The organism is Mycobacterium sp. P4_H6 (assembly GCF_056400845.1).
Window position 1 is genome coordinate 1 of record NZ_JBFUKN010000014.1, and the last position, 97,901, is coordinate 97,901.

The 97,901-nt window shown below is 64.9% G+C and carries 91 protein-coding genes and 3 pseudogenes; 45 read left to right on the forward strand and 49 right to left on the reverse strand.

Annotated elements, in window-relative coordinates; all coding sequences use genetic code 11:
* The 4 genes and pseudogenes from AC1DTF_RS08000 to AC1DTF_RS08015 all read right to left on the reverse strand — a co-directional run.
* Positions 1–362: pseudogene (locus tag AC1DTF_RS08000) on the reverse strand (hypothetical protein); the annotation flags it as partial.
* Between the two features lie 182 nt (positions 363–544).
* The gene (locus tag AC1DTF_RS08005; RefSeq protein WP_477473679.1) at positions 545–3,388 is read right to left on the reverse strand and encodes an Ig-like domain-containing protein; all 2,844 of its coding nucleotides are present in this window, start codon (positions 3,386–3,388) and stop codon (positions 545–547) included.
* A gap of 785 nt (positions 3,389–4,173) precedes the next feature.
* On the reverse strand, positions 4,174–4,839 hold the full coding sequence (locus tag AC1DTF_RS08010; protein ID WP_477473680.1) for an FMN-binding negative transcriptional regulator: 666 nt from the start codon (positions 4,837–4,839) through the stop codon (positions 4,174–4,176).
* An 89-nt stretch (positions 4,840–4,928) separates the two neighbouring features.
* Complete coding sequence (locus AC1DTF_RS08015) at positions 4,929–5,540, reverse strand: helix-turn-helix domain-containing protein (protein WP_477473681.1); 612 nt, start codon at positions 5,538–5,540, stop codon at positions 4,929–4,931.
* A gap of 131 nt (positions 5,541–5,671) precedes the next feature.
* Between AC1DTF_RS08015 and AC1DTF_RS08020 the strand changes: the two genes are divergently transcribed.
* Together AC1DTF_RS08020 and AC1DTF_RS08025 are read left to right on the forward strand one after the other, a co-directional pair.
* Complete coding sequence (locus AC1DTF_RS08020; RefSeq protein WP_477473682.1) at positions 5,672–6,418, forward strand: ribosome hibernation promotion factor; 747 nt, start codon at positions 5,672–5,674, stop codon at positions 6,416–6,418.
* 147 nt (positions 6,419–6,565) lie between these two features.
* Entirely contained in the window at positions 6,566–7,153 is a 588-nt protein-coding gene (locus AC1DTF_RS08025) for an Rv1733c family protein (protein WP_477473683.1), read from the forward strand.
* An 8-nt stretch (positions 7,154–7,161) separates the two neighbouring features.
* Here AC1DTF_RS08025 and AC1DTF_RS08030 read toward each other — a convergent pair whose 3' ends face one another.
* Positions 7,162–8,043: a universal stress protein gene (locus AC1DTF_RS08030; protein ID WP_477473684.1), complete on the reverse strand. Its 882-nt coding sequence runs from the start codon at positions 8,041–8,043 to the stop codon at positions 7,162–7,164.
* Between the two features lie 66 nt (positions 8,044–8,109).
* Positions 8,110–9,114: an ornithine carbamoyltransferase gene (locus AC1DTF_RS08035; RefSeq protein ID WP_477473685.1), complete on the reverse strand. Its 1,005-nt coding sequence runs from the start codon at positions 9,112–9,114 to the stop codon at positions 8,110–8,112.
* Positions 9,115–9,267: 153 nt separating this feature from the next.
* Between AC1DTF_RS08035 and AC1DTF_RS08040 the strand changes: the two genes are divergently transcribed.
* From AC1DTF_RS08040 to AC1DTF_RS08050, 3 genes and pseudogenes are all read left to right on the forward strand, one after another.
* Positions 9,268–9,717 (forward strand): pyridoxamine 5'-phosphate oxidase family protein, encoded by a 450-nt coding sequence (locus AC1DTF_RS08040; protein WP_477473686.1) that lies wholly within the window; start codon positions 9,268–9,270, stop codon positions 9,715–9,717.
* Positions 9,718–9,733: 16 nt separating this feature from the next.
* Positions 9,734–11,778: pseudogene (locus AC1DTF_RS08045) on the forward strand (erythromycin esterase family protein).
* Positions 11,775–12,731, forward strand: a complete 957-nt coding sequence (locus tag AC1DTF_RS08050) for a 1-phosphofructokinase family hexose kinase (protein ID WP_477473687.1) — start codon at positions 11,775–11,777, stop codon at positions 12,729–12,731. The pseudogene AC1DTF_RS08045 and the gene AC1DTF_RS08050 overlap by 4 nt, the downstream one beginning before the upstream one ends.
* A 51-nt stretch (positions 12,732–12,782) precedes the next feature.
* On the opposite strand, the gene AC1DTF_RS08055 is transcribed toward AC1DTF_RS08050, so the two are convergent.
* The gene (locus AC1DTF_RS08055; RefSeq protein WP_477473688.1) at positions 12,783–13,682 is read right to left on the reverse strand and encodes a universal stress protein; all 900 of its coding nucleotides are present in this window, start codon (positions 13,680–13,682) and stop codon (positions 12,783–12,785) included.
* Positions 13,683–13,873: 191 nt separating this feature from the next.
* On the opposite strand from AC1DTF_RS08055, the gene AC1DTF_RS08060 reads away from it, so the two are divergent.
* Both AC1DTF_RS08060 and AC1DTF_RS08065 read left to right on the forward strand, forming a co-directional pair.
* On the forward strand, positions 13,874–14,176 hold the full coding sequence (locus AC1DTF_RS08060; RefSeq protein ID WP_477473689.1) for a hypothetical protein: 303 nt from the start codon (positions 13,874–13,876) through the stop codon (positions 14,174–14,176).
* Positions 14,173–14,541 (forward strand): SpoIIAA family protein, encoded by a 369-nt coding sequence (locus AC1DTF_RS08065; protein WP_477473690.1) that lies wholly within the window; start codon positions 14,173–14,175, stop codon positions 14,539–14,541. The genes AC1DTF_RS08060 and AC1DTF_RS08065 overlap by 4 nt, the downstream gene beginning before the upstream one ends.
* Before the next feature lie 33 nt (positions 14,542–14,574).
* On the opposite strand, the gene AC1DTF_RS08070 is transcribed toward AC1DTF_RS08065, so the two are convergent.
* The 4 genes from AC1DTF_RS08070 to AC1DTF_RS08085 all read right to left on the reverse strand — a co-directional run bounded on the left by AC1DTF_RS08070 (position 14,575) and on the right by AC1DTF_RS08085 (position 17,487).
* Complete coding sequence (locus tag AC1DTF_RS08070) at positions 14,575–15,057, reverse strand: DUF2231 domain-containing protein (protein WP_477473691.1); 483 nt, start codon at positions 15,055–15,057, stop codon at positions 14,575–14,577.
* A gap of 31 nt (positions 15,058–15,088) precedes the next feature.
* Entirely contained in the window at positions 15,089–15,799 is a 711-nt protein-coding gene (locus AC1DTF_RS08075; RefSeq protein ID WP_477473692.1) for a VIT1/CCC1 transporter family protein, read from the reverse strand.
* Positions 15,800–15,876: 77 nt separating this feature from the next.
* Positions 15,877–16,752: a universal stress protein gene (locus AC1DTF_RS08080; protein WP_477473754.1), complete on the reverse strand. Its 876-nt coding sequence runs from the start codon at positions 16,750–16,752 to the stop codon at positions 15,877–15,879.
* Between the two features lie 87 nt (positions 16,753–16,839).
* Positions 16,840–17,487, reverse strand: a complete 648-nt coding sequence (locus tag AC1DTF_RS08085; RefSeq protein WP_477473693.1) for a response regulator — start codon at positions 17,485–17,487, stop codon at positions 16,840–16,842.
* 262 nt (positions 17,488–17,749) lie between these two features.
* Between AC1DTF_RS08085 and AC1DTF_RS08090 the strand changes: the two genes are divergently transcribed.
* The 4 genes from AC1DTF_RS08090 (at position 17,750) to AC1DTF_RS08105 (ending at position 23,129) form a co-directional block, all read left to right on the forward strand.
* Positions 17,750–18,622: a universal stress protein gene (locus AC1DTF_RS08090; protein WP_477473755.1), complete on the forward strand. Its 873-nt coding sequence runs from the start codon at positions 17,750–17,752 to the stop codon at positions 18,620–18,622.
* A 127-nt stretch (positions 18,623–18,749) separates the two neighbouring features.
* Complete coding sequence (locus tag AC1DTF_RS08095; protein WP_477473694.1) at positions 18,750–21,053, forward strand: heavy metal translocating P-type ATPase; 2,304 nt, start codon at positions 18,750–18,752, stop codon at positions 21,051–21,053.
* Between the two features lie 10 nt (positions 21,054–21,063).
* Positions 21,064–21,897: a magnesium transporter gene (locus AC1DTF_RS08100; protein ID WP_477473695.1), complete on the forward strand. Its 834-nt coding sequence runs from the start codon at positions 21,064–21,066 to the stop codon at positions 21,895–21,897.
* 5 nt (positions 21,898–21,902) lie between these two features.
* Entirely contained in the window at positions 21,903–23,129 is a 1,227-nt protein-coding gene (locus AC1DTF_RS08105) for an NRAMP family divalent metal transporter (RefSeq protein WP_477473696.1), read from the forward strand.
* A gap of 101 nt (positions 23,130–23,230) precedes the next feature.
* Here the strand turns inward: AC1DTF_RS08105 and AC1DTF_RS08110 are convergent, their stop codons facing one another.
* On the reverse strand, positions 23,231–24,115 hold the full coding sequence (locus tag AC1DTF_RS08110) for a universal stress protein (protein WP_477473697.1): 885 nt from the start codon (positions 24,113–24,115) through the stop codon (positions 23,231–23,233).
* Positions 24,116–24,121: 6 nt separating this feature from the next.
* Positions 24,122–24,976, reverse strand: coding sequence for a universal stress protein (locus AC1DTF_RS08115; RefSeq protein ID WP_477473698.1), 855 nt, complete (start codon positions 24,974–24,976; stop codon positions 24,122–24,124).
* 221 nt (positions 24,977–25,197) lie between these two features.
* Between AC1DTF_RS08115 and AC1DTF_RS08120 the strand changes: the two genes are divergently transcribed.
* Complete coding sequence (locus AC1DTF_RS08120) at positions 25,198–26,094, forward strand: universal stress protein (RefSeq protein ID WP_477473699.1); 897 nt, start codon at positions 25,198–25,200, stop codon at positions 26,092–26,094.
* Between the two features lie 31 nt (positions 26,095–26,125).
* Here AC1DTF_RS08120 and AC1DTF_RS08125 read toward each other — a convergent pair whose 3' ends face one another.
* Positions 26,126–27,142: a zinc-binding alcohol dehydrogenase family protein gene (locus AC1DTF_RS08125; RefSeq protein ID WP_477473700.1), complete on the reverse strand. Its 1,017-nt coding sequence runs from the start codon at positions 27,140–27,142 to the stop codon at positions 26,126–26,128.
* A 150-nt stretch (positions 27,143–27,292) separates the two neighbouring features.
* Here AC1DTF_RS08125 and AC1DTF_RS08130 point away from each other — a divergent pair, with 150 nt between their 5' ends.
* The 3 genes from AC1DTF_RS08130 to AC1DTF_RS08140 all read left to right on the forward strand — a co-directional run bounded on the left by AC1DTF_RS08130 (position 27,293) and on the right by AC1DTF_RS08140 (position 30,446).
* On the forward strand, positions 27,293–27,610 hold the full coding sequence (locus AC1DTF_RS08130; protein ID WP_477473701.1) for a hypothetical protein: 318 nt from the start codon (positions 27,293–27,295) through the stop codon (positions 27,608–27,610).
* Positions 27,607–29,370 carry a SulP family inorganic anion transporter gene (locus tag AC1DTF_RS08135; RefSeq protein ID WP_477473702.1) on the forward strand — a complete coding sequence of 588 codons (1,764 nt, stop codon included), beginning with the start codon at positions 27,607–27,609 and terminating at the stop codon, positions 29,368–29,370. Before AC1DTF_RS08130 ends, AC1DTF_RS08135 begins: the two co-directional genes overlap by 4 nt.
* Before the next feature lie 83 nt (positions 29,371–29,453).
* On the forward strand, positions 29,454–30,446 hold the full coding sequence (locus AC1DTF_RS08140) for an Acg family FMN-binding oxidoreductase (RefSeq protein ID WP_477473703.1): 993 nt from the start codon (positions 29,454–29,456) through the stop codon (positions 30,444–30,446).
* A 5-nt stretch (positions 30,447–30,451) separates the two neighbouring features.
* Here AC1DTF_RS08140 and AC1DTF_RS08145 read toward each other — a convergent pair whose 3' ends face one another.
* Positions 30,452–32,098 (reverse strand): sensor histidine kinase, encoded by a 1,647-nt coding sequence (locus AC1DTF_RS08145; RefSeq protein ID WP_477473756.1) that lies wholly within the window; start codon positions 32,096–32,098, stop codon positions 30,452–30,454.
* A 409-nt stretch (positions 32,099–32,507) separates the two neighbouring features.
* Here AC1DTF_RS08145 and AC1DTF_RS08150 point away from each other — a divergent pair, with 409 nt between their 5' ends.
* The 3 genes from AC1DTF_RS08150 to AC1DTF_RS08160 all read left to right on the forward strand — a co-directional run bounded on the left by AC1DTF_RS08150 (position 32,508) and on the right by AC1DTF_RS08160 (position 35,229).
* Positions 32,508–32,894, forward strand: a complete 387-nt coding sequence (locus AC1DTF_RS08150) for a hypothetical protein (RefSeq protein WP_477473704.1) — start codon at positions 32,508–32,510, stop codon at positions 32,892–32,894.
* A gap of 96 nt (positions 32,895–32,990) precedes the next feature.
* Positions 32,991–33,512 carry an SRPBCC family protein gene (locus tag AC1DTF_RS08155; RefSeq protein ID WP_477473705.1) on the forward strand — a complete coding sequence of 174 codons (522 nt, stop codon included), beginning with the start codon at positions 32,991–32,993 and terminating at the stop codon, positions 33,510–33,512.
* Positions 33,513–33,567: 55 nt separating this feature from the next.
* Positions 33,568–35,229: a cation:proton antiporter gene (locus tag AC1DTF_RS08160; protein WP_477473706.1), complete on the forward strand. Its 1,662-nt coding sequence runs from the start codon at positions 33,568–33,570 to the stop codon at positions 35,227–35,229.
* A gap of 12 nt (positions 35,230–35,241) precedes the next feature.
* Here the strand turns inward: AC1DTF_RS08160 and AC1DTF_RS08165 are convergent, their stop codons facing one another.
* Positions 35,242–36,135 carry a universal stress protein gene (locus AC1DTF_RS08165; protein ID WP_477473707.1) on the reverse strand — a complete coding sequence of 298 codons (894 nt, stop codon included), beginning with the start codon at positions 36,133–36,135 and terminating at the stop codon, positions 35,242–35,244.
* Between the two features lie 109 nt (positions 36,136–36,244).
* On the opposite strand from AC1DTF_RS08165, the gene AC1DTF_RS08170 reads away from it, so the two are divergent.
* The 3 genes from AC1DTF_RS08170 to AC1DTF_RS08180 are packed head-to-tail and all read left to right on the forward strand — an operon-like array spanning position 36,245 to position 37,659.
* A complete protein-coding gene (locus tag AC1DTF_RS08170) occupies positions 36,245–36,901 on the forward strand; it encodes an alpha/beta hydrolase (protein WP_477473708.1) in 657 nt (218 codons plus the stop codon).
* Between the two features lie 34 nt (positions 36,902–36,935).
* Positions 36,936–37,319, forward strand: coding sequence for a YidH family protein (locus AC1DTF_RS08175; protein ID WP_477473709.1), 384 nt, complete (start codon positions 36,936–36,938; stop codon positions 37,317–37,319).
* A 1-nt stretch (position 37,320) separates the two neighbouring features.
* The gene (locus AC1DTF_RS08180) at positions 37,321–37,659 is read left to right on the forward strand and encodes a DUF202 domain-containing protein (RefSeq protein ID WP_477473710.1); all 339 of its coding nucleotides are present in this window, start codon (positions 37,321–37,323) and stop codon (positions 37,657–37,659) included.
* Here the strand turns inward: AC1DTF_RS08180 and AC1DTF_RS08185 are convergent.
* From AC1DTF_RS08185 to AC1DTF_RS08205, 5 genes are all read right to left on the reverse strand, one after another.
* Positions 37,656–39,002, reverse strand: a complete 1,347-nt coding sequence (locus AC1DTF_RS08185; RefSeq protein ID WP_477473757.1) for a rhodanese-like domain-containing protein — start codon at positions 39,000–39,002, stop codon at positions 37,656–37,658. The two genes, AC1DTF_RS08180 and AC1DTF_RS08185, sit on opposite strands and share 4 nt — an antisense overlap.
* A gap of 38 nt (positions 39,003–39,040) precedes the next feature.
* Positions 39,041–39,448 (reverse strand): DUF302 domain-containing protein, encoded by a 408-nt coding sequence (locus AC1DTF_RS08190; protein WP_477473711.1) that lies wholly within the window; start codon positions 39,446–39,448, stop codon positions 39,041–39,043.
* A gap of 12 nt (positions 39,449–39,460) precedes the next feature.
* Positions 39,461–39,730, reverse strand: a complete 270-nt coding sequence (locus AC1DTF_RS08195) for a metal-sensitive transcriptional regulator (protein ID WP_105366670.1) — start codon at positions 39,728–39,730, stop codon at positions 39,461–39,463.
* A 63-nt stretch (positions 39,731–39,793) separates the two neighbouring features.
* Complete coding sequence (locus AC1DTF_RS08200) at positions 39,794–40,669, reverse strand: sulfite exporter TauE/SafE family protein (protein ID WP_477473758.1); 876 nt, start codon at positions 40,667–40,669, stop codon at positions 39,794–39,796.
* Positions 40,670–40,684: 15 nt separating this feature from the next.
* On the reverse strand, positions 40,685–41,254 hold the full coding sequence (locus tag AC1DTF_RS08205) for a rhodanese-like domain-containing protein (RefSeq protein ID WP_477473712.1): 570 nt from the start codon (positions 41,252–41,254) through the stop codon (positions 40,685–40,687).
* Positions 41,255–41,459: 205 nt separating this feature from the next.
* Here AC1DTF_RS08205 and AC1DTF_RS08210 point away from each other — a divergent pair, with 205 nt between their 5' ends.
* The 3 genes from AC1DTF_RS08210 to trxA are packed head-to-tail and all read left to right on the forward strand — an operon-like array spanning position 41,460 to position 44,478.
* On the forward strand, positions 41,460–42,839 hold the full coding sequence (locus tag AC1DTF_RS08210) for an MBL fold metallo-hydrolase (protein WP_477473713.1): 1,380 nt from the start codon (positions 41,460–41,462) through the stop codon (positions 42,837–42,839).
* A 12-nt stretch (positions 42,840–42,851) separates the two neighbouring features.
* Entirely contained in the window at positions 42,852–44,051 is a 1,200-nt protein-coding gene (locus tag AC1DTF_RS08215; RefSeq protein WP_477473714.1) for an NAD(P)/FAD-dependent oxidoreductase, read from the forward strand.
* A gap of 55 nt (positions 44,052–44,106) precedes the next feature.
* A complete protein-coding gene (gene trxA, locus AC1DTF_RS08220) occupies positions 44,107–44,478 on the forward strand; it encodes a thioredoxin (protein WP_477473715.1) in 372 nt (123 codons plus the stop codon).
* On the opposite strand, the gene AC1DTF_RS08225 is transcribed toward trxA, so the two are convergent.
* The 4 genes from AC1DTF_RS08225 to arcD form a co-directional block, all read right to left on the reverse strand.
* Entirely contained in the window at positions 44,479–45,261 is a 783-nt protein-coding gene (locus AC1DTF_RS08225; protein ID WP_477473716.1) for a carbamate kinase, read from the reverse strand.
* A gap of 156 nt (positions 45,262–45,417) precedes the next feature.
* A complete protein-coding gene (locus AC1DTF_RS08230; RefSeq protein WP_477473717.1) occupies positions 45,418–46,740 on the reverse strand; it encodes an acyltransferase family protein in 1,323 nt (440 codons plus the stop codon).
* Between the two features lie 14 nt (positions 46,741–46,754).
* A complete protein-coding gene (locus AC1DTF_RS08235; RefSeq protein ID WP_477473718.1) occupies positions 46,755–48,014 on the reverse strand; it encodes an arginine deiminase in 1,260 nt (419 codons plus the stop codon).
* Positions 48,011–49,489, reverse strand: coding sequence for an arginine-ornithine antiporter (gene arcD, locus AC1DTF_RS08240; RefSeq protein WP_477473719.1), 1,479 nt, complete (start codon positions 49,487–49,489; stop codon positions 48,011–48,013). Before arcD ends, AC1DTF_RS08235 begins: the two co-directional genes overlap by 4 nt.
* Before the next feature lie 267 nt (positions 49,490–49,756).
* Here arcD and AC1DTF_RS08245 point away from each other — a divergent pair, with 267 nt between their 5' ends.
* Positions 49,757–50,593 carry a universal stress protein gene (locus AC1DTF_RS08245; RefSeq protein ID WP_477473720.1) on the forward strand — a complete coding sequence of 279 codons (837 nt, stop codon included), beginning with the start codon at positions 49,757–49,759 and terminating at the stop codon, positions 50,591–50,593.
* A complete protein-coding gene (locus AC1DTF_RS08250; RefSeq protein WP_477473721.1) occupies positions 50,593–51,018 on the forward strand; it encodes a pyridoxamine 5'-phosphate oxidase family protein in 426 nt (141 codons plus the stop codon). Before AC1DTF_RS08245 ends, AC1DTF_RS08250 begins: the two co-directional genes overlap by 1 nt.
* A gap of 25 nt (positions 51,019–51,043) precedes the next feature.
* On the opposite strand, the gene AC1DTF_RS08255 is transcribed toward AC1DTF_RS08250, so the two are convergent.
* Both AC1DTF_RS08255 and AC1DTF_RS08260 read right to left on the reverse strand, forming a co-directional pair.
* Positions 51,044–51,889 carry a universal stress protein gene (locus AC1DTF_RS08255; RefSeq protein WP_477473722.1) on the reverse strand — a complete coding sequence of 282 codons (846 nt, stop codon included), beginning with the start codon at positions 51,887–51,889 and terminating at the stop codon, positions 51,044–51,046.
* A 57-nt stretch (positions 51,890–51,946) separates the two neighbouring features.
* Entirely contained in the window at positions 51,947–52,813 is an 867-nt protein-coding gene (locus tag AC1DTF_RS08260) for a universal stress protein (protein ID WP_477473723.1), read from the reverse strand.
* Between the two features lie 205 nt (positions 52,814–53,018).
* Here AC1DTF_RS08260 and AC1DTF_RS08265 point away from each other — a divergent pair, with 205 nt between their 5' ends.
* The 4 genes from AC1DTF_RS08265 to AC1DTF_RS08280 all read left to right on the forward strand — a co-directional run bounded on the left by AC1DTF_RS08265 (position 53,019) and on the right by AC1DTF_RS08280 (position 57,848).
* A complete protein-coding gene (locus AC1DTF_RS08265) occupies positions 53,019–56,297 on the forward strand; it encodes a bifunctional diguanylate cyclase/phosphodiesterase (protein WP_477473724.1) in 3,279 nt (1,092 codons plus the stop codon).
* Between the two features lie 206 nt (positions 56,298–56,503).
* Positions 56,504–56,743 (forward strand): hypothetical protein, encoded by a 240-nt coding sequence (locus tag AC1DTF_RS08270; RefSeq protein WP_477473725.1) that lies wholly within the window; start codon positions 56,504–56,506, stop codon positions 56,741–56,743.
* A 247-nt stretch (positions 56,744–56,990) separates the two neighbouring features.
* Positions 56,991–57,269: a dsRBD fold-containing protein gene (locus AC1DTF_RS08275; RefSeq protein WP_477473759.1), complete on the forward strand. Its 279-nt coding sequence runs from the start codon at positions 56,991–56,993 to the stop codon at positions 57,267–57,269.
* Between the two features lie 12 nt (positions 57,270–57,281).
* Positions 57,282–57,848 carry a hypothetical protein gene (locus AC1DTF_RS08280; protein WP_477473726.1) on the forward strand — a complete coding sequence of 189 codons (567 nt, stop codon included), beginning with the start codon at positions 57,282–57,284 and terminating at the stop codon, positions 57,846–57,848.
* 331 nt (positions 57,849–58,179) lie between these two features.
* Here AC1DTF_RS08280 and otsB read toward each other — a convergent pair whose 3' ends face one another.
* From otsB to AC1DTF_RS08295, 3 genes are read right to left on the reverse strand one after another with little or no spacing between them, the layout of a single operon-like run.
* Positions 58,180–61,818 (reverse strand): trehalose-phosphatase, encoded by a 3,639-nt coding sequence (gene otsB, locus AC1DTF_RS08285; RefSeq protein WP_477473727.1) that lies wholly within the window; start codon positions 61,816–61,818, stop codon positions 58,180–58,182.
* A 53-nt stretch (positions 61,819–61,871) separates the two neighbouring features.
* On the reverse strand, positions 61,872–62,735 hold the full coding sequence (locus tag AC1DTF_RS08290; RefSeq protein ID WP_477473728.1) for a universal stress protein: 864 nt from the start codon (positions 62,733–62,735) through the stop codon (positions 61,872–61,874).
* 14 nt (positions 62,736–62,749) lie between these two features.
* Positions 62,750–63,724: an Acg family FMN-binding oxidoreductase gene (locus AC1DTF_RS08295; RefSeq protein ID WP_477473729.1), complete on the reverse strand. Its 975-nt coding sequence runs from the start codon at positions 63,722–63,724 to the stop codon at positions 62,750–62,752.
* Between the two features lie 211 nt (positions 63,725–63,935).
* Here AC1DTF_RS08295 and AC1DTF_RS08300 point away from each other — a divergent pair, with 211 nt between their 5' ends.
* From AC1DTF_RS08300 to AC1DTF_RS08315, 4 genes are read left to right on the forward strand one after another with little or no spacing between them, the layout of a single operon-like run.
* Positions 63,936–65,423, forward strand: coding sequence for a bifunctional aminoglycoside phosphotransferase/ATP-binding protein (locus AC1DTF_RS08300; protein ID WP_477473730.1), 1,488 nt, complete (start codon positions 63,936–63,938; stop codon positions 65,421–65,423).
* Between the two features lie 47 nt (positions 65,424–65,470).
* Positions 65,471–66,517, forward strand: coding sequence for a zinc-dependent alcohol dehydrogenase family protein (locus AC1DTF_RS08305; RefSeq protein WP_477473731.1), 1,047 nt, complete (start codon positions 65,471–65,473; stop codon positions 66,515–66,517).
* Complete coding sequence (ppsA, locus tag AC1DTF_RS08310; protein ID WP_477473732.1) at positions 66,514–68,832, forward strand: phosphoenolpyruvate synthase; 2,319 nt, start codon at positions 66,514–66,516, stop codon at positions 68,830–68,832. Before AC1DTF_RS08305 ends, ppsA begins: the two co-directional genes overlap by 4 nt.
* Complete coding sequence (locus AC1DTF_RS08315) at positions 68,825–69,712, forward strand: universal stress protein (protein ID WP_477473733.1); 888 nt, start codon at positions 68,825–68,827, stop codon at positions 69,710–69,712. The genes ppsA and AC1DTF_RS08315 overlap by 8 nt, the downstream gene beginning before the upstream one ends.
* A gap of 87 nt (positions 69,713–69,799) precedes the next feature.
* On the opposite strand, the gene AC1DTF_RS08320 is transcribed toward AC1DTF_RS08315, so the two are convergent.
* Together AC1DTF_RS08320 and AC1DTF_RS08325 are read right to left on the reverse strand one after the other, a co-directional pair.
* The gene (locus AC1DTF_RS08320) at positions 69,800–70,672 is read right to left on the reverse strand and encodes a universal stress protein (RefSeq protein ID WP_477473734.1); all 873 of its coding nucleotides are present in this window, start codon (positions 70,670–70,672) and stop codon (positions 69,800–69,802) included.
* The gene (locus tag AC1DTF_RS08325; RefSeq protein WP_477473735.1) at positions 70,669–72,126 is read right to left on the reverse strand and encodes a WS/DGAT/MGAT family O-acyltransferase; all 1,458 of its coding nucleotides are present in this window, start codon (positions 72,124–72,126) and stop codon (positions 70,669–70,671) included. Before AC1DTF_RS08325 ends, AC1DTF_RS08320 begins: the two co-directional genes overlap by 4 nt.
* Before the next feature lie 193 nt (positions 72,127–72,319).
* Between AC1DTF_RS08325 and AC1DTF_RS08330 the strand changes: the two genes are divergently transcribed.
* From AC1DTF_RS08330 to AC1DTF_RS08345, 4 genes are all read left to right on the forward strand, one after another.
* Positions 72,320–74,080: an MOSC domain-containing protein gene (locus AC1DTF_RS08330; RefSeq protein ID WP_477473736.1), complete on the forward strand. Its 1,761-nt coding sequence runs from the start codon at positions 72,320–72,322 to the stop codon at positions 74,078–74,080.
* A 95-nt stretch (positions 74,081–74,175) separates the two neighbouring features.
* Positions 74,176–74,994, forward strand: coding sequence for a GAF domain-containing protein (locus AC1DTF_RS08335; protein WP_477473737.1), 819 nt, complete (start codon positions 74,176–74,178; stop codon positions 74,992–74,994).
* Between the two features lie 34 nt (positions 74,995–75,028).
* Positions 75,029–75,826 carry a hypothetical protein gene (locus AC1DTF_RS08340; RefSeq protein WP_477473738.1) on the forward strand — a complete coding sequence of 266 codons (798 nt, stop codon included), beginning with the start codon at positions 75,029–75,031 and terminating at the stop codon, positions 75,824–75,826.
* A gap of 72 nt (positions 75,827–75,898) precedes the next feature.
* A complete protein-coding gene (locus AC1DTF_RS08345; RefSeq protein ID WP_477473739.1) occupies positions 75,899–76,609 on the forward strand; it encodes an ANTAR domain-containing protein in 711 nt (236 codons plus the stop codon).
* A gap of 9 nt (positions 76,610–76,618) precedes the next feature.
* On the opposite strand, the gene AC1DTF_RS08350 is transcribed toward AC1DTF_RS08345, so the two are convergent.
* Positions 76,619–77,458, reverse strand: a complete 840-nt coding sequence (locus AC1DTF_RS08350) for an SDR family oxidoreductase (protein ID WP_477473740.1) — start codon at positions 77,456–77,458, stop codon at positions 76,619–76,621.
* 283 nt (positions 77,459–77,741) lie between these two features.
* Between AC1DTF_RS08350 and AC1DTF_RS08355 the strand changes: the two genes are divergently transcribed.
* Positions 77,742–78,227, forward strand: coding sequence for an SRPBCC family protein (locus AC1DTF_RS08355; RefSeq protein ID WP_477473741.1), 486 nt, complete (start codon positions 77,742–77,744; stop codon positions 78,225–78,227).
* Positions 78,224–79,282 (forward strand): M42 family metallopeptidase, encoded by a 1,059-nt coding sequence (locus AC1DTF_RS08360; protein ID WP_477473742.1) that lies wholly within the window; start codon positions 78,224–78,226, stop codon positions 79,280–79,282. The genes AC1DTF_RS08355 and AC1DTF_RS08360 overlap by 4 nt, the downstream gene beginning before the upstream one ends.
* Here the strand turns inward: AC1DTF_RS08360 and AC1DTF_RS08365 are convergent.
* Positions 79,275–79,970 (reverse strand): phosphodiesterase, encoded by a 696-nt coding sequence (locus tag AC1DTF_RS08365; RefSeq protein WP_477473743.1) that lies wholly within the window; start codon positions 79,968–79,970, stop codon positions 79,275–79,277. The two genes, AC1DTF_RS08360 and AC1DTF_RS08365, sit on opposite strands and share 8 nt — an antisense overlap.
* A gap of 162 nt (positions 79,971–80,132) precedes the next feature.
* On the opposite strand from AC1DTF_RS08365, the gene AC1DTF_RS08370 reads away from it, so the two are divergent.
* Entirely contained in the window at positions 80,133–82,238 is a 2,106-nt protein-coding gene (locus tag AC1DTF_RS08370) for a catalase (RefSeq protein ID WP_477473744.1), read from the forward strand.
* Between the two features lie 12 nt (positions 82,239–82,250).
* Entirely contained in the window at positions 82,251–83,003 is a 753-nt protein-coding gene (locus AC1DTF_RS08375) for a SigB/SigF/SigG family RNA polymerase sigma factor (protein ID WP_057166149.1), read from the forward strand.
* Between the two features lie 15 nt (positions 83,004–83,018).
* Here AC1DTF_RS08375 and AC1DTF_RS08380 read toward each other — a convergent pair whose 3' ends face one another.
* The 7 genes from AC1DTF_RS08380 to AC1DTF_RS08410 form a co-directional block, all read right to left on the reverse strand.
* Positions 83,019–83,357: a PRC-barrel domain-containing protein gene (locus AC1DTF_RS08380; protein WP_057166148.1), complete on the reverse strand. Its 339-nt coding sequence runs from the start codon at positions 83,355–83,357 to the stop codon at positions 83,019–83,021.
* The gene (locus AC1DTF_RS08385; protein WP_477473745.1) at positions 83,344–83,739 is read right to left on the reverse strand and encodes a PRC-barrel domain-containing protein; all 396 of its coding nucleotides are present in this window, start codon (positions 83,737–83,739) and stop codon (positions 83,344–83,346) included. Before AC1DTF_RS08385 ends, AC1DTF_RS08380 begins: the two co-directional genes overlap by 14 nt.
* Positions 83,736–84,965, reverse strand: a complete 1,230-nt coding sequence (locus AC1DTF_RS08390) for an NRAMP family divalent metal transporter (protein ID WP_477473746.1) — start codon at positions 84,963–84,965, stop codon at positions 83,736–83,738. Before AC1DTF_RS08390 ends, AC1DTF_RS08385 begins: the two co-directional genes overlap by 4 nt.
* Entirely contained in the window at positions 84,965–85,411 is a 447-nt protein-coding gene (locus tag AC1DTF_RS08395; protein ID WP_477473747.1) for a hypothetical protein, read from the reverse strand. Before AC1DTF_RS08395 ends, AC1DTF_RS08390 begins: the two co-directional genes overlap by 1 nt.
* Positions 85,412–85,554: 143 nt before the next feature.
* Positions 85,555–86,412: an oxidoreductase gene (locus tag AC1DTF_RS08400; protein ID WP_057166145.1), complete on the reverse strand. Its 858-nt coding sequence runs from the start codon at positions 86,410–86,412 to the stop codon at positions 85,555–85,557.
* Positions 86,413–86,485: 73 nt separating this feature from the next.
* Positions 86,486–87,490, reverse strand: coding sequence for a 1-aminocyclopropane-1-carboxylate deaminase (locus AC1DTF_RS08405; protein ID WP_477473748.1), 1,005 nt, complete (start codon positions 87,488–87,490; stop codon positions 86,486–86,488).
* 102 nt (positions 87,491–87,592) lie between these two features.
* Entirely contained in the window at positions 87,593–88,048 is a 456-nt protein-coding gene (locus AC1DTF_RS08410; RefSeq protein WP_477473749.1) for an EthD family reductase, read from the reverse strand.
* 84 nt (positions 88,049–88,132) lie between these two features.
* On the opposite strand from AC1DTF_RS08410, the gene AC1DTF_RS08415 reads away from it, so the two are divergent.
* A complete protein-coding gene (locus tag AC1DTF_RS08415; RefSeq protein ID WP_477473760.1) occupies positions 88,133–89,764 on the forward strand; it encodes an acetolactate synthase large subunit in 1,632 nt (543 codons plus the stop codon).
* Positions 89,765–89,781: 17 nt separating this feature from the next.
* Here AC1DTF_RS08415 and AC1DTF_RS08420 read toward each other — a convergent pair whose 3' ends face one another.
* Positions 89,782–90,645 carry a cyclopropane mycolic acid synthase family methyltransferase gene (locus AC1DTF_RS08420; RefSeq protein ID WP_057166142.1) on the reverse strand — a complete coding sequence of 288 codons (864 nt, stop codon included), beginning with the start codon at positions 90,643–90,645 and terminating at the stop codon, positions 89,782–89,784.
* A gap of 468 nt (positions 90,646–91,113) precedes the next feature.
* Here AC1DTF_RS08420 and AC1DTF_RS08425 point away from each other — a divergent pair, with 468 nt between their 5' ends.
* Entirely contained in the window at positions 91,114–92,226 is a 1,113-nt protein-coding gene (locus AC1DTF_RS08425; RefSeq protein ID WP_477473750.1) for a GGDEF domain-containing protein, read from the forward strand.
* A gap of 69 nt (positions 92,227–92,295) precedes the next feature.
* Here AC1DTF_RS08425 and AC1DTF_RS08430 read toward each other — a convergent pair whose 3' ends face one another.
* The 3 genes from AC1DTF_RS08430 to AC1DTF_RS08440 form a co-directional block, all read right to left on the reverse strand.
* Positions 92,296–92,718, reverse strand: a complete 423-nt coding sequence (locus AC1DTF_RS08430) for a nitroreductase family deazaflavin-dependent oxidoreductase (protein WP_057166140.1) — start codon at positions 92,716–92,718, stop codon at positions 92,296–92,298.
* Between the two features lie 21 nt (positions 92,719–92,739).
* Positions 92,740–93,675: a class I SAM-dependent methyltransferase family protein gene (locus tag AC1DTF_RS08435; protein ID WP_477473751.1), complete on the reverse strand. Its 936-nt coding sequence runs from the start codon at positions 93,673–93,675 to the stop codon at positions 92,740–92,742.
* Positions 93,676–93,820: 145 nt separating this feature from the next.
* The gene (locus AC1DTF_RS08440) at positions 93,821–95,023 is read right to left on the reverse strand and encodes a metallophosphoesterase (protein WP_477473752.1); all 1,203 of its coding nucleotides are present in this window, start codon (positions 95,021–95,023) and stop codon (positions 93,821–93,823) included.
* 173 nt (positions 95,024–95,196) lie between these two features.
* Between AC1DTF_RS08440 and AC1DTF_RS08445 the strand changes: the two genes are divergently transcribed.
* Positions 95,197–95,352 carry a hypothetical protein gene (locus AC1DTF_RS08445; protein ID WP_156409073.1) on the forward strand — a complete coding sequence of 52 codons (156 nt, stop codon included), beginning with the start codon at positions 95,197–95,199 and terminating at the stop codon, positions 95,350–95,352.
* 23 nt (positions 95,353–95,375) lie between these two features.
* Here the strand turns inward: AC1DTF_RS08445 and AC1DTF_RS08450 are convergent, their stop codons facing one another.
* The 4 genes and pseudogenes from AC1DTF_RS08450 to AC1DTF_RS08465 form a co-directional block, all read right to left on the reverse strand.
* Entirely contained in the window at positions 95,376–95,957 is a 582-nt protein-coding gene (locus AC1DTF_RS08450) for an ATPase (protein ID WP_477473753.1), read from the reverse strand.
* Complete coding sequence (locus AC1DTF_RS08455; protein WP_057166136.1) at positions 95,954–96,343, reverse strand: TA system antitoxin ParD family protein; 390 nt, start codon at positions 96,341–96,343, stop codon at positions 95,954–95,956. The genes AC1DTF_RS08450 and AC1DTF_RS08455 overlap by 4 nt, the downstream gene beginning before the upstream one ends.
* Before the next feature lie 57 nt (positions 96,344–96,400).
* Complete coding sequence (locus tag AC1DTF_RS08460; protein WP_477473761.1) at positions 96,401–97,309, reverse strand: lytic transglycosylase domain-containing protein; 909 nt, start codon at positions 97,307–97,309, stop codon at positions 96,401–96,403.
* 215 nt (positions 97,310–97,524) lie between these two features.
* A pseudogene (locus AC1DTF_RS08465) lies at positions 97,525–97,901 on the reverse strand (hypothetical protein); the annotation flags it as partial.

Consider the following 97,901-nt stretch of genomic DNA (forward strand, 5'->3'; position numbering starts at 1 on the left):
GTGCCCCACAGCGTCACCTCGGTGTGTCCGCTTTCCGGTGTGAGCAGCGCGTCGTACTGGATTCGGCCGGCTCCGCCGCAGAGATCGGCGGCGACCGCGATGGCGACAGTAGACGGGCGGCTTCCGTTCATTCTTCGCGTCATGGCCTCGAAGTCGACGACCTCTACACCCAAGATCTCCAGCGGCATCGGGCTTTCGTTCAACTCTTCTACGAGAACAGCCACGTCCCATCCAGCCATCGCTCGGTCGAACAACCAGCCGCCTGCAGATTGAGCCGCGTGGGCGACACTGCTGGCGACGACGTCAAGCTGATATCTGACGGAATGTGAAACAGGGTGGACGGTACTTTTGGCCACGGTCATCGCTGCTCCTGTTCTCTGGTCGTCACCGCATCCCGATCCGGACGTTCTTCGCTGCCATATTTCGGGTAAACCGTTGCTCCGCCGGTTCTGTGGAAGCCGTCCTCCTCGAAGCACCCCGTGCAGCGGCGGCCACGAACACCGCGACCGCCGCTGCACCACTCTTGGAGAAGGCTGCCTACAGATCAGGCGCCGGTCTTCGCGTCCTCCACCTTGGCCGGATCCGGGATGGTCTGGGTGTCACCATCGAGGGTCGAGGTGATGTAGCCCGTCACCGCTTGGGTGGGCAGCAGGGTGACCACGGCGTTGGCATCCAGCGTGCCTCGGCTGGCTCCGGTGGCGTCGGTGACATCGACGTCGGCGAGATACGTCACGCTGAGCTGGGACGGCCCGTAGATCGCCGATTCGGTGCCGTTGAGGATCAATCCGTCCTCATTTTTGTAGTTGGTGTACTGCACCGTGCGGGTGGTTTGGTGCGTCGTGGGGTCGATGACCTCGCTGACCGCCGCGGTGCCCCCGCCGACGCCGTTGTAGCTGCCGGTCGGCGGCAGCGGTGTCGTCTTGGCGACGTAGGTGGCCAGGTCCGGGAACGCCGAAGTGTTGAATACCGTCGTTGTGTCCCCGACCGATCCCACGCTGGTCGTGTACTTCAAATTCGCGATGACCAGTCGTGATTCTGTCGGCGCAATTCCGTGCTCGTCGCCGTTACCGGACTCCCAGAACGTGACCGCGGTGCCATCGGCATTCCAGCTGGGCATGCTTCGGGAGATCCAGCCGTCACCTTCGTCGACGCCGGGAGTGCTGGGATCATCCTGAACGAAGAGCGGAATTCCGTTCGCGCCGTTGAGATCATCTTCGATGGCGACCGCCCAGTTCTGGTTCGATACGTTGCGCACCTGCCCGTCCGCGTACTGGTCATAGATCGCAGCAAGGTAGACCGGCAAGAAGTTCTGCCGCACGAATCGAGTCATCGCAGTAAGCGCGTCGAATCCGCGCAGGCTGCCGACGGTAATCCACTGCTTGTTGGGCGACATGTCGATGTCCTCGTCGTAATCGAGGTTGCCGGTCACCCGCGTACCGCGGAAGGGGCTGCCCGGGTAGAGAATGTCCCCGGTTTGGCCCGACAGGTCGACCATGATGTCGTCGATGTTGCCCGCGTCGATCGCGCCGCCCTGAATGATCACGCCCTTGCCGTCGGGGGTCCATTGCTTGGACTCGCCGGTGGGCCAGACCACCCGCGCATTGGTGACCTCGTAGTGATCACCATTCGCTGTCAACGCGCCCACGATGGGAAGGGCCTGGAAGTTGCCGGTTTGGCCAAAGACGATGCGGGTGAACAGCACATGCGTGCCGTCGGGCGACGGCCGCATCTCCCGTTCACGGTTCAAGATGCCGCCGGGCGGCAGGCCGGGCAGGGTGGCCCCGCCGCCGTCGGGGGTGATGACGTTCACGATCCGCGCCGGGGAGCCGATGCCGTTGTAGCCGGCCGGCTCAAAGATCGCGTAGCGGGGATCGGGATTGTTGAGCAGCACCACGACTCGACCGGTTCCGTCATAGAACGGAACGGGTTTGAGGATGTTGATCGGCACCGCCGGGTCCGACCCGGCAACCGTTGGGGCGACGAGGCCGCAGGTGAGGCATTTCGCGTCCGTTCCGTCGATGTTGATCTGATAGATCTCGCCACGGCCGCCGGCGGCAGGTGTGCCGGAGAAGTAGACGGATTTTCCGTCCTCTGAGTAGCGCGGATTGACCGGCTTGGTCACGCCATCGGGCATGTTCAGAATTGCTCGCTCGACGGTGGGGTTCAGAACATTGACCCCGATGGTGTCCCGGTCGCCGTGCGGACGGAACAGGCTGAGCAGGTTGAACTTGCCGTCGGTGACCGACACCGTGAACGAATCAATCTGCGCTGCATCGTAATTGATGTCGTCGGGGGTGTAGGTGAAGTTGCCCGTCGCCTGGTCGATCGTCAGGGTGCCGTGCTGCGGTCCCTTGGTGACCTTGTAGGTCAGGGCGTCGCCTTCCGCATCGGTGGCACCGAGGTTTCCGGTCAGGGTCTGCCCGGTCTGCACCGTGGTGGTGGGGTTGTAGGCGATGGTCGGCGCCTGGTTGAAGAAGCTGCGTCGGACCCAGGCCAGCAGCGTCCACAGAGCCGGCGACGGGGTCGACGGTGCGGCGGGCGACGGCGCCACAAAGGGAGCGAGCACGGCGGCGAGGACACCGTGCATGGTGGCTGCTTCGGTCACGGGCGCGGCCGGATCGGCAGTCATCGCGATGGATGCGCCGCTTCGGCTCGTCTTGGCGGCGACCCCGGTGGTCTGGACGCTTGTCGCAACCGTCTTCACGGCGGGTTGGGTGGTGTTGACGATGACATCATCGATTCCGGTCTCGGTCGCCGACTCGGTCTCGGGCGGTCCGGCGGGTGCTGTAAGGGTGTCATCGGAATCCGAGTGCGAGCCGTTCCTGCCAGGAGCCTTCGTCGGCTGCCCGGCGGCCGGCACCGTCAGCACCGGCGGGCTATACACCGGCACCTCCGATGACTCCTCATCGCCGGCGGGCTCACTCGAATCAGTCTCAGTCCCAGCGTCATCGGTGCCGTCGCCAGCTTCATCGCTGGGCGATGTCGAGTCCACCGGCGAATCCGATTCGGTGTCATCGGCGTCATCCCTGTTATCGGCACCGATCGTGTCGGCCTGCCCGGTCGCGGATGTTGCGCCCGACCCGCTGGCGGCCTTGTCGTTCGCCGACGAATCCTTGTCTGATGAAGCGGCCGAGCTCGTAGTCGACCCTGAGTCCGCCGAACTCGACGTCGAGGACGATTCCGACGCACCACCGGTCGTGTCGGCCGCGGCCACGCCGTAGCCGGTGGCCACCGCGGCGACAAGCCACGCCGCCACGGCCATACCGCCGTATCCGCCGAACTTCACCGCGCGTTGGGCAGCTGTTCGAGAGGGCGCGACGGTCCACACCGGGGTGTTCGACGAAGGCGCAGAGAACAGGGGGTTGGTGTGGTGATTGGCGCTCGCCATGGGTTCAGCTCCAAATGGGTTTAAGGGATTAGTCCGTGTTCAGTTGATCGTCTTCGGTGCACGTATAGAGTTCTGATGGTGCGGCCGGACGCCCGAGTGGTGTGTCAGAATTTGGTCGACTGATCAGGAAGAGTGACATGGATCACCACAGCTGTCAACGGTGTGTACTTCGCACCTGGATCGGCGATAGCTTGCGCAGTCGGTGTCGGCGCTAGCCCATACGTTGCTGAAATGTGCATCGAGGGGCGTGTTCACTTCGTCCCGCCACGGTCGGGTGCGTGAATGACTCGAGAGGCCGACTGATCTGGTCGGTCAGGTGATCACGACATCCTGCACGGACAAAGCGCGGACCCGCCTTGGCGATCGTCGGGGCAGCCAGCAGTGGGCTTGCAGCCTGTCGCCAATCACGCTGCGCCAGAATGACTCAACCCCGAATATCGCTGATCGGTCATCAACTGGGAAGCCCTCGCCGAATGCCACCCAGGAGGGACTCTCTATCGAGGTGTCGGCGAGAGCCGGCAGATGTTTCAGGCCCGCTGTTTATGCCTGCCCACCGCGACGTACGCCCGTCGGGCATGATCTGGCCGTCGCCCGTGTTGACCGAGTTTGGCCGGACGCCGCTGTCATCAGACCTACAGTGCCGCTGTTGTCAGCGGTCGGAAGAACAGTTCGGCACGAGCTTCGCAGGCATTCCACGCATTGCCATTGTGATCGATCGATCAGTTTTGCGGTTCCATCATCCAGCGCGAGCGTCCACGCGCGAAGCGCAGTCGGCGACCTCACTCTTATGTCGGCTTCCGGCGGGCTTTCCAATCGCCGATGGTGTCGAGGCGGAGGCGTTGGTGAGCCGCCGCGCCGGTGTCCAGCCCCGTGTCACGTTCCCGGAGCCGGCCGATGACGCGCTCCCGGTGCTCGACCGGATTGTGGTCGTCGTACTTGAACTTGGCCTCGACCCTCACGATGGACATGCGCACCCCACGGATACCGGGCAGCAACCGACCGTACGGATCCTGTCCGACAGTCACGGCCGCATGGCCGCCTTCGGGCTGCAGATCGCCGAACTGGGTTCTGAGGATCTGCGCCTTGCCCTCGGGATCGTCGACAACTGAAGGGCGGCCGACGAATTGGACCGCAGAGTAGTAACTCGTCGGGACGCCGTCTTCGTCGGCGCCGCCGGCTTTGGCCCGCCAGTAGGACGGGATGTAGGCGTAGTCGCCGATCACCGCCAGGCGGACCTCGCCGGCCGCTTCCAAGTGCGGCCAGACGGGGTTGGGGCGGGCCAGGTGGAAGACCAGCTCGCTGTCGGTGAGGGTGAAGTGCGTGTGGATCAGCAGCGGGGCCTGACCGGGATCGATGTTGTTGACCGCCAGCGTCCCGAACCGGTCCGTGGCCGCCAGCCACCGTTGCCATTCGGCGGCGTCCTGTGCAGCGTCCCAGGGATGGATGAGCATCTCAATCTCCTTGTCGTGCAGTCAACATTCGGCTGGCCACTGCGTGCCATCGCGTCGGCCACGTGCGCAGTGCCCAGGACTCATCGAGGTCAGTCATGGGTGCCTTCGGGCCGCGGTGGGGCAGAGGTACCGACGCCGGGCTCGAACACCGCCAGGGAGAACCGTGCCGCACCATCATGGGGATTGGCATAGGTATGGGGCAGGTCGCCGGGGAATGTCAACGCGTCGCCGGTCTGAAGCGCGATCGACTCACCGGCGACCTCGACGGTGATCTCGCCGTGCAGAACGTGCAGGAGTTCTGTGGTGCCGGCGGCATGGGCCTCGGTGGCATGGATGTCGCCCGGACCCAGGCTCCAGTCCCACAGTTCGACGACGTCGGGAGCCGTGGTGCCGGCAACCAGGACTCCGCATCCGCCCTCGGCGCCGGTCCACAGTTCTGCGCCCTGACCGCTGCGGGTGACGGTGACGATGCGGCGTCCCGGAGGTTCGACCAGCGCGGGCAGGCCGATCCCCAACGCATCGCTGAGTCGAAGCAGCGTTCCCACACTGGGATTGACGGTGCCCTGCTCGACGCTGACCACCATGCGACGGCTCACGCCGGCCACTTCCGCCAACCGATCGAGTGTCCAGTCCCGGGCGCGTCGCTCCTGCTTGACGCGCGCGCCGATCGCCGCGGCGAGTTTCGCCGCCACCTCATCCATGCAGTGCACTATAACGCACTAATGGTGCGTTCAATGCTGGACCGTGAGTAGCTCCCGGGGAGCCGATGACCTTCGGCCCTAACCGCGTGAACGCTGTTTCGGTACGAAGAGGGACATGACCAACGAAGTAGATGATCACGATTCGTGGGGTATTCCCCGGCGCGGTGGAATACGCGCGTAACAAGATTGGCGGACTCGGGCGGTTCACTCGTCAGCCCATCACCCACGCCCGACTGAGGTTGACGCACGGGCACCGCGACATCGCTGAGTCCGCTGTGATCGCTCAAGTCAACATGGATGTGCGCGGGCGACCCGTGCGCGCGCAGGTCGAGGCCGCCTCTGCCCGTGAAGCGATCGACAAACTGGAGGCGCGGATGCGTCGGCGCCTCGGGCACGTGTGTGATCTCTGGGAGCCGCACCGTGGACCCGATGCCGCGCCGCCATGGCGTCACGCTGCGGAGTCCGCTGCACGGAGCCCGTTGATTTCTTGCGACGCTTTCATCAGCCGTCGCAAGAGCTATGCGATGGCCCCGTGCACCGTCGACGACGCCGTCATCGAGATGGACCTGCTGGACTACGACTTTCACCTTTTCCACGAGATCGGAAGCGATGCTGCCGCTGTCGTGTATCGCGGTGGACCTACCGGATTGAGGCTCGCGCTGGTGGCCCCGATTATCGCCGATCAGGTGGCTCCCTATGAACAGCAGGTCAGCATCAGCCCGCATCCGGTGCCCTGTCTGCGTGAAGACGCAGCTGTTGAGCGCATGGACCTGATGAAACTGCCGTTCCTGTTCTATATCGATGCGGCTGCGGGTCGTGCCAGCGTGCTCTACCGCCGACTCGACGGCCACCTCGCGGTGATCACTCCTGCGGGGTGAGCAACCGCCAGAATGGCCTTCGGACTGGGTACTTGCGGCAGCGCGGGGCGTTAGTCGTTCGTGCCCGTCGGCTCTGGGGGCGTCCGGCTCAAACCTTGGGACTTTAGCCCCTGAAGGTGCGTGGCCGTCGCGCCGAGAATAGTTCGCATGCAGACCTTCAGGTTCGACCTCGGCGCGTGGTCGCGGCGTCTGGTGGGGCGCAACCCCTTGGTTCGTCGCGCCGACCGTGTGGAGGCTATGGCAACCTTGCTGATCGCGCTGTTGGCCATGCTGGCCTTGCCGATCGCCGCTGCGGCAGGAACGGCGATTCACGAGAGTCTTGCCAACGAGTTCACCCAGGAGCGTCTGTCCCACCGACAGGTCGATGCCACCGTGTCGGCAGACAGTCGAGAAGTGCCACAGATGTACGGCAAGGCCTACCTCACCGAGATCAGTTGGGAAGTAGATGGACTGGCTCGTACCGAAACGCTTCGCACCGGACAACTTCGGGCAGGGGAGCACTTCGACCTATGGGCCGACGAGGCGGGTAATCGGACGATGAAACCGCCGTCGGACGCAGACGCAGTCGTCCAGGCCGCAGGCGCAGCGTGCGGTCTCTGGGCCGCGTCTGTCGCCCCTGCAGCAGCGGTGTGGCTGCTATTGCGGCGAAGGCTCACGCGTGCACGATGGGCGGCGTGGGATCGCGAGCTAGGTGACATGGCGGATGATGACGGGCGCCCGAACAATTCTGCGTGAATATCCCGCTAGTTACGAACCACCGCCACGGGAGCCAGCGCCGATTCGACAACCGACGCGCTCACCGAACCCAACAACATACTTGAGATCCCGCCCCGACCCCGGCTTCCGACGACGACCAGCTGAGCATGCCTGGACTCGTCGATCAGCCAACGCGCCGGCTTGTCACACACGATGCGACGATGCACGGTGACGTCGGGATAGTGCTCCTGCCATCCCGCCAGCCGTTCGCCCAGAATTTCATGACCCTGGTCTTCGTACTTGTGCCAATCCATGCCCAGAAACGGAAACAGTGCCACGTCGCTCCAGGCGTGCAGCGCAACTAGATCGACTCGGCGTCGTGAAGCCTCGTCGAAGGCGAACCCGATCGCCGCCTCCGACGAGGGCGAGTCATCGATTCCGAGCAGCACGGGTAGATCTCGGTCAACGCTTCTTGCCACGCCTTCCTTCGCGACGATCACCGGGCACCGCGCGTGGTGCAGCAGGTTTCGACTCACCGAGCCCAGTACGACACCACCGACCTGGCCGGGCCCGCGACTGCCGACGACGACCAAATCGGCGGCGCTCGACGCCTCGGTGAGTTCGGTCAGCACGCCGTCGTGACGGCGCTCGACAAACACCTTGGGGCTGGGCGAGCCTTGCACGGCAGTATAAAGAGTTTCCCGTGCGAGCTTGATCACGTTGTCCGCGTTGTCCTCCTGCCAACCCTGATAGTCCGACAGGACCGCTTCTATCGACCAGCTGACGATGATCGGCGACACCACATGCATCAGGGTGACGGGTCGCCGCCGCAGGACCGCGTCGCCGGCGGCCCAGCGAACCGCCGCTAGTGATTCCGGGGATCCGTCGATGCCGACGAGTATTCCGAACCGCGATGAAGACTGCGACATCTGGGTCTCCTGCCTTGGACGACGGTGGGCGCTAGATCTCGTGGCCGGCTGAAATCCGCGCCGTGGTCAGGCCAACGCCGAGACGAGGACAGCCTTGATGGTGTGCATCCGGTTCTCGGCTTGGTCGAAGGCGACGTTCATGGTGCTCTCGAACACCTCATCGGTGACCTCGATACCGTCACGCAGTTCCGGGAAGCGTGCGCCGATCATGGCGCCGACCTCGGTATCGCTGTTGTGCAAGGCAGGGAGGCAGTGCATGAACTTGACACGCGGATTATGCGCTGCGACAAGGAGTTCTGCGTTGACTTGGAAGGGCAGCAGTGCCGCGATCCGACTGTCCCAGGTATCCACGGGTTCGCCCATGGATACCCAGACGTCGGTGTAGACAAAGTCGGCCCCATCCACCGCCTTGACAGGATCGTCGGTGATGGTGGTACGCGCACCGGAATCCAGCGCGAAGTCCTCGCACAGGGCCAGATGCTTCTCCTCGGGCCACAGATCTGCCGGCGCGCCGATACGAACGTCCATTCCGAGTTTCGCCGCCGTCAGCAGCAACGAGTTGGCGACATTGTTGTGTCCGTCCCCGACGAAGGCGAAGGCGATGTCGGTCAACGGCTTCGGGCAATGTTCGGTCATGGTCATGATGTCCGCGAGCATCTGGGTGGGGTGGAACTCATCGGTGAGCCCGTTGAAGACCGGGACCCCGGCGTACTCGGCGAGTTCTTCGACGGCCTCCTGGCTCGCGCCGCGATACTCGATGGCGTCATACATCCGACCGAGGACACGGGCGGTGTCTTTGAGCGACTCTTTGTGCCCGATCTGCGATGACGTCGGGTCGATGTAGGTGACATGGGCGCCTTCGTCATGGGCGGCTACTTCGAACGCACACCGTGTCCGGGTGGACGTCTTCTCGAAGATCAGGGCGATGTTTTTGCCCGCCAGGGTCTGCCTGCCCAGACCCGAATACTTCGCCCGCTTGAGATCACGCGCAAGATCAAGCAGGTAGTGCAGGTCGCGGTCAGTGTGATGCACAAGGCTGAGCAGGCTGCGATTCCGATTGTTGAACGCCACCGTGGATGCTCCTTCAAGATCGCTGGCTCCCGGGTGTGCAGGGGTTGATCTGACGTTAGGGCGGCGACGGCGCCACCTCAGGAGTCCTTGGGTCGTCGAACAAGGGACTTTGTGCCTCAGACGCGGCGAGCACGTGCTGCCTACAGTCGACAGATGACCAATGACACACGCTCGATGTCCATCTTGTCCGCGACCGAGTGCTGGGATCTTCTGGCGAGCAGCGCGCTTGGCAGGCTGGTCACCAGTGTCGACGGCAATCCTGCGATCTTTCCCGTGAACTTCGTCGTGCAGCACCGGACGATCTTGTTCCGCACGGCACTTGGCACGAAGCTCGTCAGTGCAGCGATCAACAGCAATGTGCTGTTCGAAGCCGATGGGTACAGCCTCAGCGAGGGCTGGAGTGTCATCGTGTCGGGAGTTGCGCGCTCGATACGTGGCGACGAGGACATCGCGGAAGCCGATCAGGCGGGACTGATTCCGTGGACCGGTTCGGAAAAGCAACATTACGTTCGTATTCGGCCGCGCAGCATCACGGGTAGGCGTTTCGGCTTCAGCACCGAACCGGCAGCGTGTTTGCCCGTCGAGGATCCGGTGCTGGGATGACGAATTGGAGCCGATGATGACTACAGCGCGACTGCACGACCGCAGGCCCGGTGGGCGGGTTTTCCGGGACCGCAGGGAGGCGGGTCGGGTGCTGGCCGGACTGCTGGCTGGCTATCGGGGGCGAGACGGTCTGGTGGTCTTGGGCTTGGCCCGCGGCGGCATTCCGGTGGCCTGGGAAGTGGCAGCCGCGCTCGGTGCCCCGTTGGATGCATTTATCGTGCGCAAGCTGGTGCACCAGATCATCCCGAGTTTGCGATGGGCGCGCTGGCCAGCGGTGGGCGGGTCGTGCTCAACGACGACGTGGTGCGTGCCCTTGGGGTGCCGCCGCAGCTGCTGCGTGACATCGCCGAACGGGAAGGCCGCGAACTGGCCCGCCGTGAAGTCGCCTATCGCGGAGGGCGGCCACCGCTGGAGTTGGGCGGTAAGACGGTGATCCTCGTCGACGACGGGCTTGCCACCGGGTCGAGCATGCTCGCCGCCGTCCAGGCCTTGYGGGAGATGGCCCCTGCTGAGATCGTGATCGCGGTACCCGCGGCGCCGGAATCGACCTGCAGAGAGTTCGCCGGAATCGTTGACGATGTGGTGTGCGCCTCCATGACGACACCGTTTCTCGCGGTCGGACAGTCCTTTTGGGATTTCACACAGGTAACCGACGACGAGGTGCGCGAGTTGCTGGAAACCCCCACCGCCGGCGCCGGTACTGCGGGAATCCGCTCGGGGGCAACGCCCGCCGAAATCATCAACCGAGCGGCCGTCGATGCCCCATTCGGCCTTCCTCCCCGAGAAGCTCTGGACGAACTCGTCGGTGACGCACGCATCGTGTTGATCGGAGAGAGCTCACACGGGACCCGCGAGTTCTATGAGGCCCGGGCTGAGATCACCAAGTGGTTGATCGAAGAGAAGGGCTTCTGCGCGGTGGCCGCGGAAGCCGACTGGCCGGATGCCTACCGGGTGAACCGTTACGTCCACGGTCGGGGTGACGACGCGTCGGTCGAACAGGCATTGCTCGGTTTCGAGCGATTCCCCGCATGGATGTGGCGCAATACCAGTGTCCGAGATTTTGTCGGGTGGTTGCGCAGACACAACACCCGGGCGAGGAGCGGGGGCGGACGTGAAACAGGCTTCTACGGCCTCGACCTGTACAGCCTGCATCGCTCGATGCAGGAGGTGATCCGGTACCTGGAAAGTGTCGAACTTGCTGCGGCCCAGAGGGCGCGAGAACGATACGCATGTTTCGACCACGCCTCCGCCGACGACGGCCAGGCTTATGGTTTCGCTGCCGCGTTCGGTGCGGGCCTGTCATGTGAACGGCAGGCCGTTGAACAACTGGTCGAGCTGCAGCAGAATGCCCTGGATTATGTGCGCCGCGATGGACTGCTCGCCGCGGACGAACATTTCTACGCCCAGCAGAACGCGCAGACCGTTCGCGATGCGGAGGTGTATTACCGCGCGATGTTCGGTGGCCGGGTCACGTCGTGGAATCTGCGCGACCGGCACATGGCGCAGACCCTAGAGGCGCTGCTGGCACACCTCGATCGAAACGAAAGATCGGAGCCTGCCCGAATCGTGGTGTGGGCGCACAACTCGCACGTAGGCGATGCTCGGGCGACGGAGGTCGGAGCGGACGGTCAACTGACTCTTGGACAACTCGTCCGCGAGTCGTTCGGCGACCAGAGCAGACTGATCGGATTCACCACCTACTCCGGCACCGTGACTGCTGCCAGTGAATGGGGTGGAATTGCCGAGCGCAAGGTCGTGCGGCCGGCGCTCAAGGGAAGCGTCGAAGAGCTTTTCCACGAGGTCGACAGGCCGGGCTTCCTGGTAGCCCCGCGATTGAGTCGGTCAGCGGCCGAGCCGTTGCACGATGTTCGGCTCAATCGTGCCATCGGGGTCATATACCTGCCTGCGACGGAGCGGCAGAGCCTCTACTACCACGTCCGGCCCAGCGATCAGTTCGATGCGATCATCCACATCGATAGGACGACCGCGCTGGAGCCGCTCGATACCACCAGCGTGTGGGGCGAGGGCGAAATGCCCGAGACGTATCCCAGCGGACTGTGAAACCGGCGTCCATCGTCACACTGACGATGAATCCTGCGCTTGACATCACAGTCGATGCCGACGATGTCGTTCCCACCGAGAAGATTCGTTGTCGAGGTGAAAGATATGACGCCGGCGGGGGAGGCATCAACGTGGCCCGCTTCGCTCGCGTTCTCGGAGAGTCGATTACGGCTGTCTTCGCCGCGGGCGGACCCACCGGCGCCCGGGTTGCCGGCCTCGTGGGGGCATCCGGCGTCGCATACGAGCAGGTCGGCATTCGGGGCGCAACCCGCGAGAACTTCACGGTCAATGATCGTCGTTCAGGCAAGCAGTTCCGTTTCGTGTTGCCCGGGCCCGCAGTCCACGACGATGATCAGATCCGTTGCCTCGAAGCCCTGCAGCACGCTGCTGTGTCGGCGCAGTTCGTCGTCGCCAGCGGAAGCTTGCCGCGCGGCGCCGTGCCCGATTTCTATCAGCAGGTCGCGAGTGTCTGCGCTCGCGCGCGTGTACCGCTGATCTTGGACACCTCGGGGGGCGGGCTCGCGCATGTCAGATCCGGGGTGTTTTTGTTGAAGCCGAGCGTGCGCGAGCTTCGCGAATGCAGTGGACGACCACTGGCCACCGAGCAGGAACAGATTCAGGCAGCCCGGGAACTGATCGACCGCGGTGTCACCCACGCTGTTCTCGTCTCACTCGGTGAGCGCGGCGCTCTGCTCGTGACACCGTCGGAATGCGAGCGTTTTCCGGCGATCCCGGTGGCAGCGGTGAGCGGTGTCGGGGCCGGCGACGCCATGGTGGCGGGGGTTACCGTCGGGCTCGTGCGTGGTTGGACGCTGACCCGGGCCGTACGTTACGGAACTGCGGTGGCGGCGGCGAAGCTGCAGACTCAAGGAACCTCGCTGTATGACCGCGGCCAGGTCGAGCGATACTTCGACGACCTGACGACGCAACAGCTCCCTGATGCCATGGCTTGACGCTCGTTGGTCTCGACAGGTTCTCGACGGCACGGGCCGTTCGCGGCAGGCTCACCACCGACCGGCCGCGGACGTCGAGGTCTGACTGTTCTTGACGGTGTGTGCGACGATCACCGCAAGTTCTGCCGGGCCGGCATGACCGATCTTGTTGACCGTTGATGCGACATCATCGGTACTGTCACCGTCGATCATGATGATTCCGCCGAGTTCCGGACTGGCCTGGAGGAATTGGGCCAGCCCTTCGCTTGTCGCAACGGGATAGATGTGTACATCGGGATACTCTCGCCGCCACTGTGCCGCGAGGAGATTTACAGCGTCCACGCAGCTCTTGTCTTGCCCGGAGTCGGTCCACACTGCCAACACCGGCCATCCGCGGTTTCGGGACTCCGAAGCCGCATCGGCGATCACGGCGCAGTTGTGGTGCGAGCTTCCGCCGATCGAGACGATGACCCAACGTGATCCAGGCTCACGGACGGCCGATCCGGCTGGTGTGCGGACGATCGCCACAGGGCATGTCGTCTTCTCGGCGACTGTTGTCGCGGTTGAGCCCATGAGGGCGATTCCCAGGCGACTCATGCCCGTCCACCCGACACAGACCATATCGACATCGCGGGATTCCGCGATCAGAACAGCCCCCGGCGAGCCCTGTGCAATCGTCGTGCTGACCGTCACCCCGGCACCGTATTCAGTGATCCGGTCGCGTGCAGACGTCAAAGCACGCTTGGCCGTTTCGACGGCGGCCTGGTACTCGGTGGCGGTCAGCGTGCCCGACAGGTCGGTTCTGATCGCGTAGATCAGTCGAAGCGTGGCGTTGCGCGCCGCAGCCTCATCGGCCGCCCAGAGCGCGGCACGTTCTGCTTGCCCTGATCCGTCGATCCCGACGATGATCTGTCTTTTCTTGGCACCAGACATGTTGTCATCTCCCCTTTTTGATGGGAATACGCGAATCATGCTATGCAACCAGGAGGCCGATGGGCGGAGTCGAAGGTCACCACGGCGCCGTCAAAGGTCCATCGAAATCATGATGTAGCCAGGGGCCGTAGGAGAGGTGACTTTCGGCCGTAGCGCCACGGAAGCCCTCCTCCGACACTGAGTGAACGGCACACTTGCCGAAATTGCCGCGGAAAGGCTGGGATTCGCCCATGGCATCCGAGAGTGCACATGATGCGACGGCAGGGTTCGTCGATCTACAGGCGCTGTTGGCGTCGGTCCCCGATGCGGCGATGCTTGCCGACCAAGCTCTGACTTCTCTCGCCGTTGAATACTTCTGCTGGCAGATGCACTGGGACGATTGGTGCATGCGCCAGCCCTCGAAACGGCAGACGGCGTTCAAAGACTGGGTTGCCGAGGGACGTGAATTGTTCGATCGGCGCGACGAACTCAAGGCTGCCGCCTGTTCGCTCTTGCGGCGTGGTGGTGACGAGGCGACCGAGGACACCACATGATCGAAGTCATGCCGGCCATGCCCGGCGGCGTCACTGGCATCCGCGTCTCTCGCCGGTTATCCGGCGAGGACCTTCGCCTGTTCGAGCCGATGATGAAGCAGCTTCGGTATTCTGATGGCATCAGAGTCGTCGAGGTGATCGCTTCCGACTACGAAGGATTCGGCCCCGGCGGGTTGATGGAGGACCTCAAGATCGGGCTCGGCTTTGTGGCGCAGCAACGTCACGCCTTCAGGCGCTTCGCCATCGTGACGGATCAGCAATGGGTCGTGGATACCTTGCATGCGCTGGCCTGGATGATCCCCGGCGACATGAAAATACTTCGCCTCGATGATCTCGACGGCGCCGTTGAATGGGCCGCGGCCTGAACTCAGCCTGCGGGCGCGATATGTGCCATCGGACTACTTCTCAGGGCGTGGGGTTGCAGCACCCTCGTCACTCCAAGCAGACCTGGCGCCTGATTCGCCGATCCGATACACCTGGATGACCGCGGCGCTGCTCGCGACGACGACGATAACGGCGATGGCCACGGTGATGCCTGTGGACAAAGGACGCTGGCGTTGCTCCCGCCGGTGGGCAAAGGCCAGGAGCGCAACCCCTAGCAGCAGGCTGAGAGCGAAATAGAGCATGGTGTCGCCGAGCGCGGTGTGTGCCCGCAGCACGTCGGTTTCGTTTATGCGTAGCTGCAACCATTCACCGGCCTCTGTGGTGAGGGGCGTCATCACGACAATGGCCGCTGCGAGAATCACCACCAAAGAAATCAAATGGCGCCGAGCGGCCGGCCAGACAGCACTCAAAATCGCAAGCGCAGCAGTGAGCGGTACAAGGGCGACGATGAAGTGGACCAGAAGGATGTGTACCGGAAGTCCCTGGATGGTTGACATAGGTTGCCTCTCGATCTTTTGGACAGCCGGATCAGCTGACGACGCCGCCAATCACGTGGCCGACGACATATGTGGTGGTCAGCGCGAGGCCGCCGCCGACGACATTGCGGATCACCGCCCGTGGAACATCAGCCCCGCCCAGCCTTCCCGACAACACGCCAGTCGCGGYGAGTGAGACCAGCACGACTCCGATTGTCAGCGGCACGCGCGCTCCGAGCGGCGGCAACAGGATCGCGATCAACGGAAGAAGGGCTCCGATCGTGAAGGACGCGGCCGACGATAGCGCTGCGTGCCATGGATTGGTGAGTTCGTCTGGATCGATGCCCAGTTCTATTTCAGCATGCGCCCGGATGGCGTCGTGATCGGTGAGTTCTTGCGCAACCATGTTCGCCGTCTGTGGTGAGAGTCCGCGTTGTTCATACAGCGAGGCGAGCTCTTCCAGTTCGGCTTGCGGATCGTCACGCAGTTCACGGCGCTCGAGAACCAGAAGCGCGCGTTCGGTGTCTCGCTGCGTGCTCACAGAAACGTACTCACCCAAGGCCATTGACACGGCGCCGGCGGCCAGTCCAGCGATCCCCGCCATCAGGAGCGGCTCGCGGGCAGCAGTCGCGGCGGCGACTCCGACGACGATTCCGGCGGTCGAGACGATGCCGTCGTTGGCGCCCAGAACACCCGCGCGCAGCCAGTTGAGCCTCGACTGCACCGATCCCTGGTGGGGTTCATCGGGGGAAGGTGTCGACATGGCCGTCAGGCTATCGAAGTGATGGCGACGGCGCCAGCATAGGTAGCCTATCCAAAACTATTGCGGCAGTGTCTTTCTCAGTAGCGAGCGACAATCACCGGAACTCGCGCTGCCTGGACGACGGCAGAACTGACCGAGCCCAGCAGGGCACTTGCCACCGCGCCGTGCCCGTGACTGCCGACAACGAGCAATTGCGCCGACTCCGACTGTTGGACAAGGCGTCGGGCGGGCTGGTCCAGAACGACCACCCGGCGGACCGTGACGTCCGGATAGCGTTTCTGCCAGTCGGTCAACGCTGCGGATACCTCGCGTTCGACGTCCGGCCGAAGTTCATCCCAGTCGAACCGGGGGAGTTCCCACGCGCCAGGAGACCACCAAGCGTGCAAGGCAACCAATTCGACACCACGTCGCTGCGCTTCATCGAAGGCCAGCGCTGTGGCGCCCGCGGAGGCAGTGGAACCGTCGAATCCAAGGACAACGGGATCTTTGGAGTCGAAGGGCGGCAGGAACTCGTCGTGGGTCACAGTGACGGGGCAATGCGCCCGGTGCACCAGGGCAGTGCTGACCGACCCGAGAACGGTCCGCGCCAGAGCGCCCTGCCCGCGGCTTCCCACTACCAACATGCCGGCGTGCTTTGATCTCTCGATGAGTTCGACCGTCGGCACGGCCAGCTTGAACTCTGTTGTGACATCTACGGCGCCGTTGGTAACTTCCTTGGCGGCCTTCTGGGCGTTTTCGAGAATGCGAGCACCGAGGTCCTGCTGCCGGGCGAGTGATCCCGGCGGCGGCACCAACAGCGGCCAGGTGCCGAGAGCCGGCACAACCGCATAGACGATCGTCAGCGTCGAACCGCGAGAGGCTGCTTCGCCAGCTGCCCAGCGGAGAGCCGTTTGCGATGAGGGGGAACCGTCGACACCAACCACGATGCCGGCATTGAACGATCCGTCCATGATTGTCAGTCCCTTCATCATGGTGGGCTGTGCCACCAGTCAGGGACAACCTAGGACTCGGGGGCCATCCGCCGGTCGGGACTTTCGGCCTCATTCGGTGGGGTCGGACGGCCGGCCCAGCTTGGAGACGAACGCGGCGGCCTGCGCGCGCCGTTCCATCCCGAGCTTGGCAAGCAGGCGGGACACATAATTCTTGATGGTCTTTTCCGCGAGGAACATCCGTGCCGCAATCTGCTTGTTGGTGAGGCCTTCACCGATCAGCGTGAGCAATGTTCTTTCCTGGTCGGTCAACTCTGAGAGGGGGTCAGCGTGCTCGGCGGATTCGCGGAGCTTGGCCATCAATGCGGCAGCGGCGCGATTGTCGAGAAGTGAACGACCGGCGCCCACGTCCTTGATGGCGCGGGCGAGCTCCATTCCCTTGATGTCCTTGACCACATAGCCGCTGGCGCCGGCGAGGATGGCGTCGAGCATGGCCTCCTCGGATGTGTATGACGTGAGCATCAGGCACCGCAGGTCGGGCATCCGGGCCAACAATTCACGGCACAACTCCACACCGTTGCCATCGGGCAATCGAACGTCGAGCACCGCCACGTCGGGTCTCAAGCAGGGGATCTGTGCCAACGCGTGCGAGACCGAGCCGGCTTCACCGATGACCTGCAGCTCGGGGTCAGTGCTGAGCAGGTCGATCAATCCGCGTCGGACCAGTTCGTGGTCATCGACAAGAAACACCGTCACCATGGTCGTCCAACCCTCCTGCCGACGACCATCCGGTCGCAGGCGGACCTGCGCTCCATTGTGACGGCTACGCGCGTTGTTGGCGACCACAACCGCACCGCGATGTTGCGCTCGCTCAAATCAGGGCCAAAGGTCCATGGCATCGAGGACCTCTTCAGGCAGAGCGGGGCAGCGGCCCGGCAATAACGTCGAGAAGCAGACGGCGGCGCGTCGAGAGCCATGTCGTTCACCGCCCCGATTGTGCAAGGAGTGTCCCGTGTCTGAGATGCAACCGAAAATCATCGTTGCCGTTGACGGATCGCCCACAAGCAAGGCCGCTGTCGAGTGGGCTGCCCGAGATGCCGGGCTGCGGCATGCTCCCCTGACCCTGGTGCATGTACTGCCCAACCCGGTCGTGGGTACGTGGCTGACGCCACCCTCCATTGATGCCTATGCGACGTGGCGGGAGACGCGCGGCCGCGAAATTCTCGATGAAAGCCAGCACATCGTTGATGCTGTGCTGCTCGAGCTCGGCCCGGTGTCGGTCGACCGGGAGACATTCGTGGGCACGGTCATCCCCACACTGGTGGATCTGTCGAAGGACGCAGCCATGGTCGTGGTCGGCTGCCGAGGAGAAAGCGCCCTGTCCCGGCAGCTACTGGGTTCGGTGAGCGCAGGTCTCGCCCATCACGCGCATTGCCCGGTCGCTGTCGTCCATGATGAGCGAGCGCTGGACCGGGCCTCCCGCAAAGCCCCGGTACTGCTCGGGGTCGACGGGTCGCCCGCCTCGGAACAGGCGACGGGCATCGCCTTCGAGGAGGCATCACAGCGCGGCGTCGGCCTGATCGCCCTGCATTCCTGGGCTGACTACGGGTCGTTTGCGTTGCCAGAGGGCCAGTGGGAGGACCAGCTCGAGATCGGCAGAGAGACGTTGGCAGAACGGTTGGCGGGCTGGCAGGAGCGTTACCCCGATGTTTCGGTCGAGCGGCAGCTGGTGCACGGCAACCCCGCCATTCAGCTGGTTGCGACCTCGGAGTCTGCGCAGCTGACGGTCGTCGGCAGCCACGGTAGGGGCGGTTTTGCGGGCATGTTGTTGGGCTCGGTCAGCTCTGCGGTGGTGCAGACCGCTCGAACCCCGGTCATCGTTGCGCGGTCATGACGAGCCGGGTACCGAGTGGCAGCGACCCCGTTGCCGCCATCGTCGGCTGAACCGGAGCACGGGTTCGGCATCACTGGGAGCGGTACGCGTGGCATTGATTCGACGACTTGCAGGCAAGGCCCGGGCAATGAGCCGCAACGAAGTGGCCGTATCGGTCCTGGCGGTGTTCAGTTCCGCAGCGCTGGTTTCCGGAATCGTCGCGCACGCGGCCGGGTCGCCGGCGCTCGCCGAGAAGTTCTGGACGGCAGGCACCGTGTCCGCCCTGATTCCCGCTGTGTGGTGGGTGCTGAAGGCCTTGCGGGAAGGCAGGTTCGGCGTCGATGTGATCGCCGTTGTGTCGTTGGGCGGCACGATTGCCGTAGGGGAGGAACTCGCCGGGTCGCTGATCGCGTTGATGCTGGCGACAGGTCGTCTCTTGGAGGTGGCGGCGGAGCGTCGCGCGACCCGGGACCTGCGTGCACTGCGCGACCGTACTCCCATCTATACGCGGCGCAGGTCGGGCGATCRGCTCACCACCGTGCCCGTCGTTGATCTCGTCGTGGGAGATGTGGTGGTCGTCGGATCCGGCGAGGTGGTACCCGTCGACGGTCGGCTCGAAGGCGATGAAGGGATTTTCGATGAGTCCGCACTGACGGGGGAGTCGTTGCCTGTCAGCAGAAGCGCCGGATCCGATGTCCGCAGTGGTGTCGTCAACGCAGGTCAACCCGTCGACATATGTGCCAGTGCAAGGGCTTCGGACAGCACCTATGCGGGCATCGTCACGCTGGCCGAGCAGGCGGCGGCGGTTGACGCCCCGGTGGTGCGGGTCGCCGACCGGTTTGCCATGTGGTTTGTACCCTTGACGCTGGTCTTGGCTGCCGTCGCGTGGTGGGTCGGCGGTTCGCCGGTACGTGCCGTCGCGGTGCTCGTCGTAGCGACTCCGTGTCCCTTACTCATTGCCGCCCCGGTGGCCATCGTCTCGGGTCTGTCTCGCGCCGCGCGAGTCGGCGTCGTCGTCCGCAGCGGAGCCGCTCTGGAAGCACTCGGACGCGTGCGCACACTGGTGACGGACAAGACCGGAACCCTGACCGCGGGTTGCCCTACTCAAGCCAACGTGACTGTAGCCCCGGGGTTTTCGCGGGACGAGGTGCTCAGATTGGCCGCGAGCGCTGACCTGTACTCACCACACATCTTCGCGCGGGCGATCGTCAAGGAATGCACATCGCGTGGGCTCGACCCCAGTGCGCCCACGAACGTGCGCGAAGACCCTGGCCGAGGTGCGACTGCCACAGTGGACGGTCACGTCGTGGCCGTAGGCGCGCTGGGATCCGCCGCTGATCTGCCGGAGTGGGCGGCAGATGCACGGGCACGTGCATTGCTGGACGGGACTGCGGTGGCGTGGGTATGGATCGATGCCCGACTTGCCGGCGCGATCACACTCGCCGACCCGATCCGACCTGATGCCGTGCGCACCGTGCGACGACTACGGGCAGGTGGCGTGCGCCGCATCGTTCTGCTCACCGGAGACAATGCTGAGACAGCTGAACAGATATCGGCCACCCTGGGTCTCGACGATGTCAGATCGGAGCAGTCGCCGTCGGACAAGGTCGACGTGGTCCGCGCCGAGGCCCGCCTCGCCACCACGGCAATGGTGGGAGACGGTGTCAACGATGCGCCGGCTCTGGCTGTCGCCGATGTCGGGATCGCCATGGCGTCGCAGGGACGAACGGCCAGTTCCGAGCTCGCCGAGGTGGTCCTGACGACGGACCGGTTCGACAGAGTGGCCGACGCCATGGCCATTGCGCGCCGGGCCCGTCACATCGCCATCCAGAGTGCTGGGCTCGGCATGACGATGTCCGTCGTGGCGATGGTGGCAGCAGCTGCGGGCATGCTGCCCCCGGCTTTTGGTGCGGTGCTGCAGGAGTGCATCGATGTGCTGGTGATCCTCAACGCTCTGCGCGCCCTGGGCGCGCCGATCTCGAGCCGGAGACGATCGTCACCGGAGACGCAACGGCTCATCCGGCGGTTCGCTTCCGAACACGACGGGCTACGCAAAGGTGTCGCCGACATCCGCTCGGCTGCCGGCGACCTCGTGTGCGGACGCCTCGCCGAAGCGGTGCCCAGCCTGACCGCAGTCGACCATTTTGTGCAGACAGCTCTGCTGCCCCACGAGCACGCTGAGGAAGGACTGCTCTACCCGGAGTTGGCACTTCCGCTCGGTTCCGGCGAATCGACAGCGGCGATGAGTCGGATGCACGGCGAGATCAATCGCTTGGCGTGGCGTCTGCATCGGCATGTGGTGGAGGCGGCCCGTACGGGCACGGTGGCCTCTGATCACGTCGAGGACCTCCTTGCGTGCCTGTACGGACTGCACGAGCTGCTACGTCTGCACTTCGCCGTCGAGGAACAGGACTACTTCACCTTGTTACCGGATGAGTCGGCGAAGGCATGAGGATTTGATCGTGCTCGCATTCAGCCGAATCCTGGGTTTGAAGGTGCGTGATCGTGCCGGGAGCGAGTTGGGTCGTGTCGCTGATATGGCCGCGGTCCTCGGACGTCCCGACGGTGCCGCACTCGTCGACCGACTGATGGTGCGAACCGCGCGTGGGCGCCACCTGTTGTTCGCGTGGTCGGCGGTCGAAGGCCTGGGTTCCGACGRCATCCGGGTGTCGTCGGAGGGGATCCCGGTTGCGTCGGTGGCCTCCTCCCTGCACATCGACGAACTCCTGCTGCACCGTGATGTGCTCGACACCCAGATTGTCGATGTCGTCGGTCGGCGGGTGGCCCGTGTAGCGGACATCGTCTTGGCTCGGCGCCGGGACCGATCTCTGGAAGTCGTGGCCGTGGAGGTGGGTTTCGGTGCGGTGCTGCGGCGCTGGGGAATGCCGCCGCGGCTGGCTCGGACGGGGGCAGACACGGTTGCCTGGGGTGATCTGCACTTGACGTCTGCGCGGGGGCATGAGGTTCAACTTGCGACCCCTCGGTCAGCAGTGCATCTGCTCGATGCACGTGAACTCGCCGTCCTGGTGAGTCGGCTCGACGTGACCTCTGCCGCCGATGTTCTCACCACCAGGGGGCCGGGTGTCGCCGCCGATGTCCTGCGAATCAGCGACCCGGGGGTGGGCGACCATCTACTGCGGGCTATGACCGATGCCGACGCGGCCGATGTGGTCGCGGCCATGCCCGCCACCCACGCCTCCCGGTGGCGCCGCCTGTTGGGCCGACCACGTCTCGCCCATGGACGCCCGCTTCTGCGATCACACGTCTGGCCCCGTCGACGCGCTGAGCGCGGGTAGGCGGGATGAAGGTTCGGCGCCTCACTTTCGGTGCCCTACTGGCTGTCGTCGGTCCGGGGGTACTCGCCGGCCTTTCCGATGACGACCCGGCGGGCATCACGACATACTCGGTACTGGGTGCCAGCCATGGATACCAACTGCTTTGGGTTCTGCTGCTGTCCACGGTGGCCTTGGTGATGTTCCACTCGCTGGCCGCTCGCATGGGCGTTGTCACCGGCCAGGGTCTCATCGGTCTTGTGCGGCAACGCTACGGCGTGCGGACCGGTGGCGTGGTGCTCGCCACGCTCGTCATTGCCAACATCGGCACGACATGTGCCGAATTCGCCGGCGTTGCTGCAGGGTTCGACCTCTTCGGGATCAGTCGCCACATCAGCGTCCCCATTGCCGCGGTGACGGTGTCACTGCTGGTGTTGCGCGGCAGCTTCCACCGCATCGAGCATCTGCTGTTGCTGCTGTCCACGGTGTTTCTGGCTTATGTCGCATCCGGTGTGCTGGCGCACCCAGACTGGGGTGCGGCTTTGCAGGGACTCGTCGTCCCGACGATGCCGGTAGATGGCGCGACCATCGCCATCGTCACGGCGACGGTCGGCACGACCCTGGCTCCATGGGGTTTGGCTTTCATCCAGTCTTACGTCGTCGATAAGAAGCTGCGCGCTGAGGATCTCGTTCTCGAGCGCGTTGATGTGGTCACCGGAGCGCTGTTGACCGGTGTGATCGGCTTTTTCGTCGTCGTGGCGTGCGCCGCCACGCTGCACCGTGAAGGCCGCACGATTGCCGATGCCGCCGATGCTGCCGTGGCGCTTCAACCCGTGGCCGGTGGGGCGGCCGCAACCTTGTTCGCCGTCGGATTGATCGGTGCCGCTCTACTCGCGGCATCCATCCTGCCCCTGTCCACGGCGTACTCGGTCTGTGAGTACGCCGGTGTCGAAGCGGCACTGGACGATACCTACCATGACGCCAAGACGTTCTACGTCACCTACGGTGCAGTCATCTCACTCGGAGCCGGCGCGGTGATGCTGCCCGGCGCACCACTGGTGACCGTTCTCGTCACCACACAGATTCTCAACGCCGTCCTGCTTGTTCCGCTGTTGCTCGTCATGGTCGGCATCGGACGTGACGAAGATCTGATGGGGGAGTTCGCCATCGGCCGTCTGGCCACGTATTGCTACGGACTTGTCACCGCGGTGGTGGTGGCCTGCGTTGCTGCTTTGGCCTTTTCGTCGGTGCTGTGATTGCGCACAATGTCCGAGAAGTGATCCAGGTTCCGTCAGGTGATGGATTCCAGGTCGCCGTGCGATGCTGCCCGGCGCGTCGAGCAGAACCGACGGGGCCTTTATCGGGGCACCTTGGCGACGATTACCGGAGCATGAGATTCGGTGGCGACCGCAGTCGCCACCGAACCCAGCACCGCCGCCTCCATCCCACCCCTGTCGCGGCTGCCCACCACGACGAGCCCAGCCTGCCGCGCCTCCGCCAACAACCAGTGCGCAGGGCGATCACAGAAGAGGCGACGCCGCACAAGGACATCCGGATAGCGCCTCTGCCACGGTGTGAGGACATCCCCGAGCATCTTCTCACCCGCTTCGCGGCCGGTCCACCGATCCGCTTCAGGGTTGGAGAGGGCGCCGATATCGCGCCACGCATGGACGGCGATCAAAGGCACATTCCGTTGCGATGCTTCCTCGAACGCCACACCGGCGGCGTAGTGCGAGCAATCGGCTCCATCAATACCGACGACAACGGGCCGCGCGCGCTGCTCGGCGGTCGGGTCGCTGTGTACGACGGCCACGGAAGTGGTTGCGTGTCGACAAGATGCGGCCGTCACCGAGCCGAGTCGGCGGCCGCCCCACGAATACCGGGGCCGTGAACCGACAGCGATCATCCACGTGTGTGGTGTCAATGCCGAAAGCTCGGAAACGACCGCACCGTAGGCGATTTCAGTCCGTATCGGAACTGTCGAGCGGCTGCCGATCTGCTTGGTGACCACATGAAGGGCGCGCATGAGTGCCTCGCGGGCCAGACGCTTTTCGGATCGCAAGATGCTCTGTGTGGTCCCGCGGTCCGGGGTGCTGAACGTCGTCGGGTTGATGACATGAGCAAGAACCAGCGAGGTGTCGTGCACGACCGCCTCGTCTGCCGCCCAGCGGACTGCCCAGTCGGAGGCCACGGAGTCGTCGACGGCCGCGACGATGACGCGCCGCCTTTCCTCGATCGCCATCACACGTCAGCGAACGACCACGACGGAGCAGCGAGCATGCGCGAGCAGGCCGCTGTCGTGCGGTCCGATGAACCGCGGCAGTTCCGGGACATCGTCGCTACCGATGACCGCCAACGGGATGTTCGAGGCGCACTCGGTCGCGGGGTGACGATGAGACAGGTCGGCGTGCTCGTCGGCAAGGAATTCGGCCAGACCGCACTGCGTCGCGGCTGTCTCGATCTCGATGTCTGGATTGCGCTCGGCCCAGCTTCGGGAACGGCTGCGGGTCCGGCCGGCATCGTTGACGCCGAAGCCTTTGCAGCCGAGGCCCACGATGACCAGAGGCGCATGTCGTAATCGCGCTTCTTCCAGGGCGAACTCAACGGTCGCATCGCCGGTGTTCCATCCGTCGACCCCGACCGCGACCCAGTTGGCCGCATCCGCATCCGTGCCGTTCGAGGGACGAATGACCGCCACTGGGCAGTGTGCGCGGTCCGCGACGGATGCCGCCGTCGACCCCATTATCGAGCGGGCGATCACACCCATACCGACTGACGCCACGCAGAGCATCGACGCGGACCGCGACTCGGCGATCAGTGCGTTCGCCGGCGGACCCCACCGCACCGCTGTCTGAACCTCGACCGGCTTGCCGGTCGCGGTGACGGCGGCCCAGGCCGTTTCCAGAGCAGATTCGGCACGAGCGAGTTCCGGGCTCGTGGCAGGTTCTGAGACCCGTGCCGCCAGGACGTTGGTGACGCCGACGAGTCGCAGTGGCACGCTGCGGTGCAGTGCTTCGTCGACTGCCCATAGCGCAGCGTCGATGGCTGCCGTCGATCCGTCGATGCCGACGACGATTGGTCCGGCGTCATCTCGTGCGGTCACGACAGCCTCCTCTACAGCTCGGCCTACGGGGTTTCTGTAGTGCAAACTATGTGGCGGTACCCGGTGAAGGCAGAGCAGTTCGTCCTGCGCCCGGAGGCCCTTGGTCCCACGTCGCCGGGTGCCTCGCGGTAGGGGTCCTTTGTCCGACTTTGCAGTGACCAAGGACTCCAGACTTCACCGCGGCAACGCAATATCGTCGTTGCGAGCGAAAGGAGCTTTACATGAATTCAGCTGGTGCGCATGCAGGTCCGCACGGAATCGTGGTGGGCGTGGACGGCTCGACCGCGTCGCTGGCCGCTCTGGAGTGGGCCGCGTGTGACGCGAATATGCGCGATGTACCGCTCACCATCGTTCACGTGTTGACGACGGTGGACGCCGCGGCCTGGGTCGATGTGCCCATCCCAGAGGACTTCATCGAGATGAGGGACCGGCAAGCCGCGCAGATGATGCGCGATGCCGTGGATGCGGCGTCGAAATGGATTCCCGACTCATCCCGGGTTACCGTGCGTGAGCACCTGGTCGAAGGGCGTGCCGTGGGAGCGCTCGTGGACATGTCGAAGGACGCCGAGATGGTGGTCGTCGGATGCCGCGGGCTCGGCAAGGTCGAGGGTCTGATCCTCGGCTCGGTGAGCGCCGGCCTGCTTCATCACGCACATGGCCCTGTCGCCGTCATCCATGAGGAAGTTTCGGCGTCCAGCCGGCCGCCGAATGCCCCTGTGGTGGTGGGCGTCGATGGCTCACCTGCTTCTGAACGTGCGGTCGAGGTGGCTTTCGACGAGGCGTCCCGACGCGGCGTCGGAATCGTCGCCGTGCATGCATGGCTCGACCACAGCGCCACCGTACCCGGGCTGTATTGGGAGGACTTTCGCATCGAGGCCGAGGAGATCCTTGCCGAACGGCTCGCCGGCTGGTCGGAGCGCTACCCGGATGTGCCCGTCGAGCGAACCGCCGTCGAGAGCAAGCCGGCTCAAGAGCTCATCGCCCGGTCCGGGTCGGCTCAGTTGGTGGTGGTCGGCAGTCACGGACGTGGCGGGTTTGCCGGACTGCTTCTCGGTTCGGTCGGCTCGGCGGTGGCACACGCGTCGCGCTGTGCAGTGATCGTGGTCCGTCCTCAGTAACCCTGTGGGCCGATGTCGGCGGGCTGGTTACTCACGGTGTGAGGACTGCGGCACCCGCGATGCGCCCTGCCTTCAGGTCGTTCAGTGCCGCGTCGGCCTGATCCATCGCATAGGGTTGTGTTGTGACCTCGACACGGTGCTGACCGGCGAAGGTCAAGAACTCCCGCGCATCTGCGCGCGTGTTCGATGACACCGACCGGATCTGGCGTTCCTGGAACAGGTGGCGTTGGTAGTTCAGTGTCGGCACGTCGCTGAGGTGGATGCCTGCGATCGCGAGGGTTCCGCCGCGGTCGAGGTTTTCCAGCGCGGGCAGCACCAGTTCACCGACTGGCGCGAACAGAATCGCTGCGTCGAGCGGAACGGGCGCCGGGTCCGTAGCGCCCTGGACGGACGCGGCGCCCAGCGCCAGAGCCAGCTCGCGCGCTTCCCGACCCCGAGTCATGACATGCACCTCTGCACCTTGGGCCAGGGCGACCTGAGCGGTGATGTGAGCGCTACCGCCGAAACCGTAGATGCCGAGCCTGCCACCTGGTGGAAGCTGCGCCCGCAGCAACGACCGGTAACCGATGATGCCCGCACACAGCAGCGGAGCGAGTTCGGCATCCGAGTAACCGGACGGCAGCCGGTGCACGTAATCAGCTGGTGCAGTGACGTACTCGGCGTAACCACCGTCGGCGTCCCATCCTGTGTACTGCGAGTCCGGACAGAGATTCTCTGCGCCGCGCACACAGAACCGGCAGTGTCCACAGGTGTGCCGAAGCCACGCGACGCCCACCCGGTCGCCGACGGCCAGGTCCGGCCCGACGTTGCTGCCAAGGCCGACGACCTCGCCGACCACCTCGTGTCCGGGAATGACGTGCGGACGGTGCACCGGCAGATCGCCCTCGGTGACGTGCAGATCGGTGCGGCACACCCCGCACGCCGACACGGCGACCTGGACTTCGTCCGGGCCCGGTTCTGGGACCGCGACGTCAACGTACTCGAGGGGACGCGTGGTGAGCGGGCCGGGGGAGGAAACACGCCACGCGGACATCATTCGTGTGCTCATGATCCCATCGTCGACCACTGCGGCGTCTCACGGGAGCAACGAGGCGGAAACCGCGGCCCTTCAGGGTCTTTAGGCCCTAAATTAGACGGCCCTCACCCGGCTAACTTGGGGTTGCATCCCATCACACGAGGGGCTGCTTGGCTCGAAGGAATGGCTATCGTGCTCGATTATGAGGTCCCGCCGTTTGCCGACACTGTCGCTGTTCGTGAGATGGACCGGGACGAGCTGAGCGGCCTCATCACCGCGGTGCACTCAAAATTCACAGATCGCACACGCGACGAGGTTGGTGATGTGGTGCGCAGTGCGTACCGGCACCTCGCCCGCAATGCGACGGTGACGTCACACCTGATTCCACTGACACTGAATCGCAGTATGCGTCTCATGCGAATTGCACAGAATCAACGCCGTGGGACTGAGCCCGGCGAACATTTGGTCAAGGTCAACTCCTCGACCCGAAAAGCCGGATGACGGAACGCGAGGCCGGCCGCGGCGATCCTGATGCGCTGTTCTCTGCCGGTCAGCGCTACGACGGCCTACGGCGTTGGGCGCCGGGACTGGCTGATTTCTGCGGGTACCGAAAACGCTGGTTCCGCAACGACGTCCAAGCGGGCTTGAGCGTCGCAGCGTATCTGATACCGCAAAGCATGGCCTACGCCGCACTCGCCGGGCTCAGTCCTGAGGTGGGCTTGTGGGCCGCACTACCGGCCCTACTCGTCTATGCCGTCCTCGGGTCTTCCCGGCAGCTGTCCATCGGACCGGAGTCGACCACCGCATTGATGACGTCGTCTGCGTTGGCGGTGGTGGTCGCCGACGGTGACCCGGCGAAGTACATCGCCTGCGCGGCGGCGCTGACTCTGCTCGTGGGCCTGGCTTGTTGTCTGGCATGGACGCTAGAACTGGGATTCCTGGCCGGCCTGCTGTCCAAACCGGTTCTGGTGGGATACATGACCGGGATCGCCATCGCCATGGTGGTAAGCCAATCCAGTACCCTCCTCGGACTGCACCCGTCTCACGGCGACGTGTGGAGGCAGGCCGGCGACCTCGTCAAGGATGTGGGCGACCTGCACTGGCCTACGGCGCTTCTCGGCGTCACGCTCGTCGTGTTCCTGGTTGTGGTTGATCGGTATGTGCCCCAGATTCCGGGGCCGCTGATGGTGGTTCTCGGTGCGACGATCATCGTGTCTGCCTTCGACCTGGCCCAGCACGGTATCGACGTGGTCGGGGCGATCCCCTTCGGTTTTCCGGCGGTCGGTCTACCGGACTTGCCGCCGGAGGTGTGGCGCGAACTCGCTGTTCCTGCACTGGGAATCGCCATCGTCGCGTTCTCGGATGACGTCCTGACCGCCCGCGGGTTCGCATCCCGAACCGGCGGCGACATCGATGCGAATGCGGAGTTGCGCGCACTGGGTGTGGCCAACCTGGCGGTCGGGCTGGTTCGGGGATTTCCGGTGAGCTCCAGCGGTAGCCGCACCGCACTCGGCGTTGCCGCGGGTGCACGGACACAGGTTCACTCGTTGGTGATCGTTGTCGTCGTCATCGGTGTGGTGACCTGGGGCCGTGGACTGGTGGGGTCGATCCCATCCGCTGCGTTGGCAGCGCTCGTCGTGTTCGCGGCGATCAAGCTGGTGAACGTGGCAGAATTTCGCCGGCTCGCACGATTCCGTCGCAGCGAACTACTTCTGGCGGTGGCGACGGCCGTCWGTGTGCCGGTGTTCGGAGTGCTCAACGGTGTGCTGGTGGCCGTCGTGCTGTCGATCTTGGAGCTGTTGCGCCGGATCGCCCGCGCCCATGACAGCGTCCAGGGGCTGGTACCCGGACTGGCCGGCATGCACGATGTCGATGACTACCCCGAGGCGGAACTGATACCGGGACTGGTGGTGTACCGATACGACGCGCCGCTGTGTTTCGCCAATGCCGACGACTTTCACCGGCGCGCGATTGCCGCCGTCGACCGATCTCCCGGCCCGATCCGGTGGTTCGTGCTGAACGCCGAGGCCAACGTCGAAGTCGATATCACTGCGATGGATGCGCTCGAAAGGCTACGGCAGGAATGCCATCGGCGGGGAATCGTCTTCGCGATGGCGCGGGTCAAACAAGACCTGCGTGAGGCGCTGCGGGCCGCGGGCATGCTCGACGGGATCGGGCGTGAGTATCTGTTCATGACGCTGCCGACCGCCGTGGCTGCCTATCGACGATGGTGCGGCATGGAAACGGGTCCTGAACATTAGGGACTTCGGACTCTGCACGAGACGCGATATTCGCTCAATAGTTGAGATGACAAGTTCTCTTTCCACAAGGAGCGCCGCACGCCATGACCGCGCACTTTCCTGACACCGCGACGATTCGCACGGCGCTGTCATTGGCCACCCGCGCACCGTCGGTGCACAATTCGCAACCGTGGGCGTGGCGGGTGGGCGAGGAGAGTATTCACCTCTATGCCGATCGCAGCAGGCGCCTACCACATGCAGATCCCGACGGCCGCGATCTCTTGATCAGCTGTGGAGCGTCGCTCCATCACGCCACGGCGGCATTCGCCGCGCTCGGTTGGCAGTGCAAGGTGAGCCGCTTGCCGAACGCGGCCGAACCCGACCATCTGGCCGCCATCGCGTTGACGAAATGTGAACCGGACGAAAAAGACATTGCGCTCGCCGCCGCAATTCCTCGCCGCCGCACGGATCGCCGCTACTTCAGCCACTGGCCGGTTCCGCACGCCGATGTCGTGATGATCGGGGTGCGGCTGGCGCGGATGGGAGTGCTGCTACGCCACGTCGAGATGACCACCGGCATGAGAGCGATCATTGCCGAAGCCGTGTGGCTGCACGCCCATGATGGCGAGTACCTGACCGAGTTGACGACGTGGAGTGGCCGTTATGCGTCCATTGCCGGCGTGCCGGCACGGAGCACACCCGAGAGTGACGCCACGGCCGCGCTACCGAGTCGGCTGTTCGCCGGACCGATGCTCGAGCAACCGGCCAATGCCACCGCCGGTGACGATCACGGTCTTCTGCTGGCGCTGGGTACCGGCAGCGACGATGTGATGGGTCGACTACGGGCCGGCGAGGCGACCAGCGCGGCACTGTTGACGAGCACGATGCTGGGGCTGGCCAGTTGCCCGGTCTCAGAGCCACTAGAGATCGCCGAGACGCGAGCCGCGCTTCGGTCCGAGGTATTCGGTGACGAGGCGCATCCGCAGATGATGCTCCGGATCGGCTGGGCGCCGGTCGGTGCGGAGTCGCTGCCCGCGACGCCGCGGCGACCGGTGGGGGAGGTCATTCACGCGCTGGATGGCGGCCCGGTGTTCTAGCTTTTTCAGTCCGGGAGCACGGGAACTGTCCAACGCACACTGGTTCCGGAGCCCGGTGTGGAAGAGATGACACATTCGCCGCCGAGATGCTGTGCCCGCCACTGCATGTTGGCTAGACCACTCCTGCGCGCATTGTCTTCGGGTATCCCGTCACCGTCGTCGGCGATCTCCATGGTGAAATCGTCGTCCACCGTGACCGTGACGTCGATGTGTGAAGCCTGTGCGTGCCGCACAGCGTTGCTGATGGCCTCGCTGGCAACGGCTTCGGCGTGCTCGGAAACATGTCGCGCCACGGCGCTCAAGGGACCCGCCACGCGCACCGAGGTGACGATACCGCTGTCGCCCGTCAGTTCGGAGGCCAGTGCCTGCAATCGGACCCGCAGGTCAGCGTTCTTCGAGGCGGGTGACTGCAGTTTAAAGATGGTCGACCTGATGGTCTCGATCGTGCTTTGAAGTTCGTCGACCGTACGGGTCAGGCGATCGTTGACTTCTGGCGCCTTGGACCGCGCGATGGTGCCTTGCACGTCCAGGCCGGCGGCGAACAATCTCTGGATGACCTGGTCATGCAGGTCGTGCGCGATGCGCTCCCGGTCTGCAAAAACCAGCAAGTCGCGTTCGCGTGCCCGCGACGAGGCCAGGGTCAGCGCGATCGCGGCGTGGCGTGCGAAGTCGCTGACGAGATCCAGGTAGGACGGGTCGAACGGTGAGTCATCTCGATTGCGCGCCACGGCGATCACGCCGATGACCGAGTCCTCCAAGGTCAGCGGCATGACAATCGCCGGGCGCTGACCGACATCGGTGAACGATTGGATCGGGTGCAGGAACGACTCAGTGATGACCGGCATCCCCGATCGAAACACGCCGCCGCTCGTTGACGAATCGATGGGAACGTGTCGACCCATGACTTCCTCGGCGTGCAACCCGACTGCGGCCGAAACGATCAACGTCTGGGCGTCCTCGCCCGAATCGCCGGCTTCGGGCACCAGGACGATGGCCTGTTCGGCTTCGGTCAGTTCGCGGGCCCGTTCGGCGATCAGACGCAGCGGATTCTCGGATCCGGGGCCTCCGGACAACAGGGCCGTGCCGATCTCGCGGCTTGCCTGCATCCAGGTGGCCGCTGCCCGCACCCGCTCGAACAGGCGGGCGTTGTCGATGGCGACCGCCGCCGCAGAGGCCAGTACCCGCACCGACACTTCATCATTCTCGGAAAACCTGGGGCCTGGCCGGTCGTGCGTGACGTAGAGGCTTCCGTACACCTCGCCGCGGATGGTGATGGGAACGCCAAGGAAGGCGTGCATGGGTGGGTGGTGTGGGGGAAATCCGGCTGCCGCCGGGTGATCGGACAGATCGTCGAGGCGCAGCGCCGGGGTGTCCTCCAGGGGAACGCCGAGCACCCCCTTGCCGACCGGTAGTGGACCAATGCGTTCGACGAGTTCGGACTCGATGCCCTGGTGCAGGAACGAGGTCAGCGCGCCGCCGCGGTCGCGCACACCCAACGCGCCGTAACGGGCGCCGGTGAGTTCGATTGCCGCGTTGGTGATGCGATCGAGCGTGGCATTCAGATCGAGGTCCGAGCTGATGCCCATGATGACGTGCAGCAACTTTTCGGTCTGGTCGCGAGCGCCTTGCAGCTCATCCAACTGTTGGTGAATCTCGCTGACCAGGTCCGGCTTGCCCAGGTGGGCGAATGTTGGTTCAATTTTCTTGATTGCCACGGCATCCCCCTCGCGGGTCAGAGTACGCGCTATTCCCGGCTGCGTRGCTGGCAACCAGAACGAACTGGGCGGCACGAAAACTCGGCAAACCCGCTCTGATTTGCCGACGAGCCCCACGCCTACCGAAACGTGCCATTGCGCCCGTCGATGACCAAGGAATCCCAGGAATGAGGGCCTAAGGCCCTGCCCACCGACGGTAGGCCGGTGCTTACCTGAGATGGGTTGATCTGCCCACCTCAACGACGCATCGATGGGAGACGACGTGAATATCTCGCCACAGGCAGACAGTCGCACGCGCGCATTCGCCAGGGTCCTTGGGCCTCTCCTGGGCATACTCTCGGTTTCGGTGCTGCTGCGCACCGACAACCTGATGCCGATTGTGTCCGAGTTCACCGCCAGTGCCGTATGGCCCTGGGTCACCGGCGTCTTCGTGACAGCCGCAGGAATCGCCGTTGTCACATTTCACCGAACATGGCGAGGGGCAACGGCTTTCATGGTTTCGTCACTGGGATGGATGATTCTGGTCAAAGGCATCCTGCTGCTCATCGTGCCGAGTTCGCTTGATTCGGTGGCACATCGGATGGTGAGTACGACGGCGGCCGTGCCCGTGGTGTACTCGCTGCTGGCGCTGGTCAGCCTCTACCTCATCTACGCGGGGTGGCGCTCCGGCTCCGACAACGAGCGGCCAACGTCATCACGAACCAGCGGCAAGTCGCCGCACGCGACCGCGTAGCGACCGCGGGACAGGCACGGCAGAGTGGCCGAAGCGCCTCACGTCTGAGGACCACCGGCCCTAGCGCACGGCGGCTGACGATCGCAGTCTGGTGTCATGATCAACGACATCGTGAAGGTGGTGGCGGCCGCGGCAGGCCTGCTGGGGCTGCGGCAGTTCTACCGGAACTGGGGAACGACGAAGGGGGAGTGCGGGCTGCCGCTACCCGGTGACGACCTGGTGCATTCCCCCGCCTCTCAAACGACCGAGGGCGTGTGGGTGAACGCATCATCGGACGCTGTCTGGGTAGAGCTGCTGCGGACCCTCCGCGATCGTAAGAGCTTGGGGCGTCTGGGCGTGGCGTTGCACGTGGCCGAAGTATCGGAGGGTGCGCACATCGTGTTGCGGTCGACGCCGAGAGGGCTCCACGCGGGTTCTGTGTGGTCGGTGAGCGTGATACCGCACGGGGTGGAACGCTGCCGGGTACTCCTGCGGGGCCGGGTCGCTCTGCGACATCCTGGGCAAGTTGTCGGAGTCGAATTGTCCGGTCCCCTGCGCGCGCTCGTGACACGGGCGATGTTGCGCGGGGTCCAGCGTCGAGCGGAACAGATCTGCTCCGCGCAGGCGTCAAATCGATAGCGGAATAGCAGATCTGGTACACACCGCGCGACGGGCGAAAGGCAGCTGGAACGCAATGGATGTGCACCCGTTCCCCACCCTCGCAGCAGTTCTGGCGATCGCCACCCTCGCAGGCCTGGCGATGTCACGACTGGGCCAGCCGCTCATCGTCGCGTTGCTCGTGGTCGGTGTCGCCGTCGGTCCGGTGGGTACCGGATGGGTGTCGGCCGACGGCACTATCGAGCTGCTGGCCGATTTCGGTATCGCCCTGCTGCTGTTCCTCGTCGGGCTCCGGCTCGACGTACACATGATCCGGAGCACCGGGCCCGTGGCGGTGGTCACCGGGCTGACTCAGGTGACGATGACCGCTGCGGTCGCATACCTCGTCGCGTTGGCATGTGGAATGCACGGCTTCACCGCGCTGTACATGGCCATGGCAGTGACATTCTCGTCCACGATCATCATCGTCAAGTTGTTGTCCGATAAACGCGAACTCGACCAACTGCACGGGCGTATCGCCGTCGGTCTGCTCATCGTGCAGGACCTGGTCGTGGTGCTCGTGATGATCGTGCTGACCGCTTTCGGGCAGGACACTGGTGGCGATCTCAGTCACGGCGTGGCGATTGTCCTGCTCAAGGGCGCTGGACTGCTCGGCGCGGTGTGGCTGCTGATGCGCTATGTGCTGCCGTGGCTGCTGCCGCACATCGCGAGGGTGCCCGACCTCCTCGTCCTGTTCGGCGTCTCCTATGCGGCCTCGATGGCCGCGTCGAGCGACTGGTTGGGATTCAGCTCCGAAGTCGGTGCCTTCCTGGCCGGCGTGTCTTTGGCGAGCACTCCGTTTCGTGACGCTCTGGGAGCCCGGCTTGCCAGTCTGCGCGACTTCCTGCTGCTGTTCTTTTTTCTCGAACTGGGCTCACGACTTGAATTCGACGATGCCGCGGGCCAAATCGTCCCGGCGCTGGTATTCGCGGCCTTGGTGTTGATCGGGAAACCCCTGATCGTGATTGTGGTCATGTCGCTGATGCGATATCCATTACGTGTCAGTGTCCCGGCCGGGCTGCCGTTGGGCCAGATATCGGAGTTCTCCTGGATCCTGGCCGCACTGGGTCTCAGTCTCGACCATATCGCCAACGACACCGTCAGTCTCATCACCGTGGTCGGCCTCATCACGATCGCCATCTCGACGTACCTGATCACGTATTCGAGACAGATCTATGACCGTGTGAAGGGTTGGTTGTCCGTCCTGGAGAGGCGCGCGCCTCGCGCACCGGAAAATGTTGCGGCAGAAAACTTTGACGTGATCCTCTACGGTTTGGGACGGTTCGGAGGACACTTGGCTCACAGACTCAGCATCGCCGGCCACCGCGTGCTCGCAGTTGATTTCGATCCGCACCAGGTCAAGATCCATTCCAGCGAGGAGTTCGCCGTCGTCTTCGGCAGCGCCGAAGACGAGCAACTGCTCGAAGCTCTGCCGCTGTCGCGGGCGAAATATGTCATCAGTGCCATCCCGATCGTGCACGTCAACCTGGCACTGCTCGAAGCCCTCCGCAATCGCGGATTCACCGGAACCATCGCGCTGACTGCTCACACGCACCACGATGCAGAGCGGTTACGTGCCGCGGGGGTGCACACCGTGCTGGAACCTTTTTCCACGGCGGCGCGTGCGACGTCGACAGCGATGCACGAACTGCTCATCGAAGCCGACGGCGCCGCGGAACCCGACGGTGAGCCGCATTGAGTGCCAGAACAATCAGCTTGGGCTCCACTCGTCGGGAACCACCATGACGGGTCGTTCCGCGTGGTGCAGGGTTGCCATCGCGACACTGCCGAGGAGAATCTCGCGCATCGCGGATCGCCCGCGTGAACCCACCACGATCACCGCGGCGCCGGCGTCTGATGCCGCAGTGCCCAAAGCATCGGCGACCCCACGAGCGTGAAAACCGTGGCTGCGTGTCACGCCGTGATGGCGAACTTCTCGACGTCCGCTGTCCTCCAGATCCGGCAGTGCCGCGGCATCCCCACCGTCGTCCACCGACACCAGGACCAGGTCCCGTTCCGGAAACAGGCGCATAGCGGCATGACACGCACGCTCGGCGCCGGTAGAGCCATCCCAGCCGATGACAATGGGTCCATCCGCGAGCGCGGCCAAGTCGACGGCCAGCATCGGGTGAGGGACAACCACCATCGGCATCGGGCAATAGTGGACGACCATATCGGAGACACTTCCCAGCAGCGCTTGGGTTCCGCCCAATCCCCGTGATCCGACAACCACGACGTCGGCGCTGATGTCGGCGGCCACCTGCGCTATCCGCCAGCCTTCCCCGCCCCATGTCCGTTTCAGAATCGGCTCGGCGTGCCATCCGGCGTTGGTGGCCAGCGTTACCCCTGTCGCAACGAGGCGCTGGGCCTCGCACTCACCCTCCTGTTCGATCATGGCGATGAGTTCATCCAGGTCGCGGGCGCGAGCGCGCAAACGACGCCGCACCTTGTCGCTGGCAAAGGGTGGCACCCACAGATATGCGATCCAGCCATGCGCTGCCGGGAACAGAAGTGCGCCCGCTTCGATGGCCGCGTTCGCCTCGGGGGACCCGTCATAGCCCGCGACCACGCGTACCGGTGCCGAGTCCTGTTCGTCGCCATTCATAGCTCCGACGGTAGGCATCGACGGATGAACGGGCAGGAGTCATTGGTCCTCGACTCGAGGACCCTTCAGCCCTGGTGGCCTCGTTGCGGCAGGGGTGGAATCACATGGCATGGTGGACACCGACCGGCAGGACGAGGTGCCTCATGCGGCCGACTGCGCGACCCCGATGCCCGAATTTCACGCCACTGCGGTGTCTTTCCGATCCGAGGGCATCCGCTGTGCAGGAGTGCTGTACCGGCCGACCGGCACGACCGGAACCGTTCCGTGCGTCGTCCTGGCGCACGGGTTCTCCGGCACCATGGACTGGATAGTTCCGGACTTCGCCAGCCGATTCGCTGCAGGCGGTCTGGCGGCGTTGATCTTCGACTATCGCTACCTGGGGGCCAGCGACGGGCGGCCGCGGCAACAGATCAGCACGCCACGTCAGCGCGTCGATCTGCGCAACGCCGTGATATTCGCCCGTACTTGCGCCGGTATCGACAGGGAGCGCATCGCCCTGTGGGGCACCTCGCTCGGGGGTGGTCATGTGCTGGACGTCGCGGCCAACGACCCGTCGATCGCCGCCGTCGTCGCCAACGTGCCGGCGATCGATCTCCTGCGCGGAACGTTCGGTCGGGCCAGGCGTCCGGGGCGGCAGTCGAACGGCGCGCAGATGCCCGTCAGTCATTTCGAGATGTACCACGGCGCCACGCAGCGCTTGGTTGCATCGGCTCATCTCGACTTTCTCCAGCGGAACCTGCTGCCGCACAACACCGATGTAAGCTGACGGCAGAACTGAGCGATCAGGAAAGGGCGGTCTCGTGAGGTCTACCGATCACGATCAGTCGCCGGGTTGCAGTGACGAGACCGAACCAGATTACCGATTCACGCTGGCGAACGAACGCACTTTCCTGGCGTGGATCCGCACATCGCTGGCTCTGATCGCCGGCGGTATCGCCGTGGTGCAGTTCGTGCCGTCGTTCGGCATCCCCGGTGTGCGACATGGCCTCAGTGTGGTGCTCACCGCAGGTGGTGGGCTGCTGGCGATACTGGCGGTGCGGCGCTGGCAACGTGTGCAGACCGCGATGCGCCGCGACGAGGACCTGCCGCCCACCCTGGTGCCGGTGCTGCTTGGCGGCGCGATCTTCGTCGTCACCGTCGCGGTTCTCGTGATTCTGGTCGCCTGGCCGCCGGCGCGGGCCTGAGATGGCACGCCGAGAACCCTGGAAACCCGGACTGCCCGCTGAGCGCACGTTGTTATCATGGGAGAGAAGCGCATTCGGATTCCTGGTCGGTGGCGCGCTGGTGATGTTGCGCCAACACGGCCCGCTCGGGGCAGGTCGGACAGTCCTGGCTCTGACGGCGACGCTGCTCGCGTTGCTCGTTCTGGCGCTCGGCTACCGTCGGGCCCGGCAGATCAGAGCAGGCGCAGGCCGAGCGGTCATGCCCGCTCCACGTGCGGAGATCGTGCTGATCGGCGGCGCGACCGTCGCGTTCGCGACGGCTGTCGTCGCCGCGCTGCTCTACTCGGCGGTGTTCGGTTAGCGGACGAGGCCCAGATTCTCGGCCTTCTCGAAATCGTCGTCGATGAGGACCACGGCGCGGTCGGCGCGGTCGATCAACGAGGCTGCGATGGAGGAGCGGTAGCCGGAGGCGCAGTGCACCCACACGTCGCCACCGGGCACTTCATCGATGCGCCTGCTGATTTCGTGCAGTGGGATGTTGAGCGCGCCGGGAATGTGGCCGTCGTCGAACTCGCCGCTCTGGCGGACATCGAGCACGGCGGGCCGGCGCGTGCCGAGCGCCTCGGCCAGGTCGGCGAAATCTGCGACCCGGTAGGACCGTAGCGGACTGTCCCCGGTCAGTGCGTGTACCTCGCCCACGGCCGACCCGGTGAGGTTGTCGACGCCGATGCGCGCCAGTTCCCGCCGGGCATCGGCGATCTGGGACTCGCTGTCGCCAATGAGGGTCAGCGGAGATCCCCAGGAGTAGAGCCAGCCCAGATAGGTGACGAAGGAATCCGAGAGCTCGAATCCGACCGAGCCGTCGAGGTGCCCGGCGGCGAAGGCGATGCGGTTGCGCAGGTCCACCACCCACTCGCCGGCGTCGATGCGCCGACGCAGTTCGGCGGGGTCCACCGGCAGTGGAAGCGACAGGTCCACCGGCGCCGGACCCCGGGCGTTGATGACGCCCATGTGTGCGTAGTAGGCGGGGTAGGCCGACAGGCCGGCGATCAGCTCGTCGACATAACTCTGCTCGTCCTGGGTCAGCGCCGGATTGTTTTGGCGTTGATCGGCAATGGTCGACGCGTCGCCGCTGGCCGGGGTCGCCGAGCAGAAGCTACCGAAGCCGTGCGTCGGGTAGACCTGGGTGTCTTCGGGCAGTTCGGCCGCGAGCCGACGCACCGAGTGGAACTGCGCGTGGCTGAGCGCTTCGGTGTGCTCGGAGCCCAGCAGGTCGGTACGGCCGGTCGTGCCGTGCAGCATCGACCCGCCGGTGAACACGCCGAGCACCGCGTCGGCGGCGTCGTGCAGCACGTAGCTGACGTGGTGGTGAGTATGCCCGGGGGTGTGCATGACCCGCAGCCGGATCGGCCCGGCATCGATCACGTCGCCGTCGTCGACGGCGCGCCGCTGGTAGCCGACCTCGTCGCCGGCGGGCACCACATACTCCGCATCGACGGTGCGGGAGAGTTCCAGACCACCGGTCACATAGTCGTTGTGGATGTGCGTCTCGAGCACATGGGTGATCCGCACCCTCCGCTCGCGGGCCAGGCCGAGCACGCGGTCGATATCGCGTTGCGGATCGATCACCACGGCGATGTCACCGGCGCTGACCAGGTAGCTGCGGTCACCCAGTCCGGTCGTCTCGATGATGGCCACGTCGATCTGGGGTGGCGGGCTGATATTGCTGTGCGGCAACGTCATCAGCTGCCCCCGTCCAGGGAGTCGAGGGCGGCCCGCAGCTTGGCGGCGGCCTCGTCGGCGACCTCGCGTACCCCGGGCTGATCGGAGAGCGCAACCATGACCTGGGGATCCATCGCGTCGACGATCACCGTGCTGGCACCGGCGGTGGTATCGGCACGCACTGCGACATTGCAAGGCAGCAGCAGGCCGATCTGCCGGTCCGCGGTCACCGCCCTGTGTGCCAGCGGGGGATTGCAGGCACCGAGGATCAGGTAGTCCTCGATGTCCTCGCCCAGCTTGGCTTTCAGCGTGGCCTTCATGTCGATCTCGGTCAGTATGCCGAAACCTTGCTCGGCCAAGGCCTTTCGAGTCCGCTCCACCGCATCCTCGAATGTAGTGTGCAGCGTCGTCGACAGTGCGTAACCCATATCTTCTCCCGATCAGGCGAGTGCCATGAACAATTTCTCCAGTTCGGCTTCGGTCATCGGCTGCTTGCCGTCCTGAGCCTCACCGGTCAGGCATTCCCGCATCCCGGTGGCGACGATCTTGAAGCCGGCCCTGTCCAGGGCGCGTGACACCGCGGCAAGCTGGGTCACCACGTCCTTGCATTCGCGGCCCTGTTCGATCATCGAGATCACTCCGGCGAGTTGCCCCTGTGCCCTGCGCAGCCTGTTCAGTACTGCGGCGATTGCGTCTTCGTCACCGACCATGGTGTTGCTCCTTCTCTGTGGACAGTAGAGCCATGGTACCCGCGGGGGTATTCCCCGCGATCATCATGCGGTGGCCTGTCGCGAACCCAGAGCGGTGGCGAGGCGCCGCAGCGGGCAGTGCGCGTATCGGTTGCAGGCGAACGTCATTGCCGCCGCGACCGCCGTCATTGCTGCGGCGGCGAGCCCGACCCCGGGGTGGATCTCCTGGGCGAGGATCACCGACGACATCGCCATCACGAACCAGCCGAAGGACTTCCGCAGCGCGTCCGGGTTGACCTTCGCGGAAAGGCGGGCCCCGAGCAGGGCGCCCACCACGGCCGCGGCGGTCACCGCGCCCGCCACCGCCCAGTCGATCTGGACGCTGGACAGATAGCCGCCGAGCCCGGCGAAGGATTTCATCGCGATGACAATCAGCGAGGTGCCGACCGCGACGGGCATCGGCAGGCCGCCGAGCAGGGCCAGGGCGGGTACGACCAGGAATCCGCCGCCCGCGCCGACCAGGCCGGTGACCAGGCCGACGACCAGCCCCTCAGCGACGATCTTGGGCACGGGCATGCGGTGCGTTTCGGCGGTGACCTCGATGTTCTTGCGTCCACGCAGCATGGCGATGGCGGTGGCGATCATCATCACGGCGAAGCCGATGAGTAGGACCGTGCCGGGGATGAATTGGGCCAGCAGGCCGCCGCCGTAGGCGCCGGCCATGCCGGCGGCACCGAAGATCAGGCCGGTGCGCCACTGCACTCGGCCGGCGCGGGCGTGCGAGATCGCGCCGATGGCGCTGGTGACGCCGACGACCAGCAGTGAGGTGGCGATGGCCTGTTTGGCGTCCATCCCCGCGACGTAGGCCAGCAGTGGGACGGTGAGGATGGACCCGCCGCCGCCGAGCAATCCCAGGGCGATGCCCACGAACACGGCCAGCCCGATGGTGAGAACGATCATGTCGGTCATCGCGCTTTACCCGCGCACGAGCTGGGACACGACGGTGTCGGCGTCGCAGGCGGCGCCGCGGTTGTAGGGCAGCTTGGCCAGCATCATGCCCATCGCGCAGGTATTGGACAGCGCCGCGAAGGTCAGTCCGCCACCGATGGCGCCGGCCACCCACTTCAGGTTGGGGGCCGCGATGCTGCCCAGCACGCTGCCGAGCACGATCGACCCGGCGACCAGCCGCACCTGACGTTCGAGGTCCCAGCGCTGCGCGCCACGGTTGACGGCGAAGCCCTTGGCCTCCCAGGCGGCGATACCGCCATCGAGGATGTGCACGTTCGTGAAGCCCGCGGTCCGCAGCGTTTCCTCTGCCTGGGTGGCGCGCTGTCCGGACCGGCAGACCAGGACGACATCTTCGTCGAGGTGCTTGATGATCTCATCGCGATGTTCGCGCAGCAGGTCCAGCGGCACGTTGTAGGCGCCGGCGATATGCGCCGACTCGAACTCGCCCGGGGTCCGCACGTCCAACACCCGCGGTGGGGTCGCCGAGTCGAGCAGCTCGCTGAGGTTCTGCGAATCGATGGTGGTGGGTGCGGTCATGGTGACGGGGTCCTTCCGGCTGGCCGGCGGTGACCAAAGCCTCTAGGCCCTGGATACCGCCGGGGGTATGTTTACCTGTGAGTGTAGATATACCCCCACCGGTATTGTCAAGTAGGGAATCAGATACCCCCCGGGGTAGTTGACATACCCGTACGGGTATAGCCATGATGGCCGTACCCTCCGCCGAACGAAAGGGACCATCGTCATGAAGTTCACCCAGTACTATCTGGACTGCCTTTCCCATGCCTCGTATCTGATCGGTGACGAAACCACCGGTCGCGCAGTGGTTGTCGATCCGCAGCGCGATGTCTCGGAGTACCTTTCCGATGCGCAGGACATGGGCATGACGATCGAGCTCGTCATCGAGACGCACTTTCACGCCGACTTCCTGTCTGGCCACCTGGAGCTGGCCAAGGCCACCCCCGCGAAGATCGTCTACTCCTCGGTTGCCGAGACCGAGTTCGAGTCGATGGGCGTGGCCGACGGTGAACGCTATTCCTTGGGGGAGGTGACGCTGGAATTCCGGCACACCCCTGGTCACACGCCGGAGTCGATGAGCATCGTGGTGTACGAGCATCCGCACGATGAGGTGCCCTACGGAGTGCTCACCGGCGATGCGCTGTTCATCGGTGACGTCGGCAGGCCGGACCTGCTGGCCTCGATCGGCTTCACCCGAGAGGAGTTGGCGGACAAGCTCTATGACTCACTGCACAACAAGCTGATGACGCTGCCCGATGCCACCCGGGTGTACCCGGCGCACGGCGCTGGCTCGGCCTGCGGCAAGAACCTGTCGACCGACCTGTGGTCGACGATGGGGGAGCAGAAGGAGACCAACTACGCGCTGCGGGCCTCCGACAAGGCGACGTTCATGGATCTGGTCACCGCGGGGCAGCCACCCGCGCCGAGCTATTTCGTCTACGACGCCATCCTCAACCGCAAGGACCGCGAGCTGCTGGACGAGACAAAGATGCCGGTGCCGATGACCTATGAGCAGGTGCTCGCAGCGCTGGCCGCGGGCGCGGTGCTGGTCGACGGGCGCGGTCCGGAGGATTTCGCGCTGGGGCATCTGCGCCAGGCGATCAACATCGGACTGGAGGGCCGCTACGCCGAGTTCGCCGGATCGGTGCTGGCTTCCGATGTCGACATCGTGCTGTTCACCGAGCCCGGTCAGGAACTCGAAGGCAAGAATCGGCTCGCCCGGATCGGATTCGACCGGGTGATCGGCTATGTCGACAACCCGTTCGAGGTGATGTTCTCCCATCGCGATGACGTCCAGGTTGCCTCGCGGCTGACGGCCAAAGCCTTCGACCAGCGCGCCAACGAGCTGAGCGATCTGCAGGTCGTCGACGTGCGCAATCCGGGCGAGGTTGAAGCGGGCACCATCCCGGGTGCGATCGCCATCCCGGTCGGGCAGCTGCCCAGCCGGTTGAGCGAGCTCGATCCCGCCAAGGCGACCGTCGTCTACTGCGCCGGCGGGTACCGGTCTTCGGTGGCCGCAAGCCTGCTGCGCAGGAACGGCTTTAACGATGTCAGCGACATCCTGGGCGGTTACGGCGCCTGGGACGAATCACACCAGAACGCATGAGGGAAGGGCATCATGATCACCGACAAGCACCAGATCCTCATCGTCGGCGGCGGGACGGCCGGTATCTCGGTCGCCGCCCGTCTGCTCCGCAACGGCCATTCCGATGTCGCCGTCATCGAGCCGTCCGCTAAGCACTACTACCAGCCGCTGTGGACGCTGGTCGGCGGCGGCCAGGCGAAGGCATCGACGACCGAACGGTCCGAGGCCTCGGTGATGCCCAAGCGAGCGACCTGGATAAAGAACTCGGCCGCCGCCGTCGACCCCGGGGCCAACACCATCACCTGTGGCGACGGTGCAGTCTACGAATACGACGTGCTCGTTGTCTGTCCTGGTATCCAGCTGGACTGGAATCGCACCGAGGGATTGCGCGAGGCGCTCGGCCAGGACGGGGTGTCGTCGAACTACCGGTTCGACCTCGCGCCGCGCACCTGGGAATTCATCCGCGACATGCGTTCGGGCAGTGCGGTGTTCATGATGCCGTCGGGGCCGATCAAGTGCGCCGGAGCGCCACAGAAGATCGCCTATCTCGCGGCCGACTACTGGCGCAAGCAGGGCGTGCTCAAGGACATCGACGTCCATCTGGTGGTACCGACACCGCGTCTGTTCGGTATACCGGCGATCGCCGACACCCTGGATACTGTCGCGGCCCGATACGGCATCACCGTGCACACCAACGCCGAAGTGACCTCGGTCGACGCGGCATCGCGCAAAGTTGGAGTGTCCGGGGTCGGGGAAAGTGCATCCGACACCATGCTGTCCTACGACGTGCTGCATGCCGTGCCGCGCCAATCGGCTCCGGACTGGATCAAGTCGAGCGCGCTGTCGACCGGCGACACAGCAGGGTACGTCGAGATCGACAAGCACACCATGCAGCATGTGCGCCATCCCAATGTGTTCAGCCTCGGCGACGCCGGGTCGTCTCCCAACTCGAAGACCGGTGCGGCGATCCGCAAGCAGGCCCCGGTCGTCGTCGACAACATCGAGGCATTTCTGGAGGGTCGGCCACTGGCCGCGCGCTACAACGGCTACGGTTCGTGCCCGATCGTCACGTCATCGCACTCGATGCTGCTGGCGGAGTTCGACTACGACCTGAATCTCACGCCGTCGATCCCGGTGCTCGACCCGACCACATCCCACCGCAGCTACTGGTATCTCAAGAAATACGGGCTCCCGTTCATGTATTGGAACCTCATGCTCAAAGGGTTGGCCTGACCCAGGCCACTCCCGGAAGTCGATGCTGCACAACGGGTATAGAGAGGATATGGCAATGACCATCAAGAATCTGACCTTCGAGGACTTCGAGTCCACGATCACCGAGAATGCGATCGTCCTGGTGGACTTCTGGGCATCGTGGTGTGGTCCGTGTCGCGCCTTCGCGCCGGTTTTCGAGCGATCCGCGCAAGCACATCCCGGTGTGGTGCATGCCAAGGTCGACACCGAAGCCCAGCGCAAGCTCAGCGCAGCACTGGACATTCGATCGATCCCGACGGTGATGGCGTTCCGTGACGGGGTGCTGGTGCACCGGCAGGCGGGAGCACTACCGGCCGCCGCACTCGAGGACCYGATCAACCGGGTTGAGGCGCTGAACATGGCCGACGTTCGCGCGAAGCTCGCAGCACGCGACCCTGCCTCGGCGTGATCAGCGCTGTGTGTCCGTGGCGGGCGCTCGGCACACTCGTGTGCCGGCGTCGCCGCGAACAATATCGGCGATCTGCACCAGTGACCCGATGACGGCCTCCTTGCCGGTGTGGCGTGCGAAGTCGCACGCCGCCTGAACTTTCGGTCCCATCGACCCCGACGGGAGGTCCAGGCCGGCAAGGTCGTCGGGCGTGACGCGGCCCAGTCGCCGCTGGTTCTCCCGGCCCCAGTCGGTGTAGACGCCATCGACGTCGGTGGCGATGACGAGCAGGTCGGCGGCGAGTTGTTCGGCCAGTAGCGCGGACGCCAGGTCCTTGTCGATGACCGCCTCGACGCCGCACAGTCGGCCGCTGTCGTCATAAGTCGTCGGAATCCCGCCTCCGCCGGCACAAATCACGATGGTGCCCTGCTCGACGAGGCTGCGAATCGGTTGGATTTCCCGGATGCGCTGCGGGGCGGGGCTGGCGACCACCCGACGGAAGGCATCTCCGTCGGGCGCAATCGTCCAGCCTCCCGCGGTGCCCAGGCGCTCAGCGGTCACTCGGTCGTAGACGGGGCCGATCGGTTTTGTCGGGTGCAGAAACGCCGGATCGTCACGATCGACTTCGATCATCGTCAACACGGTGGCCAGCGCCTGGTCGGCCGGCAGCAGGTTGGCCAGTTCCTGCTCGATCACGTAACCGATCATCGCCTCGGTCTGAGCGCCCAGGACGTCGAGCGGGTACGGAGCCACGCCGTGAGCGACATCGTGGTAGGCCGCGGCCTCGAGCGCCAGCAGCCCCACCTGGGGCCCGTTGCCGTGGGCGAATGACGATCTGGTTGCCGGTTGCTATCGCGGCGATCCGTTCCGCTGCCACCCTGATGTTGGCGCGTTGATTCTCCGCCGTCATGGGCTGGCCCCGCTGCAACAATGCGTTGCCGCCCAACGCGATCACGATTCTCATCGTGCTCCGATCTGCTCAGCGCCCAGACGTGGTTCGCATCTGGACCCGATCGCCATCAGGATCAGACCGGCGCCGAAGAGCAACGAGGTGAACACCGGGATACCTGCGTGCGGAGCGAAGCCATCGGCGGCCAACTTCGCCAGGGACAGCGCCGCCGCGGCGACGCCGCCGAACAGCATCGTTTCGGTCCAGCGCGGGGGGAGTGCCACATCGATGGTCGCCAGCGGCGCGGCGAACAGCGCCCGAGTCCACCGGAGCAGAACGAGTTCGGCGGCCGTCACCACGGACAGCAGCCCGAGCCATTCCAGCCGGGCAATCCACCATGCTCCGGTACCTATCGTCGGTTGCGGCAGCAGCCCGGTGGGATATCCGACAAGTGCGACGAGAAGTACGGGCACCATGTGCCAGAGATAGAGCGACATGACGTTCTTGTTTGCCAGGGAGATCGGACGTTCCCAGCGTGACGCCGCCAGTGCGCGGTTCACGGGGGCAGCCACCATCAGCAGCAGCCCGGCCTGCAATGTCCCGAACATGAGCAATGCCGCTGTCGGCGGAGAGGTGTTCTGTACGGGGGCACCCCCGACGGCGATCATGCTGACGGGGTACGGCCCCAACGTCACCAGTGCTGTCAGCAGAGTCGCCGCCGCGACCGTGAGTGTCACGGCTCGGCCGCCGTCCAGTCTGGAGCCGTACCAGGCGATGCCGAGCTGATAGATGGCTGCCCAACAGAAGACGTAGTTCAGCGAACCGACGTACGGAATTCCGACGCCGATGGCCAGCGTGTCGACGACTGCCGTGGTGAGCGCCAGCGCGGCGGGCACGCCCAACCCCCACCGTCGGTCGGCCGCCATCAACGCCGGGGTCAGCGCCAGCACGGTGATGAACACCGCAAGGAACCACAGATGCATGGCGACGGCCCAACCACCGACCGCCAGGGGACCACGGACCCCTGCACCCAGCAACACGATGACGACGACCATCACCAGCGCAACGTAGGTGGCGGTCGGTCCGACGATTCGCGCCAGCCGTCTCCGCAGCCATTGCTGCCGGGATCCGCGCGTGTACTGCTGCCAACGCGTCCACGACAACGCGCTGGCGTATCCCGCCACCACGAAGAACACCGGGACCACCTGAAAGGTCCACGTCAGCCATTGCGTCCACGGTAGGGCGACAAGTGGTTCCTGCCTGCCGAACTCGCCATCGCGGTAGGTCAGCGCCGCGATGAGCCAATGACCGAGCACGACAAAAACGATCGCAACGACCCTGTACAGGTCGATCGCCACGTTTCGCAACGGCGTTATGGTCGTCGACTGTTCCATTGGGCTGGATCCGATCAGGTGTAGAGCGGGTCGCGCAGAATCGGGCACGTCATGCACCGGCCGCCGCCGCGGCCGCGGCCCAGCTCGCTGGCGTCGATCGTGACCACCTCGACTCCGGCCTTGCGCAGCGCGGTGTTGGTCAGTGTGTTGCGGTCGTAGCCGATGACGACGCCGGGCTCCAGCGCGACCACATTGTTGCCGTCGTCCCATTGTTCGCGCTGGATGCCGTAGACGTCGCCCGCGGTGGTGACGACGTGGAAGTCCACGCCAACGGCGTCGCCGATCGTGTCGATCAGGCCCTTGGGCTCGCGCCGGACATCCAGCCCTGACGGTGCCCCGTCGTCGGGCCGCAGGCTGATCGCCACGATGCCGTCGACCACCGGTGCGAACGCGGTCACCAGATCGTGGTCACAGAACGTGAACACGGTGTCCAAATGCATCGCCGAGCGGGTCTTCGGCAGCCTGGCGATGATCACCCGTTCGGCCGCGCCGGCGGCAAATAGGTTGCGCGCCAGTTGAGTGATCGCCTGATGGGACGACCGCTCACCCATACCGATCACGACGAGGCCCTTGCCGATCGGCATCACGTCGCCGCCCTCGAGGGTGCCGAGCCCGTGGTCGGTGGGCTGCCCGTCGGGGTCGCCCAGCCACACGTCGAACTTCTCGTCGGCGAAGGCGGGGTGGAACCTGTAGACGGCGGTGGTCAGCAGTGTTTCCTGGCGCCGCGCCGGCCAGTACATCGGGTTCAGGGTGACGCCGGAGAAGATCCAGGCGGAGTTGTCGCGCATGAATTGGGTATTGGGCAATGGCCGGATCACGAACCCCGCCGGGTCCAACGCGTGGAACAGCGACAGGAAGCTGCTGTCCACCTCGTTGACCACGTCCTGGTAGGCAACACCGCCAATGAGGAACTCCGCCAACCGATCCGGTGCCAGGTCGGCCAGCCATGACCGGATCTCGCGAGTGAGTGCCGGACCGACCAGATCTTCGGTCACCTTGCGGTCCAGCAGCCAGTCACGGGCGTCCGGTATGGCCACCACGTCGGCGAGAAGATCCTGCAGCTCGAGCACCTCGACGCCCCGGTCGACCATCTTCGCGACGAAGTCGAAGTGATCGCGGCGAGCCTGTTGCAGCCAGATGACGTCGTCGAACAGCAACTCGTGGCAGTTCTCCGGGGTGAGTCGTTGATGGGCCAGTCCCGGTGCGCAGACCATCACCCGGCGCAGCTTGCCCGCTTCCGACCACACGCCGAGTCGACCATCGGTGGCGTTCACAGGACAGACAAGTTGCCGGTGAACATCAGTGCGGCGGCCGCGATCGAGGTCAGGACGACGACCCCGACGACGACCCATTCGGGCTTGGTGAACGCAGGCTGACGGCTTTCCTTGCGTGCCCACAGGTAGAGCGCGGTGCCTCCGAGGTAGAACATCGCCGCGACGAGCAGGTACTGCCAGCCGCCGGCGTACAGCAGCCATACTGCGTAGCCGAGGGCGACGGCCCCGATGACCATATCCCTGGCTCGGCCGCGACCGGATTCGTAGGTCTCACCGCGCACGGCCAGCAGCACCTGGTAGGCCGCCGACCACAGATAGGGAAGCAGGATGAGCGATGTCGCCAGATACACCAGGTTGGTGTAGGTACTGGCATTCGCCAGCGTCCACAGGAGAAGGGCCTGGGCGCAGATATTGGTCAGCCACAGTGCATTTGCGGGTGCGCCATGGGTGTTCTCGCGTGCCAGTGCCTTGGGCATGACGTGCTCGTGGGCGGGCAGGCGCAGGATCTCGACGCACAGCAGCACCCACGCGATCAGGGCGCCGAGAAGCGAGATCACCAGGCCGACCGAGATGAACGCAGCGCCCCAACTGCCCACCTGACTCTCCAGGACCCCGGCCATCGACGGATCGGGCACCCCGGCGAGTTCCGCCTGCGCCATGAGGCCGTACGACGTTAGGTTGACCATGAGCAGCAGCGCCAGCACGCCCACGAAACCGAGCACAGTGGCCCGCCCGACATCCCTGCGCTTGGCGGCGCGCTGGGAATAGACCGCGGCACCCTCGATGCCGATGAACACCCACACCGTCACCAGCATCATGTTCTTGACCTGAGTCATCGTGTCACCGAGCGTCGCGCCGCCGATCTCGGTCGTCTTACCCCAGAAGTCGGCGCTGAACAGTCCCGCCTTGAACCCAACGGCGGCAATGGCGATGAACACCAGGATCGGGACCACCTTTGCGATGGTCACCACAACGTTCACGAACGCCGCTGTCTGGACGCCGCGAAGTGTCAGAAAGTGCACAGTCCACAGCACGACTGAAGCGCCAATGATTGCGGGAATGGTTGCGCCACCTTCGAATCCGGGAAAGAAGTAACCCAGTGTCGAGAACAGCAGCACGAGGTAGGCGACGTTGCCCACCCATGCCGACACCCAGTAGCCGAAAGCCGCGGTGAAGCCGACGTAGTTGCCGAAACCGGCGCGGGCGTAACCGTAGACGCCGCCGTCGACGCCGGGCTTGCGCGTGGCCAGTGTCTGGAACACGAAGGCCAGGGTCAACATGCCACCGCCGGTAATGGTCCATCCGATGAGCAGCGGGCCGGGTGCGGCACTGGCGGCCATCTGTGACGGCAGGGCGAAGATGCCGCTGCCTATCATCGATCCGACCACGATGGCGGTCAGGGATGCCAGGCCGAGACCGGTCTTGGCGCCCAGCGGGCGGGTGGCCGGCGGCGGCGAGGTGAGCGTGTCGGACATCGTCGTCCTTCCAATTGATGGTGCTGCGGCGTGAGTGACGCGACCGGACTTGACGCTATGGTGGCGACCACGGGCGGGTAGGAGGCTTTGGTCCCGGAATCCAGGTCATACGTCACCACACCGATGGGATGACCTTCGGCCTCGGGGGAGTGGCCAAAGACCTCTATACCGGGCACCAGCTCTGCGCGACGATCTCGGAATGACCGCAGTCCGCCTCAACGATGAATCCTGGTCGTGGGTCGCCTGCCGAGAGCCAAGGACGCGCACATGAATACGGTCAAACCGGTGATGGTGGGGATCGATGGATCAAAAGCCGCACTGAGGGCCGCATTTTGGGCTGCGGACGAAGCCATTGCACGGGACGTTCCGCTGTGCCTCGTCCAAGTCACCGACGCTATGGGAAGCGACGGCAAGGGTGCGGTTGCGCGCGCCGAGCACGTTCTGCACACGGCGTGGAAGGCAGTGGCGGCCACCGGCAAGTCGGTCGATCTGGAAACCGAAGTTCTGGAAGGGGACCCAGCAGAAGTACTCACTGACGCGGCGGCCCGTAGTGTCTTGATGTGTCTGGGGTACAGGGGAACTCACGACAGTGGATCAGCAAAGCGGGGTGCGACGGCCGCGTCGGTCCTGCGGCACGCGCGATCGCCGGTTGCGATGGTGCGACGGTGCGCCGATCACACCGACCCGTCGTATCATCGTTGGATCGTCGTGATACTCGACGAGTCGGTCGATTCACATTCGGTGTTCGAAGCGGCGTATGGCGAAGCGCTGCTGCGGAACTCCCCGCTTCTGGTTCTCGCCGAGCGTCCGGCGCTGGACTGCACCTCGTGCGATGATCCGGCGCGGGAATGCATTCGTGCCAGGCTGCAGCGCTATATCGAGCGCGTGGGCGGGAACCCGGCCGCTGTACGGATGTGTGTGCTCGCCATGCCGGACGATCTCCTGACCATGATGAGGCAGAGTGCAAGCATCGATCAACTGCTGGTGCTCGGCGAAGACAGACGTGACTTCATCGACCAGCTGACCGGAGTCGAAAGTCGAAAAGTGCTACGCAAATCCTGGTGTTCGCTGCTCGTGGTGCGAGATGGACAGAGGGTCGACTGATGCACACCCCGGAAAACAAGTTTGTCGCCGCGATGAGCGAGCGGGAGTGCTGGTCTCAACTGTCGTCCGTGACGCTCGGCCGGTTCGCCACGAGTATCGACGCGAAACCCGACATCTTCCCGGTGAACTTCGTGGTCCAGCGACGCACCATACTCATCCGAACAGCCGAAGGGTCGAAGCTGGCGGCCGTAACGGCCAATCCATGGGTGGCATTCGAGGCCGACGATCATGATGTCGAACGCGGCTGGAGCGTCGTGGTTCATGGCCACGCCGAGTTACTCGAGTACGGCGCGGATATCGCGCTGGCGGAGAAGGCGCAGGTGTTGCCGTGGACCGCGACCGCGAAACCGCTTTTCATCCGCATCGATCCCACCCGGATCACCGGCCGGAGCTTTACGTTCGGCTCTGAGCCGGCCCCGGCCTGACGGGTCGAGATACCGGACTCGGGCCTCACGCAGTTTCGGGTAACTCGGAGAGTCGGTGTACCACCAGAACTGCTCGTTCAACCTGGGCTGCTGCACCGCCACCTCCACCGCCGACAAGTCCCGCCACGTCGGCAGCGGTAGCTGCATCCGTGACGACAARTCCGCCGATGTCGGGGTTACTGCGCAGGAAGTGGCTCATGTCGTGGGCAGTGGCGACGGGATGAATGTGTACGTCCGGGAAACGCTCCTGCCATTGAGTCACGAGGACATCCAACGATGAATAAGGGGTATCGCCGAAATCGAGGCGCCAGACGCCCACTGCCAGCACCGGCCAATCCCGAAGCCTCGCTTGCACGATCGCCGTCTCGATGAGGTCGTCCTCGACGTACATGCTGACGGGTACCAATACCCAGTTGGACTGCATGGTGGTCGGAGTGGCGCGGCTGGGGCGCCGGATGATCGCCACCGGGCACAACGACTGCTCGGCGACGTCGGCCGCCGTCGAGCCCAGCAATGCCATGGCGGCTCGTCCGATGCCCGAGGAACCGACGCAGATCATTGCGCCCTCCCGGGATTCCGCCTGCAACACACCTGCCGGATCGCCCTGTGCGATATCGGTCTCCACACAAACGCGGTCGTCGACTTTCTCGACGGCTTCGCGTGCACGATGAAGTGCATCCTTGGCTTCTTGGACTGCATCGCGATACTGGGCGGCCGACAGGGGCCCCCGAAGATCGGTCCTGATGACGTACAGGAGTCGTAACGGTCGTCTTTGACCGACTGCTTCGCGTACTGCCCACAATGCCGCTGATAGCGCCTGTTGGGAGCCGTCGATACCGACGACCACGGGTTTCGGTGTTGTGGAGGTCATGTCGTGTCCTGTCTGACAGAAAATCTGGCTCAACGGCATCGGTGCGGGACCCGCGGGTCACAGCGCGCGATGCGGTTCCGCAACGAGAACTGAGCAAGGAAGATCGAGAACCTGCGCAGTCATTGATTTCCGGTTGACTTCGACCAGACTGCGGCCTCTCCCGTGTCCTACCACGATCAGCTGGGCGTCGTGGGCGTGACGGGCGATCTCATCGAAGGGGTCGTCACTCACTTCCACGGATTCGATGACCAGTCCAGGATTTGTCAGGCGCCATCGTGCGATCGAACGCTCTAGGTTTTTCAACGAAGCCTCCGTTGAGCGCGCATGGCGAACGTCGTCTCGATGCGGACGGCCCTTCTCGCGAAGAATTCGCAATGGTGCCGACCTCAGCCGTGCTTCCTCGACAGGCCGTGCGACGACGAACGCGTCGCCGGGGTCGCCGTCGGCGCACGTGACGATCCATCCTGGATGTCCGCCGCTACGCGGCGCCGATCCCCGGATGATCGCTACCGGGCAATGGGCCCGGGCACTCAGAGCGGTGGCGGTGGATCCACCGCGACGAATACCCGTAGCTGTGTGCTCGCCGACGGCGCCGATGCAGACCATGACGGCAGTTGGCGACGCATTGAGTAGTGCCTGTCCCGCCGTGCTGCGCACGATCTCTGCTTCGATCTTCACCGGCTCACACGTGGACTCGACCGCGGTGACCGCGCGCAAGATGGCGCATTCAGCCGTAGCGAAGTCCTGTAGGTAAGTCTGCCCGTCACCGGGGATTGAAGCCTTCGGTTCGATCGCCGAGACGAGACGCAGCGGTAGGTCCCGGTCGACGGCTTCCCGCACAGCCCAGAGGGCCGCGCCGATCGCCTCGCGCGACCCGTCGATGCCGACGACTACCGCCGGCGAGGGCGGGGGTATCTCACGCATTTGACATCCTCCACCCTGGAATTCTGAACCTGTGCGCCGACCGTATCCAGAGGTCCACGGTGTGAGCAGGGACGAAGGTCCTCCACTCGTCTGCCGTTGGTCCCAATCGCCGCGTTTCGCGCCCCGCGCCCTGATCTTGACTGCATGCTTTATTGACGCTGACGTCGAAAGTGGGGTTGCGGTGGCTCGGTTGCTGCGGTCGTCCGTGCTCCTGATCGCCTTTTCTGCGGCATACGCGCTGTCAGTCGTCGCCGGCCGCGCCACCCGGCTCGCCGGAGGCGAGGTCGCGCTCGTCTGGCCAGCCGCGGCGGTCGCAATTGTCTGGGTGCTGGTGCTGCAGCAACGCGGGCGGCGAGAACGCGCGGCCCATCTCGTAGCCCTCGGCGCACTGACATTCGCGGTGAACATCGCGACCGGCGCGCCTGTTCCGCTGAGCGCCTGGTTTGCACTGGTCAATGTCGCGCAAGCGGTAGTCACAGTCGCGGTGTTGACCTACCGGAGAGAGGAAGTGGTGCTGCACGATCCTGTCGACCTGGTTCGTCTTCTCGCTGCGGTCGCTGCTGGCACGGGTTGCGCAGCCCTACTGGCCACCACTTACATGGCGACGGTCCTGGATGCGTCGGCATCGGCGACATTCGCGCTCTTCGGCGTGCGCAACGGGGCGTCCGCGCTTTTGGGGCTGGCGATCTGGCTCAAACTCCAGGACATCGAGTGGACATGGCCACGTCTGTCACGGTCGGCCGTCATCGAGTCCGTGTTCGTCGGCGTGGGTGTTGCTTTCGTCTTCTTTTGGGTCTTCTGGCTGAACACCGGTGTGCCGATGGCCTTCCTGACACTGGTGGCCGCGATGTGGGTGACGCTTCGGTACAGCACGACCGTCAGCATGACGTTTCTCATCGTGGCGGGCGTGTGGATCATTTATGCCACCTTCGTGGACAAAGGGGTCTTCATCGTCCAAGATGTGGAGGCTCGGGCGATGCTCTCGCAGGCGATGGTCTGCAGCCTCACGGTGATCGTGCTGACGTTGTCGCTCTATCGCGACTCTCGCGCGCGCCTCATTTCGCAACTGGAACAGGCGCGCGATCGTGCGGATCAAGACTCCGAACTGCTGGGCGCGGTGCTCGACAGCATCCATGACAGCGTGATCCTGGTCGACAGCGCTGGCGACGTCGTGCTGCGCAACGCCAAGGCGACCAAAGAACCCGACCTCGTGGACGAACTTGTCCGGGCGCTGCCGGTCAACAGCTCGGCCGGGCTGGCCGTCGCCTTGTCGTGCGATGTCGTCCTCGGCGCCGAAACTCTCCGGGTGATCGAGACGACGACCGCACCGCTTGCGCTTCGTTCATCCTTCAACGTCACCGCCTTTCGTGATGTCACCGAGGAAAGGAAGACTGCACGGGCCCTTCGCGAGGCCCGCGATCTGTTCGCTGGAGTGCTGCACGCTGCTTCGGAGCAAGCAATCATCGGCACCGACCCGCTCGGGCGCATCACCGTCTTCAACAACGGCGCGGAGCGACTCCTGGGGTGGACCGAAACCGAGATGCTCGGCCGCACTCCTATCGACTTCCACCTTGAATCTGAAGTCTCGGCTAGGGCGTCCGAGCTCGGCATCCCGACGGGCTTCGAGGTATTCGTGCACAACGTCACACCGGAAGCCGCCGAGATTCGGCAGTGGACGTACGTGCGACGTGACGGCACCCACGCGGCCGTCAGCCTGGCGGTCTCTCAGATGACCAATGAGGACAGCAGTTGTGCGGGGTACATCGGCGTCGCCACGGATGTCACGGAACAGAAAGCGGCTGAACAGTGGCTGGCGGAGAGTGAAGAGCGGTTCCGGCTGGCGTTCGATACTGCGCCGATGGGCATGTTCATGTTCGAGAACTCTGGGCGAATCACGCGCTGCAACCGCGCCATGGCCGCTCTGCTAGGCCGGTCGATCGCCGAGGTTCTGGAAACGACCGTGGCTGCGCTCGGAAGAAATGAAAGCGACTCTGCATCAGTAGGTCTTGGTGTTTTACTGACGCTGAGTGATGACCAGAAGTTCGAAGCGGAATTCGCGTTCCAGCGCCCAGATGGCGGTACGGTGTGGGGCGCGGTATCGGCCTCGGTGATAGCGCCGTTAGGTTCCATACCGTACGGGATCTGTCTGGTCGAGGACATCACCAGTCGCAAACTCGCAGAGGCCGAATTGCAGCATCTGGCCCTACACGACCGGCTCACCGGACTGGCGAACCGCGCGCTGTTCATCGACCGCGTCGAGCAGGCCCTTGCCAATGCCGGACAGGATGATTCGCGGCGTGTGGGCTTGATCTTTCTTGACTTGGACGGCTTCAAGGCGGTCAATGACACGTGGGGCCACGCGCAAGGTGACGACGTGCTAGAGGTGATCGCGCGCCGGATCAACGGCTCGATCCGGTCCAGCGACACGGCCGCAAGACTGGGGGGTGATGAGTTCGCCGTCCTCTGTCCGGATGTATCCGAAGTCGCCGACGTGCAGCGTGTCGCCGACCGGATTCGAAACGCACTGCACCAGCCGGTCGGGATCGCCGTTGGTGGGGTGTACAACCAGCTTTCGGTGAGCGGCGGCGTGGCGATCTCGCAACCAGGATGCACGGCGCAAGGTCTCCTGCAGAAGGCGGACGCGTTGATGTACCAGGCCAAGCGAAGTGGGAAAGATTGCATGGCGCTGGCCGAGACGTCAGAGGAAGCAGCCCTGCACCGCTCTATGCTGCTGATCCCGGAGCTGGACAGGGCGATCACCCTGCACGAATTTGCGGTTCACTTCCAACCGATCGTGAATCTCCGGACTGCCGAGAATGCGGGAGCGGAAGCGCTTCTTCGTTGGCAGCATCCCAAGCGCGGGCTGCTCAGACCATCCGAGTTTCTGGCTGTCGCCGAAACGTCCCGTCAGATGCCGGCCATCGGACGCTTCGTCCTCCACGAAGCGTGCGTCCACGCCGTACGGTGGCGCTCACCGATGGATACGGCTGCGGTATACGTCAATGTGTCGGGTCGGCAGCTGGAAGTGGGTGACTTCCGCGCAGATGTCCTCGAGGCTCTCGAGACAACTGGGCTCGCGCCCGGTCGGCTCGTTCTCGAATTGACCGAGACCTATGCCGGGCGGGTGGCCCTTTCCGCCAAGGCCGACCTCGAGCAACTTCGCCAGATCGGCGTACGCGTTGCCATCGATGACGTCGGCACTGGGTTCAGCGGTCTCGCCAAGATCGTCGACCTACCAATCGACATCTTGAAGATCGACAAGCAGTTCATCAGCGGACTACCGCATGACCCGCGTTGCGAGGCGATCACCCGTGCGGTCCTGAGTTTGGGCGAAAGCCTGGGACTGTCGGTGATTGCCGAAGGCATCGAGTCCCGCGAGCAGTGGGATCTACTCGTCGACTGGGGTTGCGAGATGGGGCAGGGCTACTTGCTCGGACCACCCACACCGGCGAAGCCGGATGAGCTGCGGATGCTCGAAAAATGATTTTCTGACAGGTAGGTGCGTGACGTCTCGTGTGAAAAAGCGAAATAGTAGGAGAGGTCCTTGGGCGCGTAGGTCGGGACTTTGGTCGCTAGGTCGATGCGATCGAGGGCAATAGCGTCGGCTGTGGCACTGACCCACGAGGACAAGGATCGAACATGGCACATACCAAGGAATCGACGGCGCCGGCACAGCACTCTGCTGAACTGATGGACGATGTGCGTGATTCCGCACGAGCGGGCCAACATGCAGCAGGCGAAGCGCTGCGGAAGTTCACCCGGGCAGTGGATGAGGCGATACCGGAAGCGGTTCAGCCGTTGCGGGCGAAGATCATCGACGCGGCGATCGACCTGGCTGAAGGTCTGTCCAACGCCCAGCATCAATTCAACACGAAGCTGATCCGAAGTGCGGACCGCGCATTGAGTCGCTCGGACGGTGACCAGGCGTAGTGGCTTGGGGCGGGCCCCGGCCCCTCGGCCGGGCTCGCCCGCAACGCTGTATACCCATCGGCGCATTGAGCACCGCTAGCGGAACCTGGAGATCTCACGGACGCCCACGCTGCAGGCATCTTCTGCGAGTCCCATTGACGACGAACGATCGCGAACATTCGCCTGTGTCAACGACTTTCGGCCCTAGTTGGCGGCCGGGTGTCTTGGATAGCGTTCGGTTACGACTACCAGGGTGAGGAGCGCGACGATGAATGGTACGGCCGGGAAAGGCAAAGATTGGTCTGTCGGGGTTTCGGTCGATGAGCACGACGATCACACCCGCGCTACCGCATGGATGGTGGGGGATGTGCGCAATCTGACCGGCGTGGGTGTGGCACGGCGCAATCCGAGTGATCATGATGTGCCGGAGATCGGTGACGAGCTTGCGGTCGCCCGGGCATTGGCCGACCTTGCCGCTCAGCTGCTCAAGGTCACGACCGGTGACATCCAGGCCGTGACGCACGAACATGTATCGGTGTTGGACTGAATCATGAACGTGATGTCGCAATCACGCAACGGCCCCGGCGAGGTATCACCGCAGCCGCGGCGACGACGGTCCGGGGCGTTTGCCGCAGTGTCGGTTCTCATCGCGACCTTCACCCTCCTGGTCGTGTCGGTCATCCTCGTGTCCGACAGGTCGCCCGAGTCCAGTGGCGTCCAGGACATCGATCATGGTCGGCGCGCCGCATTCGCCGTGTGGTGGCACGACGCCTATCCGGACATCCTGGCGCTGCAAGCTGTTCTCGATGAGGCACAAAGGGCCTTGCGCCGCATGGATCCAGTCGGACTGTCGTCGGCCTGCCAGGTGATGCACGACGTGGCCGCAGTGCAAGTGCCCTCGCACCTGCCGGCCCCCGAACGAGATCTCGGTGCAGAGCTCAGTGCTGCGGCGGCGGATGCGCACTCTGCCGCACACATGTGCTTGTCGGTGGTCGAAAAGACACCGAACAATTACGATGCCGAGTTCGTGTCCAACCTCGAACAGTCCGGCCGACAGGTCAAGTCGGCGATGGCGACTGCCACCGAGTACCTGGCGGGACCCGCTACAGGGCCGACCGGTCAGTGAGCGGCGGCGAACGCGCATCTGGCGCGGCCGCGATACCGCTCCCTCCGGCTCCGGAGATGGATGTCCTCGGGCCGACACAGCTCAGATGCCCTTCAGTTCACGGGCTGTCTCTCCTCAGGTCGTCACGCTCATGAGCGTTGGTACGCATGGGCTGGTCGCCCGTCGGAGCTGATCCGTTACCGGCTACTCCGCGGCGGAAGCTGCGTGAGATTGCCGGCAAGATGGACGGTTCGTCACTCGCGTCAACATGACGCAGCGGGGTCGCCCCACTGGGCGCGGCGGTTGGTGACCGCACGTCGGCGGATGCTGCAGTACGCGAGGGTAGTGCGACTCATTCAATGTGAAGGGTCCCACCAGAGACCAGAGGCTGGACGCGCCCGCGGCATTCGATCTCGATAGGGGGTGCACCGGTCGGGTCGGCCGTGATCTGCGCGCTGCGTCCGCTGATCGTGAGGCGCAGGCGATGGCCCCGATACCATAATGAGGACGTGAGTCGCCCTGAGTCCTCGGGCCACATTGGACCGAGTATCAAACGATTTCCGCGCGCCTCCAGTCCCGTGAAGCACCGTTGGATCAAGTCGATACTGCCGGCCATGGCAGCCAGATGAATGCCCTCTGCAGTGGTGCCGCCCTGGATATCGGTGACATCGGACTGGAGTACCCGGTGGAAGTAGTGCATCGCGCGGTCCCGGTTGCCTCGCGYGGACACCCATGAGTGGACGACAGCACTCAAGGTGGATCCGTGCGAGGTGCGGCCGAGGTAGTAGTCGATGGTCTGCGGAATCTGTTGAGCGCGAAAGCTATAACCCAATCGCGCAAAGATTTCTCGTAGTTCGTCGGCTGAAAAGAGGTAGAACAGCATGAGTACGTCGGCTTGTTTGGATGCCTTGTATCGGTTTACGTCGTTTCCCTCAGCCTCGAGAATCCGGTCGAGACGACCGATGTCTGCGTAGCGTTCCCGGTACCCGGCCCAATCGAGTTCCTGTAACCGCTCGTACCCCTCGAATTGGCTGATCACCCCGTCGTGGAAGGGAACGAACATGTTCCTGCTCGCCGCTTCCCATTGCGCCAACTCGTCACTGGCGACCTTGAGGCGGTCCAGCAGATCCAGTCTGTCGGGCAGCGGTAAGGCATCGAGGACATCGAAGGCGCGGAGGATCACCCACACCGCCATGAGATTGGTATAGGCGTTGTTGTCGACGCCCCCGTGCGGTCTGTGCGGATAACCCGAATGAAACTCGTCAGGTCCGATCACTCCGTTGACGACATACCTACGTCGCACGGTGTCCAGCTGGGAGCGGCTGACCCAGAATCGGGCAACCTCGACGATGACCTCGGCGCCGTGCTCGATCAGGTACTGCAGGTCACCTGTGATCTGGTAGTACTGCCATACGTTATAGRCAACCGCCGAGCCGATGTGGTGCGCCAGGTGACTGCTGTCGGGGTTCCAGCGGCCGGACAGTGGATTGAGGTGCAGCGTCTGACTCTCCTCTCCTCCGTCACTTCCGGACTGCCAGGGATACATCGCCCCCGCATACCCGCGGGCTGCCGCCGCCCGCCGGGCCTGAGATAAACGTCTGCTGCGATATCCGAGCAGAGAACGCGACACGTGGGGAAGTCGGAACGCCAGCAGGGGTATGACGAAGAGCTCATCCCAGAATATGTGGCCGCGGTACGCCTCACCGTGCAGCCCCCGAGCGGGTACGCCCACGTCGAGGTCGCTGCTGTGCGGGGAAATGGTCTGTAAAAGGTGCATCATGTGCAAGCGCAGAATTCGGACCGATTCAGCCGGGAACGGTAATTCGAAATCGAACTTCTGCCACAACTGCCGCCAGCTTGTGCGATGAGCATCAAGCAACTCATCGCACCGGCCCAGCTCGGGCAGGAGCTTCAGCGCGGCATCGTGCGGCACGGATATGGCCTTGTCGTGACCAGAGAAGATCACGGCGGTTTTTTCTACGGTGAGCCTTTCACCGCGTTCGATGTCACAGGTGAATTCGTATACTGCACAGAAGGAGTCATTGAGGTACCGGGCATTCGTGTCGACACGACGATCGCCCTGCCACATGGAGGTGCGGGTCGCCACGGCAAGGGTGACTCGGGATTGCTCGGTAGTGGCGTCGACCAGTACGGAGCCACCGGACAGGTCTGTCATCGAAACCGTGCCGAGGTGGCGGCCCGAGAGCGCGCCGTAGCGCGTCACGCCAGAGTTCACGACACCGGCGTCGGTCATGGACCGGATTTCGATTGATCCTGACCAGTTCTCGGCAACGATGGTCGTCGTCAGGGCGCAGACATGCGGGTTGTGCATGGATGCGAACCGCCGCTGGGTTAGTGACGTCCGGCGCCCGGCCGAATCTTCGAACACCACCTCACGCAGGCACTCTGCGTGCCGAATCTGCATCGTCTGCCGGTAGGAGAGCACATGGCAGTCATCGATGTCGAACCACGCGCCATCTCCGAGTCGGAAAGTCAATGGTAACCAGTTGGGCAGGTTGACAATGCTCTCATTACTGATCGTCACACCGTCGATGACATCGGTCACGCGGTTGTAGACGCCCGCGGCGTAGGTGCCCGGATAGTGATCGGAGCCGCGATCGGACTCCGGTGCCGCGGCGCGGGTCACCAGGGTGCCGTTTCCGGTCGCGCACAACACCTCGCGCAGGCGTTCGGATGCGGCCTGGTAGCCCTCGAACACAATGCTCCATGTATCGCGATCGGGGAGTGTTCGGTGAGACAACCCCGATGCGAATCGGGACAGCAGCTGTGTTACCTCGTGTGGTGACTGGAGCGAAAAATGTGCCGCGGTGGCGCGGTCTCCAGTTTCGTCAGACCGCACGAGGATACCGATCCCATTGAGCCGGACCGCTTCAAAGCAGTCCTCGTCAGTGAGATCGTCGCCGATGTAGATCGGCGCGGGTGCTCGCGGTGCATCGATCTGTCGGGCGATCCAACGCATTGCATCGCCTTTGCCGAAACCGGTGACTGGCCGGAGTTCAATTACCCGGCGGCCGTGGGTGATGCGGAGTCCATGTCGGCGACCGGCCGCCTGGACCGATGCAGTCACATCGCCAATCCGCGAGGCCGCCGTATTGCGATAGTGCACGGCAATGCACAACCGCTTGTTCTCGATGTACACGCCCGGGATGGTGGTGAGAGCAGGCCCGAGTTCGTCGATTGCCCTCTGCAGCGCACGGAGTGATTCGTCGGCGATGACATGCTGGTGGAGGCGGCCGTCGGGGTCCGTGATTTCGGCGCCATGGGAACCGGCATACCACAGCCCTCGAATGCCCACCTTGGCGTGCACGTCGGACACCCTGCGGCCGCTGATGATCGCGACGGGGCAGGCTGCGTGCAATGCGCGCAAAGCTTCCGCGGCAGCGGGTACCAAAGTGGCGGCAGCCGGGGTGTTGGTGATATCCGACAGCGTGCCGTCAAAATCCAGAAATATCAACGCAGTACGGTCAGCGGTCACGGAGTGTATGTGTTCGAAGCTCGATAACGCGGAAGGCAGCGCGGATATGCGGCGATAATCCGTCCGCAGGTCGATGACGAGTGGATCATCGATCACGTCGTCGGCGCCTGCGGCCAGCAACTGGGCGCTATTCCCACCTTGTGTGACACCGATGATCAGTCCCAAACCAAGGGCGCGGGCGGCAGCTATCCCCGCGGCCGTGCACTCGACGACGACACTGCGATGAGCGCGGACTCCCAGCCGTCGGACCGCCGACGCGAGCTGCGCCGAGCGAGAGCCGCACGTCGGCTCCGATTCTGCCGGAATGATTTCGGTGACGATCCCGGTGTCACGGAGCCGACGCACCAACGTGTCGACATGTGCGCCGGCCGGTGTTGTCTCGGTCGCGCCTTTGCCCGGGCGCGCAAGGCTGAGAAGAACTCCATCGTGGTATCTGGGGTCGATGGTGACCCGAGTGACATCGGGTACGGCCTCCTGCGTGTTGTCTGCGCCCACCGATCAGTGCCGCCATCCCTGAGTGCGAGCTACGCGAGGTGCCCTGCCAGTGATCATCCGGCGCACCTCGCCGGGCAGATCAACACCGAGCAGTCTGTGTTCACCAGCGCTTCGTGCACCGGTGACCTGAGATCGCCCGACGCCTCATCCGTTCGTGCACGGGCCACGATCAGCAGTTCGATCGACGCGGCACGTCTGTGCAGGTAGTTTGCAGTAGTTCCGCGCTCAGCAGAAATTTTGATGAGAAGGTCAGGGTGGCTGTCGCGCAACCAGTTCAATCGGCGTTCCATCTCTATGCGGGTGCGACGGTTGCCCTCGGTGCGTCCGTGAGGATTTTGGACATCGGTGAATCGCGGCCGCCACGTCGACACGATCTGCAATGGGGCGCCACGCAGCCGTGCTTCAGCTATGCCAAGTTCGATAACAGCTGCACAACAATCAGTTTCACTGATCTCGATGACTACGATATTCGCAAGTGGCGCGGTACCGGAGCCCGGACGGATGACTGCGACCGGACACTGGGCCATCGTGGCCAATCTGACTACGCCAGCGCCGATGTGAAGGTCCGCTGAGTGCTCCACGCCGCCAGCGCCGACGCACACCAAGGCCGCGTATCTGGAGGCGTTGATGAGCCATGCGACTGGTTCGCCGCGCTGGATGTTTACTTCGATGGCTATTGGCGTTTGAGGTCCATTGACAGCGCGCTCGCTAGTTCGGACAGCCGCTTCGGCGGCAGAAAGAGCCTTGTTCGCGGCACTCTGGTTGTCGCCTGCGTCCATGACGTAGGTCAGCCGAAGCGGTGCGTGACGTAGCGCGGCCTCGCGGGCTGCCCATCGGGCGGCCGATATCCCTGCCGTTGAACCGTCTACACCTACGACAACCACCGGCTGAGAATCATCGGTGCGCGCAACACTCATCTCTTTTCAACGCCTCAGCCGTGGACGGTCATGACGTCGGAGAGTGCTCTGCGGGGGGTCGGGGCCGGTGTCTGCTCGTCGGCCGGAGCGCGACCCATTCTGATCAACAACTGTGGCAGTCCGCGGCCGGTCAAGTTCTGGATGACTTCACAGCTGGCCGGTACTTCCGTCAGGTGGCTCAGCGTGCATGAGGCGAGATCGGACACGGTCGCCGACAACAGCGCTGCCGAAAGGGCTTCGCCGCAACCGAGCACGTCCAAACGGGTGTCATCGTAGGTCGACAGCACGACGACGAGTGCCTCGTCCTGGGGAATCGTGGCGCGCTGCTCGCGGTGATGCGTGACCGGGAATCGGCGCCCCATCCCTACGCGTTCGCTTTCTGTTGCTGACACCAACGCGCTGTGTGGAATCCCCGCCGTCGGTTCGGGAGATGAGGTCCACCAGTGCAACTCCGCGTGGTACTCGGAATCATAGAGTCGCGCAGACTCACTGAGTGCGGCCGCTTCGCAGAGCGCGGGACGGGCATCCGCGCCGAGAACGTCGATCAGGACTGCCTCACCGACGGTTCGACGCAACAGCGGCTCGAAGGAGTCCCAATCCGCCGGCGCGGCGAAGGGAAGACGATCCGTCCTGCGCCGCCGAATGGCTTCGGCGCGCCGCCGGTGGCCCTCGGTGACATACGTCATCGGGCTGAAGGTGATCGTCGCAAGGTGCTTGCGATTGTTGGGGTTGGGGTAGCGGTCTACCTCGACCGTCCATCCTGCGGCAGCTGACGCCACCCGGAGGTGATCGAGAACCGCCCCACAACTGAGCAAGGCCTGCCGGCCCGAGGAATCGGATGCGACGAGCCGGTGTGGATCCAAATGGAGTTCGAGGGTGTCATCCCCGAGCACCCACTGCCACGGTTGGCTGTTGTGAAACGACGGGGCCCGGCACGCCAGCTGGAGCGTCTCGTGAAGAGGATGCGGCCACATGGTGGACCGAGGCATAGGGGTTCCTCTCGGCGAAGACATGTTTCTCGAGTCGACCTTTGCTCAATCGGACGCAACGGGTTAGGGCCATAAGTCCCCAGGTGCGGCTCCCTTGTGCACTCAGCTGCGTCCAGAGGCCTTTGTGCCCCTGAGAACGAGGACCATTGCTACTCGGGCGGGGCCGCTCGGCCGCTTCTTGCCTCATCTGCCGGGAAGCACGATTGTGAATATGAATGCAGTGCCCGATCGGACCGTGGAGCCCATCGAGGCGACCTGTCCTGCCGAAATCCGCGAAACCCATACCGGTCTCGTCGTACTCGTCGGTGAACGCGCTTACAAGGTCAAGAAGCCTGTGGTCACCGACTTTCTGGACTTCAGCTCTATCGAAGCCCGGGAAAGCGTCTGCCAGCGCGAGGTGAGCCTCAATCGACGGCTGGCGCCGGCGAGCTATCTCGGGGTCGCTCATATGGTCGGGTTGGCGGACGGTCCTGGTGAACCGATCATCGTGATGCGCCGCCACCCCGACTCGCTGTGCCTGGCAACGTTGGTTTCCCAGGGCATGTCCGTCGGAGCCGAGCTGGAGCAGATTGCCTCCTTACTGGCCCTGTTCCACCGGAAGGCCGATCGCAATCACCTCGTCGATACGTGTGCGACGGTGCACGCCGTCACCGCCCGCTGGCGGGAGAATCTGGTCGAACTGCACAGCTATGCGCCCGAAGTCCTCCCAATCGACGGCGTGGTCGAACTCGAGCGGCGGTTCGCCGAATTCATCTCAAGTAGAAGGGCTCTCTTCGAGCAGCGCATCGGGGAACGCCGGATCGTCGACGGTCATGGTGACCTGTTGGCCGCCGACATCTACTGCCTACCCGAGGGTCCCGTGCTTCTGGACTGCCTGGAGTTCGATGATCACCTGCGCTACGTCGATGGTGTCGATGATGCGGCGTTTCTCGCGATGGACCTGGAGTTCCTGGGCCGAAGGGACCTTGGAGCATATTTTCTGAGTCAGTACTGCCGGCTCTCCGATGACCACGCGCCGCCGGCGCTCATCGACTTCTACATCGCCTACCGCGCTGTGGTGCGTGCCAAGGTCGACTGCATCCGGGTGGCACAGGGGCGCGCCGATGCTCGCCACGATGCCCGCGCACACCTCTCGATCGCGCTCGAACATCTCAGGATGGGGACGGTTCAGCTGATCATCGTCGGAGGCGGCCCCGGTACCGGCAAATCAACGTTGTCGCGCTCGTTGGCCGCCGACATCGGGGCGCAGGTGCTGTCGACCGACGACATCCGGCGGGAGTTGCTGGAGTCCGGTCGGATCCGTGGTTCTGCCGGCACTCTACGGGCCGGGCTGTACGCCCCCGAGAACGTGGACGTTGTCTATGACGAGGTCTGCCGGAGAGCGCAGCGGCTGCTGGCCGGCGGGCAGACCGTCATCCTGGACGGAACGTGGAGAGATGTCCGGCACCGCCGTTCGGCGCATGCGGTCGCTGATGACCTTTCCGTGCCGGTCATCGAATTTGTTTGCGAGACGACATTGGACAAAGCCAAGGCGCGCATCGCAACCCGGACGGACTCGTCTTCTGATGCGACTGCGCAAATGGCCGCGCCCCTCACACCGGACCTCGATGACTGGGTCGGCGCCCATCGCGTGGACACCAGTCGCCCAGCGCACGAAATCACTGACGAAGCGCGGCAGATCTGTTGCACAGGAATGTGAACGTGCCGCCGGCCTACTGCGACAACTGCGACAGAAAGGGAAGTGCTGTGAAAGCTCTCGTGTATCAAGGACCTGGACGGCGATCATGGCACGAGGTACCCGATCCGCAGCTCCAACATCCCGGTGACATCATCGTCCGTGTCGACGCGGTCACCATCTGCGGGACCGACCTGCACATCCTGAAAGGTGATGTGCCCGAGGTGACCCCGGGTCGAGTCCTCGGTCACGAGGCGGTCGGCACCGTGGTCTCTGTCGGAGCGGCAGTGGAGACGCTCGGGATCGGGGACCGCGTGCTGGTGTCCTGTATCAGTTCATGCGGCAGATGCCGCTACTGCCGCGAAGCCCATTACGGCCAGTGCCTGGGTGGCGGCGGGTGGATTCTCGGGCACCTCATCGACGGGACGCAGGCGGAGTACGTGCGCGTTCCGTTTGCCGACACCTCGACACACAAGGTGCCCGACGGTGTCAGTGATGAACAGATGCTCATGCTGGCCGACATCCTGCCCACATCCTACGAGGTGGGCGTGCTCAACGGCGCAGTCCGACCAGGCGACGTGGTGGCCATCGTCGGCGCCGGACCAATCGGTCTGGCTGCCATACTCACCGCCCGGTTGCACAGCCCGAGAACAATCGTCTCCATCGACGTGGCCGATTCTCGGCTGGAGGCGGCGCGCAAATTCGGTGCCGATGTGGTGGTCAATCCGGACACGGAGTCGACGCGCGTGGTGATCGACCGGTTGACGGGCGGCCTCGGCGCTGACTGCGTCATGGAGGCCGTAGGCACACCGGGCACCTTCGAAGATGCCGTTCGGCTTGTCCGCGCCGGAGGTCATGTCGCCAATATCGGGGTGCACGGCGCGCCGGCGACACTGCATCTGGAAGACATCTGGATCAAAAATCTCACCATCACCACCGGGCTCGTCGACACGTATTCCACGCCGACGTTGGTCGATCTGATCGCAGGCGGTCGTCTGGACACCGCAGCGATGATCACTCATCGCTTCAGCTTCGATGACTTCGAAGCCGCCTACGAGGTCTTCAGCCGGCCGGCCGAGACAGGAGCATTGAAGGTCTTGCTGACGGTGCCGAAATGACGAGTATCGCAACGCCGGTGCTGCGCAGCCTTGCTGACATCCGGGTGTCTGACGCCGACAGCGTGGGCGGGAAGGGCGCGAATTTGGGTGAGCTCATCGCGGCCGGGTTGCCGGTGCCTCCAGGCTTCGTGCTGTCCTGTGACGCCTACCGCGCTTCGATGCGGTGCGGCGGCGTCGACACCGATCTCGCTGCTCTGCATCGCGAAGCGCTCGAACACGTCGAGGACACCGCGCGTCTCGACGAACTCTGCAAGCGCATGCGACACCTGGTGCTATCCGCGGGGTTGACCGAGGACCTGCGGACCGAAGTGCCCACGGCCTACCGTGCACTCGGCGCGAGTCCGGTGGTGGCCGTGCGATCGTCCGCAGCAGGAGAAGACGGCGCCGACGCGTCGTTCGCGGGCATGAACCGCACCATCACCAACATCACCGACGAAGCGGGAGTCTTGGACGCCGTGGTGGCATGCTGGGCCTCATTGTTCACGCCGCGGGTTCTCACCTATCGGGCCGGCCGCGGCTTCACCGGTGATCCAGAAATGGCTGTGGTCGTTCAGCTGATGATCGCCGCGGACCGCGCAGGCGTCGCGTTCACCGCCGATCCCAGTACCGGCGACCGTAGTCACATCGTGGTCGAAGCCGCATACGGGCAGGGGGAGGTGGTGGTGTCCGGCAAGGTCCAACCGGATACCTATGTCATAGACAAGGTGTCCCGGCGAGTGATCGACGTCAACATCGGGATCAAACCGTTCAAGATTGTTCGCGGTGCCGACGGACGCGACGCGATCGTCGAACTTGAATCCGCGCAGGCCACCGAGCGGGTGCTGTCCGACGTGGATCTTGCTGCCCTGACCGAACTGGCGTTGAAGGTCGAGCGTCACTACGCAGCACCTCAGGACATCGAGTGGGCCATCGAGGGCGGACGGTGTTGGCTGGTGCAGGCCAGGCCGATCACCACTCTGAGCGCGATGGCACCGGGACCCGGCACCGACACGGTGGCACCCGAAGTGCTGCTGCGCGGTCTGGCGGCTGCGCCCGGCACCGCGACAGGCCGGGTGCGAATCCTCCAGGACCCGCACGAGGGAGGCCAGCTGCGCGACGGTGAGATCCTGGTGGCACCGATGACGAACCCGGATTGGCTGCCGACGATCCGCAGAGCGGGTGCACTGGTCACCGAGAGTGGTGGCATGACGTGCCACGCCGCGATCGTGGCCCGCGAACTCGGGGTGCCCTGCGTGGTGGGTGCTCGGTCGGCCACCACCATTCTGCCGCCGAATTCCCTTGTCACCGTGGATGGTACGCATGGTCAGATCAGCACCGCAGCGGTATCGGTACCAGCGAAGGCAGCACCGGTGGCCGTCACAGAGCGATCTGCGGCCCCGATCACCGCGACCCGGGTCTATGTGAACATGGCGCTACCGCACAAGGCCGAGGCGGTGGCCGCCACCGACGTCGATGGTGTGGGGCTGCTACGTGCCGAACTCATGCTCACCGATGCGTTGGGCGGGCAACATCCACGCGCTCTGATCGGACGCGGCGAACAGCGCAGCGTCGTCACTGCGATGGTGGCCTCCGTCAGTCGCATCGCCGCGGCCTTCAATCCGCGACCGGTCATCTACCGGGCGACCGACTTCCGCAGCAATGAGTTTCGCGATCTCGTGGGCGGACACGACTACGAGCCGGTCGAACACAATCCGATGATCGGATTCCGGGGGTGCTACCGGTACATCAAGGACCCCGACCTTTTCGCCCTGGAACTGGCGGCGCTGGCCGAAGTACGCGACCAGTATCCGAACGTGCACCTGATGATCCCGTTCGTGCGTACCCGCTGGGAACTCGAAGAATGCCTGGAACTCGTGGATGCCAGCCGACTCGGCAGGCAGCGCGGCTTGCACCGCTGGGTCATGGCCGAGGTGCCGTCGGTGGTGCATTGGCTGCCGACGTACATCGCGATGGGTATCGACGGGGTCTCGATCGGTAGCAATGACCTCACCCAGCTGATGCTTGGTGTGGACCGTGATTCCGAGATCTGCGCCGAGGTGTTCGATGAGTCCGATGCCGCCGTCCTGGATGCAATCGGGACCATCATTGCCACCGCGCGCAGGCACAAAGTGCCGGCTTCGCTGTGTGGTCAGGCACCATCGGCTGATCCGGCTTTCGCCGAACAGCTTGTCCGCATGGGCATCTCGTCGATCTCGGTGAATCCCGACGCCGCGGTGACCACACGCCGCGTGGTGGCCGCCGCCGAGCAGCGGGTGCTGCTCGAATCCGTCAACCGTCCGTCGATCATCAAGAAAGGACCGTCGCACCATGAGTGACACCACAGCGCCGATCATTGTGGGCGTGGACGGCACCATCGCCGCACTACATGCCGCCCGCTGGGCGGGCGCGCTCGCAGATCAACTGGGCGCACCGCTGCAGATCGTGCACGCGATGCACCATATCGGCTATCAGTTCAGCGACAGCATGGCCGCGGTCGCCGCGGCAAGTGTGAGCGCCCAACGTGAGGCGACCCCGGTGATCCTCAAGACTGCGGCCGACGCCGTCCGAAACGCCCATCCCAGCGTGTTTGTCAGCACGCTTGCACTGGATGACCCGGCCGACGCGGCGTTCAAGACGCTCGGCCGGCACGCGCGACTGCTGGTACTGGGTTGCGATGAATTGACACCCGCTATGGCGCTGCTCGTCGGATCGCTCACACTCGATCTCTGTGGCCATACGGATTGTCCTGTCATCGCCTGGCGCGGCGAGCTACTCAGGCCGACCACGCAACCCATCGTGGTGGGAGTGGACGGATCCAGCGACGCCGCCCTGGGGCTGGCCTTCGACCTGGCTGCCGCGCTCGGAGCCCCTGTGCAGGCGGTTCACGCATGGTCGATGCGGGTGCCCGCCGGTGAAGTCTCGATCCCGTTCTTGATCGACTGGGCATCCATCGAGCTGGAGCAGGTGAATGCTCTGAATCGTGCCGTCGAGCCGTACCGCCGGTCGCACCCGGATGTCGCGGTAACCGTCCTCGTCGATGCCGCGAGGCCGCGCCGCGCTCTGCTCCAACAGCTCGATGATGCCCAGATGGTGATTGTCGGCAGCCGTGGCCGCGGGCCGCTCACTGCCACCGTGCTCGGTTCGACGAGTCTGAACATGCTGCACCATTCGCCCGTGCCTGTGGCGGTATGTCCGGCGAAGGCGCACGCGGAGTGACAGTTTCGTCGCCATCGGCCGGCACCGCGAGCGCTGACGGCTGTGTTCAGCCCGTGGTCCAGCCACCGTCTCCGACGGCGGGCATCCTCAAGGACGGGCGACCAAGACCGGCACGGTGGAGGCCTGGACCACTGCGCTGCTGACTGATCCGAGTAGCGCACCTGACACGGCACCGTATCCATGATTGCCCACCACGACCAATTGGCAGGAGCGCGAACGCTCGACGAGTCGTTCGGCGGGGCGATCGGCGACCACGACACGTTCCACCGGCACATCTGGGAAGTGATGCTGCCACGCGGTGAGCATTTCCCGGATCTGCCGGTTCACCTCTGGACGCAGTGTTTCCCAGTCGAAGCCGGGCATCTCGAAAGCCCCCGGGGACCACCATGCATGCATCGCGACCAATCCCACCCGGCGCCGGGATGCCTCGTCGAAAGCCAGCGCGATGGCAGACTGCGACGAGGGTGACCCGTCGAAGCCGAGCAACACCGGTGCGTCGGAAGCAGGTGCAGGAGCATCTGCTTGAACCACGACGACCGGGCACTGTGCGCGGTGCAGAACTCCGGCGCTGACGCTGCCCATCACCAATCGTGAAAGTGCACCCTTGCCTCGTGATCCCACGACAACCATCCCTGCCGTCCGCGAGGCATCCACCAGCGCCGCTGTCGGAGTCGCCACGATCAGTTCGGAGGTCACCGAGACGGCGCCATCGGTGGCCTTCTCCACAAACCGACGGGTGTCATCGAGGAGTTCTCGCCCGACCTTCATCTGCCAGTCCAGGTACCCGACGGGCACCGGTGCGACGGGCCATGCTCCGATCGGTAGCGTGTTCGCATGGAGCAGAACCAACGGAACGTGACGCAGTTCGGCTTCCCTGGCAGCCCATTCGACGGCGGCTCGCGATGCCGGTGAATCAGACACTCCGGCAACAATTTTCTCGACTTCGGGCGACTGGTTCATCGTCTACCTTTCGCCGCTGATCGAAAGTGCTGTGATCCGTCCTCGGGCGTTTCCGGTTCGAGCAGCGCCAACGCCGGCCGGCCCGGGTGCGGGTGCCGCGCGACGGCGCTGAGGTGGGCGATTGCCCTGCCGATGCCGCCGGCGAGTTCGTCGACATCGGGAAACGCATCGAAATCGGTGGTGATCCCGAACACCAGGTCCTCGCCGTAGCTCAGGATGGCCACCGCAGCACGCAGTCGGAGCGCCACCGGCGGAACCGGAAGCATGCGCACAACTTCACGGCCCAGTACCTGAAGATGGCGCTGCGGTCCGGGCACGTTGGTCGCCAACGTGACGACGCCGCGCTGAGGCAGTGCGGTCAGAATCCGGATTGCCCGCGAGGCGAACGCAAACGGCACGAGCTTGAGCGCGGACACCACAGAACTGCCGGCCTGGCGCTGACCGCCGGATTTGGCCCTGGCCATCCGCCGGTGCACGGTGTTCAGTTGTTCCACCAGGTCGGGTTCGTCCACCGGTAGGTAGGGCAGCATGACGGAAACCCGGTTGCCGACCTGATCCATCGCATCGGTGGATCGCACGGAGACGGGTACCAAGGTGCGGAGTGTCCGGCGATGTGGTTTTTCGCCCCGACGCTTCAATGCCGCCCGGAAACTGTCGGTGATGGCGGACAACGCGACATCGTTGAGCGTGACGTCGAATGCCTGGCCGACAGCCGCAACGTCGGCCAGCGGCACCTGTACAGCGCTGTAGCGGCGCATTGTGGTCACGGAACCGTTCAGTGTGGACTTGGGCCCGGGACGCAGCAAACCGTCGACAATCTGAATCGTGCCGCTCACGGCCAACGCCGCGCCGGCACTCAATGCGAAAGCCGTGTCCCACGCGCTGCGGGCCCACTGCAACGGGTTGAGGGTCGCTATCGGCACTGAACGTCCGACGGGATGGCCCGCGTGGGCGGCGCGGATGGCGGTGACGTACGTATCGCCTTCGCCGCCGTCGCTGAGCCCGGCGAGCATGTGCATGGTCGCGATGCCGTCGGCGATGCAGTGATGCACCTTCATCAACATCGCCCAGCGCCCATCGGCCAGGCCCTCGATGATCCAGCATTGCCAGAGCGGTCGTTCACGGTCGAGGCGAGGCTCCATCGCTTCTGCGGTGAACCGGAACAGGGCCGCGTCGTCGCCCGGGTGTGGCAGGGCAGCGCGGCGGATGTGGTGTGCCAGATCCATTTTCGGATCGTCAACCCACACCGGTGCGAGCAGGTCGAGAGACTGCCTGCGCACGATCTGCCCGAGTCGAGGAATGGCAGAGATTCGTTTGCCGATTGCATCCACGAGTTGGTCGTGATCGGGCACGGGCCCCTCCAGCACGGACACAGCGCCGACTGCCAGGCTGATATGGGGATCGGCGTCTTCGGCGTCCAGGAAACCGGCATCGAAGGTATAGAGGCGTTCCACCCCTACGACTGTCGGCGCCGCAGCGGCGTCGGGTCAGAGTCCGAGGTCTCTTGTTGGCGGGACGTGCGACCCTTTTCCAGGCGTTGCTCGGCAGGTCCGCCGCCAGAAATTCGCACAGCACGTCGCTACGCGGTTCACCGTGGAAGAATTCGACTCCACTCGCTGACGTGCACGCCAACAAGAGGAGGCCACTGTGGCCACACTGACCTCGGTGAACGTGGGCATGCCCAGGGACGTCGAGTGGAATCAGCGCACCGTCTACACCGGCGCGTGGAAACAACCGGTGATCGGGCCGCGGATGGTGCGCCGGCTCAACATCGACGGCGACGCTCAAGGTGACCTCGGTGGCCACGGAGGGGAGAACCGGGCCGTCCTGGTCTATCAACTCGACTCCTACCGGCACTGGGCGAAGCTGTTCGGCCGCGACGACCTGGTGCCCGGGCTGCTGGGGGAGAACCTCACCGTCGAGGGGCTGCCCGACGACGAAGTGTGCATCGGTGACCGATACCGCATCGGGGAGGCGGTCTTCGAGGTGACCCAGCCGCGGGTCACCTGCTACCGGGCCGGCATGCGCATCGGCGAACCCCGAATGGCGGCACTGTTGGTCTCGCACGGCCGGCCCGGGTTCTACTGCCGGGTGATCACCGAAGGCGAAATCGAAGCCGGTCAGGAAATCGTCAAGCTCAGCTCTGGACCCGAGCAGGTGTCGGTCGCCGAGATCGACGCGCTGCTCTACCTGCCCGGGCACCCCCGCGACACATTGCAACGCGCACTTCGCATCCCGGCACTCAGCCCCGGCTGGCAGGCGTCCCTGCAGAGCCTCGCGGAACAGAGTCAGAAGCCGACGGGCCCCGCCGGCAACGTCGGGCTGACCGGCGCGACGAGCCCGCCACCGGCGTGGACCGGATTCCGCCCACTGCGGGTCGAAGCCGTGCACGACGAAAGTCAGAACGTGCGCTCAGTTTCGCTGACCGACCCCGACGGCGCACCGCTACCGAAATGGCTTCCCGGACAATCGATCACACTACGGCTCTACCCCGATCCCAACGGTGCGCCACTGATCCGCAACTACTCACTGTCCAACCAGCCGGGGGCGGCCGACTACCGGATCAGCGTCAAACGAGAACCACACGGCTTGGCCAGCGGCAACATCCACAGCCACGTCCAGCGCGGTGATCTCCTGGACGTCGCCGCACCCCGAGGCACCTTCTTCCTTGCCGAGGCAACCGCACCGCTGATCCTGATCTCCGCCGGGGTGGGGGCCACCCCGGTGCTCTCGATGCTGCACTGGCTTGCGGCGACACATTCGGGCCGTCCGCTGTGGTGGCTGCACGGGGCCCGCAACGGAGAGGAGCACCCGTTCGCCGAGGAGAGCCGCGATCTGCTGAAACAGTTGCCCGGCAGTCATTTCCGCATCTTCTACAGCCGTCCGGCACCAGCCGATAGGCAGGGGATCGATTTCACCGATCAGGGCCGGCTGACCAGCGAAACCATCGCGGGACTGGATCTCCCGCGCGACGCGGACGCCTATCTGTGCGGGCCTGCGGCATTCATGAACGACCTCACCAATGCCCTGGAGTCCTATGGACTGGATTCCGCCCGGGTGCACTCCGAACTGTTCGGTGCGGCCGCCGCCCTCACCCCTGGAATCGCCGCGACGTCGATCGCCCCGCACCCGCCTGCGGGGTCGCCCGGACCCGGACCGGAGGTGCAGTTCGCGCGCAGCGGGCTCTCGGCACCCTGGGGGCCGCCCAGCACCAGCCTGCTCGAATTCGCCGAAACGTGCGACGTCCCGACCCGCTGGTCCTGCCGCACCGGGGTGTGCCACAACTGCGAGACGGCGCTGCTGTCGGGAACCGTGCGCTACGACCCGGAGCCGCTGGAACCGCCCGCCGAGGGGAACATCTTGATCTGCTGCGCCCAGCCCTCCGGGGCCATCGTGGTCGACCTGTGACGGGTCGCCCCGACCGTCGGAGCCGAGATGGTTATTCTCCGCAAAAGGGGCAATAGTGGATGTGACCACAGAACCCGGAATGAAGAGGTGAACGGGTGGAAGGCGACTCGTCGAATTATCCCGGGCATCCCGACGGCGCGGGGGCGATAACCGGCCGTGGCGAGTCGAATCTGTTTCGCCTGGACGGAGAGTCGTTGTTTGTCGGCCTGGGCGCCATCTGCGATACCGCGGCGCGACTGACCGGTGTGGACGGCGCCGCGGTGGCAGTCTTGTCGGGCACTGTGCGTGAGTTGGTACACGCGACCGATGCGCTGGCGCAGCAGATCGATGAACTGCAGTTCACGGTGGGTGAGGGCCCTTGCCTGGATGCCTACGCGCAGAATCGCGACGAATTGTGGCCGGCAGTGGAAGCCCCTCAGTTCGCGGAGCGCTGGCCGTTGTTCACCGCCGAAGTGGCGCCGCTCGGAGTGGCCGCGGTGTTCGCATTTCCCGTATCCGGTGCGTCACGCCCGATGGGAATCCTCGAGTTGTACCGTCGGACTCCCGGCGCCCTGGCCCAGGGCGAGCTGGAGTCCGCCCGGACGTGCACCACCGCCATCAGTCACCGGCTGGAAACCAACTGGCAGAGCCAGGTGCGGCGCAGCGGCAACGCCCAGGCGGCGATCGAGGCCGTGGGGTTGCACGACGGCGCATCACCCCATGTCGACGACCGRTTCACTCGCGCTCAGGTGCACATCGCGGCGGGCATGGTGGCGGTACAGCTGAAGGTATCCACGCACGACGGGATGACACGGTTGCGGGCACACGCGTACGCCGAGAGAAGATCGGTGGTCGCAGTCGCCGCCGATGTGGTGAGCCGGAAGTTGTCGTTCCGCGACCTCGACGGCCACGCGGGTCATGTGTCGGGGCAATGACGTGACCGCCACGGAGCAGGAAGGGCCGAAAGAGATGACTGCAGCGCGCAATCGGCTGGCGATCGCCGAACTGACCGCGACTTTGAACACAGAGTTCGATCTACCCACGGTACTGAGCACCATCGCCCACGACGTCTGCCGGGGCTACACCGCGGTGTCGGCGGTGGTGGGGTTGCTGGATGACGGTGAGGTCGACGGCGACGCGGAAGTCAGGGTGGTCGCCGAGGCGCTGCGTGAACCCGTTGAGACCGACTTCGGGTTCGTGGCCACCGGTCCCGCCTACGAGAGTGCTCGCGACGGTGCGGTCACGATGATCGACGACCTGGTTGAATCCCACGAGACGCGGTGGCCGGTTTACCGGCGCGAGGCTTTACGCGCCGGCATGCGCGGGATGCGGGCCTTCCCGGTGACCGCGATGGGTGCGCGCATGGGGTCGTTGGTGGTGCACACCGACGAACCCTGGGGTACTGCCCGGCCCAACGACCTAGGCCAGACACTGGCCAATCTGACGGCCCTCGCCTTGTCCATCGCTCCACGCACCGACGTTCGCCGCAGTACCTCCGAAGACCTGATTGCATCGGTGCTGCAGGGCAGCGCCACGATCGCCTCGGCGACCGGCATCGTCGCCGAAACCTTCGGCAGCACCATTGAACAGGCGCGGCTGACGCTCAACCGGGTGGCCCGCGCCCACGGCGTCACGGTGAGCTCGCACGCCGCAGCCATTGTCGCCGCCTACGACCGTGACCCGTCCGCGGACCTCGCCGCACACGCACTGTTGACCACACCACCGCAGCTCTTACCGCCGACGGCCATCACACCGCGCGGAGTCTGAACGAAGAATCGTTCGACGGCTATTGTTGGCCTACTCGGGGGTGGGCAGGAAAATGAAATACGGGAGGCTGCAGTGAGCGCATCTGAGGACTCTCGTTCACTCGATGACATCGAGTTCGCGATGCAGGAGCTGGCCACCAACTTCGCCGGCCACACCGAGCTGGAACCCATTCTGAACACCGTCTCGGAGCAGGCCGTGCGGTTGATCGCCGAAGTCGACTTCGCGGATATTCTGCTCATCGACGGGGATAGCCACCGTTCGTTGGCGCCGACCTCACCTCTCACGGTCGAACTCGACACGGTCCAGGTCACGCTGGGGCAGGGCCCCTGCCTGGAGGCGGTCACCAGCGAGCCGCTGGTCCACAGCGCCGATTTCAGCTGCGAACCGCGCTGGCCCGAATTCAGTTCGGCGGCAATGGCACACGGCATCCGCAGCATGATGTCGTTTCACCTCTACACCTATCCGGACAGGACGCGCGGCGCAATCACGGGCCGGGGCGCGCTGAATCTGTTCAGCCGCAACGTCGGTCCGTTCAGCCTGGCCGATCAGGCTGTCGGCGCGATGCTGGCCACCCACGCCGCGGCCGCCCTCATTGCCGCCAACCGCCAGCTGCAGTTCGAATCCGCACTGCACAGCCGTGACGTGCTCGGCCAGGCCAAGGGCATCCTGATGGAGCGCTTCAAGATCGACGCGGTACGGGCGTTCAGTTTGATGACGAAACTCTCGCAGGACACCAACACACCTGTGCGCCTCATCGCCGAGCGCATCGTCGACAACCCCTGATCGCCGGACTCACAAGATGGGGCGACCGCCGGTCACCGCGATGCGCGCACCGGAAACGTAGCTGCCGTCATCGGAGGCCAGCATGACGTACACCGGCGCCAGCTCCACGGGCTGACCGGCCCGGCCGAGCGGAACGTTCTCGCCGAACGTGGCGACCTTCTCCGGAGGCATGGTTGACGGGATCAGCGGTGTCCAGATCGGCCCCGGCGCAACACTGTTGACCCGGATGCCGTCGGGGCCGAGCAGCTGCGCGAGGCTGGCGCTGAAGTTCGCGATCGCTGACTTTGTGGCTGCGTACGGGGCCAGGGTCGGGTTGGGCGAATCAGAGTTGACCGAGGAACTCGCAATGATCGAGGAGCCGGCAGGCATGTGCGGGGCGGCGGCTTTGGCCAGGTAGAAGAACGCGCCCACGTTGAGCTTGAACGTGTAGTCCCATTCCTCGTCGCTGATCTCCTGCAGATTGTCATGTGTCATCTGGTAGGCCGCATTGATCACCAGCACATCGAGTCCGCCCCATTCTTTGACGACGGTGTCGATCACGGAGCGGCAATGCGAGGCCTCGGAAAGGTCCCCGGGCAGGGAAAGGGCACGCCGGCCCTCGGCCTCGATCAGCTGTTGCACCTGCTTGGCGTCGTCGTGCTCGTTAAGATAGGCAATGGCGACATCGGCACCCTCACGGGCGAAGGCGATGGCCGCCGCTCGCCCGATACCGCTGTCGCCACCGGTGATCAGCGTGCGCTTTCCGGTCAGCTTGCCGGAGCCGCGGTAGCTGTCCTCGCCGCAATCCGGAACGGGCGTCATCTCTGATTGGATGCCGGGCGGAATTTGCTGCTGCTCGGGAAATCCCATGGTGGTGTCCTCTCCGGCCGGTGAGGCGGCCGTGCTTGTCGTTGCCGCTTAGGCAGTCGCGTCGTTGGGGTGGCCGGGACGAACAACTGGACCCCCGTTGGTTGCTTGCGCTCCGCTGAATACCCCATGCAGATGCCGTTATGCATCGTTGAGCAGCCATCGAACGAACGTCAGCCGACTCTGCAGGTTTGGCGACGGTGTGCAGCGGGAAGCCGTCTCAGCGGCCCCTGTGGCTCGGGAGTCGCACGCCGGGGACGCCCGCTGATCGGATGAGGAGAGGCGCGTGGCTGAGCAGCCGGACGAGGTGAACAGCTCACTGACCGTCAAGCGGGACAGCACGGCCAGTCGTGACCGGGTATGGGATGTGATCGCGGATGGCTGGACGTATTCGCAGTGGGTGGTCGGTAACAGCCGGATGCGCGCCGTCGATGCGAACTGGCCGCAGGTCGGCAGCACAATCAGGCATTCGATCGGTGTGTGGCCGCTGCTGATCGATGATGTGACGATTGTCGAGGAATGCCGGCCGTCCGAGAAACTGGTGCTGCTCGCGAAGGGCCGCCCATTCGGCAAGGCCAGGGTCACCGTGCGGCTGTTCGACATCGACGGCGGCGGATGCCGCATCGAGATGGCCGAGGTGCCGGTCGGCGCGCCGATGGGATGGGTGCCCGATCGGCTGTCACTTGCCGCCGCCTTTCCCCGAAATCGGGAATGCACGTGGCGGCTGGCGGCGCTGGCGGAACGACGCACACCTGGTGACGTCGAGGAATGACGGACCCCGATCTCGGGCTGCTCCAGGAGCTACTCAACGCGTACGGACCGTGCGGCGCCGAGGATGACGTGCGCGAGGTGTGCCGACGCGAACTCGAGCCGCTGGCCGACGAGGTGTGGGTGGATCCCGCGGGCAACCTGGTCGGAGTCCTGCGTGGCGGGGATGCCCCGGCGATACGGGTGATGGCGCACCTGGACGAACTGTCGATGATCGTGAAACGTGTTGAGCGCGATGGTTCCCTGCACGTCACCCAGTTGGGGACGATGTATCCGGGCAACTTCGGACTGGGTCCGGTGGCGATACTGGGCGACCACGAAACCCTGTGCGGGGTATTGACTTTGGGTTCGGAACACACGACGCAAGAGAGCCGGCGCATCTGGGAGACCAAACCCGACCAGGGCGACCAGGCGATGGACTGGCAACACGTCTACGTCTTCACCGGTCTTCGGGCCGAAGAACTGAAGGCTGCCGGCGTGCATCCCGGCACCCGGGTGTGCGTGCATCAGAGCAAGCGCACGCTGATCGAATTCGGCGACTATCTCGGGAGCTATTTCATGGACGACCGCGCGCCGGCGGCGGCCCTGCTGCGGGCGATGCGCCTGCTCACACAGCAAGGCATTACGCCGGCCGGTGACCTGTACGCGGTGTTCACCACCAACGAGGAAATCGGCGGTATCGGCGGATCGTATGCAAGTCGCACTCTGCCAGGCGATCTCACGATCGCCCTGGAGGTGGGGCCGGCCGAAGCCGAGTACGCCACGACATGCTCGGGTGGGCCGATCGTCGCGTACAGCGACGCCGAATGTGTCTACGACAAGGCCGTGGCCGACGCGCTGATGGCCGTCGCCGCCGAGCGTGACCTTGCACCTCAGGCTGCGGTGCTGGGCGCCTTCGAGTCCGACGCCTCACATTCGAAGCAGAACGGCTTGGCTGCCCGCGCCGGTCTACTGTGCATTCCGACGCTGAGCACCCACGGCTACGAGGTCATCAAACGCGATGCCATCGACGGCATGGCCGACGTGCTCACCGGCTTCCTCGGCCGGTCGGTCAGCTGAGCGCCGCTTCATCCGGCGCGTCCCGGCCGTGCCTACTGCGCAGGTAGGCGCGCTCGCGCAGCGCGGTGAGCCACCGGGGGCCGAGCGCAATACCCGGGATGGTGTTGCGGGTCGGATCGAAGGACACGTCGTGGTCCTCGTCGGTCGGAATCGGAGCCGTCAACGTCAACGTCGCGAGGGGCTGGAAGGCGCCGGTGCCGTGCGCCTGCAGGACGTCGAAAACGAGTTTGCCGGCCTCGATCTCGTCTCGCAACGTGTCCAGCGACAGCCCGCCTGCCACGTCGGTGCGCAGGTGCGCCTTCAGCCACCACCAGTCATCCCGATAACGCAACGGCATCAAGGTGGACAGCGTCGTACCCGTCCACGATGTCGTCGGCAGCAGTCCGAACCGGGCGAGCATCCCGGGACCGCCGGTGGACACCATCAATACGTCCCACGGGGATGCGTTGAGGGCGTGTGTCGGCATGCGCCAGGCAAGACCGATCAGATCGGGCAGACCGCCCGGGATGCCGACGGCTTTGGATACCCGGCCGATGATCTCACCCGACTCGATCGGGAGGCCCCGATCGGGTGGCGCGACCCGATCGATGTGCCCCGACGCCAGCACGCCCAGCGGGTGAAAGATGCGGCGCCGGCGCACCGCCGAGCCGAGCTGCAACGGCAATGCGACTAGATCAGAAGCCTTCATGGGACCCCCTTCGTTCGTTGGATCCGGACTGCCCTCGGACTCGCTGCACCAAACGTCGGCCCGGATATCGAGGATTCAGATGCCGCTGCAACGGGTACCCGGCATCAGCCCCCGCGTACAGCCAGCCTGCGCGGCATCACTACTTGCCGGCAGGAGTTTGCCATGGCCCCAGCACGCAAATCTGATCAAGCCGCCGCCAAAGCCGTCGGTCGGACCGGCAGCGCCGCGCAACCAGATCCCGATTACCGCGCCCAGTCGGGTGAGTATCTGACCACCGCGCAGGGTGTGCGGCTGCCGGACACCGATCACTCGCTCAAAGCCGGATCACGCGGACCGACGCTGCTCGAGGATTTTCACCTGCGGGAGAAGATCACCCACTTCGACCATGAACGCATCCCCGAGCGCGTCGTGCACGCGCGGGGCGCGGCCGCCCACGGGGTATTCGAGTCCTACGGCACCGCCTCCTCGGTCACCAGGGCCGGCTTCCTGGGCAAACGTGGGACCAAAACCGAAGTGTTTACCAGGTTTTCGACGGTCCTCGGCTCCCGCGGATCGGCGGACACCGTCCGCGACACCCGCGGGTTCGCCGTGAAGTTCTACACCGACGACGGTGTATTCGACCTGGTGGGCAACAACATGCCGGTGTTCTTCATCCAGGACGGCATCAAATTCCCGGACATCATCCATGCCGGCAAACCGCACCCGGACCGCGAGATCCCGCAGGCGCAGTCGGCGCACGACACGTTCTGGGACTTCGTCTCGCTGCACACCGAGGCGACCCACCACGTGTTCTGGAACATGAGCGACCGCGGCATTCCCCGGTCCTACCGGACCATGGAAGGTTTCGGCGTGCACACCTTCCGGCTGGTCAATGCCGAGGGCAAGACCAGCTTGGCCAAGTTCCACTGGAAACCGGCCGCAGGCGTGCACTCGCTGGTCTGGGAGGAAGCCCAGATCGCGGCGGGCTGCGACCCGGATTTCCACCGCCGCGACATGGCCGACGGTATCGAGGCAGGTGCGTTCCTCGAGTACGAACTCGGCATCCAGGTCATGCCGGATGACGGGACCGACAGCTACGGGGGCATCGATCTGCTCGACCCGACCAAACTGGTCCCCGAGGAATTGGTGCCGGTGCAGGTGATCGGCAAGTTGACGCTGAACCGCAACCCCACCAACTACTTTGCCGAAACCGAGCAGGTCGCCTTCCACACCGGCAACCTGGTCCCGGGCATCGAGGTCACCAACGATCCTCTGATGCAGGCCCGGCTGTTCTCCTACCTGGACACCCAGTTGACCCGGCTGGGCGGGCCGAACTTCACCCAGTTGCCGATCAACCGTCCGCATTGCCCGGTCAACGACATGCTGCGCGACGGCATGCATCAGACCGCCGTCCACACCGGCCTGGCTCCGTACCACCCGAACAGCATCGACGGCGACGAGCCCAAACCCGCCGGCGCCGAGGACGGAGGCTACGTCCACATACCGCGCGTCATCGAAGGCACCGCGGTTCGGGCCCAGCCGGTCTCGTTCGACGATCACTTCTCGCAGCCGGCCATGTTCTACCGCAGCCTCAGCCCGGTCGAGCAGGCGCATGTGGTCGAGGCCTTCACCTTCGAGCTGGGCAAGGTCTACGAGCAGTCCATCAAGGAGCGGCAACTCCAGGTGCTGGCCAACGTCGACGCCGACCTGTGCCGGCAGGTGGCGGCCGGGCTCGGTCTGCCCGCCCCGGACGGCGACCCCGCCCAGGACGTCCCGGTCTCGCCGGCCCTGTCGCAGATCGTGACCGATCCAGGGCCCATCGATGGCCGCAAGATCGGCATCATCGCCGACGCCGGATCCGATCTTGCCGGCGTTGCGGCGCTGGTCAAGGCGATGTCCGGGTTGGGGGCCACGGCTCTGGTGGTGGCCCCGGTGGGCGGCGAGCTCAAGGCCCGCCGGCGCAAGGTGACCGTCGACCGGACCTTCGCCACGGCCCGCTCCATCGAGTTCGACGCGGTGGTGGTGGCGGACGGGACGACGGTCGGCGCCGACATCAAACTGGTGGTGCTGCTGCAGGAAGCGTTCCGGCACTGCAAGGCGCTCGGGGCCTGGGGCGACGGCGCGGCGGTGCTGAAGACCGCACGGATTCCGGCGAAGGGTGCCGGCGTGGAAGTGGCGAAGACCGCCGACAAGGCGTTTTTCGCCGCGCTGGCCAAGGCGCTGGGCCTGCATCGTGCATGGGACCGGGCACCGAAAGTGGTGGCCTCGGCTGTACCCCCGGCGGTTTAGGCGCCTGTCACGGTGAGTACCGAATACGCGGATGTCACCGACATGTTCCGTGAGCTCCGCCCGCTGCCGGAGACCTCGGAACAGTATGCGCGGCAGCGTGAACGCATCGTGCGGAGATGTCTGCCGCTGGCCGAGCACATCGCCCGGCGCTTCAGCGGACGGGGTGAATCCTACGAGGACCTGCTCCAGGTGGCCCGGGTGGGATTGATGAACGCGGTGATTCGCTTCGATGAAGAGGCGGGCTCGGACTTCACCTACTTTGCGGTGCCGACCATCATGGGGGAGGTCCGTCGTCATTTCCGGGACAACGGATGGGCGGTCAAGGTGCCGCGGCGGCTCAAGGAGCTGCATCTGCGGATTGCCACTGCGACAGCACAATTGACCCAGCGACTGGGCCGGGCACCGACGGCGTCGGAATTGGCCGAAGAACTCGGGATGAACCGCGAGGAGGTCGTCGAAGGTCTGGTGGCGGGATGTTCCTACCGGACGTTTTCGATCGACAGCGGGAGCGGCAGCGACGACGAGACACTGTCCATCGCCGAACGTCTCGGAAGCGCGGATCCCGAACTCGACCACATCGACAACCGGGAAGCTCTGCGTCCGTTGCTTGCCCGTCTTCCCGAACGCGAGCGAACCGTGCTTGCATTGCGCTTCTTCGAGTCGATGACGCAGTCCCAGATCGCCGAGCGCATCGGTGTATCCCAGATGCATGTGTCGCGGATGCTCGCCAAGACACTCGCTCAGCTGCGGGCCGATATGAGCTAGTCGGCCCGCACGGGTTTATCGCGTGCGCAGTATCGGCGAATAGCGTCGGTATCCGTCGCGGACCGTGACGCGGTCGGCGCTCACGGTGTGCAGGTCGGTCCACAGTGTCAGGAAGGTGCCCCGGTGCCGCCAACGCAGTAGTGCTGCCAGTGCGGCCGGGCGGCGGACTTCGGAACGTTCGTAGCCCAGATACGACGAGCCGGTCCGCGGGCTGACGACGAGTCCGAACACCGACGGGGGACCGGGGTGGTGGTCCATGGCGCCGGGGACGGCCAGGCGCACATCGGTGACGGTGCCCAATCGGCGCCCGGCGGCATCGCGCACATCGACCCCCAGCAGATCACTCAGCTGCATGCTTGCCTCCGGGGATGCGACTGATGATCCGGTCGCGGAGCCAGTGCTCGACCCACAGACCGCCGCGAGTGTCCGCACCGGGCCGCAGATGCACCGACGTGCCGATCCGGTCGACGAGATCCCACGGCATCTTCCGGAGATGCTCCCGGGGTTGTCTTCCGCCGAAGATCCGGGTGAACAGCACCTGCCCGGTGAGGATGGCCGTGACGGTCGGCGGTGCGTCGCCGCCGTGGGCATCCTCGATCTCCAGATCATCGACGATGCCGACCGGCTCGCCGTCGGCGTCGACGATCTGGCGGTCCAGCAGGTGTAGCCGGGCGTCGATCAGCTGGGCGCCGGCGGGTTGCGGGGCGTCGGGTAAGTCGTTGTCGACGTGTGTCATTGACCGGCTCCCGTGACGATCATGAGCGGAATGGCGGCCAGCGAAGCCGCCAGGATGATGACGAGATAGACCGACGCCAGCGCATTGGTGATGCGGCCGTTGACGTGCTCACCCATATAGCCCGGATCGTTGGCCACGATCAGGATGGGCAGATAGGTCAGTGGCAGCGCGATCGCAGAGAACACGACGGAGTACTCGGTGACCAGGATCGGGTCGATACCGGTGAACAGGACGGCGCTGCAGACGCAGATCGCGACCAGCATCACGGTGTGGAACCGGGCGGCCTCGGCGGGGCGGCGGAACTTGCCCCATGCCCAGCCGAAGTACTGCGCCAGGGTGTAGCCCGACGACAGGGTGGTCTCCAGCGCGGCACCGAATGTCGCTGCGACGATGCCGATGATGACGAAGGCCAGCGCGAGTTTGCCGCCGGCCTCCACCACCGGCATGGTGATCTGCGACAGCGATGTCACGGTGATCTGGGCCGGCATCAGCACGATCGTCGCGCACGCCGCGATCGCGATGGACAGCAGTCCGCCCAGTGGGAAACCCACCAGCACATTGACCCGGGACTTGCCGAGATCCTTGACCGTCCAACGCTCCTCGATGGCCCCGGAGGAGAAGAAGAACACTTCGTAGGGCGTCATGGCCGCGCCGAACAGCGCGATCGCGAAATACCAGTACGTCGCCGCCGACTCGTTCTCCGGGATGACCGGGGTGAACGCCTGATCGGACAGATCGGACCAGTTGGGGTGTAGCAGGAACACGCAGACGGCGAAGACGATCAGGCTGAGGCCCAGCACGCCGGTCACGYTCTCCATCACCGAGAATTTCACCCGCCAGATCACGATCCAGATGGCAGTGGCGGCCACCGGAATCCACAGCAGCGGACCGACATCGGTGGCCAGCTGCAATGCCAGCGCAACACCACCGATCTCAGCGGTGACGGTCATCAAGTTGATGAAGAAGGAGGCGCCGAGATTGGCCGCGGCGACCCGCGGGCCCAGACGTTCACGGATGATCTCGAACGTCGCGTGTCCGCTGACGGCCGCGACGCGCCCGGCCATCTGGGCGTAGAGGCAGATCCCGATGACGCCGACGGGGACCACCCAGGCCAGCGCGAGACCGAAGCGCGATCCCACCACGGCGTTGGTCACCAGATCGCCGATGTCGAGGAACCCACCGATTGCGGTGAGCACCCCCAGGGCGACGGCGAACAGCTTCTTCATCAGCGGTAGTCGCGTTCCAGGGTGTCGGCGGCGCGCAGCAGCGCCACCCGCAGTTCGGCGGTTTCGGCGCCACCCGCCTGTCGCACCGCGGCATTCGACTCATTGAGGGTGGCGATGATGTCGGTCATCGTCTGAATGAGCAGCGTCTGGCGGGCCACATCGTGTGGGTCTTCGGCCCGCAGGACGGCGATCCCCTCGTAGCCCTTGGCCACCTCGTCGCGGGCGTCGGACAGTTGCACGCTCGCCAACTGCCCGGTGGACCGTCCGCGCTGCCACAGATCGATGGCCACCGCCCCGGACCGCGCGCCCGACAGGGTCTCTTCCATGGCACTGGCCAGTTGACCGGGCATGCCGTCGCGATTGGCCGGGCAACTGGTGAGGGCGAACAGCAGAACCCCCACGAGCACCAGGGGGAGCAGTGCGAGGCGCACCAGTCTGTGCGACATCGTCAGCGCCGATCCGTCGCGTCCGACATCACCGATCTCCTCGCGCGTGAGTTCCGGTCGCCCGGCGAGACGGGCAGCGTTGTTCAGCTGTGGTGCGGCCAGAGATTACCCCGTGGTGCCGGGCACAAACGTGCTGACAGCGTCTACGGAGTGAAGTCGGCGGGCAGCTCGATGTCGGAGATCGCGATGTTCTCCTCGAGGTGGGCCACCGACGAGGTACCCGGGATCAGCAGCACGTTGGGCGCGACCGACAGGGTCCAGGCCAGCGCAATCTGTGCCGGCGTACGGCCGAGGTCGGCGGCGGCCTGCTTGACGGCGGCGTTGCCCAACACCGGATTGTCGGCGTTGAAACCCGAACCCAGCGGGAAGAACGGGACGAAGGAGATGCCGCGCTCGGTACAGAGGTCGAGTACGGGTTGCGATGACCGGTCGACGAGGTTGTAGGCGTTCTGCACCGTGACGATCTCGGTGCGGTCCAGCGCAATTCGCAGGTGATCGATCGAGACGCTGGACAGTCCGATGCCCGCGATGAGGCCCTCGTCGCGGGCGGCGATCATGGCCGTCAGCTGGCGGTCGAACAACTCGTGGTCGACCGCGCCGACACTGTTCGGGTCGCCGGAGTGGATGCGGAGGTTCACCGCGGCGAGTCGGTCGGTGCCCAGCGTCGCCAAGTTCTCTTCGATATCGGCGCGCAGCTCGTCGGGTTGCTGTGCGGCGATCCACTCGCCCCCGTCGTTGCGACGTGCGCCGACCTTGCTGACCAGGGCCAGGTTCTCGGGGTAGGGATGAAGCGCTTCGCGGATGAGTTCGTTGGACACCTTGGGCCCGTAGAACTGCGCGGTGTCGATGTGGTCGACACCCAGTGCCACGGCCCGCTTGAGGACAGCGATGGCCTGATCGTGATCGCGGGGTGGCCCGAAGACGCCGGGGCCGGGCAACTGCATGGCGCCGAAGCCCACTCGACGCACCGTGAACGGACCCAGCGGAAAGGTTGTCGTCATTTCTCCAACTACCTCGCCTTTGTCGTGGATATTCCCCGGGACTCGTTCCGGGCCTGACGCCGACGATAGCCCGTCAGAAGATACCGCTGTACGCGTTCAGTGCCGGTTGGCCACCGAGGTGTGCGTAGAGCACCGTCGATGTGGGCGCGATCTGCCCGGACCCGACCAAGTCGATCAGACCGGCCATCGACTTGCCTTCATAGACCGGATCGAGGATGACGCCTTCGAGTCGGCCGGTCAGGGTGATCGCATCGATCGTGGACTGCACCGGTATGCCGTAGAGGTCGCCGGCCCACCCCTCGAGAACGGTGATCTCGTCATCCCGGAGGTCGCGGCCGAGCCCGATGAGCTCTGCGGTGTTTCGTGCGATGCGTTCGACCTGGGCCCGCGTCTTGTCCAGGGTGGCCGACGCATCGATGCCGATGACGCGCCGCGGCCGATCCTGTCCGGCGAAACCCGCGATCATTCCGGCGTGTGTCGAACCCGTGACCGTGCAGACCACGATGGTGTCGAAGAATATCCCGAGCTCTTTCTCCTGCTGCTGCACTTCATAGGCCCAATTGGCGAAACCGAGTCCACCCAGGCGGTGATCGGATGCGCCTGCGGGGATGGGGTACGGAGTTCCACCGGCCCGCTCGACGTCCTCGATGGCTTTTCGCCAGCTGTCTTTGAATTCGATCCCGAAGCCGGAGGGATCGAGCCGGACATCTGCACCCATGATGCGCGACAGCAGGATGTTTCCGACCTTGTCGTTGACGGCATCGGGCCAGTCGACCCACTTTTCCTGCACCAGTACGGCTTTCATGCCCACGCTGGCAGCGATGGCAGCAACCTGGCGTGTGTGGTTGGACTGGACTCCTCCGATCGAGACCAGCGTATCGGCACCCTGATCGAGCGCCTCGGGGATGAAGTACTCCAGCTTGCGAGTCTTGTTGCCGCCGTAGGCCAGTCCGGAGTTGACGTCCTCACGCTTGGCCCAGATCTCCGGCCCGCCGAGGTATTGGCTCAGGCGCCGCAGCGGATGGACCGGGCTCGGCCCGAACGTCAACGGGTAGCGCTTGAAGTCTTCGATGGCCATAGGGGCGTCTCCTGAGAACTCTGGACTTGACCGCAGCCAAGCTGCGACATGCAATATATCGCAGCTAGGGAACCGGGGCAGTCCGAGGGTGTCGTCGGGCGCTCAGTCCTTGGCGGTCTCGATCTCCGAGAACAGCACTCGCACGCCTCCGGTGGACAGCCGACCCATTGCTTCGAAGAATGCTTCCGCTTCCGGTGTGGTCACGGCGGCGCTTGCCGACGCATAATCCGGGTAGTACAGGTCGATCATGCGATGGGCGGGGGTGGGGCTGCCGTCTTCCTTCGGCCACACCTTGGATGTCTCGAAGCGGATGTGTCCCGGGATGCGGCGGGCGGCTTCCAGCTGGTCGGCCGGGTAGGCCGCCTCGAAGGCTTCCGGATCTTCCGGGTTGTCGTAGATCACCGTGATCTTGGTTTCCGGCACAGTTGCTCCTTCGGGACGTACGGGTGGATCAGTCAATGAGTTTCGCACGGAAACGTAGCGGCAAAGCGTCGAAAACGACCGTTTATTAGCGCATTCCGATCCGGTGGCCGGTTCGGCTGCTGCCGTGACGATCATCGGCACGATGCTGATCGGGGTTCAGGCCATCGTGGGCTGTGGTTAGCTCGTCTGGTGTCTGAGGCCAGCCGCACCACCGCCGAATTGATCGTCGAATGCCTGGAGAACGAGGGCGTCACCCATGTGTTCGGCATCCCCGGCGAAGAGAACATCCTGCTGATCGAGGCGCTGTCGCGGTCATCGATCGAGTACGTCCTCACCCGTCATGAACAGGGTGCGTCGTTCATGGCCGAGGTCTACGGGCGCCTGACGGGCAAGGCCGGGGTGTGCTCGGCGACGCTGGGGCCCGGCGCGATCAACCTGCTGCTCGGCGTTGCCGATGCCACCACGAATTCCACTCCCGTGCTGGCGCTTTCAGCACAGGTCGGTATGCGGCGCAGCTACAAGGAGTCCCACCAGAGCGTGGACCTGGTGTCGATGTTCGCACCCGTCACCAAATGGTCGGCTCTCGTTGCCACGCCGGGCTCGGTACCGGAGATGGTCCGCAAGGCGTTCAAGCTCGCGCAGACCGAGCGTCCCGGTGCGGTGTACCTCGCGGTGCCCGAAGATGTCGAGGACGCCGCAGCGCCCGCGGGCGCCAATCCGCTGCGCGTCAACGTGCCGCGCCCCGATGACCCGTCGCAGGCGCAGATCGCCCGTGCCGCGGCGATCTTGAACTCGGCGCGCAATCCGGTGCTGCTCGCCGGCCACGGCGCGGTACGCGGCGATGCGTCTGCTGCGGTGCGACGGTTCGCCGAGACGCTCGGAATGCCCGTCGCCACCACGTTTCACGGCAAGGGTGTGATCTCCGATGACCACCCGTTGGCCCTCGGTGCGGTCGGTTTCATGCGCCACGACTACGTCAACTTCGGTTTCGACCAGGCCGACGTCATCGTCGCGGCCGGCTACGAACTACAGGAATTCGATCCGGTCCGTATCAACCCGCGCGGGGACACCAAGATCATTCACGTGCACCGGTTTCCGGCCGAAGTCGACGTCCACTATGACGTGGCCGTGGGCTTGCACGCCGATATCGGGCAGTGCCTGGACGCCCTGGCCGCAGCGGTGGACCGCGATCAGGGGTATTCGTCGGGGCATGAACGCATCCGCGGCTTGCTTGCCGAGGAACTCGACCGTGGCCGCGCCGACGACAGCTTCCCGTTGACGCCCGCGCGCATCGTCGCCGACACCCGCACCGCCCTGGCGCGCGAGGACATCGCGCTGGTGGACACCGGTGCGCTGAAGATGTGGATGGCGCGGCTCTATCCCACCTATGAGCCGAACACCTGCCTGATCTCCAACGGGCTCTCGACGATGGGATGGACGCTGCCCGGCGCGATCGCCGCCAAGATCGCCCGTCCGTCGTCCAAGATCCTTGTCGCCACCGGTGACGGGTCGTTCCTGATGAACTCCCAGGAGATCGAGACGGCGCTTCGCGTCGGCACACCGATGGTGATTCTGATCTGGGTGGACGACGCCTATGGGTTGATCAGCTGGAAGATGGACCTCGAAATCGGGCACAACGTCGACACCAGGTTCGGCAATCCCGACTTCGTGACCTACGCAGAGAGTTTCGGCGCCAGCGGGTACCGCATCACCTCGGCCGGCGAGTTGTTGCCCACCCTGCGCCAGGCGTTGTCGGCGGACACCGTCAGCGTGATCGCCTGCCCGGTGGACTACTCCGCGAACAGCGCGCTGATCGCCGCATTGGGTGAGCTGGACGAATCCTGGTCGTGAACCGTCGGTGCGACAAGCTATTTCGCCAGCGTGAACTGACCCACGTCGATCAACCCGCTGCGAAACAGGGGCGGGCAGCCCACCAGGTACTTCATGTAGCGGTCGTAGACCTCCTGGGACTGCAGGGCGATGGCCTCATCCTTGTGTGCCTCCAGCGCCGCCGACCAGTAGTCGAGCGTCGTGGGGTAGTGGGGCTGCAGCGACTGGTACCGGGTCACGGTGAATCCGGGTTTCACCGCATGTGCGTCGACCATCCGCACCGACGGCAACCGGCCGCCGGGGAAGATCTCGGTGATCATGAACTTGCAGAACCGGGCCATGTCGAAGGTCAGCGGTATGCCCAGAGCCAGCACGTCGTCGGGATGCAGTCCGAGGATGGTGTGCAGCAGCATGATGCCGTCGTCGGGCATCGCCTGGTAGGCGAAGGTGAAGAAATCGTCGTAGCGGTCGAAACCGAAATGCTCGAAGGCGCCGATCGATACGATCCGGTCGACCGGCTCGTCGAACTGTTCCCAGCCGCGTAGCTCCACCCGCTTGGAGCGCGGGCTGTCCGATGCCGCGAACAACCGCTCGACGTGGGCCTGCTGATTCGCGCTGAGCGTCAGCCCGATCACGTTGACGTCGTAGCGCTCCAGCGCGCGGTTCAGCGTCGAGCCCCAGCCGCAGCCGACATCGAGCAGTGTCATGCCCGGTTGCAGGTCCAGTTTGCCCAGCGCCAGGTCGATCTTGGCGGTCTGTGCCTCTTCCAGCGTCATATCGTCACGCTCGAAGTACGCGCAGCTGTAGGTCTGCGTCGGGTCGAGGAACAGCCGGAAGAAGTCGTCGGACAGGTCGTAGTGCGCTTGGACGTCTTCGAAGTGTGGTTTGAGATGCTTGGGCATTGGCGTAAGAGCCTTCCTGAAGAGCACCGCGGCGCTCACAAATGTCCCCCGACCGGTGAGCTACCCGGTTCTCTCCGATACTGACGCTAGCCGTTTCGGGTGGCATTCGATACCCGTGTCAATTTCGCCACCACGGCCGATCTCCCGGTCTAGCGTCGGAAGCACACCCAGATGTAAGGAGACCGACATGCCTCGACCCAATCATCCAGACAGTGATCATGGCCGCCACGACCGCGACCGTGACGGGATACGGCCGATGTCCAATGACGGCTGTAGATGTCATTGCGGCACATGTAAGGGCGGTTCGCATTGCAGCAACGTGGCTGCTGGTTGCACGATTCGGTGACCCCCGGCCAGAGCCACGAGAGGATATCCTGAGCGCTAATCGACGGTTGCGCTGACGGCAGGCTCGCGTGGCCGGTGAGCTCAGGCTGGGCCGGTTCACAGAAGCGCCGACAGGGGAGAGGGTTGCCGGAGTATTCGAGCAGTTTCGCCGTTTTCGGGGGCCTCATCCGCGCGTGGTGGAACGAGCCCGTCGCCTACGCAAACCAGGTGCAGTACTTCACCAAGCGCTCGATGGCCAAGACGATCCAGGTGGCGATCGGCATCGGCACCGGGCTCGACGGCATTGCCTCACTGGTGTTACTGCAGCCGTTCGCGAGTAACTCTGTTGCCGGCGTGGCAATGGCGATGTTMGCCGTCCTGCAGATCGCGTGGGGTCTGGCGTGGTGCTTTCTGCCCTGGCCGTCGCGCTCGTTCTCACTGGCATTCGTCGCGTCCGCCGACGTCGCCATCGCGGCGGTGGTGCTGCTGGACGGGAGCTGGTTGTTCGCTCTGTTCGGTTGGTACTTCTTCACCATGATGTCGGTGTACGTGATGTTCTTCGATGGTCCTAAAGTTGCTGTGGGACACGCACTATGGGTGATTCTGACGACGTGCCTGTTCGTCGCGGGCGCCAGTCCGGCAGCGCTCGACAAGGCCGAACTGGCGGTGTTGGCATTGGTGTGGGTGGTGCCCATGGTCGCGGCGCCATTGGGCATCCAGTGTGGCATCTGGGCCATGCGGAACGACGCCTATGAGGCGGTCACCGACCCGTTGACCGGGCTGCTGAACCGGCGCGGGCTGCACCTGCACATCGGGGACCTCCTGCGCGACAACATCACCGCCGATGCCGAGGTGGACGTGATGGTCATCGATCTGGACCGGTTCAAGGACGTCAACGATGCCTTCGGTCACCCGGTCGGCGACAAGGTCCTCGTCCGCACTGCGCGAAGAATCAAGGCCGCCGTTCGTGGTAGCGCATTGGTGGCCCGAGTCGGCGGTGAGGAATTCGTGGTGATCGATCTGGCCGATTCCGGTCAGACGGAGCGTGACTCGGATCGGGTGCGTGACGCGATCGCGGCCCCGGCGGATCCCGTCATCACGGCCAGTGTCGGTGTCACCAGCGTTGCCATCACGGACTTCGCGGCGCCGGGACTGGATTCCCTGACGGTGCTCGACACCATCATCGAGCGGGCCGACAGCGCAATGTTCGACGCCAAACGCGACGGCGGTAACGCGACGATCCGCATCCGGCCGTGAAGGCGGGCACGCAGGAAGCACCCCCCACGGCGCCGGGGTCACCGACGCCATCGGCAACCCGCACGGCTGTCAGGAGGCCCTGACCAACTCCACGACCGGGATGATGCGCTCGGTCTTGCGTTGGTACTCGCCGAATTGCGGCTCGACGGCGACCTGTTTGGCGTAGACGCCGTCACGTTCGTCGCCGTCGAGCACGCGTGCCGTCGCCGCGAAGGTGTCGGTGCCGAGTTCGACGGTGATCTCGGGATGCGCGACCAGGTTGCGGTACCAGTCGGGATGGGTGTCGGCCCCGCCCTTGCTGGCGAAGATGTAGATCCGGCCGTCGTCCAGCAGTGGCACCAGCGGCGCGATGCGCGCGGTCCCGGACTTGGCGCCGGTGTGGTGCACCAGGACGAGCGGCTTGCCTTCGAACACGCCGCCCGCTTTACCTCCAGTTTCCCGGAATTCGGTGATCACGGCGGCGTTCATCTGGTCGAACTCGTTCTTTTCCATGCAGTCAACGGTAGTACGCGCTCAGCGCACCGTCCGTCTGGCCGAGGCGAACAGGTTGACCCCGGTGGCCTCGCGGCGGATCTCCACGGCGCTGGTTGCGAACTCGGACTGCGCGAACAGATTAACCAGATCCTGGGGTGACCGGTGGATCAGCCTCCAGTCCAGGAGGTGATCCATGAACGCCTTGTCCGGGTTGTCGATGTCGAAGTTCCCGACCACCGCGGTTCCCCCGAGGCGTAAGCCGCGGAAAATCCAGTCGAGCAACTTGATCACCAGGTGATCGGGCAGGTAGTCGATGAGACCGATCGAATAGATGAGATCCTGACCGCGCAGAGCCAGGGTCTCGCGTCCCAGAGCCAGTTTGACCGCGTTGGCCCGCACGAACGAAACCCGTTCCTGCGCGCCGATATCGACCGCGATGCGCTGCGCGTAGTCCAGGGCCTGATCATCGATGTCCAGGCAGGTCACCACGATGTCCGGGTGCTCGGGTTCGGTGAAGATGTCGAAGATCTCCCGGGCAGGCCCGCAGGCCAGGCTGGTGATCCGCGCTGGTCTGTCGTCGCAGACCTGCCGTGCGGTGTCGATGATCAACTCGCGCAACAGTTGTCGACGGTTCTTGACTGCCCGCGAGGCGGCGATGTCGAGAAACCACCGGTCGATGAAGGGACCGAGCCTGCGCACCCCGTCCGGTTCGTCGTCATACACCATCTGCAGGGTCAGATAGTCCCCGGCGTAGCCCCGAGGTTTGGTGTAGGAACGATCGACCAGGGTGCTCAGCCCCAGGTATGGATACGTTTCCTCGTGCACGAACGCACCCAGCTCATTGGCATCCGGTGCGCCTCCGCGCAGGTGCACCCGCATCTGATCGGACAGCGCCTCGCAGGCGGCATCGACTCTGGCCTGCACCGCTTTGTGTGCCAGATGGCCATCGATGATCAGTCTGTCGGTGGCTCTCATCGCGGTCTTGAATCGCGCTGCGGCGACGGCAAGTGGATGTGTCGTTGCCACAGGCGAAGTCGCGTCTGTCATGGTCACAGCGCAATTCTCGTGCGCGGCGGCGCCGGTGCCATGAGTAGAGCGCTACCTGTTTCGACGCCTTCGGCTATGGCCCGGCGTTCAGCGTCAGCACCGAGATGTCCGGCGGTGCGCCGACCCGCACCGGCGGACCCCAGAACCCGGCCCCGCGGGACACGTACAACTGGGTGTCCTGGTGCGTCGACAATCCGGCCAGCGACGGCTGCACCGCCTCCACGACGTACTGGAACGGCCAGGTCTGGCCACCGTGGGTGTGTCCGGACAGCTGCAGATCCACCCCGCGGGCCGCTGCCTCCTCGACCATGACCGGCTGGTGGGCCAGCAGCACCGTCGGGCGCGACGGATCCACTCCGGCCAGCGCACGGTCGTAATCCGGTGGGTCCCCGCGTTCCTCACCGGCCAGGTCGTTCACCCCGGCCAGATCGAACGACGCACCGCCACGCCGGATCGCGGTGTTCTCATTGCGCAGCGGCGATACCCCCAACCGCTCCAGCTCACGCAACCACGGCACGGTGTCCTCGACGAAATATTCGTGGTTACCGGTGACGAAAAAGGATCCTTCGCGAGACACCAAGTCCTGCAGGGGCTCTGCGGCATGGCCGAGCTTCTCCACGGTGCCGTCGACCAGGTCGCCGACGATGGCCACCAGATCGGCATCGGCCTCGTTGATCATCCGGACGATCCGCTCGGTGTGCCGCCGCCCGAGCAGGGGACCCAGATGGATATCGGAGACCACCGCGATCCGGAACCCGTTGAACGCCGGGTCCAGGCGGCGGAGCCGGATCGGCACCTGCAGGACGTTGGGCGGACCGAGCGCCGTGGCGGCGCCGTAGCCGACCAGCCCTGAGGCCGCGACACCCGCAGCGACCGCACTCGTGCGCGCCAGGAACACCCGCCGGTTCACTCCCGCCGCGGCGGTCGGCTCGTCCGTTGTCGCGGACGGTTCGTCGGTCACGACCGACTCGGGCGGCCTGCCGCGCTTCACCCAGCCGTGCAACAGCAACCGCACCGGCTCCAGAACCAGCAGGGCCAGCAGCAGGTATCCGACCAGTGCGAACCAGATATAGCCCGGCCAGGCGAACCAGGCGGACTCGTCGATCCCGGTGAACCGCGGCACCATCAGCGTCATCACCAACAGTGCGGCCAGCGCCAGGAACACCGCCGTCAGGACCCAGCGGGTACGGCCCGGGCCAGTGGTGTCCTTGATCACCCGTTTCCACACGTACAGGTGTGCCAGCCCGAGAACCGAGCTCAAAATAACGATGAACATGCAGGCGATCAGCCTCGCGCCCGGACCAGACTCATCTCAAAAGCCTAGCCAAGCGTCACCCGCAGCCAGGCCGCTGTGACCACGTTCACCAGCGATTCCATAAAGGGCGGTGCTGCATGGCATGATTCGCCCGCGCACCGGGTACATGGGTGCGGACGGCGAAAGGAACTCCGATGGCTGGTGCCGCTGCTTTGAGTGGACGCACGGTGGGTACCTGCCCGGGATGCGGTTACCCGGTGATGGGCCCGCATCCGTGCGCGGCATGCGCGCCCCTGATGGCGGCCGCACAGGGCGTCGCTGCACCGGACGGCCCTGTCGTCGCCGCCTGAGGGCATCGCCGCCGGTATTTCGCCTATTCTGCACGCCATTTCGCGGTGAGAGCTACCGGCGCCCAGTCCGGCCACGAGGGCGTGCCAACCTCGAACCCGGCGTTCAGCTGGGCCACGATGCGCGGCCCGTGCCGGGCGCTGTTGTCGTAGAAGCTGGTGGCCTCGGCGCGCAGCGCGGCGATGGCGACCAGGTCCCAGAGCCGCCGGTAGCGTTGCCGGATCTTGTCCTCGGGCACCTGGTGGCCACCGGCTCGCACCCGGAACCGCACCCGCTCGACGGCCAGCTCCTCGGGGATCAGCACCACGTGCAGCACCACCGTGTAGCCGGCGATGTGCGCGGCGTCGATCAGATCGAGTTTGGACGGATGCGAGAACACTGTCTCGGCGATGAATGACTCACCGAGTTCGATCAGCTTGGCCCTGGTGTCAGCGGCGATGCGGGCAGCCTCGTAGGCATGCTCGACAGCGGCGCCGGGCCAGCGGTGCTTGGCGATCTCATCGGCGTTGACCACCGGGCTGCCGGGAAGCAGTGGCGCCAGCGTCAACTCGATGAAGGTGGACTTGCCGGCACCGTTGCAGCCGACGACGAGGTCGAGGCGTTTCACCTGTGCGGGTGCAGCACCGACGAACTACCGTCAGGGCGGTGCTCGACGATCTGGCCGGAATCGTCCAGCGCGACGGTGGTGATCCCACGTGCTGCCAACAGGGCCCCGTAGTCGGTGCCGGTCAGGTTCTCCTCGATGGCCGCCGAGATCTCGGCGTTGAACACGACGCCTTCCTCGGCGCTCAGCTCTGACAGTTCCACCCCGCCCGCCAAAGCGGCCTCCACCTTGCGGCGCGCGGCGCTGTGCTGACCCGACACCGAGCGCCCGATCCGGGCCCAGTGATCGAGTTGCTGTTTGGCCGAACGGCTCTGCCTAGCGCCCTCGGCGGCTGCACTGTCCATGAGATCAGCGGCGACCCTGGTCACGCGATCAGCGGCATTGGCCATGACGATCCCCTTCGCTCGTAGCAGTCTGCTACCAGTGTAGCAATATGCTACGGCCGTCTACTGTGGGTGGCCCGCCAGGTACTCCGCCACCGGGATGGTGCTGTTCTGCGCATACCCGATGGGCAGCAGCACGTCGCCGGCCGTCGTCCGGTAATACACCTCCCAGTCGTGGTAGCCGACGAATGCCGCGGGATCGGCGGCCAGCACCGCCGCGTAGTTCTTGACCGCCTGCACGTAGTGGTCGGAGTTGTTGTACCGGTACAGGGCGTGGTCGGGATCGTTGCGGAAACCGTTGGCGGACAGATACCGCCCGGCCGCCATGATGCTGTCCCGCGGCGCGTGGATGTCACCGCCGGCGCCGTAGGCGGCGAATGTCGAGGGCAGGAACTGCATCGGTCCCTGCGCGCCCGCGGTGCTGGTCCCCGCGATGCTGCCCAACCGGGTCTCGATCAGATTGACCGCGGCCAGGTAGTTCCAGCCGACACCGGAGGCGGCCTCGGACTCGCGGTAGTGGGCCAGCAGTTCCTCGGCCGGACGCAGGGCCTCGATGCGCCATGCGGGCACAGTGTCCTTCGCTTCGTCGGTCAGCAGCGCGTCCAGGTGCCTGCGCGCCTCGATGTTCAGGTCGTAGGCCGTCAGCAACGGCGCCGGGATTCTGGGGCGGACCACGCTGTCCCACTCCGGGTGTCTGCCGATGGCGCGGTAGGCCGCCTGCTGACGTCGAGCGGCCGCGCGGCGAACCTCGGGCGCGGACGACGGATTCCGTAGCGTCTGCTCGTCGGTGACCAGGTCGTCGGCCACCTGCGCGGGCTCTTCCGCCAGTCGGGGCTGGGCGGGCACGGGTGTCTGCGGTGGCGGTGGTGTCGTTGGCGCCGTGCTGGTTTCGGCGGCCGTCGGGGGAGTCGAGGATGTGTGCGGTGTGGCCGGGGAGGACGTGTCCGCACACCCCGAGAGCGCGATGAGCATTACGAAGGCCGCAGCGAACCGGGCGGCGACGCCGCGAACCGGCGTCGGGCCAACTCGTGCATTCGTGTCCATCAGGCGGTGTCCGGGCGGTAATTTGCGGTACAGATTCGGCGAGCAGCGTGTGACAGCGATGTGGCGACGATAGCAACGCCGCGAAGCGAATCGATCGCAACCGCGCCAACCCGGTGCGCGGACGTCGGAAGGAACTCCATGGGTTACGCCAACCACATCGGTCGTGTCGGCGCTCTGGCGGTAACCCTGGGAGTGGGTGTCGCGCTGGCCTCGGCACCGACCGCGTTCGCGGAGACGGGCGACTCGTCCTCGTCGTCTTCGTCCTCTTCGTCGTCGAGTTCGAACAGCTCGTCCAGTTCGTCGTCGTCATCGGACTCCAGCGCGTCGAGCACAGGGAGCAGCACGTCGTCGGAATCGAATGCCCCGAGCACCGGCGAGACGAAGACCACCAAGACCACCAGGACCACCCGATCGGCCGCCGGCTCCGACACGGTGAGCGTGCCGCTGTCCGACCGCACGTCCCCGGTGCGCGCGACCACCGCCCGCACCGCCAAGACCAGCCCGCTGTCGGCCGGTGCGC

Bases quoted from the DNA above. Each gene is read 5' to 3' on its own strand.
- AC1DTF_RS08005 (WP_477473679.1), bottom strand. From the start codon at position 3,388: ATGGCGAGCGCCAATCACCACACCAACCCCCTGTTCTCTGCGCCTTCG.
- AC1DTF_RS08010 (WP_477473680.1), bottom strand. From the start codon at position 4,839: ATGCTCATCCATCCCTGGGACGCTGCACAGGACGCCGCCGAATGGCAA.
- AC1DTF_RS08015 (WP_477473681.1), bottom strand. From the start codon at position 5,540: ATGGATGAGGTGGCGGCGAAACTCGCCGCGGCGATCGGCGCGCGCGTC.
- AC1DTF_RS08020 (WP_477473682.1), top strand. From the start codon at position 5,672: ATGATCACGATTCGTGGGGTATTCCCCGGCGCGGTGGAATACGCGCGT.
- AC1DTF_RS08025 (WP_477473683.1), top strand. From the start codon at position 6,566: ATGCAGACCTTCAGGTTCGACCTCGGCGCGTGGTCGCGGCGTCTGGTG.
- AC1DTF_RS08030 (WP_477473684.1), bottom strand. From the start codon at position 8,043: ATGTCGCAGTCTTCATCGCGGTTCGGAATACTCGTCGGCATCGACGGA.
- AC1DTF_RS08040 (WP_477473686.1), top strand. From the start codon at position 9,268: ATGACCAATGACACACGCTCGATGTCCATCTTGTCCGCGACCGAGTGC.
- AC1DTF_RS08055 (WP_477473688.1), bottom strand. From the start codon at position 13,682: ATGATTCGCGTATTCCCATCAAAAAGGGGAGATGACAACATGTCTGGT.
- AC1DTF_RS08060 (WP_477473689.1), top strand. From the start codon at position 13,874: ATGGCATCCGAGAGTGCACATGATGCGACGGCAGGGTTCGTCGATCTA.
- AC1DTF_RS08065 (WP_477473690.1), top strand. From the start codon at position 14,173: ATGATCGAAGTCATGCCGGCCATGCCCGGCGGCGTCACTGGCATCCGC.
- AC1DTF_RS08070 (WP_477473691.1), bottom strand. From the start codon at position 15,057: ATGTCAACCATCCAGGGACTTCCGGTACACATCCTTCTGGTCCACTTC.
- AC1DTF_RS08085 (WP_477473693.1), bottom strand. From the start codon at position 17,487: ATGGTGACGGTGTTTCTTGTCGATGACCACGAACTGGTCCGACGCGGA.
- AC1DTF_RS08090 (WP_477473755.1), top strand. From the start codon at position 17,750: ATGCAACCGAAAATCATCGTTGCCGTTGACGGATCGCCCACAAGCAAG.
- AC1DTF_RS08105 (WP_477473696.1), top strand. From the start codon at position 21,903: ATGAAGGTTCGGCGCCTCACTTTCGGTGCCCTACTGGCTGTCGTCGGT.
- AC1DTF_RS08110 (WP_477473697.1), bottom strand. From the start codon at position 24,115: ATGGCGATCGAGGAAAGGCGGCGCGTCATCGTCGCGGCCGTCGACGAC.
- AC1DTF_RS08120 (WP_477473699.1), top strand. From the start codon at position 25,198: ATGAATTCAGCTGGTGCGCATGCAGGTCCGCACGGAATCGTGGTGGGC.
- AC1DTF_RS08125 (WP_477473700.1), bottom strand. From the start codon at position 27,142: ATGAGCACACGAATGATGTCCGCGTGGCGTGTTTCCTCCCCCGGCCCG.
- AC1DTF_RS08130 (WP_477473701.1), top strand. From the start codon at position 27,293: ATGGCTATCGTGCTCGATTATGAGGTCCCGCCGTTTGCCGACACTGTC.
- AC1DTF_RS08140 (WP_477473703.1), top strand. From the start codon at position 29,454: ATGACCGCGCACTTTCCTGACACCGCGACGATTCGCACGGCGCTGTCA.
- AC1DTF_RS08155 (WP_477473705.1), top strand. From the start codon at position 32,991: ATGATCAACGACATCGTGAAGGTGGTGGCGGCCGCGGCAGGCCTGCTG.
- AC1DTF_RS08160 (WP_477473706.1), top strand. From the start codon at position 33,568: ATGGATGTGCACCCGTTCCCCACCCTCGCAGCAGTTCTGGCGATCGCC.
- AC1DTF_RS08165 (WP_477473707.1), bottom strand. From the start codon at position 36,135: ATGAATGGCGACGAACAGGACTCGGCACCGGTACGCGTGGTCGCGGGC.
- AC1DTF_RS08170 (WP_477473708.1), top strand. From the start codon at position 36,245: ATGGTGGACACCGACCGGCAGGACGAGGTGCCTCATGCGGCCGACTGC.
- AC1DTF_RS08180 (WP_477473710.1), top strand. From the start codon at position 37,321: ATGGCACGCCGAGAACCCTGGAAACCCGGACTGCCCGCTGAGCGCACG.
- AC1DTF_RS08190 (WP_477473711.1), bottom strand. From the start codon at position 39,448: ATGGGTTACGCACTGTCGACGACGCTGCACACTACATTCGAGGATGCG.
- AC1DTF_RS08195 (WP_105366670.1), bottom strand. From the start codon at position 39,730: ATGGTCGGTGACGAAGACGCAATCGCCGCAGTACTGAACAGGCTGCGC.
- AC1DTF_RS08200 (WP_477473758.1), bottom strand. From the start codon at position 40,669: ATGATCGTTCTCACCATCGGGCTGGCCGTGTTCGTGGGCATCGCCCTG.
- AC1DTF_RS08205 (WP_477473712.1), bottom strand. From the start codon at position 41,254: ATGACCGCACCCACCACCATCGATTCGCAGAACCTCAGCGAGCTGCTC.
- AC1DTF_RS08210 (WP_477473713.1), top strand. From the start codon at position 41,460: ATGAAGTTCACCCAGTACTATCTGGACTGCCTTTCCCATGCCTCGTAT.
- AC1DTF_RS08215 (WP_477473714.1), top strand. From the start codon at position 42,852: ATGATCACCGACAAGCACCAGATCCTCATCGTCGGCGGCGGGACGGCC.
- AC1DTF_RS08230 (WP_477473717.1), bottom strand. From the start codon at position 46,740: ATGGAACAGTCGACGACCATAACGCCGTTGCGAAACGTGGCGATCGAC.
- arcD (WP_477473719.1), bottom strand. From the start codon at position 49,489: ATGTCCGACACGCTCACCTCGCCGCCGCCGGCCACCCGCCCGCTGGGC.
- AC1DTF_RS08245 (WP_477473720.1), top strand. From the start codon at position 49,757: ATGAATACGGTCAAACCGGTGATGGTGGGGATCGATGGATCAAAAGCC.
- AC1DTF_RS08250 (WP_477473721.1), top strand. From the start codon at position 50,593: ATGCACACCCCGGAAAACAAGTTTGTCGCCGCGATGAGCGAGCGGGAG.
- AC1DTF_RS08260 (WP_477473723.1), bottom strand. From the start codon at position 52,813: ATGCGTGAGATACCCCCGCCCTCGCCGGCGGTAGTCGTCGGCATCGAC.
- AC1DTF_RS08270 (WP_477473725.1), top strand. From the start codon at position 56,504: ATGGACGATGTGCGTGATTCCGCACGAGCGGGCCAACATGCAGCAGGC.
- AC1DTF_RS08275 (WP_477473759.1), top strand. From the start codon at position 56,991: ATGAATGGTACGGCCGGGAAAGGCAAAGATTGGTCTGTCGGGGTTTCG.
- AC1DTF_RS08280 (WP_477473726.1), top strand. From the start codon at position 57,282: ATGTCGCAATCACGCAACGGCCCCGGCGAGGTATCACCGCAGCCGCGG.
- AC1DTF_RS08290 (WP_477473728.1), bottom strand. From the start codon at position 62,735: ATGAGTGTTGCGCGCACCGATGATTCTCAGCCGGTGGTTGTCGTAGGT.
- AC1DTF_RS08295 (WP_477473729.1), bottom strand. From the start codon at position 63,724: ATGCCTCGGTCCACCATGTGGCCGCATCCTCTTCACGAGACGCTCCAG.
- AC1DTF_RS08300 (WP_477473730.1), top strand. From the start codon at position 63,936: ATGAATGCAGTGCCCGATCGGACCGTGGAGCCCATCGAGGCGACCTGT.
- ppsA (WP_477473732.1), top strand. From the start codon at position 66,514: ATGACGAGTATCGCAACGCCGGTGCTGCGCAGCCTTGCTGACATCCGG.
- AC1DTF_RS08315 (WP_477473733.1), top strand. From the start codon at position 68,825: ATGAGTGACACCACAGCGCCGATCATTGTGGGCGTGGACGGCACCATC.
- AC1DTF_RS08320 (WP_477473734.1), bottom strand. From the start codon at position 70,672: ATGAACCAGTCGCCCGAAGTCGAGAAAATTGTTGCCGGAGTGTCTGAT.
- AC1DTF_RS08340 (WP_477473738.1), top strand. From the start codon at position 75,029: ATGACTGCAGCGCGCAATCGGCTGGCGATCGCCGAACTGACCGCGACT.
- AC1DTF_RS08350 (WP_477473740.1), bottom strand. From the start codon at position 77,458: ATGGGATTTCCCGAGCAGCAGCAAATTCCGCCCGGCATCCAATCAGAG.
- AC1DTF_RS08360 (WP_477473742.1), top strand. From the start codon at position 78,224: ATGACGGACCCCGATCTCGGGCTGCTCCAGGAGCTACTCAACGCGTAC.
- AC1DTF_RS08365 (WP_477473743.1), bottom strand. From the start codon at position 79,970: ATGAAGGCTTCTGATCTAGTCGCATTGCCGTTGCAGCTCGGCTCGGCG.
- AC1DTF_RS08370 (WP_477473744.1), top strand. From the start codon at position 80,133: ATGGCCCCAGCACGCAAATCTGATCAAGCCGCCGCCAAAGCCGTCGGT.
- AC1DTF_RS08380 (WP_057166148.1), bottom strand. From the start codon at position 83,357: ATGCAGCTGAGTGATCTGCTGGGGGTCGATGTGCGCGATGCCGCCGGG.
- AC1DTF_RS08385 (WP_477473745.1), bottom strand. From the start codon at position 83,739: ATGACACACGTCGACAACGACTTACCCGACGCCCCGCAACCCGCCGGC.
- AC1DTF_RS08395 (WP_477473747.1), bottom strand. From the start codon at position 85,411: ATGTCGCACAGACTGGTGCGCCTCGCACTGCTCCCCCTGGTGCTCGTG.
- AC1DTF_RS08400 (WP_057166145.1), bottom strand. From the start codon at position 86,412: ATGACGACAACCTTTCCGCTGGGTCCGTTCACGGTGCGTCGAGTGGGC.
- AC1DTF_RS08405 (WP_477473748.1), bottom strand. From the start codon at position 87,490: ATGGCCATCGAAGACTTCAAGCGCTACCCGTTGACGTTCGGGCCGAGC.
- AC1DTF_RS08410 (WP_477473749.1), bottom strand. From the start codon at position 88,048: ATGATCGTCACGGCAGCAGCCGAACCGGCCACCGGATCGGAATGCGCT.
- AC1DTF_RS08420 (WP_057166142.1), bottom strand. From the start codon at position 90,645: ATGCCCAAGCATCTCAAACCACACTTCGAAGACGTCCAAGCGCACTAC.
- AC1DTF_RS08430 (WP_057166140.1), bottom strand. From the start codon at position 92,718: ATGGAAAAGAACGAGTTCGACCAGATGAACGCCGCCGTGATCACCGAA.
- AC1DTF_RS08435 (WP_477473751.1), bottom strand. From the start codon at position 93,675: ATGAGAGCCACCGACAGACTGATCATCGATGGCCATCTGGCACACAAA.
- AC1DTF_RS08440 (WP_477473752.1), bottom strand. From the start codon at position 95,023: ATGTTCATCGTTATTTTGAGCTCGGTTCTCGGGCTGGCACACCTGTAC.
- AC1DTF_RS08445 (WP_156409073.1), top strand. From the start codon at position 95,197: ATGGCTGGTGCCGCTGCTTTGAGTGGACGCACGGTGGGTACCTGCCCG.
- AC1DTF_RS08455 (WP_057166136.1), bottom strand. From the start codon at position 96,343: ATGGCCAATGCCGCTGATCGCGTGACCAGGGTCGCCGCTGATCTCATG.
- AC1DTF_RS08460 (WP_477473761.1), bottom strand. From the start codon at position 97,309: ATGCTCATCGCGCTCTCGGGGTGTGCGGACACGTCCTCCCCGGCCACA.